96 protein-coding genes and 2 tRNA genes (1 of these 98 only partly in view) are annotated in these 115343 nt (G+C 63.0%); 65 read left to right on the forward strand and 33 right to left on the reverse strand.

Annotated features, from left to right (window positions below):
* The 4 genes from AC0IYS_RS01130 to AC0IYS_RS01145 form a co-directional block, all read right to left on the reverse strand.
* Positions 1–905, reverse strand: partial view of an acetyl-CoA C-acyltransferase gene (locus AC0IYS_RS01130; protein WP_471703458.1) — the 5' portion only. Its footprint begins 301 nt before the window's first position; only the first 905 of its 1206 coding nucleotides appear in the window; it begins with the start codon at positions 903–905; the stop codon falls past the left edge of the window.
* Complete coding sequence (gene aceK, locus AC0IYS_RS01135; RefSeq protein WP_471703459.1) at positions 898–2733, reverse strand: bifunctional isocitrate dehydrogenase kinase/phosphatase; 1836 nt, start codon at positions 2731–2733, stop codon at positions 898–900. Before aceK ends, AC0IYS_RS01130 begins: the two co-directional genes overlap by 8 nt.
* A 21-nt stretch (positions 2734–2754) precedes the next feature.
* Positions 2755–3939 carry an isovaleryl-CoA dehydrogenase gene (locus tag AC0IYS_RS01140; protein WP_471703460.1) on the reverse strand — a complete coding sequence of 395 codons (1185 nt, stop codon included), beginning with the start codon at positions 3937–3939 and terminating at the stop codon, positions 2755–2757.
* Between the two features lie 86 nt (positions 3940–4025).
* Entirely contained in the window at positions 4026–4424 is a 399-nt protein-coding gene (locus tag AC0IYS_RS01145; RefSeq protein ID WP_315215972.1) for a MerR family transcriptional regulator, read from the reverse strand.
* Between the two features lie 400 nt (positions 4425–4824).
* Here AC0IYS_RS01145 and AC0IYS_RS01150 point away from each other — a divergent pair, with 400 nt between their 5' ends.
* Positions 4825–5232, forward strand: a complete 408-nt coding sequence (locus AC0IYS_RS01150; RefSeq protein WP_471703461.1) for a hypothetical protein — start codon at positions 4825–4827, stop codon at positions 5230–5232.
* A gap of 245 nt (positions 5233–5477) precedes the next feature.
* Positions 5478–5648 carry a hypothetical protein gene (locus tag AC0IYS_RS01155; RefSeq protein ID WP_218147399.1) on the forward strand — a complete coding sequence of 57 codons (171 nt, stop codon included), beginning with the start codon at positions 5478–5480 and terminating at the stop codon, positions 5646–5648.
* On the opposite strand, the gene AC0IYS_RS01160 is transcribed toward AC0IYS_RS01155, so the two are convergent.
* From AC0IYS_RS01160 to AC0IYS_RS01170, 3 genes are all read right to left on the reverse strand, one after another.
* Positions 5645–6277, reverse strand: coding sequence for a UbiX family flavin prenyltransferase (locus AC0IYS_RS01160; protein ID WP_471703462.1), 633 nt, complete (start codon positions 6275–6277; stop codon positions 5645–5647). The genes AC0IYS_RS01155 and AC0IYS_RS01160 overlap by 4 nt on opposite strands.
* Positions 6270–6581: a Grx4 family monothiol glutaredoxin gene (gene grxD, locus AC0IYS_RS01165; RefSeq protein ID WP_020703833.1), complete on the reverse strand. Its 312-nt coding sequence runs from the start codon at positions 6579–6581 to the stop codon at positions 6270–6272. Before grxD ends, AC0IYS_RS01160 begins: the two co-directional genes overlap by 8 nt.
* A 173-nt stretch (positions 6582–6754) precedes the next feature.
* Positions 6755–9103: a Tex family protein gene (locus tag AC0IYS_RS01170; protein ID WP_471703463.1), complete on the reverse strand. Its 2349-nt coding sequence runs from the start codon at positions 9101–9103 to the stop codon at positions 6755–6757.
* Between the two features lie 248 nt (positions 9104–9351).
* Between AC0IYS_RS01170 and AC0IYS_RS01175 the strand changes: the two genes are divergently transcribed.
* The 30 genes from AC0IYS_RS01175 (at position 9352) to tatC (ending at position 39445) form a co-directional block, all read left to right on the forward strand.
* A complete protein-coding gene (locus AC0IYS_RS01175) occupies positions 9352–12522 on the forward strand; it encodes a DEAD/DEAH box helicase (protein WP_471703464.1) in 3171 nt (1056 codons plus the stop codon).
* Between the two features lies 1 nt (position 12523).
* Positions 12524–13660, forward strand: a complete 1137-nt coding sequence (locus AC0IYS_RS01180; RefSeq protein ID WP_471708774.1) for a PAS domain-containing sensor histidine kinase — start codon at positions 12524–12526, stop codon at positions 13658–13660.
* A gap of 44 nt (positions 13661–13704) precedes the next feature.
* Positions 13705–14385, forward strand: a complete 681-nt coding sequence (locus AC0IYS_RS01185) for a response regulator transcription factor (RefSeq protein WP_471703465.1) — start codon at positions 13705–13707, stop codon at positions 14383–14385.
* A 264-nt stretch (positions 14386–14649) separates the two neighbouring features.
* Entirely contained in the window at positions 14650–15351 is a 702-nt protein-coding gene (locus tag AC0IYS_RS01190; RefSeq protein ID WP_471703466.1) for an REP-associated tyrosine transposase, read from the forward strand.
* Between the two features lie 195 nt (positions 15352–15546).
* The gene (locus AC0IYS_RS01195; protein WP_471703467.1) at positions 15547–20271 is read left to right on the forward strand and encodes a glutamate synthase-related protein; all 4725 of its coding nucleotides are present in this window, start codon (positions 15547–15549) and stop codon (positions 20269–20271) included.
* Positions 20272–20308: 37 nt separating this feature from the next.
* The gene (locus tag AC0IYS_RS01200; RefSeq protein ID WP_090324471.1) at positions 20309–21772 is read left to right on the forward strand and encodes a glutamate synthase subunit beta; all 1464 of its coding nucleotides are present in this window, start codon (positions 20309–20311) and stop codon (positions 21770–21772) included.
* Between the two features lie 449 nt (positions 21773–22221).
* Positions 22222–23076, forward strand: a complete 855-nt coding sequence (locus tag AC0IYS_RS01205; RefSeq protein WP_471703468.1) for an ABC transporter ATP-binding protein — start codon at positions 22222–22224, stop codon at positions 23074–23076.
* Entirely contained in the window at positions 23021–23806 is a 786-nt protein-coding gene (gene mlaE, locus AC0IYS_RS01210) for a lipid asymmetry maintenance ABC transporter permease subunit MlaE (RefSeq protein ID WP_471703469.1), read from the forward strand. The genes AC0IYS_RS01205 and mlaE overlap by 56 nt, the downstream gene beginning before the upstream one ends.
* Before the next feature lie 44 nt (positions 23807–23850).
* A complete protein-coding gene (gene mlaD, locus AC0IYS_RS01215; RefSeq protein ID WP_090324479.1) occupies positions 23851–24321 on the forward strand; it encodes an outer membrane lipid asymmetry maintenance protein MlaD in 471 nt (156 codons plus the stop codon).
* Entirely contained in the window at positions 24322–25209 is an 888-nt protein-coding gene (locus AC0IYS_RS01220; RefSeq protein ID WP_471703470.1) for an MlaA family lipoprotein, read from the forward strand.
* 30 nt (positions 25210–25239) lie between these two features.
* Positions 25240–25881: an MlaC/ttg2D family ABC transporter substrate-binding protein gene (locus tag AC0IYS_RS01225; RefSeq protein WP_471703471.1), complete on the forward strand. Its 642-nt coding sequence runs from the start codon at positions 25240–25242 to the stop codon at positions 25879–25881.
* Between the two features lie 33 nt (positions 25882–25914).
* A complete protein-coding gene (locus tag AC0IYS_RS01230) occupies positions 25915–26259 on the forward strand; it encodes an STAS domain-containing protein (protein WP_315216043.1) in 345 nt (114 codons plus the stop codon).
* A gap of 220 nt (positions 26260–26479) precedes the next feature.
* Complete coding sequence (locus AC0IYS_RS01235) at positions 26480–27394, forward strand: ABC transporter ATP-binding protein (protein WP_471703472.1); 915 nt, start codon at positions 26480–26482, stop codon at positions 27392–27394.
* On the forward strand, positions 27391–28158 hold the full coding sequence (locus AC0IYS_RS01240; protein ID WP_471703473.1) for an ABC transporter permease: 768 nt from the start codon (positions 27391–27393) through the stop codon (positions 28156–28158). Before AC0IYS_RS01235 ends, AC0IYS_RS01240 begins: the two co-directional genes overlap by 4 nt.
* A 45-nt stretch (positions 28159–28203) precedes the next feature.
* Positions 28204–28440, forward strand: a complete 237-nt coding sequence (locus AC0IYS_RS01245; RefSeq protein WP_090324494.1) for a BolA family protein — start codon at positions 28204–28206, stop codon at positions 28438–28440.
* 2 nt (positions 28441–28442) lie between these two features.
* Positions 28443–29693, forward strand: a complete 1251-nt coding sequence (murA, locus tag AC0IYS_RS01250; RefSeq protein WP_471703474.1) for a UDP-N-acetylglucosamine 1-carboxyvinyltransferase — start codon at positions 28443–28445, stop codon at positions 29691–29693.
* Positions 29694–29710: 17 nt separating this feature from the next.
* Entirely contained in the window at positions 29711–30385 is a 675-nt protein-coding gene (gene hisG / locus AC0IYS_RS01255) for an ATP phosphoribosyltransferase (protein ID WP_471703475.1), read from the forward strand.
* Positions 30386–30399: 14 nt separating this feature from the next.
* Positions 30400–31725, forward strand: a complete 1326-nt coding sequence (hisD, locus tag AC0IYS_RS01260) for a histidinol dehydrogenase (protein ID WP_471703476.1) — start codon at positions 30400–30402, stop codon at positions 31723–31725.
* Positions 31722–32585 carry a DNA-methyltransferase gene (locus AC0IYS_RS01265; protein ID WP_471703477.1) on the forward strand — a complete coding sequence of 288 codons (864 nt, stop codon included), beginning with the start codon at positions 31722–31724 and terminating at the stop codon, positions 32583–32585. The genes hisD and AC0IYS_RS01265 overlap by 4 nt, the downstream gene beginning before the upstream one ends.
* Positions 32586–32598: 13 nt before the next feature.
* The gene (hisC, locus tag AC0IYS_RS01270) at positions 32599–33693 is read left to right on the forward strand and encodes a histidinol-phosphate transaminase (protein ID WP_471703478.1); all 1095 of its coding nucleotides are present in this window, start codon (positions 32599–32601) and stop codon (positions 33691–33693) included.
* Positions 33694–33714: 21 nt separating this feature from the next.
* Entirely contained in the window at positions 33715–34305 is a 591-nt protein-coding gene (gene hisB, locus AC0IYS_RS01275) for an imidazoleglycerol-phosphate dehydratase HisB (protein WP_471703479.1), read from the forward strand.
* Positions 34306–34329: 24 nt separating this feature from the next.
* Positions 34330–34968 (forward strand): imidazole glycerol phosphate synthase subunit HisH, encoded by a 639-nt coding sequence (hisH, locus tag AC0IYS_RS01280; RefSeq protein ID WP_471703480.1) that lies wholly within the window; start codon positions 34330–34332, stop codon positions 34966–34968.
* 52 nt (positions 34969–35020) lie between these two features.
* Positions 35021–35809, forward strand: a complete 789-nt coding sequence (hisA, locus tag AC0IYS_RS01285) for a 1-(5-phosphoribosyl)-5-[(5-phosphoribosylamino)methylideneamino]imidazole-4-carboxamide isomerase (protein WP_315216072.1) — start codon at positions 35021–35023, stop codon at positions 35807–35809.
* Between the two features lie 7 nt (positions 35810–35816).
* Entirely contained in the window at positions 35817–36581 is a 765-nt protein-coding gene (gene hisF / locus AC0IYS_RS01290; RefSeq protein WP_471703481.1) for an imidazole glycerol phosphate synthase subunit HisF, read from the forward strand.
* Positions 36582–36601: 20 nt separating this feature from the next.
* Entirely contained in the window at positions 36602–37045 is a 444-nt protein-coding gene (gene hisI / locus AC0IYS_RS01295; protein WP_471703482.1) for a phosphoribosyl-AMP cyclohydrolase, read from the forward strand.
* Positions 37042–37383 carry a phosphoribosyl-ATP diphosphatase gene (locus AC0IYS_RS01300; protein WP_471703483.1) on the forward strand — a complete coding sequence of 114 codons (342 nt, stop codon included), beginning with the start codon at positions 37042–37044 and terminating at the stop codon, positions 37381–37383. Before hisI ends, AC0IYS_RS01300 begins: the two co-directional genes overlap by 4 nt.
* A gap of 22 nt (positions 37384–37405) precedes the next feature.
* Positions 37406–37777: a histidine triad nucleotide-binding protein gene (locus tag AC0IYS_RS01305; protein WP_471703484.1), complete on the forward strand. Its 372-nt coding sequence runs from the start codon at positions 37406–37408 to the stop codon at positions 37775–37777.
* Between the two features lie 144 nt (positions 37778–37921).
* The gene (gene tatA / locus AC0IYS_RS01310) at positions 37922–38131 is read left to right on the forward strand and encodes a Sec-independent protein translocase subunit TatA (protein WP_471703485.1); all 210 of its coding nucleotides are present in this window, start codon (positions 37922–37924) and stop codon (positions 38129–38131) included.
* Between the two features lie 55 nt (positions 38132–38186).
* On the forward strand, positions 38187–38687 hold the full coding sequence (gene tatB / locus AC0IYS_RS01315; RefSeq protein WP_090324524.1) for a Sec-independent protein translocase protein TatB: 501 nt from the start codon (positions 38187–38189) through the stop codon (positions 38685–38687).
* Positions 38687–39445, forward strand: coding sequence for a twin-arginine translocase subunit TatC (tatC, locus tag AC0IYS_RS01320; RefSeq protein ID WP_471703486.1), 759 nt, complete (start codon positions 38687–38689; stop codon positions 39443–39445). Before tatB ends, tatC begins: the two co-directional genes overlap by 1 nt.
* On the opposite strand, the gene AC0IYS_RS01325 is transcribed toward tatC, so the two are convergent.
* The 5 genes from AC0IYS_RS01325 to AC0IYS_RS01345 all read right to left on the reverse strand — a co-directional run bounded on the left by AC0IYS_RS01325 (position 39446) and on the right by AC0IYS_RS01345 (position 48890).
* Complete coding sequence (locus tag AC0IYS_RS01325; protein WP_471703487.1) at positions 39446–39910, reverse strand: hypothetical protein; 465 nt, start codon at positions 39908–39910, stop codon at positions 39446–39448.
* Positions 39911–40083: 173 nt separating this feature from the next.
* The gene (locus tag AC0IYS_RS01330; RefSeq protein WP_471703488.1) at positions 40084–42036 is read right to left on the reverse strand and encodes a DUF885 domain-containing protein; all 1953 of its coding nucleotides are present in this window, start codon (positions 42034–42036) and stop codon (positions 40084–40086) included.
* A gap of 160 nt (positions 42037–42196) precedes the next feature.
* Positions 42197–42634, reverse strand: a complete 438-nt coding sequence (locus tag AC0IYS_RS01335; RefSeq protein ID WP_471703489.1) for a CBS domain-containing protein — start codon at positions 42632–42634, stop codon at positions 42197–42199.
* A gap of 111 nt (positions 42635–42745) precedes the next feature.
* Positions 42746–46909: a DEAD/DEAH box helicase gene (locus AC0IYS_RS01340; RefSeq protein ID WP_471703490.1), complete on the reverse strand. Its 4164-nt coding sequence runs from the start codon at positions 46907–46909 to the stop codon at positions 42746–42748.
* Between the two features lie 7 nt (positions 46910–46916).
* A complete protein-coding gene (locus tag AC0IYS_RS01345) occupies positions 46917–48890 on the reverse strand; it encodes a dipeptidyl-peptidase 5 (RefSeq protein ID WP_471703491.1) in 1974 nt (657 codons plus the stop codon).
* Between the two features lie 142 nt (positions 48891–49032).
* On the opposite strand from AC0IYS_RS01345, the gene hemE reads away from it, so the two are divergent.
* Both hemE and AC0IYS_RS01355 read left to right on the forward strand, forming a co-directional pair.
* The gene (hemE, locus tag AC0IYS_RS01350) at positions 49033–50127 is read left to right on the forward strand and encodes a uroporphyrinogen decarboxylase (protein WP_471703492.1); all 1095 of its coding nucleotides are present in this window, start codon (positions 49033–49035) and stop codon (positions 50125–50127) included.
* A 744-nt stretch (positions 50128–50871) separates the two neighbouring features.
* On the forward strand, positions 50872–52905 hold the full coding sequence (locus AC0IYS_RS01355; protein ID WP_471703493.1) for a primosomal protein N': 2034 nt from the start codon (positions 50872–50874) through the stop codon (positions 52903–52905).
* Positions 52906–52914: 9 nt separating this feature from the next.
* Here the strand turns inward: AC0IYS_RS01355 and AC0IYS_RS01360 are convergent, their stop codons facing one another.
* Entirely contained in the window at positions 52915–53808 is an 894-nt protein-coding gene (locus AC0IYS_RS01360) for an ArgP/LysG family DNA-binding transcriptional regulator (protein WP_471703494.1), read from the reverse strand.
* Positions 53809–53896: 88 nt separating this feature from the next.
* Here AC0IYS_RS01360 and AC0IYS_RS01365 point away from each other — a divergent pair, with 88 nt between their 5' ends.
* Together AC0IYS_RS01365 and AC0IYS_RS01370 are read left to right on the forward strand one after the other, a co-directional pair.
* Positions 53897–55339 (forward strand): dihydrolipoyl dehydrogenase, encoded by a 1443-nt coding sequence (locus AC0IYS_RS01365; RefSeq protein WP_471703495.1) that lies wholly within the window; start codon positions 53897–53899, stop codon positions 55337–55339.
* A gap of 91 nt (positions 55340–55430) precedes the next feature.
* Positions 55431–56567 (forward strand): HD-GYP domain-containing protein, encoded by a 1137-nt coding sequence (locus AC0IYS_RS01370; RefSeq protein ID WP_471703496.1) that lies wholly within the window; start codon positions 55431–55433, stop codon positions 56565–56567.
* Between the two features lie 5 nt (positions 56568–56572).
* Here the strand turns inward: AC0IYS_RS01370 and AC0IYS_RS01375 are convergent, their stop codons facing one another.
* Positions 56573–57055 carry an AtaL-like protein gene (locus AC0IYS_RS01375; RefSeq protein WP_471703497.1) on the reverse strand — a complete coding sequence of 161 codons (483 nt, stop codon included), beginning with the start codon at positions 57053–57055 and terminating at the stop codon, positions 56573–56575.
* Positions 57056–57196: 141 nt separating this feature from the next.
* Between AC0IYS_RS01375 and AC0IYS_RS01380 the strand changes: the two genes are divergently transcribed.
* From AC0IYS_RS01380 to AC0IYS_RS01390, 3 genes are all read left to right on the forward strand, one after another.
* Positions 57197–59269 (forward strand): UvrD-helicase domain-containing protein, encoded by a 2073-nt coding sequence (locus AC0IYS_RS01380; RefSeq protein WP_471703498.1) that lies wholly within the window; start codon positions 57197–57199, stop codon positions 59267–59269.
* A gap of 88 nt (positions 59270–59357) precedes the next feature.
* Complete coding sequence (locus tag AC0IYS_RS01385) at positions 59358–59813, forward strand: cache domain-containing protein (RefSeq protein WP_471703499.1); 456 nt, start codon at positions 59358–59360, stop codon at positions 59811–59813.
* A 45-nt stretch (positions 59814–59858) separates the two neighbouring features.
* On the forward strand, positions 59859–60071 hold the full coding sequence (locus AC0IYS_RS01390) for a SlyX family protein (protein ID WP_471703500.1): 213 nt from the start codon (positions 59859–59861) through the stop codon (positions 60069–60071).
* 1 nt (position 60072) lies between these two features.
* On the opposite strand, the gene AC0IYS_RS01395 is transcribed toward AC0IYS_RS01390, so the two are convergent.
* Positions 60073–60540, reverse strand: a complete 468-nt coding sequence (locus AC0IYS_RS01395; RefSeq protein WP_471703501.1) for a heme-degrading domain-containing protein — start codon at positions 60538–60540, stop codon at positions 60073–60075.
* A gap of 188 nt (positions 60541–60728) precedes the next feature.
* Between AC0IYS_RS01395 and AC0IYS_RS01400 the strand changes: the two genes are divergently transcribed.
* Complete coding sequence (locus AC0IYS_RS01400; RefSeq protein WP_471703502.1) at positions 60729–61877, forward strand: GGDEF domain-containing protein; 1149 nt, start codon at positions 60729–60731, stop codon at positions 61875–61877.
* A gap of 127 nt (positions 61878–62004) precedes the next feature.
* Positions 62005–62451, forward strand: coding sequence for an SRPBCC family protein (locus AC0IYS_RS01405; protein WP_471703503.1), 447 nt, complete (start codon positions 62005–62007; stop codon positions 62449–62451).
* A gap of 38 nt (positions 62452–62489) precedes the next feature.
* Here the strand turns inward: AC0IYS_RS01405 and AC0IYS_RS01410 are convergent, their stop codons facing one another.
* Positions 62490–62771, reverse strand: coding sequence for a hypothetical protein (locus AC0IYS_RS01410; RefSeq protein ID WP_471703504.1), 282 nt, complete (start codon positions 62769–62771; stop codon positions 62490–62492).
* Between the two features lie 100 nt (positions 62772–62871).
* Positions 62872–64128 (reverse strand): TonB family protein, encoded by a 1257-nt coding sequence (locus AC0IYS_RS01415; protein WP_471703505.1) that lies wholly within the window; start codon positions 64126–64128, stop codon positions 62872–62874.
* A gap of 308 nt (positions 64129–64436) precedes the next feature.
* Here AC0IYS_RS01415 and AC0IYS_RS01420 point away from each other — a divergent pair, with 308 nt between their 5' ends.
* Entirely contained in the window at positions 64437–64673 is a 237-nt protein-coding gene (locus tag AC0IYS_RS01420) for a type II toxin-antitoxin system Phd/YefM family antitoxin (protein WP_471703506.1), read from the forward strand.
* Positions 64674–65063: 390 nt separating this feature from the next.
* Positions 65064–65639, forward strand: a complete 576-nt coding sequence (locus AC0IYS_RS01425; RefSeq protein WP_471703507.1) for a TMEM175 family protein — start codon at positions 65064–65066, stop codon at positions 65637–65639.
* Positions 65640–65647: 8 nt separating this feature from the next.
* Here the strand turns inward: AC0IYS_RS01425 and AC0IYS_RS01430 are convergent, their stop codons facing one another.
* A complete protein-coding gene (locus AC0IYS_RS01430) occupies positions 65648–66430 on the reverse strand; it encodes a hypothetical protein (RefSeq protein ID WP_471703508.1) in 783 nt (260 codons plus the stop codon).
* A gap of 324 nt (positions 66431–66754) precedes the next feature.
* Here AC0IYS_RS01430 and AC0IYS_RS01435 point away from each other — a divergent pair, with 324 nt between their 5' ends.
* Together AC0IYS_RS01435 and AC0IYS_RS01440 are read left to right on the forward strand one after the other, a co-directional pair.
* Positions 66755–68869 carry a M3 family metallopeptidase gene (locus AC0IYS_RS01435; protein WP_471708775.1) on the forward strand — a complete coding sequence of 705 codons (2115 nt, stop codon included), beginning with the start codon at positions 66755–66757 and terminating at the stop codon, positions 68867–68869.
* A gap of 113 nt (positions 68870–68982) precedes the next feature.
* Entirely contained in the window at positions 68983–71112 is a 2130-nt protein-coding gene (locus tag AC0IYS_RS01440; RefSeq protein WP_471703509.1) for a M3 family metallopeptidase, read from the forward strand.
* Positions 71113–71133: 21 nt separating this feature from the next.
* Here AC0IYS_RS01440 and AC0IYS_RS01445 read toward each other — a convergent pair whose 3' ends face one another.
* The 3 genes from AC0IYS_RS01445 to AC0IYS_RS01455 all read right to left on the reverse strand — a co-directional run bounded on the left by AC0IYS_RS01445 (position 71134) and on the right by AC0IYS_RS01455 (position 73873).
* The gene (locus AC0IYS_RS01445; protein WP_471703510.1) at positions 71134–71856 is read right to left on the reverse strand and encodes a hypothetical protein; all 723 of its coding nucleotides are present in this window, start codon (positions 71854–71856) and stop codon (positions 71134–71136) included.
* A gap of 155 nt (positions 71857–72011) precedes the next feature.
* Positions 72012–73280, reverse strand: coding sequence for a hypothetical protein (locus AC0IYS_RS01450; protein WP_471703511.1), 1269 nt, complete (start codon positions 73278–73280; stop codon positions 72012–72014).
* Complete coding sequence (locus tag AC0IYS_RS01455) at positions 73277–73873, reverse strand: PAAR domain-containing protein (RefSeq protein ID WP_471703512.1); 597 nt, start codon at positions 73871–73873, stop codon at positions 73277–73279. Before AC0IYS_RS01455 ends, AC0IYS_RS01450 begins: the two co-directional genes overlap by 4 nt.
* A 58-nt stretch (positions 73874–73931) precedes the next feature.
* On the opposite strand from AC0IYS_RS01455, the gene AC0IYS_RS01460 reads away from it, so the two are divergent.
* The 7 genes from AC0IYS_RS01460 (at position 73932) to ahpF (ending at position 84345) form a co-directional block, all read left to right on the forward strand.
* Positions 73932–74237 (forward strand): VF530 family protein, encoded by a 306-nt coding sequence (locus tag AC0IYS_RS01460; protein WP_471703513.1) that lies wholly within the window; start codon positions 73932–73934, stop codon positions 74235–74237.
* Between the two features lie 19 nt (positions 74238–74256).
* Positions 74257–74535: a DUF4404 family protein gene (locus AC0IYS_RS01465; protein ID WP_471703514.1), complete on the forward strand. Its 279-nt coding sequence runs from the start codon at positions 74257–74259 to the stop codon at positions 74533–74535.
* Between the two features lie 225 nt (positions 74536–74760).
* Positions 74761–77145 (forward strand): YgiQ family radical SAM protein, encoded by a 2385-nt coding sequence (locus AC0IYS_RS01470; protein WP_471708776.1) that lies wholly within the window; start codon positions 74761–74763, stop codon positions 77143–77145.
* A 237-nt stretch (positions 77146–77382) separates the two neighbouring features.
* Positions 77383–78828: an RCC1 domain-containing protein gene (locus AC0IYS_RS01475; protein WP_471703515.1), complete on the forward strand. Its 1446-nt coding sequence runs from the start codon at positions 77383–77385 to the stop codon at positions 78826–78828.
* Between the two features lie 176 nt (positions 78829–79004).
* Positions 79005–81779, forward strand: a complete 2775-nt coding sequence (locus tag AC0IYS_RS01480) for an EAL domain-containing protein (RefSeq protein WP_471703516.1) — start codon at positions 79005–79007, stop codon at positions 81777–81779.
* 295 nt (positions 81780–82074) lie between these two features.
* Positions 82075–82638: an alkyl hydroperoxide reductase subunit C gene (gene ahpC / locus AC0IYS_RS01485; protein ID WP_471703517.1), complete on the forward strand. Its 564-nt coding sequence runs from the start codon at positions 82075–82077 to the stop codon at positions 82636–82638.
* Positions 82639–82749: 111 nt separating this feature from the next.
* Positions 82750–84345: an alkyl hydroperoxide reductase subunit F gene (gene ahpF / locus AC0IYS_RS01490; protein ID WP_471703518.1), complete on the forward strand. Its 1596-nt coding sequence runs from the start codon at positions 82750–82752 to the stop codon at positions 84343–84345.
* Between the two features lie 155 nt (positions 84346–84500).
* Here the strand turns inward: ahpF and AC0IYS_RS01495 are convergent, their stop codons facing one another.
* From AC0IYS_RS01495 to AC0IYS_RS01510, 4 genes are all read right to left on the reverse strand, one after another.
* Positions 84501–85805 (reverse strand): PepSY-associated TM helix domain-containing protein, encoded by a 1305-nt coding sequence (locus AC0IYS_RS01495; RefSeq protein WP_471703519.1) that lies wholly within the window; start codon positions 85803–85805, stop codon positions 84501–84503.
* A 63-nt stretch (positions 85806–85868) separates the two neighbouring features.
* Positions 85869–88070 carry a TonB-dependent siderophore receptor gene (locus AC0IYS_RS01500; protein WP_471703520.1) on the reverse strand — a complete coding sequence of 734 codons (2202 nt, stop codon included), beginning with the start codon at positions 88068–88070 and terminating at the stop codon, positions 85869–85871.
* A gap of 240 nt (positions 88071–88310) precedes the next feature.
* Positions 88311–89438 carry an AI-2E family transporter gene (locus tag AC0IYS_RS01505; protein WP_471703521.1) on the reverse strand — a complete coding sequence of 376 codons (1128 nt, stop codon included), beginning with the start codon at positions 89436–89438 and terminating at the stop codon, positions 88311–88313.
* A complete protein-coding gene (locus AC0IYS_RS01510; protein ID WP_471703522.1) occupies positions 89435–89914 on the reverse strand; it encodes a cyclic nucleotide-binding domain-containing protein in 480 nt (159 codons plus the stop codon). Before AC0IYS_RS01510 ends, AC0IYS_RS01505 begins: the two co-directional genes overlap by 4 nt.
* 280 nt (positions 89915–90194) lie before the next feature.
* Here AC0IYS_RS01510 and AC0IYS_RS01515 point away from each other — a divergent pair, with 280 nt between their 5' ends.
* Together AC0IYS_RS01515 and AC0IYS_RS01520 are read left to right on the forward strand one after the other, a co-directional pair.
* Entirely contained in the window at positions 90195–92588 is a 2394-nt protein-coding gene (locus AC0IYS_RS01515) for a TonB-dependent receptor plug domain-containing protein (RefSeq protein WP_471703523.1), read from the forward strand.
* Positions 92585–93892 (forward strand): aminotransferase class V-fold PLP-dependent enzyme, encoded by a 1308-nt coding sequence (locus AC0IYS_RS01520; RefSeq protein ID WP_471703524.1) that lies wholly within the window; start codon positions 92585–92587, stop codon positions 93890–93892. The genes AC0IYS_RS01515 and AC0IYS_RS01520 overlap by 4 nt, the downstream gene beginning before the upstream one ends.
* Positions 93893–93950: 58 nt before the next feature.
* Here the strand turns inward: AC0IYS_RS01520 and AC0IYS_RS01525 are convergent.
* Positions 93951–94027 (reverse strand) — tRNA-Asp (locus tag AC0IYS_RS01525).
* Between the two features lie 22 nt (positions 94028–94049).
* Positions 94050–94125 (reverse strand) — tRNA-Val (locus tag AC0IYS_RS01530).
* A gap of 176 nt (positions 94126–94301) precedes the next feature.
* Here AC0IYS_RS01530 and AC0IYS_RS01535 point away from each other — a divergent pair.
* The 3 genes from AC0IYS_RS01535 to AC0IYS_RS01545 all read left to right on the forward strand — a co-directional run bounded on the left by AC0IYS_RS01535 (position 94302) and on the right by AC0IYS_RS01545 (position 97804).
* Positions 94302–95585 (forward strand): MFS transporter, encoded by a 1284-nt coding sequence (locus AC0IYS_RS01535; protein WP_471703525.1) that lies wholly within the window; start codon positions 94302–94304, stop codon positions 95583–95585.
* Positions 95586–95664: 79 nt separating this feature from the next.
* Positions 95665–96822 carry a DNA polymerase IV gene (dinB, locus tag AC0IYS_RS01540; protein WP_471703526.1) on the forward strand — a complete coding sequence of 386 codons (1158 nt, stop codon included), beginning with the start codon at positions 95665–95667 and terminating at the stop codon, positions 96820–96822.
* A gap of 85 nt (positions 96823–96907) precedes the next feature.
* Positions 96908–97804 (forward strand): recombination-associated protein RdgC, encoded by an 897-nt coding sequence (locus AC0IYS_RS01545; protein ID WP_315216218.1) that lies wholly within the window; start codon positions 96908–96910, stop codon positions 97802–97804.
* Positions 97805–97950: 146 nt separating this feature from the next.
* Here the strand turns inward: AC0IYS_RS01545 and AC0IYS_RS01550 are convergent, their stop codons facing one another.
* On the reverse strand, positions 97951–98436 hold the full coding sequence (locus tag AC0IYS_RS01550; RefSeq protein ID WP_471703527.1) for an asparaginase domain-containing protein: 486 nt from the start codon (positions 98434–98436) through the stop codon (positions 97951–97953).
* Between the two features lie 141 nt (positions 98437–98577).
* Between AC0IYS_RS01550 and AC0IYS_RS01555 the strand changes: the two genes are divergently transcribed.
* Positions 98578–99345, forward strand: a complete 768-nt coding sequence (locus AC0IYS_RS01555; protein WP_471703528.1) for an L-asparaginase — start codon at positions 98578–98580, stop codon at positions 99343–99345.
* 29 nt (positions 99346–99374) lie between these two features.
* Here AC0IYS_RS01555 and AC0IYS_RS01560 read toward each other — a convergent pair whose 3' ends face one another.
* Complete coding sequence (locus AC0IYS_RS01560) at positions 99375–100373, reverse strand: D-2-hydroxyacid dehydrogenase family protein (protein WP_471703529.1); 999 nt, start codon at positions 100371–100373, stop codon at positions 99375–99377.
* Positions 100374–100686: 313 nt separating this feature from the next.
* On the opposite strand from AC0IYS_RS01560, the gene AC0IYS_RS01565 reads away from it, so the two are divergent.
* The gene (locus tag AC0IYS_RS01565) at positions 100687–102549 is read left to right on the forward strand and encodes a phosphoenolpyruvate carboxykinase (GTP) (protein WP_471703530.1); all 1863 of its coding nucleotides are present in this window, start codon (positions 100687–100689) and stop codon (positions 102547–102549) included.
* 113 nt (positions 102550–102662) lie between these two features.
* Positions 102663–103313 carry an HAD hydrolase-like protein gene (locus AC0IYS_RS01570; RefSeq protein ID WP_471703531.1) on the forward strand — a complete coding sequence of 217 codons (651 nt, stop codon included), beginning with the start codon at positions 102663–102665 and terminating at the stop codon, positions 103311–103313.
* Here the strand turns inward: AC0IYS_RS01570 and AC0IYS_RS01575 are convergent.
* Entirely contained in the window at positions 103279–104715 is a 1437-nt protein-coding gene (locus tag AC0IYS_RS01575; protein ID WP_471703532.1) for an aldehyde dehydrogenase family protein, read from the reverse strand. The two genes, AC0IYS_RS01570 and AC0IYS_RS01575, sit on opposite strands and share 35 nt — an antisense overlap.
* A gap of 219 nt (positions 104716–104934) precedes the next feature.
* Between AC0IYS_RS01575 and AC0IYS_RS01580 the strand changes: the two genes are divergently transcribed.
* Positions 104935–106740: a DUF885 domain-containing protein gene (locus AC0IYS_RS01580; protein ID WP_471703533.1), complete on the forward strand. Its 1806-nt coding sequence runs from the start codon at positions 104935–104937 to the stop codon at positions 106738–106740.
* 9 nt (positions 106741–106749) lie between these two features.
* Here the strand turns inward: AC0IYS_RS01580 and AC0IYS_RS01585 are convergent, their stop codons facing one another.
* Positions 106750–107649, reverse strand: a complete 900-nt coding sequence (locus AC0IYS_RS01585; protein ID WP_471703534.1) for an AraC family transcriptional regulator — start codon at positions 107647–107649, stop codon at positions 106750–106752.
* A 17-nt stretch (positions 107650–107666) separates the two neighbouring features.
* On the reverse strand, positions 107667–110513 hold the full coding sequence (uvrA, locus tag AC0IYS_RS01590; protein ID WP_471703535.1) for an excinuclease ABC subunit UvrA: 2847 nt from the start codon (positions 110511–110513) through the stop codon (positions 107667–107669).
* 266 nt (positions 110514–110779) lie between these two features.
* On the opposite strand from uvrA, the gene ssb reads away from it, so the two are divergent.
* From ssb to tnpB, 3 genes are all read left to right on the forward strand, one after another.
* A complete protein-coding gene (gene ssb / locus AC0IYS_RS01595) occupies positions 110780–111280 on the forward strand; it encodes a single-stranded DNA-binding protein (protein WP_315216250.1) in 501 nt (166 codons plus the stop codon).
* A 163-nt stretch (positions 111281–111443) separates the two neighbouring features.
* Positions 111444–112394: a hypothetical protein gene (locus tag AC0IYS_RS01600; protein WP_471703536.1), complete on the forward strand. Its 951-nt coding sequence runs from the start codon at positions 111444–111446 to the stop codon at positions 112392–112394.
* Positions 112395–112461: 67 nt separating this feature from the next.
* Entirely contained in the window at positions 112462–112713 is a 252-nt protein-coding gene (gene tnpB, locus AC0IYS_RS01605) for an IS66 family insertion sequence element accessory protein TnpB (RefSeq protein WP_471703537.1), read from the forward strand.
* A 295-nt stretch (positions 112714–113008) separates the two neighbouring features.
* Here tnpB and AC0IYS_RS01610 read toward each other — a convergent pair.
* A protein-coding gene (locus tag AC0IYS_RS01610) for an IS5 family transposase (protein ID WP_471708777.1) occupies positions 113009–113991 on the reverse strand; the annotation gives its coding sequence in 2 pieces (ribosomal slippage) (positions 113009–113646 and positions 113646–113991; 984 coding nt in all).
* A 322-nt stretch (positions 113992–114313) separates the two neighbouring features.
* Here AC0IYS_RS01610 and AC0IYS_RS01615 point away from each other — a divergent pair.
* Positions 114314–114955: a hypothetical protein gene (locus tag AC0IYS_RS01615; protein WP_471703538.1), complete on the forward strand. Its 642-nt coding sequence runs from the start codon at positions 114314–114316 to the stop codon at positions 114953–114955.
* Positions 114956–115343 lie beyond the last annotated feature (388 nt).

Here is a 115343-nt window from a genome sequence, read left to right on the forward strand (position 1 = left end):
GCGCCGATCGGGGCCGTGGTGAACAGGTTCGGTTCCTGCGCGAACGTGGCGTGGCCATGGATCTTGGCGATGACGGTCGCGCCCAGTTGCTTGGCGGTCGATTCGCGCATCATCACCAGCGCGGCGGCACCGTCGTTGATCGACGACGACGAGGCCGCCGTGATGGTGCCGTCCTTCTTGAACGCGGCGCGCAGGGTCGGGATCTTCTCGATCCTGGCCTTCAGCGGGCCCTCGTCCTTGTCGATGACGGTGTCGCCGGCGCGGCTGCTCACGGTCACGGGCGCGATTTCCCATTTGAACCAGCCTTCGTTGGTGGCGGCTTGCGCGCGCTTGACCGATTCGATGGCGAAGTTGTCCTGCGCCTCGCGGGTGAATTCGTACTTGGCCGAGCACTCCTCGGCGAACGTGCCCATCGAGCGGCCTTCGCCGGTTTTCTCGTTGCGCGAATAAGCGTCCTCGAGGCCGTCGTACATCATGTGGTCGAACATCATGCCGTGGCCGATGCGGTAGCCGCCGCGCGCCTTGGGAATCAGATACGGCGCGTTGGTCATCGATTCCATGCCGCCGGCGATCACCACATCGGCACTGCCGGCGACCAGCTGGTCGTGGGCGAAGATGGCGGCCTGCATTGCCGAGCCGCACATTTTGGACAGCGTGACGGCGCCGGTCGACGCCGGCAGGCCTGCTTTCAACAAGGCCTGGCGCGCGGGCGCCTGGCCCTGGCCGGCCATCAGGCAGTTGCCGAAGTAGACGTGTTCGACCAGCTTGCCGTCGATGCCGGAACGTTCGACGGCTGCGGCGATCGCCACCGCGCCCAGGTCGTGCGCGGCCTTGCCGGAAAAGTCGCCCTGGAAGGCGCCCATCGGGGTGCGGGCTGCGCCAACAATAACAATAGGATCATTCATTTTCTAGCGTCTCCATAAAGGGTGGCGGCACCGGGATCGATACCGCCGGAATGTTGGACTGGTTCGCGTGGAAGAACCGTATGTGCTGCGGATACGGATAAACGTCCTCGACGACGCCGTCGAGGATGCGTTGCTTGCGCGCCTGCCAGTATTCGCGCGTCAGCAGGTCGGCGTGATGCTTCATGAAATACTTGCGGATCTTCGCGTTGCCCAGCAGGAAGCGGCCGAACTGCTCGGGGAAGACGTCGTGCTTGCCGATCGGATACCACGGCTCCGACGCCATCTCGTCCTCCTCGTTGCGCGCTTCCGGGATATCGCGGAAATTGCAGTCGGTGATGTATTCGATTTCGTCGTAATCGTAGAACACGATGCGCTGGTGCCGGGTGACGCCGAAGTTCTTGTACAGCATATCGCCGGGGAAAATATTGGCGGCGACCAGCTCCTTGATGGCATTGCCGTACTCGAGGATGCCGTGTTCGAGCTGGGCGTCGTTGCCGTCCTTGTCCGCGTTGCCGAGCCACATGTTCAGCGGCACCATGCGGCGCTCGATGTACAGGTGCTTGATGATGATCTTTTCGCCCTCCTCCTCATATTGGGACGGCGCGAAATGTTTCAACTCGGCGATCAGTTCCTCGGTGAAGCGGTTGCGCGGGAAGGCGACGTTCGAATACTCCAAGGTGTCGGCCATGCGGCCCACGCGGTCGTGGTGTTTGACCAGCAGGTATTTTTCCTTGATCAGCGCGCGTGTGGTGTCCTTGGGCGGCGGATAGAAATCCTTGATGACCTTGAACACGTAGGGGAATGACGGCAGCGCGAACACCAGCATCACCAGTCCCTTGATGCCGGGTGCGATGGCGAACTGGTCCGACGAATGTTTCAGGTGTTGCAGATAGTCGCGGTAGAACAGCGTCTTGCCCTGCTTTTGCAGGCCGAGGATGGTATAGATCTCGCTGCGCGGCTTGCGCGGCAGCAAGGTGCGCAGGAATTGCACATAGGCCGACGGCACCTCCATGTCCACCAGGAAGTAGGCGCGCGTGAACGAGAACAATATCGTGATCAGTTCCTGGTCGAACAGCACGGTGTCGAGTATCAGTTCGCCGTGACGGTTGTGCAGGATGGGCAAGACGAATGGATATTCCTTGTTGCCGTTGATGCCCTTGCCGACGATGTAGGCGCCCTTGTTGCGGAAGAACAGGCTCGACAGCACCTGGATCTGGTTGTTCGGCTCGGTCCGCCCGGCGCCGAACAGTTCCTGCAGGCGCGCCTGCACTTGTTCGATGTCGCGCGGGAGGTTTTCAAATGTGGCGTCGAGCTGGAAGTTGGTGACGAGACGCTCCAGCGTGACGCCCAGTCCGTCCGTGCCCGGATAGTAGACGCGGTAGGTGGGCGCCGGCTCCTCGGTCTCGATGTACTCGGTCGACACCACCGGCCGCACGAAGATGAATTCGTTATGGAAATAGCTGCGGTGCAGGATGTTGCAGCACACCGAGTTGAAGAAGGTTTCCGCCAGCTCCGGCTGCTTGTGGTCGGACAGCATGCCGATGTAGTGCAGCTTCAGTTCGCGCCAGACCTCGTCGGTCAGGTCGGACTGGCTGTATTCGTCCTCCAGCGTCTGCACGCATTCCTGCACGCGGCGGTCGTAGAAATCGATCCGCTCGCGGGCGGCCTGCTGCGCCGCGCCCCAGGCGCCGCGCTCGAAATGCTCTTTGGCCTGGCGGCTGGTCTGGCGGAACAGGCGGTAGTGCTTGTCGAAGCCGTCGCGGATCGTGCGCGCGATGTCGAACGCGATCTGCGAGCGCAGCAGTTTTGGGAATGCAGCCTGGGTCATGGACGCACTCCCGATGCGCAATTAGCGGGTTTCCGCGAACAGTTCGCGGCCGATCAGCATGCGGCGGATTTCGCTGGTGCCGGCGCCGATTTCATACAGCTTGGCGTCGCGCCACAGGCGGCCGACCGGATACTCGTTGATGTAGCCGTTGCCGCCCAGGGTCTGAATCGCCTCGCCGGCCATCCAGGTCGCCTTCTCTGCGCTGTACAGGATGGCGCCGGCGGCGTCCTTGCGCAGCTGGCGCACGGCCTCCGGCGTGGTGGCGCGGTCGCAGGCCTGGCCAACCGCGTAGACATAAGCCTTGCACGCCATCATGGTCGAGTACATATCCGCGATCTTACCCTGCATCAGCTGGAACTCGCCGATCGCCTGGCCGAACTGTTTGCGGTCGTGGATGTAGGGCACGACCGCGTCCATGCAGGCCTGCATGATGCCCAGCGGACCGCCGGACAGCACGGTGCGTTCGAAGTCCAGGCCCGACATCAAGACGTTGACGCCTTTGCCCAGGCCGCCGAGCACATTCTCGACCGGCACTTCGCAATCCTCGAACACCAGCTCGCCCGTGTGCGAGCCGCGCATGCCCAGCTTGTCGAGCTTTTGCGCCACCGAGAAGCCTTTGTAGCCCTTTTCGATCAGGAAGGCGGTCATGCCCTTCGGTCCCGCCTCGAGGTCGCTCTTGGCGTAGACCACCAGCACGTCGGCGTCGGGGCCGTTGGTGATCCACATCTTGGTGCCGTTGAGCACCCAGCGGTCGCCCTTGAAATCGGCGCGCAGCTTCATGCTGACGACGTCGGAGCCGGCGTTGGGCTCGGACATCGCCAGCGCGCCGATGTATTCGCCCGAGATCAGTTTCGGCAGGTATTTTTGTTTTTGTTCCTCGGTGCCGTTGCGCTTGATCTGGTTGACGCACAGGTTCGAGTGCGCGCCGTAGGACAGGCCGACCGAGGCCGACGCGCGCGAGATTTCCTCCATCGCCACGATGTGGGCCAGGTAGCCCATGTTGGCGCCGCCGTATTCCTCGCCGACGGTGATGCCGAGCACGCCCAGCTCGCCCATCTTGCGCCACAGGTCCATCGGGAACTGGTCGCTGCGGTCGATCTCGGCCGCGCGCGGGGCGATCTCGGCGGCGGCGAACTGTTGCACGGCTTCGCGCAGGGCGGCGATGTCTTCGCCGTGGTCAAAGGTCAGGCCTGGGAGATGGAGCATGTCATCCTCATTCTTCTGGTTGGATTTGAACGGCAATCATACCTTGGAGTGACGTTTACGTAAACGTAAAGTAGGCGTCAAATACGTCAGGCGGTCTTGGCCTCTTCCTGCGCGGCCAGCAGGCGTTTGCATTCGTCCTCGTGCGCGGTGATCTCGGCCAGCGACATCTCGATGTCCTCGCGCTGCTGTTCCAGCGTCTGGCGGTGCTGGGCCAGTACGCCGAGGAAGCGGTTCATCTGGGCACTGGTGTCCTTGGGCGTCTCGTACATGTCGACCAGGCTCTTGATTTCGGACAGCGACAGGCCGAGGCGCTTGCCGCGCAGCGTCAGCTTGAGGCGGGTGCGGTCGCGCGGCGTGTAGACGCGGCTGCGGCCGCCGGCTCCCTCGCGGGACGGGCTCAGCAGGCCCTGGTCTTCGTAGAAGCGGATGGCGCGCGCCGTGATGTCGAATTCACGGGCCAGTTCGGTAATGGTATAGGTAGGCATCGGGATCAGTGCGGTAAGTCGTTCGATTTCCGTTTACGTCAACGTAACGGATATTGTAGCGCGCCCGGCGCGGCGCCGGCGTGGTCGATTGTCCCGATCCGTGGCGCCCAGGTATCGTGCGACGCCGATCGGGGGGCGGCGGCATCATACGCTTCCGCGTAAAAGTGGTCTGGTCTTCAGTCGACGAATAATGGTAAGATTTGCAACTTCGGCATCCCTCAAAAGAGAGGGATGATCTTGCCTCTTTTGCAGTGCACGACCAAACATAATTTGGTCGGCTTGCTCGCCGGCATACGCACTTTCAGAGGATAGAATGCCAATTTCGACATCCCACCACGTCACCGTCAGCGCTGCTGTTCAAGAGACTGACTTTCATGACGCAACGTGAAATAGTGCACCCATGAACTCTTCCAATGAACGCGAAAGCTTTAGCCAGCGCTTGCAGCAGGCTCTTAAGAACGCCCACTACTCGCCCGACAGCCCCACAAGGCTGGCCAGGGAATTTAATATTCGGTTCGATGGCAGACCGATCACCGTCCACGCGGCCCGGAAATGGCTGGTGGGCGAGGCCATCCCGACCCAGGAAAAGCTGCGCATGATCGCGCAGTGGTTGGGTGTGCCCGCCGAATGGTTGCGCTTCGGCGGCGCCGAGGCGGGCGCCCCGGCCGGCGAAAACGGCAACGGCGCCTCCCGCTTCGAGTCGGCCGACGTCAAACTCATCGCCGACTTACAGCGCCTGGACGAGCATCACCGGCAAATCGCCCGCGAATTTATTCGCATGCTGGTGCGCGTAAATTACCAAAAGTAGTCATTTTAAGTACTGGTACGGCGATATGTCGACCGTTGGTGACGGCTTTTCGGGCAAGTGGTCTGTGAAACTAGTTTCATGATTTCACCGGTTTTTGTTCGGAAAAGGTGCATTTGAAGTGGTGACTTTTTATTTTGGGCCCGTTTGCGAATTGTCATCGTTCCGACATGGATTTCAGGCACAATGGGGAGTCAGCGCCGCTGAACCGCAGCATTTACTTCGGAGCCAAGCTTTTGAGCCGTCCTATGAAAAGTAACTACAGCAACGTCGCGCAGCTAAAAGATTTGATGACCGTCCCGCCCATGACCGCCGCCCAGCATGCCGAGGTGATGCGCAAGCGCATCGCCCACCGCCGCATGGTGGAGGAAGCCAGGGATTTGAAACGCGCCAGCGGGTCGCAGTTCGATAAGCGCTAGGCGGGACCGGCGCCATCGTCGTTGGACGGGCTGGCTGGTTTCATACCATGCCAGCGCGGGGTCAGCGTGTGCTCGATGCCGAACAGGTCGATGACCCGGCCCACGGTGTGGTCCACCATCTCCGCAATGCTTTGCGGATTGTGATAAAAGCCCGGCAGCGGCGGGTAGATAATGCCGCCCATCTCCGTTACCGCCGTCATGTTGCGCAAGTGCGCGAGATTGAACGGCGTCTCCCTCACCATCAGCACCAGCCGGCGGCGCTCCTTGAGCACCACGTCGGCCGCGCGCGCGATCAGGTTGTCCGACAGGCCATGCGCCACCGACGCCAAGGTCTTCATCGAGCAGGGCGCGACGATCATGCCATCCGATTGGAACGAGCCGCTGGCGATCGACGCGCCGACGTCGCGCACCTTGTGCACCACGTGAGCGTACGATTCGACTTCCTTGCGCTGCAGGCCGGTTTCCTGGTGTAGGGTGAGGACGGCCGCTTCGGAGACGATCAGATGCGTCTCAACGTTTTCAGTATGTTGCAAATGTTGCAGCAGACGCACGCCATACACGGCGCCGGTGGCGCCGGTGATGGCGATGATTATCCGCCGGGCCACGAATGGCCGTGGTCGATCAGGCATCCAGCAGCGCTTTCAGCTCGCCGGACTCGAACATCTCGTTCATGATGTCCGAGCCGCCGATGAACTCGCCTTTAACGTAGAGCTGCGGAATGGTCGGCCAGTTCGAGTAGTCCTTGATGCCTTGGCGCACTTCCGGATCTTCCAGCACGTTGACGGTGGCGATGTTCTCGACGCCGCAGGCTTTCAGGATCTGGATGGCGCGGCCGGAGAAGCCGCATTGCGGGAACTGGGCGGTGCCCTTCATGAACAGCACCACCGGGGTGGCGGTCACGGTTTCTTTGATCCAGGTTTGTACGTCGCTCATAGCTGCCTCAGTGTAAATAAGTATTAGGTGCGCACATTTTATAAGAAATGCGGCCCCCGCGTACCAACAACCCGCGGGGTCAGGTCCGACATTCGGACAAACCCAGATTTTGCGGAACTTTTTTGGTTGGCAAAAGTTCAAAAATGTCCGAATGTCGGACCTGACCCCAGGGTTTAGCCGCGCAGTTTGGCGAACGCCGCCGCCATGCTGCCGCCGATCGGCTCGGCGCGGGCGGTTTGCTTTTGGTGCTGGCCCATGCTCTTGCGGTCGGTGCGGTCGCTGCGCTGCTGCGGCTGGGCGCCGGCTTGCGGGGCGCTGTCGGTCAGGCGCATCGTCAACGCGATGCGCTTGCGCTTTTCATCCACTTCCAGCACCTTCACCTTGACCACCTGGCCGGCTTTGACCACCGTGTGCGGGTCCTTCACGAACGTATTCGATAAGGCCGAAATGTGCACCAGGCCGTCCTGGTGCACGCCGATGTCGACGAACGCGCCGAAGGCCGCCACGTTGGTGACCACGCCTTCGAGGATCATGTCGGGACGCAAGTCGCGGATTTCTTCGACGCCGTCCTTGAAGGTGGCGGTGGTGAACTCGGGACGCGGATCGCGGCCCGGCTTTTCCAGTTCCTTCAAAATATCGGTGATGGTCGGGACGCCGAACTTGTCGTCGGCGTACTTAACCGGGTTGAGCGACTTGATCAAGGCGGTCTCGCCGATGACGGCCTTGATGTCCTTTTTGATGTCGCCGAGGATTTTCTCGACCAGCGGATACGATTCCGGGTGCACCGCCGAGGCGTCCAGCGGATTCTCGCCGCCCATCACGCGCAGGAAGCCGGCCGCCTGCTCGAACGTCTTGTCGCCCAGGCGCGGCACCGATTTGAGCGCGGCGCGCGAGGCGAACGCGCCCTTGACGTCGCGGTACGAGACGATGGCCTGCGCCACCGACGTCGACAGCCCCGACACGCGCGCCAGCAGCGGCGCCGACGCGGTGTTGACGTCCACGCCCACGGCATTGACGCAATCCTCGACGACGGCGTCGAGCGAGCGCGCCAGCTGGGTTTGCGAGACGTCGTGCTGGTACTGGCCGACGCCGATCGATTTCGGGTCGATCTTGACCAGCTCGGCCAGCGGGTCCTGCAGCCGGCGCGCGATCGAGACGGCGCCGCGCAGCGAGACGTCCATGTCCGGCAGTTCGCGCGAGGCGAATTCGGATGCCGAGTACACCGACGCGCCCGCTTCGGAGACGACGATCTTGGTCATCTTCTGATCCGGATGCTGCTTGATCAGGTCCTGCGCCAGCTTGTCGGTTTCGCGCGAGGCGGTGCCGTTGCCGATCGAAATCAAGGAGACGTTGTGCTTGGCGGCCAGGCGGCCCAGCGTGTGCAGCGAGCCGTCCCAGTCGTTCTTCGGCTGGTGCGGATAGATGACGGCGGTGTCGACCACCTTGCCGGTGGCGTCGACCACGGCCACCTTGACGCCCGTGCGCAGGCCCGGGTCCAAGCCCATGGTGGCGCGCTGGCCAGCGGGCGCGGCCAGCAGCAAGGCTTTCAAATTGGTGGCGAAGACGTTGATCGCGTCCAGCTCGGAACGCTCGCGCAGCGCGCCCATCAATTCGGTCTCCAGGTGCATGAAGCTTTTCACGCGCCAGGTCCAGCGCGCCGTGTCGGCCAGCCATTTGTCGGCCGCGCGGCCCTGGTTCTTGATGCCGAAGCGCGCGGCGATGCGGCCTTCGCACGGATTGTGCGGCGCGTCCCACTTCGGTTTCTCGGCTTCGGTGTCGAGCCGCAGCGTGACGTCGAGGATGCCTTCGCGGCGCCCGCGCATCAGCGCCAGCGCGCGGTGCGACGGCACGGTGCCGATGGTCTCCGAATAATCGAAGTAATCGGCGAATTTTTCGCCTTCGTCTTGCTTTCCTTCAATAACTTTCGATTCAACGATGCCATGCTCTTGTACGTACTCGCGCAACGACTGCAGCAAGGTGGCGTCCTCGGCGAAGCGCTCCATCAGGATTTGGCGGGCGCCGTCGAGCGCGGCCTTGGTGTCGGCGACGCCGGGATTGTTGCCGTCGGCGGTGGTGAAGGCTTCGCGCAGGAAGCGGGTGGCTTCCGTTTCGGGAGTCAGTTCAGGGTTGGCCAGCAGGCTGTCGGCCAGCGGCGCGAGGCCCGCTTCGATGGCGATTTGCGCTTTGGTGCGGCGTTTTTGCTTGTACGGAAGATATAAGTCTTCCAACCGGGTCTTGTCTTCCGCATGCATGACAGCATCTAATAAGGCCGGCGTCATCTTGTTCTGCTCGGTAATGGAGGCGACGATGGCGGCGCGGCGGTCTTCCAGCTCGCGCAGGTAGCGCAGGCGTTCTTCGAGCAGTCGTAGCTGAATGTCGTCGAGGCCGCCGGTGGCCTCCTTGCGGTAACGGGCGATGAAGGGCACGGTGGCGCCTTCGTCCAGCAGGGCGATGGCAGCGGCGACCTGGACCGGTTTAGCGGCAAGTTCGAGGGCGAGGCGTTGTTCGATGGAAGGCAGCATGTGGGTCGTTCCTTAGCGGTCAAGCCCGGAATGATACGCAATCGGCGCGATTGTGCCAGTCTTGACAGTCCAAATGGACGAAGATATGGCCGATCCGCAAAGTTTGAACCGTGTTTGAGGCGTCTAAAGACACCAAAGGCACATAAGCACGCGGGTTTTTCTAAAGAATCCGCAAACACGAACGCGTGTATGGCGGATAATATCGCCTGTTGCCGTTTTTGAACCATCTTTGAACAACAATGCGACCTATGGATTTTACCCGCGACGACGCCACCGACGAGGTTCCCGCCAAGCCAGCCGCCCCGGCGGCAGTGCCGGCCGCAGTTCCTGCGATTCCCACGCGCCTGCCGCCGCCGCCCGCGAACCAATTGTCGTACGCGGTGGCCACCTGGCTGCAACGGGTAGACGCCGCCGCGCATCCCAAGGCCAAGCTGACCGCGCCGCCGGTCGATAGCGATCCGAAACAAACCCAGTACCGCCTGATCTACGTGATGGCGCCGACCAGCGGCGGCCGCCACGTGGCGCTGTGCCTGTACAAGGCGCGGTTGCGCTCGAACGGCGACGTCGCCGCCGCCACCCCGGTCAGCGAAGTGTTCTCGCTGCTGTCGGCGCCGCCGACCTTCCTGGCGCCCGGCGACGAGGATTTGATCCGTTTCTTTGTCGCCATGCGCAGCGGCCAGAATTCGCAGACCGGCTCGGCCACCGAGCCGCGCGGCAAAATCGGCGCGGCGCTGCTGCAAATGCTGGCCGAGCAGGATAAATTGCTGTGGGCAAACTCGTGGGCCGACGTCGGCAACGGCCTGGTGTATCCGCTCAAGGGCGGCGTGCTGCGCGAAGCCAACCTGGCCTGGCGCGAAGAGGGCAAGGGCCTGCGTCTGGGCTGGCAGGTGCAGCCGCCGCCGGGCGCGCGCGCAACCAGCAACGGCGCCGACCAGGTCGATTACATGCTGCCGACCGACCCGCCTTGGTACATCGACAACCTGTCCTGCGGCGTGCTGCAACTGAACCAGGGCGGCGCCGCGATTCCGCTGGCCGACCTGCAGGCGCTGGTGGCGCAGGCGCCGCTGCTGACGGCCAACGACAAGATGCGCGTGTCGCAACTGTTGCTGGCGCACGGCCTGCAACAGCTGATGCCGCTGCCGCAGCCGCTGCCGCAGCGGGTGCGCGACGACGTCAAGCCGCGCCCGGTGCTCACATTGGACGCGGCGATGCTGGCCGACGGCTCCCTGCAGCGCTGGCACGATTTCGCCGTGCTGTCGTTCGACTACGACGGCGAGCGCGTCTCCTTCGATCCGTCGCAGCGCGTGGTGCGCCAGAAGGGCGAGGTCACCGAGATCATCCAGCGCGACGCCGGCGCCGAAGAGCAGGCGCTGGCTCTGCTGAACGAGCGCCATTTCCAGACGCCGGCCGCGTTGCCGCTGAGCAGTGTCAAAGGCGGGCTGCTGTTGCCCAGCCAGGCCGAATGGATACGCTTCGCCCGCGACGGCATCGCCGCGCTGAAGGACGCCGGCTGGAAAGTCGAAAAAACCACCAAATACCGCTACGACGTCATGGACGTGGGCGACTGGTATGCCGACGTCACGGCGGACCCTGCCGACGGCGGCCGCGCCTGGTTCGAACTGGAACTGGGCATCATGGTCGACCAGGAGCGCGTGCCGCTGCTGCCCGTGCTGGTGCAATTGATACGCAACGCGCCCAACGATTTCAATCCGAAGGCCATCGCCAGCCACGGCGACGACGACCAGATGCTGGCCACCCTGGCCGACGGTGCGCGCGTGGCGCTGCCGTGGGCGCGCATCAAGCCGATCCTGTCGACCTTGGGCGAGCTGTATTTCAGCGACAAGATCAAGACCTCGCTGCGCATGGCGACCCTGGACGCCGCGCGCCTGGACGAGCTGGCCCGCAACGTGGAGTTGAAGTGGAACGGCGGCGACGAACTGCGCGAAATGGGCGCGCGCCTGAACCAGTTCGGCGAAGTCAAGAAGGTCGAGACGCCGGCCGGCCTGCAGGCGACCCTGCGCGATTACCAGACCGACGGCCTGTCGTGGATGCAGTTCCTGCGCGAATACGGCTTCGCCGGCATCCTGGCCGATGACATGGGCCTGGGCAAGACGGTGCAAACCCTGGCGCACATCCTGATCGAAAAAGAGGCGGGCCGCCTGACGGCGCCGGCGCTGGTGATCGCGCCGACCAGCCTGATGGGCAACTGGCAGGAGGAGGCGGCACGTTTCGCGCCGAGCCTGCGCGTGCTGCTGTTGCAAGGCAAGGACCGCATGGGCCAGTTCGACCAGATCGACGAGGCCGACCTGGTGCTGACCACCTACGCGCTGCTGCCACGCGACGAGGAAAAACTGCGCGAGCACGATTTCCACCTGGTCATCCTCGACGAGTCGCACTACATCAAGAACACCCGCTCCAAGGCCGCGCAAAGCGCCGGCCTGCTGCGCGCACGCCATCGCCTGTGCCTGTCCGGCACGCCGCTGGAAAACCACCTTGGCGAGCTGTGGTCGCAATTCCACTTCCTGCTGCCGGGCCTGCTGGGCGACGAGAAGGGCTTCAACAGCGTGTTCCGCCATCCGATCGAGCGCCAGGACGATCCGATGCGCCGGGCGCTGCTGAACCGCCGCATCAAGCCTTTCCTGTTGCGCCGGACCAAGGATAACGTGGCCAAGGAGTTGCCGCCGAAGACCGAGATGGTGCGCAAGGTCGAGCTGACCGGCGCCCAGCGCGACCTGTACGAAACCGTGCGGCTGGCGATGGACCAAAAGGTACGCGAGGAAATCGACCGCAAAGGCGTGGCGCGCAGCCAGATCGTCATCCTCGAGGCGCTGCTCAAGCTGCGCCAGGTGTGTTGCGATCCGCGCCTGGTCAAGTCGCTGCCGTCGAAGAAGCAGACGGCCGGCTCGGCCAAGCTGATCGACCTGATGCAGATGGTCGAGGATTTGCTGGAGGAAAACCGCAAGATCCTGGTGTTCTCGCAGTTCACCAGCATGCTCGAGCTGATCGAGCAAGAGCTCGAGGCGCGCGACATCCCGTACGCGCTGTTGACCGGCGACACCAAGGACCGCAGCGCGCAGGTGGCGGCCTTCCAGCAGGGCGCGGTGCCGATCTTCTTGATCAGCCTGAAGGCAGGCGGCGTCGGCCTGAACCTGACGGCGGCCGACACGGTGATCCATTACGATCCGTGGTGGAATCCGGCGGCCGAGAACCAGGCCACCGACCGCGCCTGGCGCATCGGCCAGGACAAGCCCGTGTTCGTCTACAAGCTGATCGCCAAAGGCACCCTCGAAGAGAAGATCCAGGTGCTGCAGCAGAAAAAATCCGACCTGGCGCAATCGATCCTGGCCGAGGGCGAGTCGCAGAAAATGGCGCTCACGCAAGAGGATCTGCAGCAGATCTTCGCGCCGCTGGTTGAGTAAGGTGGCGGCCACCGTCGACGAGTTGCAGGCGGCGCTGGCGCTATCGCGGGCGAACGAGGCCCGTTATCGCCTGCTGCTCGACAACAGCGTCGATGTCAGCTGGGTGGCCGATTGCGCCAGCTTGCGGCTGACCTGGCTCAGCGCGGCGGCGGAACGCCAGTTCGGCTATACGCTTGAAAGCGCCGACACCATGGCGGCCGGCCTGCTGGGCGATCTGGCGCCGCGCCTGGCGCGTTTTGCCGGCGGCGACGCCAGCCGGCGTCGCGTACTGCGCGAGGCCGAACTTGTGCACGCCGACGGCCGCTTGTTGCCAGTGGAAATAGACTCCTTCCTGATCCTCGACGACGCCGGCGTGCCGGTGCAGGTGGCCGGCGTGGTGCGCGACCTGACGGCGCGCCGCGAGCTGGCCGAGCAGCAGAAGAAATTCGCCTCGATGCTGTCGCACGAATTCCGCACGCCGCTGTCGACCATCGACGGCGCCGTGCAGCGCCTGGAGATGACCGGCGCCCACCACGACGAAGGCACCCGCAAGCGCTACCGCAAGATACAGACGGCGGTCGACCGTATGTTGGCGATGCTCGACGAATACCTGTCGCCGGAGCGCATGGCCAGCATCGGCCGCGCGCGCCAGCCCGACGAAATCTCGCCGGCGGCGCTGCTGCAATCGGTCGCCGAGCAAGCCCGCAGCCGTCGCAGCCGCGTCGATCTGCGCGTGGAGGCGCTGCCGCAATGGATGCGCTGCGACCCCGCCGGCATCCGCCTGTGCCTGGAAATATTGATCGACAATGCCATCAAATACACGGATGCGAATACTCCGTTAGAATTGATGGGCAAAATTGCAACCGAGGGCGGGGTCGAGTTCCTGGTGCGCGATGGCGGCGCCGGCGTGCCGGCGGCCGAGCTGGAGCAAATCTTCGCCAAGGCTTACCGTGGCAGTAACGCTGCCGGCGTGGCGGGATCCGGCCTGGGGCTCTACATGGCGCGCGCCATCGTCGACGTCCACGGCGGCACTGTCACGGTCAGGAATGTTTCTGAAAGCGGCGCGGAATTTCGGATTTGGCTGCCGGTAACTACCGTTCCCGGGAAAAGCCTTGCGCGAGCGAGTGGCAGCAGTGATAATTCCCCGCATACAAGCTGAAGAGTACGGGCGCAACGCTCAACAATCGATCAAATGGCGCATCAATGACGCAAATACTTATCGTGGAAGACAATCTGGACTATGCCGAAGAAATGGCGGAGTTCCTGATTGAGCTACAACACGAAGTGCACATCACCAATAACGCCAGCGATATGTGGACGGCCCTCAGCCAGGGAAACGTGGGCGTGGTGGTGCTGGACCTCGGCTTGCCCGATGAAGACGGCTTCAACGTCATCCCGCGCATGCGCCAGCTTTATCCGCAGATCGGCCTGCTGGTGCTGACCGGCCGCGTCGCCTTCGACAACCGCATCCTCGGGCTGCGCCTCGGCGCCGACCACTACCTGACCAAGCCGATCAAATTCCCCGAGCTGGCCGCGCACATCGAGGCGCTCGACCGCCGCGTCGGCCCGCAGGAAACCATTCCGTTGCCGAGCAAGTGGACGCTGAAGGTGAGCGCCCGCCAGCTCGAGCTGCAAGGCCTGGCGATCACGCTGACGGAAAAGGAATGCAATTTTCTGCACCTGCTGACGATTAACACCCGTCCGGTGCCGCGCCAGGTCATCGTGGCCGGCATCGGCGGCGACGATCCCGACGCCGGCCGCCGCGTCGACATGCTCGTATATCGCCTGCGCAAAAAGGCGCGCACCGGCCTGGGCCAGGACCTGCCGCTGCGCAGCGCCTATGGCGAAGGCTACAGCCTCTCGGCCAGCTTCAATCTGTCCTGACGTAATTAGGGACAGAGTGGTGTAGAATCTCGTATTCGACCACCAACGCCCGAACCATCTGAAACACGTAGGGCGGATTAGCGGGTGAGGCCCGCCAATCCGCCCCGGGGGCCCACCGAAGGAGGCGGCCTACCTGCCGGTAGGCCTTAAGAGCGCAGCGTAATCCGCCAATGCGTGCGTTTCGATGGCACACACATTGGCGGATTACGGCGTGCCGCCTAATCCCCCCAACGTATCACCAAGGCGGCTCTCCACTTAGCTTATATGGCACGTCTCCCACGCCTGATCGTCCCCGCCCAGCCGCACCACGTCATCCAGACCGGCAACAACGACCAGCTGATCTTCCACGATGCCGAGGATTACCAGGCTTTCCACGGCTGGCTGCGCACCGCCGCCAAAAACCACAAGGTGGCGGTGCATGCCTACGTCCTGATGCCCAACCACCTGCATTTGCTGGTCACGCCGTCCGATGAAAATGGCTTGGGCCAGATGATGCAGTGGATCGGCCGCTACTACGTCCCCTACTTCAACCAGAAATATAGCCGCAGTGGAACTTTGTGGAACGGGCGCTACAAAACTTCCTTGATCGACGCGGATGAATATTTCATGCTGTGCAGTCGTTACATCGAGTTCAACCCGGTCCGCAACGGCATGGTCAGCCGCGCCGAGGACTATCCATGGTCCAGCTATTGCCATCACGCCGGTATCCGCTCGGACGGCTTGGTGGTTGATCACGCGCAATTCTGGGCGCTCGGCAATACGCCGTTTCAACGCGAGGCGGCTTACACGGCCCTGAGCGAACCGCCGCTGACGGAAGAGCAGATTTCCTCCATCAGCAAGGCGCTGCTGAAGGGCTGGCCGCTGGGATCGGACCAGTTCAAGACAGCCTTACAGAACAAGGTCAAGCGTCAGGTATTGCCGGCGAAACGGGGCCGCCCCTTCAAAATCAAGACTGAATCCACCTGAGCTAATTCGGCCAAACCGCAGGAAACTAACGTTCCTGCGGTTTTTCTTTAGTCGGGTTCACTCTGTCCCTAATTAAAATTTTCAGCAACTTCAAAAAATTTAATTCGACTCCGACCCTATTTTTTGTAGTTGTTTTTTACGCTGCATTGCACTACTCTAGTTTCTCATTAGCCTAATTGCCAGCGGAGAAGCCCCATGAAAGCCCAAGGTCTGTACGATCCTTCCAATGAACACGATGCCTGCGGCGTCGGATTCGTCGCCCACATCAAGGGAAATAAAAGCCACTCCATCGTCGAACAGGGTCTGCTGATCCTGAAGAACCTCGATCACCGGGGCGCCGTGGGCGCCGACGCGCTGATGGGCGACGGCGCCGGCATCCTGATCCAGATTCCGGACCAGTACTACCGCGACGAGATGGCCAAGCAGGGCGTGGAACTGCCTCCGCCGGGCGAATACGGCGTCGGCATGGTATTCCTGCCGAAGGAAAACGCGTCCCGCATCGCCTGCGAACAGGAAATCGAGCGCGCCGTGCGCGCCGAAGGTCAGGTCGTGCTGGGCTGGCGCAATGTGCCGGTCGACTGCGAAATGCCAATGTCGCCGACCGTGCGCGCCAAAGAGCCTGTCATCCGCCAGATCTTCATCGGCCGCGGCGCCGACATCATGGTGACCGACGCGCTGGAACGCAAACTGTATGTGATCCGCAAATCGTCCGGCCACGCCATCCAGGCGCTTAAGCTGCTGCACGGCAAAGAATTCTTCGTCGCCTCGATGTCGGCCCGCACCATCGTCTACAAGGGCCTGCTGCTGGCCGACCAGGTCGGCGTGTATTACAAGGATCTGCAGGACGCGCGCTGCGTCTCGGCGCTGGCGCTGGTGCACCAGCGTTTCTCGACCAATACCTTCCCGGAATGGCCGCTGGCCCACCCGTACCGCCTGATCGCCCACAACGGCGAGATTAACACCGTCAAAGGCAACTTCAACTGGATGCGCGCGCGCGAAGGCGTGATGAAATCCGCCGTGCTGGGCGAAGACCTGCAGAAGCTGTTCCCGCTGATCTATGAAGGCCAGTCGGACACCGCCTGCTTCGACAACGCGCTCGAACTGCTGCTGATGGCGGGCTATCCGATCGCCCAGGCGATGATGATGATGATCCCGGAAGCCTGGGAAAATCACGGCACGATGGACGACAATCGCCGTGCGTTCTACGAATATCACGCCGCGATGATGGAACCATGGGACGGCCCGGCCGCCATGGCCTTCACCGATGGCCGCTATATCGGCGGCACGCTGGACCGCAATGGCTTGCGTCCGGCGCGTTATATCGTCACCGACGACGATCTGGTGGTGATGGCGTCGGAATCGGGCGTGTTGCCGATTCCGGAATCGAAAATCATCCAGAAATGGCGCCTGCAGCCGGGCAAGATGTTCCTGATCGACCTGGAAGCGGGCCGCATCATCGACGATAAAGAGCTCAAGGACACCTACGCCAACGCCAAGCCGTACAAGGCGTGGATCAACGCCGTGCGCATCAAGCTCAACGAAATCAAGCTGAGCGAAAGCCAGCTGGCGCACAACCGCGTCAAGTACAGCGCGGCGCCGGGCGAAAAAGCCGTCGCGTCCGTGCTGGACCGCCAGCAGGCGTTCGGCTACACCCAGGAAGACCTGAAGTTCCTGATGGCGCCGATGGCCGCCGCCGGTGAAGAAGCGACCGGCTCGATGGGCAACGATTCGCCGCTGGCCGTCATGTCGAACAAGCTCAAGCCGCTGTACAACTACTTCAAGCAGCTGTTCGCCCAGGTGACCAACCCGCCGATCGACCCGATCCGCGAAGCGATGGTGATGTCGCTGGTGTCGTTCATCGGCCCCAAGCCTAACCTGCTGGACACCAACAACGTCAACCCGCCGATGCGCCTTGAAGTGTCGCAGCCGATTCTCGGCTTCGACGACATGGCGCGCCTGCGCGGCATCAGCCTGCACACCGGCGGCAAGTTCAAGTCGTACGAGCTGAGCATCTGCTACCCGCTGGCCTGGGGCAAGGAAGGCATCGAAGCCTGCCTGGCGTCGCTGTGCGCCGAGGCGGTCGACGCCGTCAAGTCCGGCCACAACATCCTGATCGTCTCCGACCGCTCGATCGGCGCCGATCGTGTCGCCATCCCCGCACTTCTGGCCACATCGACCGTCCATCAGCATCTGGTCAGCAAAGGCCTGCGCGCCTCGACCGGTCTGGTTGTCGAAACCGGCTCGGCCCGCGAAACCCACCATTTCGCGCTGCTGGCAGGCTACGGCGCCGAAGCGATCCACCCGTACCTGGCGATGGAAACCCTGGTCGAGCTGGCGCACGGCATGCCGGGCGACATGTCCGGCGACAAAGCCGTCTACAACTACACCAAGGCCATCGGCAAGGGCCTGATGAAGGTGATGTCGAAGATGGGCATCTCCACGTATATGTCGTACTGCGGCGCGCAGATCTTTGAAGCCGTCGGCCTGAACAAGTCGTTGGTCGACAAATACTTCAAGGGCACCGCCTCGAACGTCGAAGGTATCGGCGTGTTCGAAGTGGCCGAGGAAGCGCTGCGTCTGCACAACCTGGCCTTCGGCGACGATCCTGTGCTGGCCAACAACCTGGACGCCGGCGGCGAGTACGCCTTCCGCGTGCGCGGCGAAGATCACCTGTGGACGCCGGACGCGATCGCCAAGTTGCAGCACTCGACACGCAGCAACAACTTCTCCAGCTATAAAGAGTACGCGCAGATCATCAACGACCAGAGCAAGCGTCACCTGACCTTGCGCGGCCTGTTCGAGTTCAAGCTGGACCCGACCAAGGCGATCCCGCTGGAGGAAGTCGAGCCGGCCAAGGAAATCGTCAAGCGTTTCGCCACCGGCGCGATGTCGATGGGTTCGATCTCGACCGAGGCGCACGCGACCCTGGCCGTGGCGATGAACCGTATCGGCGGCAAGTCGAACACCGGCGAAGGCGGCGAGGATCCATCGCGCTACACGATGGAACTCAAAGGCATCAAGATCAAGCAGGGCGAGACCATGGCTTCGGTCATGGGCAAAGAGCAGATGGTGGTCGACATTCCGTTGCAGGAAGGCGATTCGCTGCGCTCGCGCATCAAGCAGGTGGCTTCGGGTCGTTTCGGCGTCACCGCCGCCTACCTGAACTCGGCCGACCAGATCCAGATCAAGATGGCCCAGGGCGCGAAACCTGGCGAAGGCGGCCAGCTGCCCGGCCATAAAGTGTCGGAATACATCGCCACCCTGCGCTTCTCTGTGCCTGGTGTCGGGTTGATTTCGCCGCCACCGCACCATGACATCTACTCGATCGAAGATCTGGCGCAGCTGATTCACGATCTGAAGAACGCCAATCCGCGCGCTTCGATCTCGGTCAAGCTGGTGTCGGAAGTCGGCATCGGCACCGTTGCCGCCGGCGTCACCAAGGCCAAGGCCGACCACGTCGTCGTTGCCGGCCATGACGGCGGCACGGGCGCTTCGCCATTGTCGTCGGTCAAGCACGCCGGCACCCCTTGGGAGCTGGGCCTGGCTGAAACGCAGCAGACCTTGGTGCTGAACGGCCTGCGCAGCCGCATCCGCGTGCAAGCGGATGGCCAGATGCGCACCGGCCGCGACGTTGTCATCGCCGCCATGCTGGGCGCCGACGAAATCGGCTTTGCCACCGCGCCGCTGGTGGTCGAGGGTTGCATCATGATGCGCAAATGCCATCTGAACACTTGCCCGGTCGGTGTCGCCACGCAGGACCCTGTGCTGCGCGCCAAGTTCTCCGGCAAGCCGGAATACGTGGTCAACTACTTCTTCTTCGTCGCCGAGGAAGCTCGTCAGCTGATGGCGCAACTGGGCATCCGCACGTATGACGAGCTGATCGGCCGCGTCGACCTGCTGGACAAGTCGAAGGCGATCACGCACTGGAAGGCCAAGGGGCTGGACTTCAGCGCCATCTTCTACCAGCCGGAAGTGCAGGACGGCCACTCGATCTATCACACGATGGACCAGGACCACGGCCTCGACAAGGCGCTCGACCACAAGCTGATCGCGCAAGCCAAGGCCGCGCTGGAGAAGGGCGAGCGCGTCTCGTTCATCTCGCCGGTACGCAACGTCAACCGCACCGTCGGCACCATGCTGTCAGGCGAAGTGGCCAAGCGCTATGGTCACGCCGGCCTGCCGGACGACACCATCCACATCCAGCTGCAGGGCACGGCAGGCCAGTCGGCCTGCGCCTTCCTGGCGCACGGCATCACCATCGACCTGGTCGGCGAAGGCAACGATTACGTCGGCAAGGGCTTGTCGGGCGGCCGCATCATCGTGCGTCCGAACACCGAGTTCCGCGGCTGGGCAGTCAACAACATCATCATCGGTAACACGGTGCTGTACGGCGCGATCAGCGGCGAAGCGTTCTTCAACGGCGTGGCCGGCGAACGTTTCGCTGTGCGCAACTCCGGCGCCACGGCCATCGTCGAAGGCACCGGCGACCACGGTTGCGAGTACATGACCGGCGGCACCGTCGTTGTGCTGGGCTGCACCGGCCGCAACTTCGCGGCCGGCATGTCGGGCGGCATCGCCTACGTGTACGACCCGGACGGCGATTTCGCCTCGCGCTGCAACACCGCCATGGTGTCGCTCGAGCCGGTCGTGACCGCCAAGCAGCAGGAAGCGGACAAGGCCACGTGGCACATCCAGCAAAAGGACAAGGGCGCGGAAGCGGACGAGGTGATCCTGAAACGCTTGATCGAGCGCCACTTCAAGCACACCGGTAGTACGCGCGCCCGTCTGTTGCTGGACAACTGGGCCGATGGCCGCAGCAAGTTCGTCAAGGTATTCCCAAGCGAATACAAACGCGCCCTGGCCGAAATGGCCCAGGACGTGGCGAACGAAGCCGCCGCCGTCCAGCCGATCGCCGCTTAAGCGCCGTCTTGTTGACTGAATAATTTAAGGATTTATCGTGGGTAAAATCACCGGTTTCATGGAATTCCAGCGCCAGGACGAGGGCTATCTGCCGCCAGCGGCGCGTTTGAAGAACTATTCCGAGTTCGTCATCACCCTGACCAACGAGCAGGCCAAGGTGCAGGGCGCGCGCTGCATGGATTGCGGCATACCGTTCTGCAACACGGGCTGCCCGGTCAACAACATCATCCCGGACTGGAACGATCTGGTTTATCGCGGCAACTACCGCGAAGCGCTCGACACCTTGCACTCGACCAACAATTTCCCGGAATTCACCGGCCGCATCTGTCCGGCGCCGTGCGAGTCGGCCTGTACCCTGGGCATCAACAATGATCCGGTCGGCATCAAGTCGATCGAGCACAAGATCATCGACGAAGGCTGGGAACACGGCTGGGTCGTGCCGCAGCCTGCGGCCCACCAGACCGGCAAAAAAGTGGCCGTTGTCGGTTCCGGCCCGGCCGGCCTGGCGGCGGCGCAGCAACTGGCGCGCGCCGGCCACGCCGTGACCGTGTTCGAAAAGAGCGACCGCGTCGGCGGCCTGCTGCGTTACGGCATTCCAGACTTCAAGATGGAGAAGTCGCACATCGACCGCCGTATCAAGCAGATGGAAGAAGAAGGCGTCGTATTCCGCACCAGCGTGCTGGTGGGCAAGGACTTCCCGGCCAACGTCAACAACTGGGCCAAGGAAACCATTTTCCCGGAAGACCTGGAAAAAGAATTCGACGCGGTCATCCTGGCCGGCGGCGCCGAACAGCCGCGCGACCTGCCGGTGCCGGGCCGTGAGCTGAAGGGCGTGCATTTCGCGATGGACTTCCTGCCGCTGCAAAACAAGGTCAACGCCGGCGACAAGGTCAAGGACCAGCTGAAGGCCACCGGCAAGCATGTGGTCGTCATTGGCGGCGGCGACACCGGTTCCGACTGCGTCGGCACCTCGAACCGCCACGGCGCCGCCTCGGTCACCCAGTTCGAACTGATGCCGATGCCGCCGGAGCAAGAGAACAAGCCGCTGGTGTGGCCGTACTGGCCGACCAAGCTGCGCACCTCGTCGTCGCACGAAGAAGGTTGCGAGCGCGATTGGGCGGTCGCCACCAAGCGTCTGGAAGGCAAGGGCGGCAAGGTCGACAAGCTGATCGCCTGCCGCGTCGAATGGAAAGACGGCAAGATGGCCGAAGTGCCGAACTCGGAATTCGAAATGAAGGCCGATCTGGTGCTGCTGGCGATGGGCTTCGTGTCGCCGGTCGCCAACGTGCTCGACGCCTTCGGCATCGACAAGGATGCCCGCGGCAACGCCAAGGCCACCACCGATGGCGAGGGTTGCTACAAGACTTCCGCACCGAAAGTGTTTGCCGCCGGCGACGTGCGCCGTGGCCAGTCGCTGGTGGTGTGGGCGATCCGCGAAGGGCGCCAGTGCGCGCGCGCGGTCGACGAGTTCCTGATGGGCTATTCCGACCTGCCGCGTTAATTAGCAAGCAGCGCAGCAGCGGAACGGTTTGCTTCCCAGCCGGGAGCGAGTGGGTGATCCCCGCCCGCTGCCCGGTTTTTTATTCGGGGTCAAGTCTGTCATTCGGACACAGGCTAAGCCGTAGAACGGAAACTGCGCGGCCAACGCATCAGTTCGTGTCCGAATGTCAGACTTGACCCCCGTAGGTTTTTAAATCACGGGCAATGTGCCTGTGCGCACGGTTGTTTATTGGCAGTCAGTCAGAATCCGGTAAGCATTTCGCCCGCACACTGGCTACTGCGCCGCAGCAATGTAACATTTCATGCCTCGTGTAAATTGCTGACTTGAGATTCAGTAGTGTTGTATTATCTGCCACGCACCATAGCGCCAACGGCCCGAAATCGGGGCCTCTCCAGCAGAGATTAACCTTTCTGCACTACAATACGGCATTAAAAATAATGAGTTCAGTCGTGCCTAATCTTGTCGAAATCCGTGATTTACACTTTTCCTATGGAAAGCGCTCGATCCTGTCGGGCCTCCAGATGGATTTCCCACGCGGGAAAGTGATCGCAGTGATGGGCGGTTCGGGCAGCGGCAAGACGACGGTATTGCGACTGATTGGCGGCCAGATCCGCCCGCAAAGAGGCCAGGTGAAGGTCCAGGGCCAGGTTGTGCACAAGTTGAATACCGCCGGCTTGTATCTGCTGCGGCGCAAAATGGGCATGCTGTTCCAGCATGGCGCGCTCTTCACCGACCTTACCGTCTTTGAAAATGTCGCCTTCCCGCTGCGCGAGCACACCGATCTGCCGGAAGAGCTGATCCGCAATCTCGTGCTGATGAAGCTGCACGCGGTCGGCCTGCGCAACGCCGCCAAATTGAAACCGGCCGAGATTTCCGGCGGCATGGCGCGCCGCGTCGCGTTGGCGCGCTCGATCGCGCTCGACCCGGAACTGATCATGTATGACGAGCCGTTCGCCGGCCTCGACCCGATCTCGATGGGCGTCACCGCCAACCTGATCCGCAACCTCAACACCGCGCTCGGCTCGACCACGGTGCTGGTGTCGCACGACGTCAAGGAGTGCTTCGCCATCGCCGACTACGTCTACTTCCTGTCGCAGGGCAAGATCGTCGCGCACGGCACGCCGGCCGACATGATGGTGTCGACCGATCCTTACGTGCACCAGTTCGTCAACGCCGAAGCGGACGGTCCGGTGCCGTTCCACTATCCAGGCAAGTCCCTGGCCGATGATTTGGGCCTGGGGGGAAAGCATGACTGTAAGAAATTGGTTGTCCCAGCTGGGCGCGCCGTTGCGCGATTACATTGAAAGCATCGGTTACGGCGCGCGCCTGTTCCTCAACATGCTGCGCCTGTCGCCCGGCCTGCTGCGCCGCCCGCGCCTGATCATCGAGCAGCTGCATTTCATCGGCAACTATTCGATGCTGATCATCACCCTGTCCGGCCTGTTCGTCGGCATGGTGCTGGGCCTGCAAGGGTATTACACACTGAATAAATACGGCGCCGAGCAGTCGCTCGGCCTGCTGGTGGCGCTGGGCCTGACGCGCGAACTGGGCCCGGTCATCACCGCGCTGCTGTTCGCCGGCCGCGCCGGCACCTCGCTGACGGCGGAAATCGGCCTGATGAAGGCCGGCGAGCAACTGTCGGCGATGGAGATGATGGCCGTCAACCCGATCCAGCGCGTGCTGGCGCCCCGTTTCTGGGCCGGCGTGATCTCGGTGCCGCTGCTGGCGTCGGTGTTCAGCGCGGTCGGCGTCATGGGCGGCTGGCTGGTCGGCGTCAAGCTGATCGGGGTCGACGAGGGCGCGTTCTGGTCGCAGATGCAGGGCGGCGTCGATATCTGGAAGGATATCTTCAACGGCTTCGTCAAGAGCGTGGTGTTCGGCATCGCCATCACCTTTATCGCGCTGTACCAGGGTTATCAGACCCAACCGACGCCGGAAGACGTGGCGCGCGCCACCACCCGCACGGTCGTGATCTCATCGCTGATGATCTGGTGGCTCGATTTCATGCTGACCGCTTTGATGTTCAGCAAATAAAACATAATTAAAGAATACTTAGTAGTATTACGCGAGGAAGAGCTATGCAACGTAAATCACTGGATGTCTGGGTCGGTCTGTTCATCGTCATCGGCGTGGCCGCGCTGATGTTCCTGGCGCTGAAAGCCGGCAACATGGGTTCCATGTCCTTTGGCAAAACGTATCCGATCACGGCCAAGTTCGACAACATCGGCAGCCTGCGTCCGCAGGCGGCGGTCAAGGCGTCGGGCGTGGTGATCGGGCGCGTCGGCGAGATCAAGTTTGATGACAAGAGTTACCAGGCGCTGGTAACCTTGAATATGGAAGAAGGTTATAAATTCCCTAAGGACAGTTCCGCCAAAATTCTGACGGCCGGTCTGCTGGGCGAGCAATACGTAGGCATCGAGGCCGGCGGCGACACCAATAATTTGGCCGCCGGTGACAAAATCGCACGAACCCAATCGGCCGCCGTGCTGGAAGACCTGATCAATCAGTTCATCTACAGCAAGGCCGCTGAAGGAAAAAAGGAAGAATAAATGTCTAGCACCCCGAAACACTTCCGTCAGGCCGCGCTGGCGCTGGGCGTCACCTTGATGCTGGCCGGCTGCGCCGGTCCCAACCCGCGCGATCCGTACGAGAGCTACAACCGCGCCGTGTTCAACTTCAACGACAAGGTCGACACCTACGCGTTGAAGCCCGTTGCGACCGTGTACCGCGACGTTACGCCATCGTTCGTGCAGACCGGCGTGGGCAACTTCTTCGGCAACCTGGGCGACGCCTGGACCGCCGTCAACAATCTGCTGCAAGGCAAGGGCGAGGCCGGCATGACCGACATCACCCGCTTCGCGCTGAACTCGACCCTGGGCATCCTGGGCCTGTTCGACATCGCCTCCGAGGCCGGGTTGCAAAAGCACAAGGAAGACTTCGGCCAGACCCTGGGCACCTGGGGCGTGGCCTCCGGTCCCTACCTGATGCTGCCGCTGCTGGGCCCGTCGACGGTGCGCGACACGGTGGCGCTGCCTGCCGACTTCGCCGGCAACATCTGGCGCTACAAGGACCCGGTGCACGTGCGTAACATCGGCACCGGCGTCAATCTGGTCGACACCCGCGCCAGCCTGCTCGACGCCACCAGCATGCTGGAAGACGCCGCGCTGGACCGCTACGAGTTCATCCGCGACGGCTACATGCAGCGCCGCGAGAGCCAGATCCATCCGGACGGCAATCCGGATAGTTCCAAGAAGCAAGAGCCAGCGGCCGACGAGGGCGCGCCTGCGGCAAAACCCGACGCCGCCCCGGCCGCGCCGGTCACGCCGCAAGGCCCTGCCGACGCGAAACCTGCGGAAAAATCCGCAAGCGTGTCATCCGAATCGGCACCCGAGGAGTTAAACTCCGGTACGCCGGCTGCGAGCAACGCCAGCCTGTGACCCCGAAGAACCCACATAGGTAGATAAAAGATGAAATTATTTAAACAGCTGTTAGCCATTGCCACCGTTTCGCTGGCGTTCAACGCCCACGCCGCCGGTCCCGCCAATGAAGCGCCGGACGCGCTGGTCAAGCGCATCAGCCAGGACGTCATCGAGACCGCTAAGTCCGACAAGGCGATCCAGGCCGGCGACACCAAGAAAGTCATGCAGCTGGTCGAGACCAAGATCCTGCCGTATGTCGATTCGGACCGCATGACCTCGCTGGCGGCCGGCCGCTTCTGGCGCGACGCCACCCCCGAGCAGAAAAAGCAGCTGTCGGAGCAGTTCCGCACCCTGCTGATCTACACCTACTCGGGCGCGCTGTCGCAGATCAAGAACGAAACCGTGGACTTCCAGCCGCTGCGCGCCGACCCGTCGGACACCGAGGTGGAAGTGCGCTCGAAGGTCAACATGACCCGTGGCGAGCCGATCACCCTGAACTACCGCGTGGCCAAGGGCGCCGCCGGCTGGAAGATCTATGACATCAACGTCATGGGCGCCTGGCTGGTCGAGACCTACAAAGGTACGTTCGCGTCCGAGATCAGCAAGGGCGGCGTCGACGGCCTGATCAAGACCCTGACCGCGAAAAACCAGTCGCTGGCCAGCAAACCTTTGAAAACTACGGCAAAATAACGCCACCGCGACGTTTATTAGAAAATAACGACCATGTCCGAACCGACCGACAACCTGCAATCGCTCACGTCCCTGACCGTGCTCAACGCCACCGCGGCGCTTGAGCGCGGCCTAGCCGCCATCAAGGCCGGCCAGACGGTGTTCGATCTGCGCCACGTGTTGACGGTCGATTCGGTGGCCGTTTCGGTCTTGCTGGCGTGGCAACGCGCCGCCAGCGAGGCCGGTCTCAAGCTGGAACTGAAGAACCTGCCGCCGGCGCTGCAAAGCTTGACCAAGCTGTACGGCGTCTGCGCGCTGGTCTTCCCCGAACAAAGCGATCCCGCGCAAGCTTGCGCCGGCCAGGCCGACGTGCCTGCCGACCTGCACCACCATCATTGACCCCCGCCCCACCCCGCCGCGCATTACCCAGTTTGTATCTTTAGTTGTAGCCAGAGTCACCCCCAGTTATTGCCGGTCCGGCTCTGCCTGACCAGATTTCCAATATAATTGAACGTTGCCACCGCCTAAGAGCCGTGGCGCCTGGTTACACCTTCCGCCGTTAGGCATCAATACGCATCCTGCGCCGGCCATGCCGCCGCAACCAACTGATAAGTCAAGCATGACAGCGATCCAAATAACGAACGTCGAGAAGCGCTACAAGTCGCTCCAGGCACTGGGCGGCGTCTCCCTCTCGATCGAGGAGGGCGAATTCTTCGGCCTGCTGGGCCCCAACGGCGCCGGCAAAACCACGCTCATTTCCATCATCGCCGGCTTGATCCGGCCCGACGCCGGCAAGGTCTCGATCCACGGCCACGACGTCACCGGCGACTTCCGCGAGGCGCGCCGCAAGCTCGGCGTGGTGCCGCAGGAGCTGGTGTTCGACCCGTTCTTCACCGTGCGAGAAACCCTGCGCCTGCAGTCGGGCTACTTCGGCCTGCCCAATAATGACGCCTGGATCGACGAGGTGATGCACAACCTCGATCTGACCAACAAGGCCGACACCAATATGCGCGCGCTGTCGGGCGGCATGAAGCGTCGCGTGCTGGTGGCGCAGGCGCTGGTGCACAAGCCGCCCGTCATCGTGCTCGACGAGCCGACCGCCGGCGTCGACGTCGAACTGCGTCAGACCTTGTGGAAGTTCATCTCGCGCCTGAACCGCGAAGGCCACACCGTGGTGCTGACCACCCACTACCTGGAAGAGGCGCAAGCCATGTGCAAGCGCGTGGCCATGCTCAAAAGCGGCAAGGTCGTCGCGCTCGATACGATGGCGGCGCTGATCCGCCGCATCTCCGGCTCGCAGCTGATCGTCAACATGGTGCAGGGCGAGCTGCCGGCCGATTTGCAGCACCTGGTCACGCATCCTGAAACTTCGGACCACGGTCGTAAATACAGCCTGCGCATCAACGAGTATTCGGAGGTCGAGGCCATCCTGGCGCGCCTGCGCGAATCCGGCGCCGTCATCGACGACATGCAGCTGCAACAGGCCGACCTGGAAGACATCTTCCTGCAGATCATGGACAAGGGGACCGTATGAATTTTATCTCGAGCGGCTTCCGCACCCTGGTCTACAAGGAGACCCTGCGCTTCTGGAAGGTGGCCACGCAAACCGTCGCCGCGCCGATCCTGACGGCGATGCTGTACCTGCTGATCTTCGGCCACGTGCTCGAAGGCCGGGTGCAGGTGTATGAAGGCGTCAGCTACACCTCGTTCCTGATCCCCGGCCTGGTGATGATGAGCGTTCTACAGAACGCCTTCGCCAACTCGTCGTCGTCGCTGATCCAGTCCAAGATCACCGGCAACCTGGTGTTCGTGCTGCTCACGCCCCTGTCGCACTGGGAGATCTTTTCCGCCTACGTGCTGGCGGCGATGGTGCGCGGCCTGGCGGTCGGCCTGGGCGTGTTCGCCGCCACCGCCTACTTCGCGCATATGTCGTTCACCGCGCCGCTGTGGATCATCGTGTTCGCGCTGCTGGGCGCCGCCATCCTCGGCACCATGGGCCTGATCGCCGGCATCTGGGCCGAAAAATTCGATCAGCTGGCCGCGTTCCAGAACTTCCTGATCATGCCGCTGACCTTCCTGTCCGGCGTGTTCTACTCGATCCATTCGCTGCCGCCGTTCTGGCTGACGGTGTCGCATCTGAACCCGTTCTTCTACATGATCGACGGCTTCCGCTACGGTTTCTTCGGCCAGTCCGACACCAATCCATGGACCAGCCTTGCGATCGTCTCCGGCTTCCTGGTGGTGCTGTCGCTGGCCGCCATTCGTCTTCTGCGCAGCGGCTATCGTTTACGCCACTGAGGGTTACGTCACTAAAGCGGCGCCATTAATATTTAAGGATTCATCATGACCACCACTCCAGAACTGATCCACGGCTACATCTCCGCCGGCCTCGAATGCACCCACCTCGAAGTCGAAGGCGATGGCCAGCACTTCCAGGCGGTTATCGTCTCGCCGGCGTTCGCGGGCAAGCGCCCGATCCAGCGCCACCAGATCGTCTACGCCGCGCTGGGCGACCGCATGCGCGAAGAGATCCACGCGCTGTCGATGAAAACCCTCACCCCTGAAGAATACAAAGGATAAGCATGGACAAGCTCCTCATCCAAGGCGGCAACCGCCTGCACGGCGACATCAACATCTCCGGCGCCAAGAACGCGGCGTTGCCCATCCTGTGCGCGGGCCTGCTGACCGCCGGCGATCTGGAACTGAGCAACGTGCCGCACCTGCACGACGTCGCCACGATGCTCAAACTGCTGAAGGAAACCGGCCTGCAGGTCAAGCAGGACGGCGACGCCGTCACGCTGAACGGCTCCGCGATCGACAAGCTGGAAGCGCCGTATGAGCTGGTGAAAACCATGCGCGCCTCGATCCTGGTGCTCGGCCCATTGCTGGCGCGCTTCGGCGAAGCCAAGGTGTCGCTGCCGGGCGGCTGCGCGATCGGTTCGCGCCCGGTCGACCAGCACATCAAGGGTCTGCAGGCGCTGGGCGCCGAGATCACCATCGACGCCGGCTACATCTACGCCAAGTGCGCAAAGCTCAAGGGCGCGCGCATCGTCACCGACATGATCACCGTGACCGGCACCGAGAACCTGCTGATGGCCGCGACCCTGGCCGAAGGCGAGACGATCCTGGAAAACGCCGCGCGCGAGCCGGAAGTGACCGACCTGGCCAACCTGCTGGTGGCCATGGGCGCCAAAATCGAAGGCATCGGCACCGACCGCCTGGTGATCCAGGGCGTGGCCGAGCTGCACGGCGCCAAGCACGCCGTCATCTCCGACCGCATCGAGGCGGCGACCTTCCTGTGCGCCGTCGCTGCCACCGGCGGCGACATCACGATCCGCAACACCCGCGTCGACATCCTGGACGCGGCGCTCGACAAGCTGCGCGAAGTGGGCCTGAAGATGACCATCGGCGACAACTGGATCCGCGCGCAGATGGACCAGCGTCCGGAGCCGGTCACCTTCCGCACCACCGAATATCCCGGCTTCCCGACCGACATGCAGGCGCAGTTCATGGCGGTCAACACCATCGCCTCCGGCCCTAGCCGCGTGACCGAGACGATTTTCGAAAACCGCTTCATGCACGTGCAGGAGATGAACCGCCTGGGCGCGTCCATCGAGACCGACGGCAACACGGCCCACATCAAGGGTGTCGCGCAGCTGGTCGGCGCGCCGGTGATGGCGACCGACTTGCGCGCGTCTGCCTCGTTGGTGATCGCGGCGCTGGCCGCGCGCGGCGAGACCCTGATCGACCGCATCTACCACCTCGATCGCGGCTACGACCAGATGGAAGTGAAGCTGTCCGCCGTTGGCGCCAACATCAAACGCATCAAGTAACCCGGATTAAGTAAAACATGAGCGCATTCCAAGCCCAAGCCCCGGCCAACCAGCAGCTGATCCTGGCGCTGTCGAAGGGACGTATTTTCGAGGACACCCTGCCGCTGCTGGAAGCGGCCGGCATCACCGTCACCGAGAACCCCGAGACGTCGCGCAAGCTGATCCTGTCGACCAACGATCCCGATGTGCGCGTCATCATCGTGCGCGCCACCGACGTGCCGACCTATGTGCAGCATGGCGCGGCGGACTTCGGCGTGGCCGGCAAGGACGTGCTGCTGGAGCACGGCGGCGAGGGCTTGTACCAGCCGATCGACTTGAACATCGCGGCCTGCCGCATGTCGGTCGCGGTCAAGAACGGCTTCGATTACGAGACCGCCGTCCGCCAGGGCGCGCGCCTGCGGGTGGCCACCAAGTTCGTGCAGACCGCGCGCGAACACTTCGCCAAGAAGGGCGTGCACGTCGACCTGATCAAACTTTATGGCTCGATGGAGCTGGCGCCGCTGGTCGGCCTGTCCGACGCGATCGTCGACGTGGTCAGCACCGGCAACACGCTGCGCGCCAACGACCTGGTCGAAGTCGAAGCCATCATGGACATCTCCTCGCGCCTGATCGTCAACCAGGCCGCGTTAAAGCTCAAGCGCGAGCGTCTGCAACCGATCATCGAGGCGTTCGAACGCGCTTCCAAGAAGTAATCACGGATTCCATCATGCCGATTCAAATCACCAAGCTCGATTCCACCCAAGCCGATTTCAAAAAGTCACTGGACACCCTGCTGGCGTTTGAAGCGGGCACCGACGATGCCATCGAGCGCGCCGTCGCCGGCATCCTGGCCGACGTCAAGGCACGCGGCGACGCCGCCGTGCTGGAATACACCAACCGCTTCGACCGCATCCCCAACGGCGGCGCCGCCAGCATGGCCGCTTTCGATATTCCAGAAAGCGAATTGCAGGCCGCGCTGGCCGCGATTCCCGCCGCGCAGCGCGAGGCGCTGCAAGTGGCCGCGCAACGCATCCGCGTGTTCCACGAGCGCCAGAAGCAGGAGCTGCAAGGCTTCACCTACACCGAGCCCGATGGCACGGTGCTGGGCCAGAAAATCACCCCGCTCGACCGCGTCGGCATCTATGTCCCCGGCGGCAAGGCCGCCTATCCGTCGTCGGTGCTGATGAACGCGATCCCGGCGCACGTCGCCGGCGTCGGGGAAATCATCATGGTGGTGCCGACCCCGGACGGTGTGAAGAACCAGATGGTGCTGGCCGCCGCCGCCATCGCCGGCGTCACCCGCGTGATCACCATCGGCGGCGCACAAGCCGTCGGCGCGCTGGCGCACGGCACCGAAACGATACAACCGGTCGACAAGATCGTCGGTCCCGGCAACGCCTACGTCGCCGCCGCCAAGCGCCGCGTGTTCGGCATCGTCGGCATCGACATGATCGCCGGTCCGTCCGAGATCCTGATCGTCTGCGACGGCACCACCGATCCGGACTGGGTGGCGATGGACCTGTTCTCCCAGGCGGAGCACGACGAACTGGCGCAGGCCATCATGCTGTGTCCCGACGCCGACTACATCGCCAAAGTGGAAGAAAGCATCAACAAGCTGCTGCCGACGATGCCGCGCCACGAAACCATCCGCACTTCGCTGACCGATCGCGGCGCGCTGGTCAAGGTGCGCGACATGGACGAGGCCTGCGCCATTGCCAACAGCATCGCCGCCGAGCACCTGGAAATCTCCGCCGAGAATCCACAGCAGTGGGCCGACAAGATCCGCCACGCCGGCGCCATGTTCCTGGGCCGCTTCTCGTCCGAGTCGCTGGGCGACTACTGCTGCGGTCCGAACCACGTGCTGCCGACCTCGCGCACCGCGCGCTTCTCGTCGCCGCTGGGCGTGTACGATTTCCAGAAGCGCTCGTCGGTGATCATGGTCAGCGAAGCGGGTGCGCAAACCCTGGGCAAGGTCGCCGCGGAACTGGCCTATGGCGAGGGCTTGCAAGCCCACGCGCGCAGCGCCGAACTGCGTTTGAAGACGCCGCAATGACCGTGCCCATGGCCATGGACAGTCAGGAGACCTGGATCAACCAGGTCTTCTGCGAGGATGCGCTGGCCGGCCTGGCGCGCATCCCGGATGGCTCCATCGATTTGATCCTGACCGATCCGCCTTATAACCTGGGCAAGGACTACGGCAACGATTCCGACTCGCAGACGGTCGAGGAGTACCTGCGCTGGACCGAGCAATGGATCGACGCCGCGCTGCCCAAGCTCAAACCCAACGGCAGCCTGTATATCTTCCTGACCTGGCGCTTTTCGCCGGAGATCTTCGTGCTGCTGAAAAAGCGCATGACAATGATGAACGAGATTATCTGGGACCGCCGGGTGCCGTCGATGGGCGGCAGCGTGCGCAGTTATTCGTCGGTGCACGACACCATCGGCTTCTTCGTGCGCCGCAAGGATTACTACTTCGATCTGGATGCTGTGCGCATTCCGTATGACGCCGAGACCAAGAAGGCCCGTTCGCGCTCGATATTCGTCGGCGCCAAATGGCTGGAGGTGGGCTACAACCCCAAGGATTTGTGGAGCGTGTCGCGTCTGCACCGGGAGCATCCCGAGCGCGCCGACCATCCGACGCAAAAGCCGCTGGAGATCATCGAGCGCATGGTCAAGGCCTCGTGTCCGGCCGACGGCGTGGTGCTGGACCTGTTCATGGGCAGCGGCACGACGGCGATCGCCGCCAAGCGCTGCGGACGCAATTTCGTCGGCTTCGAACTGAATCCGGACTACTGCGCCATCATTGCCGAACGCATCGCGGCGGCGGATCTGCCGCCACCGCCCGAAAAGAAAAAGCCGGTCCCCCGTAGCAGTAAAAAACCCGCGGTCAAACGCACCGCCACCACCACCTAGGAGCCCACGTAAGATGTCTTCCATCGACACCCTGATCGACACCACCATCCGTTCCGATGTGCGCGCCGTCAATGGCTACCACGTCGCCGACGCGAGCGGTTTTATCAAGCTGGATGCGATGGAGAACCCTTACCACCTGCCGGAGCATCTGACGCGCGAACTGGCCCAGCGCCTGGCCGACGTCACCCTGAACCGCTATCCGGTGGCCTCCTACGAAAGCACCAAGGAACGCATCCGCGCCAAGCTGGGCATCCCGGCCGGCTACGACGTCATGCTGGGCAACGGCTCCGACGAGTTGATTTCGATCCTGTGCATGGCCTGCGCCCACCAGGACCGCCGCGCCGTCGCCATCTCGCCGACGCCGTCGTTCGTCATGTATTCGCGCTCGACCAAGTTCGCCGGCATGGATTATGTCGGCGTCTCGGTCAAGGCCGACCTGACGCTCGACATGCCGGCCATGCTGGCGGCGATCGAACAACACAAACCGGCGCTGGTGTTCCTGTCGTACCCGAACAACCCCACCGGCAACCTGTTCTCGGACGAGGACATTGTCACCATCATCAAGGCGCTGGATGGTTTCGGCCTGGCCGTGGTAGACGAGGCCTACGAGCCGTTCGCGCAGCAAACCTTCATGCACCGCCTGCCGGAGTTCGACAATCTGATCGTCATGCGCACGGTGTCCAAGCTCGGTTTGGCCGGCATCCGCCTCGGCTATATGTCCGCCGCGCCCAAATTGCTGGAGCAATTCGACAAAGTGCGGCCTCCTTACAACATCAACGTGCTGACGCAGACGGCGGCCGAATTCGCGCTCGACCATCTGGAGGTGCTGAACCAGCAGGCGGCCGCGTTGCGCGCCGCACGGGCCGATCTGATGGCAGCATTGGCCGCCATGCCCGGTGTCGAGGTCTTTCCGTCGGCGGCGAATTTTATCTTGATTCGGGTGCCAAATGCCGATGATGCCTATGCGAAACTACTGTCCCACAAGGTATTAATTAAAAATATGAGTAAAATGGATACCGTGATGGCCAATTGTCTACGTGTCACGGTCAGCACACCGGAAGAGAACATCGCCTTCCTGGATGCATTATCCGCATCGCTTGCAGCTTAAATCACCGCCATCGAGCCCTTCATGAACCGCATCGCAGAAATCATCCGCAACACCAACGAGACGCAAGTCCGCGTTTCCATCAATCTCGACGGCACCGGCAAGCAAAAGCTGAACACCGGCGTGCCCTTCCTCGACCATATGCTGGACCAGATCGCCCGCCACGGCCTGTTCGACCTCGACGTCGAAGCCACCGGCGACATCCACATCGACAACCACCACACGGTCGAGGACGTCGGCATCACCCTGGGCATGGCCGTGGCCAAGGCCATCGGCGACCGCAAGGGCATCGTCCGCTACGGCCACTCGTATGTGCCGCTGGACGAGGCGCTGTCGCGCGTGGTGCTCGATTTCTCGGGCCGTCCAGGCATCGAATACCATATCCCGTTCACGCGCGCGATGATCGGCACCTTCGACGTCGACCTGACCCTGGAATTTTTCCGCGGCTTCGTCAACCACGCGCTGGTGACCTTGCACATCGACAACCTGCGCGGCACCAACGCGCACCATCAATGCGAAACCGTGTTCAAGGCCTTCGGTCGCGCGCTGCGCATGGCGTCCGAGCTGGACCCGCGCGCCGCCGGCACCATTCCTTCGACCAAGGGCAGCCTGTAAGGCTTAGCGAACCACCTACTCATTATGAAAAAAATTGTCGTAGTTGATTACGGTATGGGTAATCTGCGTTCGGTCGCGCAAGCGCTGCGCGCGGTCGCCCCCGAGGCCAACGTCCTGATCTCGGGCGAAGTGGCCGATATCGAAAGTGCCGACCGCATCGTGCTGCCCGGCCAGGGCGCGATGCCGGACTGCATGCGCAGCCTGCGCGAATCCGGCGTGCAGGACGCGCTGATGGTGGCGGCGCGCAACAAGCCGCTGCTGGGCGTGTGCATCGGCGAGCAGATGCTGTTCGACGGCAGCGAAGAGGGCGACGCCGCCGGCCTGGGCCTGCTGCCGGGCAAGGTGGTGCGCTTCCAGCTCGACGGTCAGTTGCAGGAGGACGGCTCGCGTTTCAAGGTGCCGCAGATGGGCTGGAACCAAGTCCAGCAAAACGCGTCCCACCCTATGTGGCAGGATATCGCCGACAACAGTTATTTCTACTTTGTGCACAGTTATTTCGCCCAGCCGGAACAGGGCGCGCATACCGTCGGCCTGACCGTCTACGGTGCGCCATTCAGTTGCGCCGTCGCTCGTGATAATATTTTTGCTACACAGTTCCATCCGGAGAAAAGCGCCGCGACCGGACTGCAGTTGTACAAGAACTTTGTTCACTGGAATCCCTGATCTCCCTGGCTTGACACCTCGAACCCTCTCACCTTCTCACACTTAAACCATCATGCTGCTCATTCCTGCCATCGACCTCAAAGACGGTCACTGCGTTCGCTTGAAACAAGGCGATATGGAACTCGCCACCGTATTTTCCGAAGATCCGGCCGATATGGCTTTGCATTGGCTGAAGCAGGGCGCGCGCCGCCTGCATCTGGTCGATCTGAACGGCGCCTTCGCGGGCAAGCCGAAGAACGAGGGCGCCGTCAAGGCGATCCTGAAGGTGGTGCAGGAGTACGCCGAGGAAAACGGCCTGGACGAGATCCCGGTCCAGCTGGGCGGCGGCATCCGCGACCTCGACACCATCGAGCGCTATCTGGACGCCGGCATCAGCTACGTCATCATCGGCACCGCCGCCGTCAAGGAGCCGGGCTTCCTGCACGACGCCTGCGGCGCCTTCCCGGGCCACATCATCGTCGGCCTGGACGCCAAGGATGGCAAGGTCGCCACCGACGGCTGGAGCAAGATGTCCGGCCACGAGGTGATCGACCTGGCCAAGAAGTTCGAAGCCTACGGCGTCGAATCGATCATCTACACCGACATCGGCCGCGACGGCATGATGGGCGGCGTCAACATCGAGGCCACTGTCAAGCTGGCGCAAGCGGTCAAGATCCCGGTCATCGCCTCCGGCGGCCTGCACAACCTGGCCGACGTCGAAGCGCTGTGCGCGGTGCAGGACGAAGGCATCGAGGGCGTCATCTGCGGCCGCTCGATCTACGAGGGCACGATCGACCTGGCCTCGGCGCAGTTGCGCGCCGACGAGCTCAGCGGCGACCTGATCGACGACGAAGAAGAATAAGGTTCCCATGCTCGCTAAACGCATCATTCCCTGCCTGGACGTGACCGACGGCCGCGTCGTCAAAGGCGTCAACTTCACCGAGTTGCGCGACGCCGGCGATCCGGTCGAGATCGCCCGCCGCTACGACGAGCAGGGCGCCGACGAACTGACCTTCCTCGACATTACCGCCACCAGCGACAACCGCGGCCTGATCCTCGACATCATCGAGGCCGTGGCCTCGCAGGTGTTCATTCCGCTGACGGTCGGCGGCGGCGTGCGCGAGGTGGCCGACGTGCGCCGCCTGCTCAACGCCGGCGCGGACAAGGTCAGCATGAACTCGTCGGCCGTCAGCAATCCGCAACTGGTGTTCGACGCCTCGCAAAAGCACGGTTCGCAGTGCATCGTGGTGGCGATCGACGCCAAGCAGGTCTCGCCTGGCAAGTGGGAAGTGTTCACGCACGGCGGCCGCAAGGCCACCGGCATCGACGCCATCGAGTGGGCCGTCAAAATGGAAAAACTGGGCGCGGGCGAAATCCTGCTCACCAGCATGGACCGCGACGGCACCAAGTCCGGCTTCGACCTGGGCCTGACGCGCGGCGTGTCCGACGCCGTCGGCATCCCGGTGATCGCCTCGGGCGGCGTCGGCGGCCTGCAGGACCTGGCCGACGGCGTCAAGCTGGGCAAGGCGGACGCGGTGCTGGCGGCCAGCATTTTCCACTACGGTCAGCACACGGTGCAGGAAGCCAAACGTTTCATGGCACAACAGGGCATTCCGATGCGCCTGACCAATTGATCACAGCACTGGATAGCATGATGTCGACTCCCCCGAGCAGCCTTGCCAAGGCCAAATGGCTGAAAAAGATTCAATGGGACGAAAACGGCCTGGTGCCGGTCATCGCCCAGGAAGCCGGCAGCAATGACGTGCTGATGTTCGCGTGGATGAACCGCGACGCCCTGGCCAAGACGGTCGAGCTGGGCGAGGCGGTGTACTGGAGTCGTTCGCGCAAGAAACTGTGGCACAAGGGCGAGGAGTCCGGCCACACGCAAAAGGTGCTGGAGATCCGCCTCGACTGCGACGAGGACGTGGTGCTGCTCAAGATCGAGCAGGCCGGCGGCATCGCCTGCCATACGGGCCGGCATTCGTGCTTCTTCCAGAAGTTCGAGGGCGACGCGCTCGAGGGCGACTGGCAGAACAGCGAGCCGGTGCTGAAAGATCCGTCCGATATCTACGCGGCAAAGCCGAAGAAGGCACCATGAGCACACAACTGGACCGCCTGGCCGAGCTGATCGAGTCACGCAAGCCGGCCAACGGCGGCGACCCCGCCGCCTCCTACGTCGCCAAGCTGTTCGCCAAGGGCGACGACGCCATCCTGAAAAAAATCGGCGAGGAAGCCACCGAGACGGTGATGGCCGCCAAGGACGCGCGCCACGCCGGCGGCAACGGCGACAAGGTCTTGTACGAAGTGGCCGACTTGTGGTTCCATACGCTGGTGCTGCTGGCCCAGTTCGACCTCAAGCCGCAGCAGGTGCTCGACGAGCTGGCGCGCCGCGAGGGCGTCTCCGGCATCGCCGAAAAAGCCGCGCGCGCCGAATAACACCCCCATTGATGGAGTCGCTGTGGAAAACTGCCTGTTTTGCAAGATAGCCGAAAAGAAAATTCCTTCGACGGCCGTGTATGAGGACGACGAGTTGCTGGCGTTCAAGGATATCAATCCGGCCGCGCCCGTACATCTGCTGGTAATTCCGAAGAAACACATCTCGACCTTGTCCGATTGCAGCGCCAACGAGGCGCCTTTGCTGGGCAAGATGCTGGCGCTCGCCCCCCGTCTGGCAGAGGAATTCGGCTGCGCAGTCAGCTATGATGCGGACGGCACGCCCGGCGGCGGTTACAAGAGTGTGATCAACAGTGGGCCGGACGGCGGGCAGGAGGTGTACCATCTGCATTTGCACGTGATCGGCGGCGCGCACCCCTGGCGCGGCGAGCGGTAAAAACCGTTCTCCGGGCGCCATGGCGGTGGTTATATCGCTTGCCACATGACATCTACATGACACGCCGCTGTTCGCTTATACTGTCGCACGCGGTTCTTGAATCAACGGATAATCTGGGCGCATGCGCCTTGCAAGGGGAATATGATGGGTTCATTTAGTATTTGGCACTGGCTGATCGTTCTGGTGATTGTGATGCTGGTCTTCGGCACCAAGAAACTGAGCAATATGGGTTCCGACATCGGCAAGGCCGTCAAGGGCTTCAAGGATGGCGTCAAGGGCGACGACGAGAAGCCGGTCACGCCGGTCACGCCGAGCACCATCGACGTCGACGCCAAAGAGAAAAACAAGCTGTAAGCTGGTCCGGGTCCTGGAGCACTCCCTGGGCCCGGTTCGCTGACGCGCATATCCTATGATCGATCTCGGTCTCACCAAACTTGCAGTGATCGGCGTGGTTGCGCTGATCGTCATCGGTCCCGAAAAGCTGCCGCGCGTCGCGCGCATGGCCGGGACTCTGTACGGGCGCGCCCAGCGCTACCTGAACGAGGTCAAATCCGAGGTCTCGCGCGAAATCGAGCTGGAGGAATTGAAAAACCTCCACAAGACGGTGCAGGACGCCGCCCAGAACATCAAGAGCGATGTGGAAAACTCGATTTCGCAGAACATCTCCGAAGTCGAAAACGCCTGGCACGACACGCCGGCCTCGATACCAGACACCGCCTCGTACGGCAGCGTGAGCACCGACGACCTGGCGCGCAAGGCGCGCGAATTCCGCCGCAAGAAGGTGGTGCGCAGCGCCGCCATTCCGGCCTGGTACAAGCAGCGCCACGGCGGCAAGCTGCATGTGACCTCCGGCGCGGCGCGCGTCGCCCGCTTCCGTCCACGCGGCAACACCAACGCTAGCTTCTACTAATGACTACACCGAACTCCGGCGAAGAAACCTTCATCTCCCACCTGATCGAACTGCGCGACCGCTTGGTCAAGGCGTCGATCGGGGTGGCGCTGGTGTGCCTGGCGCTGATGATCTGGCCAGGGCCGTCGCAAATCTACGATTTCATCGCGCGGCCGATGATCGCCTCGCTCCCGGTCGGCTCGAAGATGATCGCCACCGGCGTCATTTCGCCGTTCCTGGTGCCGATGAAGGTGACCCTGGTGATTTCGATTATCCTGTCGCTGCCGTGGGTGCTGTACCAGCTGTGGGCGTTCGTCGCGCCCGGCCTTTACGCGCATGAAAAGCGCCTGATCGCGCCGCTGGTCATTTCGTCGTCGTTCCTGTTCATGTCGGGCGTGGCGTTCTGCTACTTCCTGGTGTTCGGCCGGGTGTTCCAGTTCATCGCCGAGTTCTCGCCGCAGTCCATCGCGGTGACGCCGGACATCGAAAATTATCTCGATTTCGTCATGTCGATGTGTCTGGCTTTTGGCGCGACCTTCGAGGTGCCGGTGGTGGTGGTGATCCTGGTGCGCATGGGATTTGTGACCGTGGCCAAGCTCAAGGAAATCCGTCCCTACGCCATCGTCGGCGCGTTCGTCATCGCCGCGATCGTCACGCCGCCGGATGCGGTCAGCATGTTCTCGCTGGCTATTCCGATGTGCCTGCTGTTCGAGTTGGGCTTGCTGGTGGCGCCGATGTTCGTACGCATGTCCACTGCGCCGGAAGAGAAGCAGTCCTGATCAGCCCGGTAGCCGTGTCAAGATCACGGCGACCAGCCCGAGCGTGATCACTTGTCCCGCCAGTGCGATGCCGAGCAGCCAGCGCAGCGGGCGCAGTTTGGACTCGAATCGCGCTTCAAACCGCTCGAATCGCGCATCGATTTCAACGTTCAGCCGGTCGAATCGCGCATCGATTTCAACGTTCAGCCGGTCGAAGCGCGCATCGATTTCAATCTTCAGCTGGTCGATTCGCGCGTCGATTTCGACCTTCAGCCTATCCATGCGCGCATACACCTCGGTCTTTAGCATATCCATTCTCGCCAAGAGCTCGCTTCTCACTAGCACTAACTCGGCCGGCGTGACGCTGGCCGTCGCCAGCGCCTCGCTCAGCGCCTGCGCATGGGCGTCGGCCTGATCGGCCGGGATTCCGGCTTCCGCCAACTTTCTGGCGTACTCAAGGGTGTCGAATTTGATCGGCATGGTCATGATCACTCCCGGCTTTTATCGTAGCAGAACCGGCCCGGCATGGGCCAAGCGACCATCGTATCGAATCGGTGGATGAGGCCTTTGCGCGCTCGCAAGCGGCCCAGTGAGCGCCTAACAAAAAACGGGGCGCCAACGTCTCCGTCAGCGCCCCGCTTCGCAACATCATTGCCCTACTACTTCGTCATCAAGCCCTTGATCACCCGCACCGGCGCGCTGCCGTAGCTGAGGAATTGTTCGTGGAAATCCTTCAGGTTGAACTTCTCGCCCAAGGCCTGCTTGCGTTCCTCGCGCAATTCCATGATCTCGCTGTAGCCGCTGAAATAGCTGGTCAGCTGCACCGACGACACCTGCACCCGGTGCCACTTCTCGACCGCCTCGGTGCGCGTCTGGAAGGCCTGGCGCGTCAGCAGGTCGATCGCCTGCTCCTCCGTCATCCCCAGCACGTGCACGCTGTAGTCGAGGATGGTGTTGGTCACGCTGCGCAGGTTCCACTTCGAATACATCAGCCACATCTCCGGCGCGTTGTCGCCGTAGCCGGACTCCAGCATCATGCGTTCGCCGTAGACCGCCCAGCCCTCGACCATCGCGCCGTTGCCGAAGATCGATTTGACGATCGACGGCGACTTGTTGGCATACACCAGCTGCGCGTAGTGGCCCGGGATCGCCTCGTGGATATTGAGGATCTGCAGGATCCAGTGGTTGTACTCGCGCAGGCTGCTCTCGGCCGCCTCCGCCGTCGCGCCGTCGAGCGGCGTGACGTTGTAGTAGGTGCGGTCCTGCGGCCGGTACGGTCCCGGCGCGTCGATGCTGGCGCCGGCCACACCCGCCTGATAGGCCGGCGTCGCGCGCACTTCGAGCTGCTTGTTGCGGTCCAGGGTCAGCAGGTTCTTGCTGATCACCCAGTCCTGCAGCACCGGAATCTGGCGCTTGATCTCGCTGACGAAATCCTCGCGCCGCACGTGGTTGGCCGACAGTTTGTCGATCATCATGCCGATCTTGGCGAACCGGTCGGCCGGCTTGGCCACACCGGGGAAATACTTGTCCCACATCCCATCGGACAGCTTGTCCATATTGGCCAGCAGGTCCTCGCGCGCGGCGAGCGCCTTCTGATAGGTCTGTTCGGCGGTGCTGCCGGACTGGATATCGTAGGCGAACTTTTGCTCATACATCGCCTTGCCGATGCGGAAGGTGCGGCGGCCCCGGGTGTCCATCAGCTTGTCCATCTCGGTCAGGAAGGCCACATAGCCGTCGACCGCCGTCAGCGCCGCGTTGACGCGCTGCGTGAACTGCTGCTTCTCGATCGGCGTCAGGATCGACGCCTGTGCGGCCTTGTTGACTTCGATCAGCACGGTCTGCACGCCGGGCGCCTGCTTGATCGCCAGGCGCGTGTGTTCGCGGGTCGGGTTGACGATGTTGTTGCGCGCCGCCTCGTAGTACGCCGGAATGCTGGCGATGCGCTTGAGCAAGGTGCGCAGGCGCTGCGGCTGGGCCGCGTATTCGGTGCCCAGGATCAGGTCCAGCGGACCGGCGACGTTGTAGCTGGCCGGGTTCCACTCGAACTCGCGCAAGGTGGTCAGGCGGAAGCGGTCGCTATCGAGCTTGTTGATCAGCAGCGCCAGGTCGGTGCGCTGCTTGGGCGACAGCTGGCTGGCGTTGACTTTGCCGAAGCGCAGTTTCCAGTCGTCGATGAAGGCCAGTTCCCTGGTCTGCGTGGCCGCGTCCGGAATGCTCAAGGTGGCGGCGGTGTCGTACTTGCCGGCGTAGATCGCGCTTTCCGAATCGATGCGCCACAGCGCGTTGAGGAACTGGTTGCTGAGGGTGTCGAACGAGCGGTCCTGGCGCCGTTCCGACACGGCGGCCACGGCCGGCCTGGTGGCGACCACCGCCGTTGTCGCCGCAGCGGCCGCGACAGCTTTGCCGTTGCCGCTTTTCTTCGTTGTCTTGCTGCTTTTGCCAGCCTTGCTGGCGGTGGCGCTTTTGGTGCCGGTCTTGCCGGTGTTTTTGCTACTCTTGGCGTTCTTGTTTTTACTACTGGTGCTGGCGTCCTTGTTGGTGGTCGCCGCGCCGGCAGGTGCGAAGGCAAGTGCCGCCATCACCACCGCCAGTGCAATTTTTGTCTTGATCATCGTCTGCAGCCTTGTGTTTATTTTGACAAGGCACGCGTGTCCACATCACGCGGTGGCAAGCGTGCCGAGTCGAAGCGATGGAGATTATCACTAATCGGCCCGCTTGAGAGCGCTCGATACAAGACAAAGCAGCCGGACAGGAAGATTCGCCCCATCATTCCTATGCTTGGGCGGACTGCTGCCCGCCGCCGATCGGCGCCGAAATATCGCGCAGCGTTTCCGCGGTTTCCTCGGCGTCGGTGTCGGCTTCCGGATCGGTCAGGTCGGCCAGAGCGACGATACCGATCAGCGTGTGGGTGTCGCGGCTGACCACCGGCACCCGGCGCACCTGCAGATCGCGCATATCCTGCATCACCTCATCGATCGTCTGGTCCTCGTAGCAATGGCAGACATCCTCGGTCATCACCTCGTTCACCTGCGTCTCGTCGGGACCGAGGCCGGCTGCGGTGGCGCGGATGGTGATGTCGCGATCGGTGATCATGCCGAGCAGGCGATTGCCTTCTGTCACCGGCAGCGCCCCGACATCCAGATCGTCCATCATCTCCGCCGCCTGGCGGATCGAATCCTCCGGTGAGACGCTGCTGACTTCCCTGCTCATAACTTCCGCAATGGTTTTCATCGTGTTTCTCCTTTACATGAACGTAGGCGTCGGGCGACGCCATGGCAGTAAGATAGGATAGGCACAATGAAGTTCAAGACGGTCTTCGTGTTATTTTTTTAAGCCTTCCTGCAGCATGTTGAGCATTTCGCCGGCCGACATGCGGCCCGAGACGTCGCTGCCCTCGAGCAAGCTGTCGGCCAGGTCGCGCTTATGCTGGTGCAGGTCGACGATGCCTTCCTCGATCGTGTGGCGGGCCACCAGGCGGTAGATGGTCACCGGGCGCAGCTGGCCCATGCGGTGGGCGCGGTCCGAGGCCTGGTCCTCCACCGCCGGATTCCACCACGGGTCCATGTGGATCACGTAGTCGGCGGCGGTCAGGTTGATGCCGACCCCGCCCGCCTTCAGGCTGATCAGGAAGACGTCGCCGATGCCGGCCTGGAAGGCGTCCACCCGCTTCTTGCGGTCGGCCATCGAGGTCGAACCGTCGAGGTATTGGTAGCTGATGCCGTTGGCGTCCAGGTGCGCGCGGATCAAGGACAGGTGGTCGACGAACTGGCTGAACACCAGCACCTTGTGGCGGTTCTCCAGCAGCCCTTCGAGCAGGTGCGCGAACGCCGCCAGCTTGCTGCTGGCCAGTCCCAGCTCCGGCGCGATCAGGTTCGGGTTGCAGCAGGCGCGCCGCAAGCGCATGATCTCGGCCAGGATCTGGATCGATTTCTTCTCGGCCGGGCCTTCGACGGCGGCCAGGTTCTCCAGCGCCGTGCGGCGCAGCGATTCATACAGCGCCGTCTCTTCTTTCGACAGATCGACCTCCAGGGTGATCTCGGTGCGCGACGGCAGCTCGGTGAGCACCTGCGCCTTGGTCCGGCGCAGCATGAACGGCTGGATCAGGCGGCGCAGGCGGTTGCGCGCACCCAGTTCGGCGCGGTGGTCCTGCGGCTTTTCGATCGGCGCCGCGAAGCGCAGATTGAACTGCTCAATGCTGCCCAGCAGGCCCGGATTGATGAAGCGGAACAGGTTCCACAACTCGCCCAGGTGGTTTTCCAGCGGCGTGCCGGTGGCGATCATGCGGAAGTCGCCCTTGAGCGCCATCACGGCCTGCGAGCGCTTGGTGGCGCCGTTCTTGATCGCCTGCGCTTCATCGAGCACGATGGTGTTCCACTGCACGCCGGCGAACAGCGCCGACTCCAGCTGCAGCAGGCCATAACTGGCCACCACCACATCGTACGGCTGCAAGGTGGACATGGTCCCGGCGCGGTCGCCGGCGCCGAACAGCTTGACGTTGAGGGTCGGCGCGAAGCGTGCCGCTTCGCTGATCCAGTTCATGCACACCGACGTCGGCGCGATCACCAGCGTCGGGCCCTGCGGCGCGCGCGACAGGATCAGCGCGATCGCCTGCAGGGTTTTTCCGAGGCCCATATCGTCGGCCAGGCAGGCGCCCACGCCCCAATGCGCGAGGCGCGCCAGCCAGTTGAAGCCCTCCAGCTGATAGTCGCGCAACTCGGCCTGCAAGGTGCTCGGCAGATGCGGTTCGAACGCCGCCTGCGACGCCATGCGCTGCAGATGCTCCTTCCACAGCTTGTCCGCCTTCAGGCCGCCGACATCGTCGGCCAGCTCCTCCAGCGCGAACGCGGCCAGCGGATGCAGGCGCACGCCGTCGGCGGTCAGCTCGCCGTAGGCCGACACCTCGCGCAGGCGGCGGTGCAGCTCCTCGGTCAGCGCCAGGTAGCGGTTCTCGCCCAGTTCCACGAAGCGGCTCTGGTTCTTCTGCATCAGTTCCAGCAGGGTGCGCAGGTCCATCACCTTGTCTTCGTCGATCTGCACTTCGCCGCTGGCCGCGAACCAGTCCTTGTTGCTCTTGATGGACAGGCGCACCTGCTTGGTCTCGACCTTGGCGGCGACGCGGAATTTCTCGCCTTCCGGCCAGGCCAGCACGATGCTGCCGGCCTTCATCTCCTGCAACTCGACCAGCAATTGCAGGCACAGCGCCGGCTGCCCGAGCAGCCATTCGCCGTGATCCTGCTCGGCCGATTCGAGCACCGGGCACTTGGCGATCAGTTCACGTTCGGCGTCGCGTTCGTCGATCAGGTGGCGGCGCGCCTGCACCGGCTTGCCGCCGACATCGGCGATCACGCTGTCGGCGCCGGCGCCGGGCGCGTAATAGGCGCCGTTGGCCAGCGGCCGCACCAGGATCTGCATCTTCAGGCCGTGCTGGTAGGGCAGCAGGTGCACGTGCAGGCGCGTGTCGGCTTCCACCTGCTGCATGTCCGGCGCCGCGCCGCCGATTTCCGACTGCACCGTCACCAGCGACGAGATGGAGCTGATCGCGTGCAGCACCTGCTGCTCGGCGTGCGCCGGCACTGTCAGGCTGTCGCCGACGATGGCGGCGATGCGGCGGTGCTCGTCGAGGATGCTGACCACGCGCAGGCGGGTCGGCGTCTCCTTGCTGACGATGACGGACGAATTGTCGTCGGGGATGCGCGGGTGCAGGCGAATCTCCAGGTTGCCCGGGCTTTTCTTGATCAGTAGTTCCGGCTCGCCGGCCAGCATCTCCACGCGCGTATCGGGCGCGTCGGCCCAGAACAGCAGCGGGTGGCCGATCAGCGCCGAGGCGGCGCGCTGCGGATCGATCTCGTAGGCCAGGCCGCTGGACTGGTAGCTGCGGTGCGCCACCGAGATCGCCTCCGACACGCGCACGTCCTGCGGCGTCAGGAAGTCGAATTGTTCCGGCTCGAAGCGCAGGCGTTTGAGGCCCACGGCGCGGCCCTTGCTCCACAGGCCGCGCGCATCGCGTTTTTGTTCGACCGGCGCGACGTCGGTCAGGCCGTGGCGGTTGTCGTAGGTCAGCTGCCAGACCAGGCGCGTGGCGCCGGCCGCGTCGGCCGTCGCCGGCTGCTGAAGATTGATCAGCGCCGACAACTGCCGCTGCCAGGCCTCCTGCCGCTCGAACCATACGGTCATGTCCGGGATGCCGAGGCGCGTACGCAGCGCGCTCGCGTGGCGCTGCTGGTCGACATCGCCCAGGTGGCCGAGCAGGGCGGCCGCTTGCGCGGCGATGAACAGGTAGCCGGCGCGCTCGGCGTTCTCGAACAGCTCCTGCAACTGCAAGCGGCGCTCGCCCAGATGCGGCAACGACAGCCAGAAATACAGCAGGCACTGGAACAACTGCGTTTGCGGGCCAAGATCCCACGGCAGTGCCGAGACGACGTCCGTTTGCATGGTGCCCGCGCGGATCTGGCGCAGCATGTCGATCTGCTGGTGGATGGCGGCGTCGTAGTTTGGCGGCATGCGTACCGCGATCTCGAGGTAGGCGTCCGCCGCTTTTTGATGTTTGGGGTCTTCGCTGCGCAACAGCGACAGCAGATACAGATAGGCGCCGATGCCTGCGAACAGGTGTTTGCGCTTGCCCGTTTCGCGGCGCAGCAGCTTGAGCGCTGCCTCGTAGCCGGCGAAGGCCGCGCCGGTGGCGCCGCGCAGCAGCACGATGGTACTGGCGAGGAACTGGCTTTGCGGGCCGGCGGTGCGTTCCAGATAGCGCTTGGCGTCGTCCAGGCGTCCGCACAGGATCGCGTCCTCCGCCAGCGCCAGCCGCAGTTCGGGACTGATGTCGTCCTTGGCCGCCAGCCGCCGTTGCAGGTGCTGCTCGCAGAATTCGCGGATCACCGGCACGGTGGGCAGTTCACGCTTGGCGTTTTCCAGCAGCACCGCCAGCACGTCGTCCTGCAGCAGTGGATGGACGCGCGCGATCATGCCCGGCTCGAACGGGCGGCCGAAGATGTCGACGATCGGGTGTAGCTGCGCCGCCTCGTAGCTGCCCAGGCAAAAAGCCAGGAGCGGCTGGATTTGTTGCGGCGCCTGGCCGCGCAAAAGGCCCATGCGCAGGCGCGCCATGCCGGCGCGGTAGCTGCGCGGCTCGACGTTGTTCCAGGTCTGGCGCATCGGCACCAGCTCGTCGTAAGCTTCGCACAGGTCGTCGAGCGCGTGGGTGCCGATCGAGGCGCGCATGGCCGGCCAGCGCAGCTTGGGGTTGCAAACGAAGCCACGCCCGGTGACGACGCTGATGAAGGCCAGCCGTTCCAGCTTGCGCATCGATTCGTCCAGGGTGCCGACGTTGTAGTGGCGGCCGTCCTTGTCCTCGATGCGCGCTTTGTTCAAATGATCGAGGATGGCGGTGCGTCCGACCGGCTCGCCGATCAGGGCGAGCAGCGCCAGTATCATTTTTTCGTTGAATTCAAGCGCGTCAAATTCGGCAAGCAGCTTCGGGTCGGCCATGCGTGGATCAGTCTTTCAGGTTGTCGATGTGGACCGGCGCGGCTGCCGAGGAATCATGCAGGCCGAAGATCCGCTGGTAGAAGTACAGTTCCGCCTCCAGGGTGCGAACGATGTTCTCGCCCTTGCGGAAGCCGTGGCCCTCGCCTTCGAGCGGCACATAGGCCACCGGCACGCCGCGCGCCTTGAGCGCGTCGACCATCATCTCCGATTGCTGTGGCGGCACGACCTTGTCGTCCAGTCCCTGGAAGAAGATCATCGGGCGCGCCAGCTTGTCGGTGTGGTTGATCGGCGAGCGCTCCTTGTACAGCGCTTGCGCCTGCGGCTGCGGCGCGATCAGGTAGGCGGTGTAGCGCGATTCGAATTTGTGCGAGTCGTCGTCCAGCCCCTGCAGGTCGGAGACGCCGTAGTAGCTGGCGCCGACCTTGAAGACATCGTGGAAGGTCAGCGCGCACAGCGTCGTCAGGCCGCCGGCGCTGCCGCCACGGATGATCAGGCGGTCGTTGTCGGCCAGGCCGCGCTCCACCAGCGCGCGGGCACCCGCCACGCAGTCCTCGACATCGACGATGCCCCACTGGCCTTTGAGCAGGTCGCGGTAGGCGCGGCCGAAGCCGGTGCTGCCGCCGTAGTTCACATCCAGCACGCCGAAGCCCCGGCTGGTCCAGTACTGGGTAGCCAGTTTCAGCGTGTTGACGGTCATGCCGGTCGGTCCGCCGTGGCTGATGACGATCACCGGTGGCTTGGTGCCGTCCGGCGCGCGCACGTCGCGGTTGCGCGGCGCGTAGAAGAACGCGTGCGAGGTGCGGCCGTTGGCGCTCGGATAGCTGATATTGGCGGGAATGGACAGGTTGTCCTCGTTGGGCAGGTCGGCGATCGACTGCGCCAGGATCTCCACGCCTTCCTCTGTGAAGTCGATACGCGCCAGCTCCAGCGGGATCGACGGGCCGCCCGCCAGCATGGCGATGTAGCCCGGCGCCACGCGCAGCTCGCGGATTTCCTCGTACGGGTTGGCGATCGCTTCGAGCTTGCCGCTGGCCGGCAGCAGGCGCGCCAGCCGGCTCACGCCCTTGTCGATATAGGTGCAGATGATTTCGGAGGCCGAGCGGAAGCCGTACATCGAATTGCCGAAGGTCCAGTGCGGGGCGCCGAATTCGGCCTCCATCGGACACAGTGCCTCCACGCCCTGGCGGTCCGCGCCCAGCCGGTACAGGTTCCACCAGCCGCTGCGGTCGGAGACGAAGTGCAGCAGCCCGTTCGGCGACCATTCCGGCTGGCAGATCGATTCGTCGGCGCCGCCGGCCACGCGCACCGGCGCCGCCAGCATGCCGTCGTCCTTGAATTCGGCCAGCCACAGCGTCGTGCCTTCCCACGGCATGCGCGGGTGGTCCCAGGTCAGCCAGGCCAGCGCGCGGCCGTCCGGCGACAGCCGTGGCGACGAATAGAAGTCGGCGCCTTGCGCCAAGACCGTTTCGCCGCCGTCGGCGATGTTGATCGCGCAAATGGTGTTGGACGGCTCGCCATGGCCATCCTCGCCGTGCAGTTCGCGCACGCCGATCAGGCGTCCACGCGCGCGGTCGACCACGAAGTCGGCGAAGCGCTGCTTGCCGCCGGCCGTCAGCGGAACCGGCGCGGCCTGCGTGTCGTCATCGGCGGCGAAATCCAGCCGGTGAACGCGGTTGTCGGCGAAATGCGAGAAGTAGACCGTTTCGCCGTCGACCGCGTAGGCGCCGCCGCCGTATTCATGCACCCGGCTGCGCACATTGAACGGCGCCGGCGTCAGCTCGTCGGTGACGGCGCCGTGGTGGCGCAGCAGCGTGTTGCGGCCCGCCTCGGCGGCGCGTCCGGCCAGCCAGAAGATATCGCCGCCGTCGGCGCCGCCCTGCATCAGCGACGACATCGGCGTGGCGCCGGCCGCCACGCGCTCGGCGCTGATGGTCGATGGCCAGGTGCCGTATTCGGCGATGGTCGATGCTTCTGATTTCATGGCGGCTCCGGGGGGCGTGGGTTGGGTGATGGGGCGGGGTGCTAGGATGATAGAGAAAGGGCGCGCAATGTTCCAGCGTCCTCGCAAAAAAATTGGCGCGGAGTGCGATAATAGCCCTTTCCCCGCTTTTTGATTGCCTTTCATGCCACAATTTGCTCCGCTTCAGAATGACACCTTCTTGCGTGCGTTGTTGCGCCAGCCGACCGGGCACACCCCGGTATGGCTGATGCGTCAGGCGGGGCGCTACCTGCCGGAATACCGCGCCACGCGACAAAAAGCGGGGTCCTTCATGGGCCTGGCCACCAATCCCGATTACGCCACCGAAGTGACATTGCAGCCGCTGGAGCGCTTCCCGCTGGACGCGGCCATCCTGTTCTCCGACATCCTGACGGTGCCCGACGCCATGGGCCTGGGCCTGTATTTCGTCGAGGGCGAGGGCCCCAAGTTCGAGCGTCCGCTCAAAACCGAAGCCGACGTGCTGGCGCTGCGCGCGCCGGAACTGGGGTCGCTGGACTATGTATTCAAGGCCGTCACGCAGATCCGCACGGAGTTGAACGGCCGCGTGCCGCTGATCGGCTTTTCCGGCAGCCCGTGGACGCTGGCGTGCTACATGGTCGAGGGCCAGGGCTCGCGCGAGTTCCACACCATTAAAAAGATGCTGTACAACCGTCCGGACCTGATGCACCACATCCTGGCCATCAACGCCAAGGCGGTGGCTGAGTACCTGAATGCCCAGATCGACGCCGGCGCCCAGGCGGTGATGATCTTCGACTCGTGGGGCGGCGCGCTGGCCGACGGCGCCTACCAGGCGTTCTCGCTCGATTACATGCGCCAGGTGGTGTCGCTGCTCAAACGCCGCAGGGATGGAGACCCGGACGGCGTCAAAATTCCGGCCATCGTCTTCACCAAGGGCGGCGGCCAGTGGATCGAGCAGATCGCCGACATCGGCGCCGACGCGGTGGGGCTGGACTGGACCGTGAACCTGACGCGGGCGCGCAAACTGGTCGGCCACAAGGTCGGTCTGCAAGGCAATCTGGACCCGGCGATCCTGTTCGCCAGCCCGGAGCAGATCCGCGCCGAAGTGCACAAGGTGCTCGACGCCTTTGGCAAGCCGGAAAACGGGCATGGACACGTATTTAATTTGGGCCACGGCATCTCCCAGTTCACGCCGCCGGAGAATGTGGCGGCCATGGTGGATGCTGTCCACACCTACAGCAAGGTCCAGCGCGCGTCTTGATCCACCGCAAACCCGTGGGGCACGTTCCGATGGGGCGTGCCCCATTTTCATTGGTGCGCAGAGGAAAGCAAACCGACTTATGCACAATTTTTTTTGGTGCAAGAATAACAGGCAGCACAATTTCCATCGCCCGAGGATGTATTGTAAGTGATTGATTTGTAAGGGTAATTATAAGGTCGTCGGATGAGGGTAGGTACTGGTTGTAAACCCATAAGTCGGGCTTCGCCAGGTTTATTTCTTCATTGTCCACAAAGTTATCCACAAAAACTGTGGATAAAAAATAAAAGTACTTAGTAAACCGTGACTTAGCCATAATGTTGTTGTTTTGCATGAGCTTTATGTTGCGCTGCACGATTTTTAGGCAATATGGCTGGGTTGATAACGAAGTTAGGGCCGCGCAAACCATTTGAGCGCTTCCTGTATAAAATTTGTCGTTATCGACTTAATGTTGTACTTTCCGGTAGCCATTAAAACGGCCCGTAAAGTGTTGAAAATCGTTAAAAAATAATCCCAAATACTTCACTTATGCACAGCTGCGGAGAAAAAACCGGTTTTCTCCGCCTCCTAGGGGGCTTTTTCCAAGTGTTTGATTTTAAACGGAAATAAATTCGAATATTTGAACAGTTAGCGCGGCTACCAACTGTTAAGTGATTGGTTTCCGGAGATTAAGATTCTCTTGTCCACAAAGTTATCCACAAAAAACCGTGGAGTCTTCCACAGCACCGATTTCATGTGACTGGATCTATGCAGGGCCTCTTTCACCATTGCATTCTTCAGGTGGCGCTCGATACGCCGCTGAATGCCATCTTCGATTACCGCTGGTATTGCGACGCGACGGAGCAGCCGCAGGTCGGCCAGCTGGCGTTCGTGCCGTTCGGCGCGCGCGAGGTGATGGGCCTGATCGTTGGCGTGGCGGCGGAGACCGATGTGCCGGACGGGAAATTGAAGGATGCGCTGGCGGTCCGCAGCCAGCTGGCGCCGCTGTCGGCGCAATGGCTGGCGCTGGCCGGCTTTGCCGCCGACTACTATCAGCGTCCGCTGGGCGAGGTGGCCCTGCCGGGATTGCCAAAGAACCTGCGCGCGCCGACCCCGCTGACCCTGGACAAGGCGATAAAAAAGCTGGCCAAGCTCGATGCCCCGCACGACGGCACGCCGCTCAACATGCCAGTGCTCAATCCCTCGCAGCAGGAAGCGGCCGACGCCATCGGCGGCGCTGCCGGCTTCACGCCCATTTTGCTGTACGGCGTCACCGGCAGCGGCAAGACCGAGGTGTATCTGCAGGCCTGCGCCCAGGTGCTGGCGCGCGAGGCGGAGGCGCAGATCCTGATCCTGGTGCCGGAGATTAACCTGACGCCCCAGTTGGAAGGCAATATCCGCGCGCGCTTCCCCGGCGTGATGCTGGCGACCCTGCACAGCAGCCTGTCGGAGGGGGAGCGCATGCTGCACTGGCTGGCCGCGCACCAGGGCCGGGCGCGCATCGTGCTCGGCACGCGGCTGGCGATCCTGGCGTCGCTGCCGAACCTGAAGCTGATCGTCATCGACGAAGAGCACGACCCGTCGTACAAGCAGCAGGAAGGCTTGCGCTATTCGGCGCGCGACCTGGCGGTGTGGCGCGCCTGGCAGCTGGCGATTCCGATCGTGCTCGGATCGGCCACGCCGTCGCTGGAAAGCTGGCACCACGCGCAGTCGGGCCGCTACCGCAAGCTGGAACTGCGCGAACGCGCCGTCAAGAACGCCGTGCTGCCGCAGGTGAAGCTGATCGACATGGAGCGCGACAAGCCGAAGGACGGCCTGACCTCCGGGCTGATCGCCGCCATCAGGCAGCGCATGGAGCGCGGCGAGCAATCGCTGTTGTTCCTCAACCGCCGCGGCTACGCGCCGGTGATCTGCTGCGAATCGTGCGGCTGGATCAGCGAGTGCACGCGCTGCACCTCGTTCATGGTGCTGCACCGTCCCGAGCACCGGTTGCGCTGCCATCACTGCAGCCTGGAGCTGCGCATCCCGCGCCACTGCCCGACCTGCGGCAACGTCGACCTGCAACCGCTGGGACGCGGCACCCAGCGCGTCGAGGAGGGCTTGCAGGCCATGTTCCCTGAGGCGCGCGTGCTGCGCATCGACGCCGACTCGACCCGCAAGAAGGGCAGCGCGCAGGCGGCCTTCGATACCGTCCATCGCGGCGAGGTCGATATCCTGATCGGCACGCAGATGGTGGCCAAGGGCCACGACTTCAAAAAGCTTACGCTGGTCGGCATTCTCAATCCGGACACCGCGCTGTTTTCGCAGGATTACCGCGCCAGCGAGCGGCTGTTCGCGCAGCTGATGCAGGTGTCGGGACGCGCCGGCCGCGCCGGGCGGACCGAGGGCGGCAGCGTCAGCGAGGTGCTGATCCAGACCCGCTATCCGCAGCATCCGCTGTACGGCGCGGTGGTACACCACGATTACGACCACTTCGCGTCGGCGCTGCTGGAGGAGCGCGAGCAGGCCGCGCTGCCGCCGTATCTGTTCCAGGCGCTGTTGCGGGCCGAGGCGCCGGAGCTGGCGACTGCCATCGAATTCCTGACCATCGCCCGCGACTGCGTCGAGCATCCGGGCATCACCATCAACGACCCCATCCCGATGAGCATGACCCGCGTACACAACGTCGACCGCGCGCAGTTGCTGGTCGAATCGGCGTCGCGGCCGATGCTGCAGCAGTTCCTGAAGGAGTGGTTGTGGACCCTGCGCGAAATGAAAAGCCGCGTGAAATGGTCGCTGGAAGTCGATCCGCTCGATATTTAACGATAGCGGCTATTGCAACAGGCAACGCCGCGCGGTGGCGATGATTTGCTCGCTGAGCGCGCGCGTGAACGGCGTGTCGAGGTTCCACGCGTGCCAGTTCAGCGCCACATCGACGTGCCTGCCCGGCGCCAGATCGACCAGGCGGCCGTCGGCCAGCGACCGGGTGGCCTGCGACAGCGGCATCAGCCCGTAGGCCAGGCCGCCGTGGACGCATTCGGCGCTGGCCGGCGACAGCGGCACCGTGTGGTGCGGATACGGACCGTCCAGGTCGAGCGCCTCGCGCAGGAAGCCGGCCATCATGTCGCGGTCGCACACCACCGCCGGCGCCAGCCGCGCCGCCTCGGCCGAAAAGCCGTCGCCGAACCAGTGGCCGGCGAACACGGGCGTGGCCACGCACACATAGCGCAGCTTGCCCAGCGGCGTTACCTCCGGGCCGTTGGCCGGATGCTCGGGGTGCGGCTGGGCGGCGGCGATGCTGCCGAATACGCTACCCTCCCGCACCAGATGCAGGGCCATGTCGCGGCTGGCCTGCTGAATGTTGAGTTGGCAACGCGGCGGCGACAGCAGCGGTTGCAAGCTCAGCGGGAACCACGTGGCCAGGCTGGCGGCGTCTATCGCCAGGGAAATCTCCGGCATGCTAACCTTGTTGCCGAGATCGATGTCGAGCGCGGCTTCCATCAATTTGACGCTGCGGTGGTGCGAGACCAGCCGCTGGCCGAGCCCGGTCGGCACGGCCGGCTGGCCGCGCACGATCAGCAGGCGGCCGGCGGCGTCCTCCAGCGCCTTGATGCGCTGGGAGACGGCCGATTGGCTGATGCCGAGCGCGGTCGCGGCCTTTTCAAAGCTGCCATGGCTGGCGACAGCGTCCAGCACGGCTAGCGCGCGATAGTCTAGTGGAGCCATAAGTGCTACTTATAAAATTGAAATACAATAAGTAATACTAATGCTCTTTTGCTCCAAAGTAAAATTAGAAAACCAATCGGAACACATCATGAAGACTATCAAGACAGAAGTTGCGGTGATCGGCGCCGGCACCGCCGGCATGACGGCCTACCGCGCGGCGACCGCCGGCGGCAAGAAAGCCGTGCTGATCGAGAGCGGCCCGTACGGCACCACTTGCGCCCGGGTCGGCTGCATGCCCAGCAAGCTGCTGATCGCAGCGGCCGAGGCCGCACACGCGGCGAAGGCGGCGCCTGCCTTCGGCGTCCATCCGGGGCCGGTCCGCATCGACGGCAAGGCCGTGATGGCGCGCGTGCGCGCCGAGCGCGACCGCTTTGTCGGCTTCGTCGTCGAAGCGGTCGACGGTTATCCGGCCGCCGACAAGCTCCACGGCCACGCGCGCTTTATCAGTGAAAACAAACTCCAGGTGGACGACCACACGCTGGTCCAGGCCGAGCGCTTCGTCATCGCCACCGGCTCGACTCCCATCGTGCCGGAGGAGTGGGCAGCCGCCGGTCCGCGCGTCATCAACAGCGACGCCGTGTTCTATTGGGACGATTTGCCGGAATCGATCGCCATCGCCGGCACCGGCATCATCGGGCTGGAGCTCGGGCAGGCATTGCACCGGCTGGGCGTGCGCGTGACCATTTTCGCGCGCGGCGAGAGCATTGCCCAGTTGAGCGACCCGGACGTGCTGGCGGTGGCCCGCCGCGCCATGAGCGTTGAACTCGACATCCGCTATGAAACCAAGGTGACCAAGGTGGAGCTTGACGGCGAGCAACTGGTTGTCACCAGCACGCGGCTGGACGGCGAGCAGCGCACCGAGCGCTTCAGCCACCTGCTGTCGGCGGTGGGACGGCGTCCGAACGTGCACGAGCTGGGACTTGAAAATACCGGTCTCAAGCGCGACCACCACGGCATCCCGCTGTACGACAAATACACCATGCAGTGCCAGCAAAGCCCGATCTTCGTCGCCGGCGACGCCGACAACGATCGCCCGCAATTGCCGGAGGCGGCCGACCAGGGCCGCATCGCCGGCGACAACGCCGCCCGCTATCCGGACGTCAAGCCGGGCCTGCGCCGCACGCCGCTGACGATCGCCTTCACCGAGCCGCAGATCGCCACGGCCGGCGCCAGCCACGAGGAATTGTGCGCCTCGCACACGGGCCGCTTCGCGGTCGGCAAGGTGTCGTTCGAGAACCAGGGCCGCAGCCGCGTGATGCTGCAAAACCAGGGCATGCTGCGCGTCTACGGCGAGTTCCGCAGCGGCCGCTTTCTCGGCGCCGAGATGATCGGCCCGCGCGCCGAGCACATCGGCCATCTGCTGTCATGGGCCGCCCAGGCCGGGCTGAGCGTGGCCGCCATGCTGGACATGCCGTTTTACCATCCGGTGGTGGAGGAGGGCGTGCGCACCGCGTTGCGCGACCTGGCGCACCAACTGGCGAACGAACCCAAGCACGACGACCCGTGCGTCGACTGCACACCCGCGCCATGATTCTGGAATGTCACACAACGATACAAAAAAAGTCACACATTTCTATTGAGAACCTTTATGCTGCGATTTCGATAATTCCGGTAGTGGTTTGATGAAGATACGTAAGGTCACGGCGGCGGATTTGAAGTTGGGAATGCTGATTCCGTGGAATGTTTATAGCGACACCGGTGCTTTGCTTGTACGTAAGGGACACATGATCGCCAGCGCCAATCAGATCGACTATCTGATCGAGCGCGGCAATTTTGAAGACTATAGCGACCAGGGCCCGGAATCGGCCGGGCCGGAGTCCGTGCTGCGCAAGCTCAACGGCGCCTGCCTGGAACTGCAGGGCTTGCAGCAAGCCATCGCCCGGCGCGCGGCCCCGCCCGGCCTGCGCCGAAAGCTCGAAGAGATCGCGACCCTGGTGGGCGACGCGATCTCGCTGAATGTCGATATCGCCACCGCCAGCATCCTGCACAACCAGCGGCAGGCGCCTTATCCGGTGCGCCACTGCATCGACACCGCGATCGTCGCGCAGGTGCTCGCCCGCGCCCGCGAGCGCTCGCCGGACGACGTCATGGCCGTCACCCTGGCCGCGCTGACGATGAATCTGGGCTTGCTGGAGGACCAGCAGCGCTGGCATGACGGCGCCGCCGCCTTCGACGCGGCCGAGCGCGAGCGCATGATGGCCCATCCCGAGCTGAGCGCGCGCTTGCTGGCCGATGTGGGGATCATCGACCCGACCTGGGTCGATTGCGTATTGCACCACCATGAAAACGAGGACGGCACCGGTTACCCGTTCGGCAAGGCCGGGGCGCAGATTCCGCCGCTGGCCAAGCTGGTGATCCTGGCCGATCGGTATTGCGCGCGCGTATCGGAGCGCGGCTACCGCCCGGCGATGTCGGCCAACGCGGCGCTGCGCGACATCCTGCTGGAAGCCAGGACCACCTTGCACACCAACCTGGCGTCGCTGCTGATCCGCGAGCTGGGCATCTATCCCATCGGCAGTTACGTACGGTTGATCAACGGCGAGGTGGCGGTGGTGTCGCGGCGCGGGCTGCAATCGACGACGCCGCATGTGGAGTCGGTGCTCGGCCCGCGCGGGGCGCCGCTGGAGGTGTTTCTCGAGCGCGACACGCGCATGCCGCTGCACGCGATCCGCGAAGTGCTGACCAATGCCCAGGTGGCGGCGCTGAACGCGCCGCCGCTGCGGATGGAACAAGTGTGGGGCCGCGCGGCGGCGCTTTAGCGCTTTTAGTTCAGCGTGGCGCCGAGCCGTCCCTGCGAGGCCAGGTCGCGCAGCACGCGGATCATGTCGATATCGGACTCCTGGTAGGCCGATTTGCGGAACTCGTCGTACATGGCGTTGGCGGCGTCGGTGGCGGCGTCGTGGTCGTCCTGGTACTGGAAGCGCACGTACAGGGTGTCGGCGGTCGGGGTTTCGATGGTCACCGTCAGGCTCTGGCGGCTGATGTCTTGCTGCGGCGCCACTTCATAGCGCAACTGGCGCATCGGTTCAAGCACCACATGGTCCTCGACCACCAGCTCGCCAAATCGGCGGCGGCGGCGGAAGCCGTTGTCGGTGCGCTCGTCGACGATGCAATCGTCCAGGTGCGGCACGAACAACTTCGGCGACTCGGCGCTCAGCACCAGGCCGGCCCACACTTGCTCGGGAGTCAGGGCGTCGATCAAAGGATTCAGCGGGTCGTTAATCTCTATTAAATGTTCGAATTTCATAGTTCTACCGTGTAAAAGCGGCGCATGTGCGCTCCAGGCCAACATGGTAACGCAAATGTCATAAAGCCTCAGCGCCAGCCTGCAAGCCACGGCCCTGCGCTGCTACAATGGTTGGCTATTCCCTCGTCAGATCGTCCCCCGATGTCCAAAGCACCACAATTCGGCCTCAACGTCCCGCAAAGCGAAGCCGTGACCTATCTGGACGGCCCGTGCCTGGTGCTGGCCGGCGCCGGCTCGGGCAAGACGCGCGTGATCACGCAAAAGATCGCCCACCTGATCGAGGACCGGGGCTACGACCCGCGCACCATCGCCGCGCTGACCTTCACCAACAAGGCGGCGCTGGAAATGCAGGAGCGTATCGCCAAGCTGCTCAAGCAGCCCAAGCAGGCCAAGCAGCTGACGGTGTCGACCTTCCACTCGCTGGGCGTCAAGATCCTGCGCCAGGAGGCCAACGGCGTCGGCCTCAAGGACCGCTTTTCCATCATGGACAGCGACGATTGCGGCTCCCTGATCCAGGATCTGGCCATCACCACCGACAAGCAGGTGGTGCGCCGCATCCAGACCGACATTTCGCTGTGGAAAAACGGCTTGGTCGACCCGATGATCGCGCTGCAGCAGGCCAAGGACGAGGACGAGGCGCAGTCCGCGCGCATCTACGCCAGCTATGTGGCGACCTTGTCTGCCTACCAGGCGGTCGACTTCGACGATTTGATCCGTTTGCCGGTGGAACTGTTCCGCAGCAACGAGCCGGTGCGCGACAAGTGGCAGCGCCGCCTGCGCTACCTGCTGATGGACGAGTACCAGGACACCAACACCTGCCAGTACGAGCTGGTCAAGCTGATGGTGACGGGCATCGGCAAGAAGCCGATGTTCACCGCCGTGGGCGACGACGACCAGGCCATCTACGCCTGGCGCGGCGCCTCGGTGGAAAACCTGAAGACCCTGCAGACCGACTTTCCCGACCTGCAGGTGATCAAGCTGGAGCAGAACTACCGCTCGACCACCCGCATCTTGCAAGCGGCCAACGCGGTGATCGGCAACAATCCCAAGCTGTTCGAGAAGTCGCTGTGGTCGGAACACGGCTTGGGCGAGCCGATCAACGTGCTCGGCATGGCCAACGACGACCAGGAGGCCGAGCAGGTGGCCATCATGATCTCGGCCGACCATTTCCAGCGCAAGAACAAGTGGTCCGACTACGCCATCCTGTACCGGGGCAACCACCAGGCCCGCATCATCGAGCAAAGCCTGCGCAAGGAACGCATTCCGTACACGATTTCCGGCGGCCAAAGCTTCTTCGACAAGGCCGAGATCAAGGACATCATCAGCTACCTGCGCCTGCTGGCCAACACCGACGACGATCCGGCCTTCATCCGCGCCGTCACCACGCCCCGGCGCGGCGTCGGCCAGTCGACCATGGAAACGCTGGGCACCTTCTCGGGCCAGTGGCAGTGCTCGCTGTTCGAGGCCGTGTTCAAGGGCGGCATCGAAGCCCTGCTCAACGATCGCCAGCTGGGACCGCTGCGCGAGTTCTGCAACTTCATCAACAACCTCGAGTCGCGCGCCAGCCGTCCGGGTCCGAGCGGGAGCGGCGACAATGCCGCCCAGGTGCTGGACGACCTGCTGGAGGCGATCAATTACGAGTCCTACCTGTACGACATGTTCGACGAGCGCGCGGCCCAGGGCAAGTGGCAGAACGTGCTGGAGTTCACCAACTGGCTCAAGGAGCGCGGCCGTGGCGGCAAGGACCGCGACGGCGACGAAAAGAACGTGCTGGAGCTGACGCAGATGGTGGCGCTGATGTCGATGCTGGAGGGCCAGGACGAGGATCCGGACGCGGTGCGCATGTCGACCCTGCACGCGTCCAAGGGACTGGAGTATCCGCACGTGTTCCTGGTCGGCGTCGAGGAGGGCATCCTGCCGCACAAGGGCGACCCGGACGCGCCGGCCGAGACCATCGCCGCCCGCGTGCAGGAGGAGCGGCGTTTGATGTACGTCGGCATCACGCGCGCCCAGCGCACCTTGCAGATCACGTGGTGCAAGAAGCGCAAGCGCGGCGGCGAGCAGGTCCATTGCGACCCGTCCCGCTTCATCAAGGAAATGGAACTCGATGTCGGCACCGCCGCGCCGGTCGAATCCGAGATCATCACGCCAAAAGAGCGGCTGGCAAGGATGAAGGAACTTTTAACCACACCCAAGCCGGAAGTGAAGCCGTAAACCATCGATAGGCGCGCGTTGTCCACGAGCAATGTGCTAGCATCGATTTGCCGACCGCTTTGGTCCGACTGCTTCCGGAGGTGACATCTTGCGTATCCGACTTATCGCTGCTTTGCTGCTCTCCTGCGCGCTCTTGCCCGCAGCCCAGGCCGAGGAATTCGCCACCAAGGCGGAAGCCGAGGCCATGGTGGCCAAGGGCTTGAAATACTGGAAGGCCAACGGCAACGAGAAAACCTACGCCGAGATCGGCAAGAAGGACGGCCAGTTCGTCGACCGCGACCTGTATCTGGTGATTTACGGTCTCGACGGTACGGTGCGCACGCACGGCGCCAATCCCAAGATGATCGGCAAGAACTTGATGGAAATCCGCGACGTCGACGGCAAATTCTTCATCAAGGAGCGCATCGAGCTGGCCAAGAAGAAAAAGCCGTTCTGGCAGGATTACAAGTTCACCAACCCGACCAACGGCAAGATCGAACCGAAGAGCATGTACTGCGTGCCGGAAGACGATATGGTGCTGTGCGGGGGCGTCTATCTGAAATAAGCGGCGGGGCGGTTAGAATGCATGCTTTCCAGCAGGGAGTATGCCGTGGGTAACACCGAAGACCGCTTCATCGATATCGAAACCAAACTGGCGCACCAGGAATACATCGTGGAGTCGCTCAACCAGCGTGTCTACGAGCAGCAGCAGCAAATCGACAAGCTCGAGCAGATGTGCGCCGCGCTGGTCCAGCATGTGCGCGACCAGGCGCAAGGCAACAGCGGCGGTGCGCTCGCGCACGAGCCGCCGCCACACTACTGATTTATACCAGCACCGCGCGCAGCGCCTCGACGGCGATCGCGTGGTCTTCCGCCTGGCGCAGGCCGGACACCGTCACCGTGCCGATCATGCCGACGTTCCTGATCGTGATCGGGAACGCGCCGCCGTGGGCCGCGTAGTCGGCCGGATCGAGATACTTGATCTCGTCGAACGCCACGCCGCGGTGTTTATGGTCGATGCCGATGAAGAACGAGCAGCGGCCGAAGCGCTCCACCACATTGTTCTTGCGGCGTATCCAGTCGGCCTGGTCGGCCGAGGCGCCCTGCATCGCGTGGTGAAACAGCACCTTGCCGTTGACGGTGATGTTGACCGTCACGATTTTCTGCCTGTCCTTGGCCAGCTCGACCACCTTCAAGCCCAGCGCCAGCGCGGTATCGCTGCCGAACGCGGTGAACTGCAATTCCTTTTCCTGCTGCGTCAGCGTGTCGAGCAACTCCGGGAAATTTTCCATCGATAATTCCTTTAGTGGTAAGCGCAGACCGCAGTGTAGCCGAGCTCGGCCTTCTGTTCCCACGCGCAAGACGCAACGCCGATATTTAGTTGTGTCAATGCCCATAAAGTTGTCTGATGGAACAGATGGTTGTGCGTTATACTATCGGCCCGCGTGCCGCCCCCAGCCACGCTCTCCCGTGGTTTTTCATGCACATCGACGTTTCCACCTTGCTCATCGCCATGACGCTCAACATGTTGACGATGGCGGTCGCGTTGCCGTATTTCATGGGGCACGTCAACCGGCCGGCACGGCGCGCACAGGTCGGCATTGTCTTGCAGACGGCCGGCTGGGTGCTGTTGCTGCTGTCGAGCACGTGCGAGCCCGGCGGCTGGCTGGACCGCTTGCTGTCGACCTTGTCGATGGGCTGCATCGCCGGCGGCATGGCGTTCAACGCGGTCGCTTTCGACTTGTGGTGCGGCCGCCAAGCCACCGCGCGCGCGCCGGCCATCATCGCCGTGCTGCTGACGCTCGGCTACGGCGCCGGCTTTTCGAGCTACGCCTTCCGCGTCGGCTGGGCCAACGGCCTGCTGACCCTGCAGATGGCGATGGTGGTCATGGCGCTGTGCCGCCGGCCGCAGGCGCCGGTCGGCCGCTGGCGCTGGTTGCTGGTGATCTCGCTGCTGGCGCAAATGGTGGTGACGGCCTGGCGCGGCGCGCTGGGCGCCTTCTACACGGCCGATTTCCCGCATTTCTTCGCGCCGCACGTGGTCAACCTGGTGTTCGCGCTGGTGGCCAACATCACGGTGGTGCTGTCGCTGGCGGCCATCCTGCTGGCCCACCGCGACGAGGCCGCGCGCGAACTCGAGCGCCTGGCCACGGTCGACGGCCTCACCGGCGCCCTTAACCGCCGCGCCTGGCTGGCGCAGGCCGGCATCGACCTGGCGATCAGCGTGCGCTACCGGCAGCCGATGGGGGTGCTGATGCTCGACCTCGACCACTTCAAGCAACTCAACGACACGCGCGGCCATGCCGCCGGCGACCGCGCGCTGCAGCGCTTCGCGGCGGCGCTGCGGGCGGTCAGCCGCACCGGCGACGTCTTCTGCCGCTATGGCGGCGAGGAATTTTGCGTGCTCCTCAACCGCGCCGACATCGCCGCCGTCCAGGCCTACGACCGCCGCCTGCGCGACTGGCTGGCCGACTATGTGCTGCCGACCCTGGACTTCGAGCTGTCGTACAGCGCCGGCATCGCCATGCGCCTGTCGGAATCGGACACCATCGAGGCCATGCTGCGCCGCGCCGACGCCGGCCTGTACCTCGCCAAGGCGCAGGGCCGGGCCATCACGTTGGGCGGGTAGCAGGCGCCACGCCGTTGTTGACGGGTTACGACGCCTGAAAAAATATGCGGGACGATGTCGAATCGACCGTTTGTCGTTCGTCGTATGATCTGAGGGCTGTCCTCTACTTCTTTCAGGAGAATCGATTATGACCACCAATACCGTGCAACTGCATCGCGTCCTCAAGTCCACGCCGGACCGCGTTTATCGCGCCTTCCTGAACCCGGACGCCACGGCCAAATGGCTGCCGCCGTTTGGCTTCACCGGCAAGGTCCACCAGATGGACGCGAAGGTCGGCGGCACGTACAGCATGTCATTCACCAATTTCACCACCGGCGACAGCCACTCGTTCGGCGGCGAATACCTGGAACTGGTGCCTAACGAGTTGCTGCGGTACACGGCCAAGTTCGACGATCCCAACCTGCCGGGCCAGATGCAGACGACGGTGACACTGCGCGAGGTGTTCTGCGGCGTGGAGATTAAGGTGGTGCAGGAGGGTATCCCGGCGGTGATCCCGGCCGAGGCGTGTTATCTGGGCTGGCAGGAGTCGCTGGTGCTGCTGGCGCAACTGGTCGAGCCGGAGATTCGCCAGTAGTTCCCAAAGTAATGAGGCGTTGGTGCGATGGTCCACGCTCAAGGAGACGGGAGCAGACCATACACCTTGACGATCAAGCCTGCCGTGCCGAGGGCGGTGGTCAGGCAGATGCTCAACAGAATGCGGAAGTCCGTGGTGCGAATCTTCATCAATTGCTCGTGGACGCGAACGAATTCGGCGTCGGTACGGACGAAGCCGGCCCGCATTTCGTCGCGCAGTCCCGATACGGCCTGGCCTTGGTAGTCGATCGCCGTCTCCAGATGGGCGACTCGCTCGGCGATGTAAGGTTGGCCCTGCTGGGACTCGCGATTGCTGTTCATGATGGACTCCTCCTCATTGATCGCTACTTTACGCCGTCGTGTAGGCGCGGCATAGAGCGCACGATTGACGCAGCGCCGAACGCGAAAGCTCCGGAGCCGATCACTCGCCAAAAATGTAGTTCGCGACCTCGCTGTTATCGAGCCAGCGACCGGCTATCGGACTTCCCAGGGCGGAGGCCTTGCGCAGCCAGACCTTGCCTTGTTCCGGATCCGGCGCCGTGTGCATTCCCCTGGTGAGCATATATCCCATCACTGCCATCGCCTGGACATTTCCCCCTGCCGCGGCCCGCTGCAGGAAGTTCCAGCCATCGACCGGGCTTTGCATCACGCCCTTGCCTGCAAGGTACAACTCGCCCATTACCGCCTCCGCCCGGGGATCGCGCCGTTGCGCAGCCTTTCCAAGCCAAAGCCTGGCCAGAGCCAAATCTTTTTCGACCCCTTTGCCGCGTAAGTACATGAGGCCAAGATGTGTCTGAGCCGCCGGCAGGTCGGCTTCGGCCGCCTTGCGGTACCACGCCACGGCATTGGCATCGCTCTGTTCAACGCCAGTCCCGTTCTCGTAATAGCTGCCCAATTTATCCTCGGATGCATGATCGCCCTGGTCGGCGGCCTTGCGATACCACTCCGCCGCGAGCGTGGGGGTGCGCGCGACGCCGGTACCCGTTTCATAGAATCCGGCCAACTTGCGCTGAGCCTGGACATTGCCCTGCTGTGCAGCTTTTTGATAGTAGGCCAGTGCCTGCTCGGGGTTTTTTTCCGCGCCCACCCCGTAGTTTAAGATGTTTGCGAGCTCATATTGCGCATCCGGCTGTCCGCGTTCCGCCGCCAGGCGAAACATCCTGGTCGCATATGCCGGATCCGCAGGCAAGCCGTGCGATCCCCGATACAGCATCCCCAGCTCATACAAGGCCTGTAAATCGCCTTTCAGCGCGGCTGCGCGATAGGTCTCCGCGCGGTCCACCGCCTGCTGCCTTCGCTCGCGCGTATCGATGCTCCACACATATTGCATCTGCGTCCAGCCACCGACCGCCGTGCCGTTGATTTTTGCCGGGCGAAATCGGCAGCGCCCGATGCCGCGCTGCGCTGCTTCGTCCAGCGAGGGGAAGCCGCTCGACTTGACGATCACCGAGTCCGTCACTTTTCCCTCGTCGCTTACCAGGAACGACAGCGTTACGGCGCCAGTCTGTTCGTTACGCAGCGCTTCCTTGGGCCATTCCGGCTTCTGACAGCTGTTGAAGTCGGCAACAGCTTGCATGTTTTGCGCTTCGGCGCCAGATGGGATGCTCACGCCTGCCAGCAAGGCCAGGCCGAATGCGGGAGCAAGGATCTTTTTGTTGAAAATGTTTGATTTCATCATGGCGCCACCAAGGAATAGTGGATGCCAGTTTATGTGGTTAAATTGATATTGTCGAGTTGCGTGTGTTTCGCCGCTTACTGCGATGGGAGCAGGCCATAAACCTTGGCGATCAAACCTGCCGTGCCGAGGGCGGTGGTCAGGCTGATGCTTAAATGGATGCGAAAGTCCGTGGTGCGAATCTTCATCAATTGTTCGTGCCGCGCCAAAGAGCGCACGATCGACGCAGCTCAGAACGCTACCGTCGAACGTGCGGTCGGTTTCGCATGGTGCTATGATCAAATGACTATCCAGATGGTCGCGAGGTTCCCATGTACACGTTTTCTTTGGCTGAAGCGAAAGCACAGCTTAGCAAGCTGGTCGAGTTAGTGGAAAGTGGTGAGCAGGTGACGATCACCAAGCATGGAAAAGCCGTTGTGAAGATCGTTAAAAGCGACCAGCCCCGCCAGCAGGTTCCGAGCTTGGCCGGACATCGGGCCGGCATTCGCTATCGAGGTGAGCCTGCCGCTGAATTCATTCGTAAAATGCGGGATTCGGATCGTTTCTGATGCGGTATGTCGATACCAGCGTTCTGATCGCTTTCCTGCTTCCAGAATCCGGCAGCCAACTTGCAGAGCGCTTAATGACCAGTCCTGGCGAGGCTCTTGCCTGTAGCAGCTGGACCGAGGTGGAGTTACTGTCTGCATTGGGCATACAGGTTCGGCGCATATGTTGGATGGATGGCAGACAAGCGTTCGCGCAGGAGACGCACTGCATTTGGCCTTGGTCCAGCAATACCAAGCGGAACTGTGGACCTTTGATCGCATTATGGCAAAGGCAGCCTCGCATTTCGGCCTTCGATGCCAGCTCATGCGCATCTAACCGATGGGGGAGGACCGGACGCCGCCAAGCCGTCTGCCATCCTGTAAAATCAGCCCACAAAAACACTGGGGAATCAGATGGGCAAAGGCAGGCTTGAAGCGTTCAGCGATGGCGTCATCGCGATCATCATCACCATCATGGTGCTGGAACTGAAGGTGCCGCACGGGGCCGATCTGGCGGCGTTGGAGCCGTTGGTGCCGGTGTTTTTCAGCTATGTGCTCAGTTTCGTCTACGTCGGCATCTACTGGAACAACCACCATCACATGCTGCACGCCTCGACCGTGGTCAACGGCAATGTGTTGTGGGCCAATCTGCACCTGATGTTCTGGCTGTCGCTGATCCCGTTCGCCACCGGTTGGATGGGCGAGAACCATTTCGCGCCGTTGCCGGTCGCGCTGTACGCCGCCACGCTGTTTTTGGCGTCGGTGGCTTATTTCATCCTCGAGCGCATGCTCATCTCCTGCAACCCGAAGGATCGCGTCCTGGCCAAGGCCGTCGGCAAGGACCGCAAGGGCATGGCGTCCATGGTGCTGTATCTGCTCGCCGTGCCGCTGGCGTTCGCGTCGGTGTGGGCGTCGTTCGCGCTGCTGGTGCTGGTGGCGATCTTGTGGTTCCTGCCCGACCGCCGCATCGAGGCGGCAATGCGCCCCTGAGCGACAGGCTAAGGCACCGCGCCGCAGCTGCCGCCGATACGCGTCCACAGCGAACGGCTGATGGCATGCATGCTCGGGCCGCCTTGATCCATCGCTTGCAACTGTTTGGCGATTTCTGCTTTCTCCGCCGCCGAGCTGGCGCTGGCCTGCTCCTTGAGCAAATCGGCCCTGGTCTCGGCCAGCGCCGCCTGCATCTCGGCCTGCTGGCGCGGCAGGTCGGCCAGCATTTGCTTCGCCTGCGCGCGCTGTTCCGCCGTCGGGGCGTTTTTGGCCGCGTTCTCCAGCATCGGCCGCATGGCGTTCATGTTCGACGCCGCCGGCGACGTCTTCGTGTCGGACTCTTGGGTCATCTCCCATTTGTCGTTGCCGAGCTTGCGGATGGTGATCTTGATCTTGCCGATGGCGCACTGCGATTCGGTGACCAGGGTGGTGTCGGTGATGCTTTCCGAGATGTTCTTGCAGGCCGAAGCGGCCATTTCCGGCGGCAGGATCTGCGCTTTGCCGCTGCGCGGCGGCAAACAGTACGGCTTCTGCCCACTGGCGCCGTTGTAGATCCGTTGGGGACTTTTTCCCGGCTGCGTGGCGGTCACGTCGACCTTGCCGCTGGCGCTATCGAGCTGGTGTCGGACGGTGGCGCTGTCGGGCGACATCCGCATCGAGGCATCGCTGTCGATGCGGTACAGGCCTGGCGGCGGCGCCACCTTGTTGAAGGCCTCCGGCGTGATGGCGGCATGGGAGGTGCCGGCGACCCCGGCGGCGAGTAAAGCGGCAATGAGCAAGGTGCGCGGCAAGGTGGTTCTCCTGGTTGGGTGCCGCGATCTTAATACAAAGTGTAATGATTCAGATAATTGACGCGTACTGTGCGCGGCCGGATCGGCGGTGCCGTTTCTACGGTCGGCGCCGACACCGAGCGCCTCTCAGCGCCGTAATGGGCGGTGCAGCAAATCATTCTTCGGAAAATATGCACCATTTCCAATCAAGTGCAGTGCACCATTTTTTGCGGGTGACTGCTTGTCTATCACCCTGATATGATCTTGCGCTTCCGTGCCGCGCTTTGCCGCGCCGGCATTTTTCCTGGCGCTTATTGAAAGATGCAGATCATGTCCCGTCCCCAGATGCTTGTTGTCGCCGTCGCCCTAGGCCTGGCCTTCTCCCAGACAGTTCTGGCCGCCCCGGCCGCCTCCTTGGCCGGCAACCCGCTGGCCACCGCCAGCACCTTGCCGTTCCACTATCCGGCCTTCGACAAGATCAAGGATGAGCATTTCCTGCCGGCCTACGCCGAAGGCATGCGCCAGCAACTGAAGGAAATCGATGCGATCGCCAGCAACAGGAAGCCGGCGACGTTCGACAATACCATCGTGGCGATGGAGAAATCCGGCGCGTTGCTGACGCGCGTGCAAACCACCTTCGGCAACCTGCAAGGCGCCAACACCAACGACAAGCTCGACGCCATCGACAGCGAAATGTCGCCCAAGCTGGCCGCCCACGGCGACGCGATCTATCTCAACGCCAAGCTGTACGCGCGCGTCAAGGCGCTGTACGACAAGCGCGACAGCCTGAAGCTGGACGCCGAATCGAAGCATCTGCTGGAACGCTACCACACCGATTTCGTCCGCGCCGGCGCCAACCTGTCTGCCGCCGACAAGGACAAACTGCGGGCGCTCAACGGCGTCATCGCCACCCTGCAGACCACCTTCACGCAGAACGTGCTGAAGGAAACCAACGCCTCGGCGCTGCTGGTCGATACCCGCGAGGAACTGGCCGGCATGAGCGACGCCGAGATCGACGCGGCCGCCGCCGCCGCCAAGGCCAAGGGCAAGGATGGCAAGTTCCTGATCGCGCTGGTCAACACCAGCGGCCAGCCGCCGCTGGCCGTGCTGAAAAGCCGCGCCGTGCGCGACAAGCTGATGGCCGTATCGCTGTCGCGCGGCGCCAATGGCGGCGAGTTCGACAACCGCCAGGTGGTGCTGAAGATCGCCAAGGCGCGCGCCGAAAAGGCCACCCTGCTGGGCTATGCCAACTACGCCGCCTACTCGCTGGAAGACCAGACCGCGCACGACACCGCCGCCGTCAACAAGCTGCTGGGTGAACTGGCCCCGCCGGCCGTCACCAACGCTAAAAAAGAAGCGGCCGACCTGCAAGCGGTGGTCGACACGGAAAAGGGCGCCTTCAAGATCGGCGCGGCCGACTGGGCTTACTACACCGACAAGGTGCGCGCGCAGCGCTTCGCCTTCGACGAGAACCAGCTCAAGCCTTACTTCGAACTGGACAACGTGCTGGTCAACGGCGTCTTCTTCGCCGCCACCAAGCTGTACGGCATCACCTTCAAGGAACGCAAGGATCTGCCGGTGTACAACCCGGACGTGCGCGTGTTCGACGTGTTCGACGCCGACGGCAAGCAGCTGGCCATCTTCCTGGCCGACATGTACGCCCGTGGCAACAAGCAGGGCGGCGCCTGGATGAACGAATACATCTCGCAGTCGACCTTGCTGGGCACGAAGTCGGTGGTGGCCAACCACCTCAACATTCCCAAGCCGCCGGCCGGCGAGCCGACCCTGCTGACCTACGACGAGGTCAAAACCGCGTTCCACGAGTTCGGCCACGCGCTGCACGGCATGTTCTCGAACGTGAAGTATCCGCGCTTCTCCGGCACCAGCGTGCCGCGCGACTTCGTAGAGTATCCGTCGCAGGTCAACGAAATGTGGGCCGTGTGGCCGGAGGTGCTGTCCAACTACGCCAAGCACTACAAGACCGGCGCGCCGATGCCGAAGGAATTGCTCGACAAGGTGATCGCGTCGAAGAAGTTCAACCAGGGCTTCCTGACCACCGAGTACCTGGCCGCGTCGCTGCTGGACCAGCGCTGGCACCAGCTGACCCCGGCGCAAATCCCGACCGACGTGCTGGCCTTCGAGGCGCAGTCGCTGAAGGACATGGGCGTCGACTTCGCACCGGTGCCGCCGCGCTATCGGACCACGTATTTCTCGCATAGCTTCTCGGGCGGCTACTCGGCCGGTTACTACGCTTATCTCTGGTCGGAGAAGCTGGACGCCGACACCGTCGAATGGTTCAAGGAGAAGGGCGGCCTGAAGCGCGAGAACGGCGACTGGTTCCGCGCCAAGCTGCTGTCTCGCGGCGGCACGGACGATGCGATGAATTTGTTCCACAACTTCCGTGGCCGCGATCCGGTCATCGAGCCGTTGCTGGAGCGCCGTGGCCTGACCGGCAAGTAAGACAAAACGAACGTCAGACCCGCACCCCATACGAGGGGTCGTACCCCGTACGGGGTACGACCCCGCAGCGGACCGCTGTGCGGGGTTAAAGAAATGTTAAACCGAGGGGAAATATGAATCGCACCAACCTGATCATCGCCGCCGCCATCACCGCGATCTGCGGCGTGGCCCACGCCGCCCAACCTGCTTCGCTGCTGGCCGCGAACAACCCGTTCGCCAAAGTCAGCCCGTTGCAATACGGCTACCCGCAGTTCGACAAGATCAAGGACGACGACTACGCGCCGGCCTTCACCGAAGGCATGCGCCAGCAGGCGGCCGAGATCGAAGCCATCGCCAACAACAAGAAGCCGGCCACTTTCGACAACACCATCGTCGCGATGGAGAAATCGGGCCAGCTGCTGTCGCGCGTGTCCAGCGTGTTCGGCAACCTGTCCGGCGCCAACACCAACGACACCTTCAAGGCGCTCGAGCGCGAGCTGTCGCCGAAACTGGCGGCCCACAGCGACGCCATCCGCCTCAACGGCAAGCTGTACGCGCGCATCCAGTCGCTGTACGCCAAGCGCGACAAGCTGAACCTGGACGCCGAGTCGAAATACCTGTTGGAACGCTACAACACCGACTTCGTGCGCGCCGGCGCCAAGCTGTCGGCCGCCGACAAGGACAAGCTGAAGGCGATGAACGCGGAGCTGGCCAAGCTGCAAACGACCTTTGCGCAGAACGTGCTGGAAGAAGCCAACGCCTCGGCGCTGATCGTCGACACCCGCGAGGAACTGGCCGGCATGAGCGACAAGGCGATCGACGCCGCCGGCATCGTCGCCACCAAACGCGGCCTGGAAGGCAAGTTCGCCATCCCGGTCGTCAACACTTCCGGCCAGGCCAACCTGGCCGTGCTGACCAACCGCGCCACGCGCGAGCGCCTGATGGCCGCGTCGCTCACGCGCGGCAGCCACGGCGGCAAGTTCGACAACACGCAAGTAGTGCTGCAACTGGCCAAATTGCGCGCCGACAAGGCCGCGCTGCTGGGCTATCCAAGCTTCGCCGCCTACGCGCTGGAAGACCAGACCGCCCACGATCCGGAAGCGGTCAACAAGATGCTGTCCGAATTCGCCCGTCCGGCCGTCGCCAACGCGAAGAAGGAAGGCGCCGAGATCCAGCAGGTGATCGACAAGGAAAAAGGCGGCTTCCAGCTGGCCGCCCACGACTGGTCGTTCTACAGCGACAAGGTGCGCGCCGAGCGCTTTAACTTCGACCAGAACCAGCTCAAGCCATACTTCGAGCTGAACAGCGTGCTGACCAACGGCGTGTTCTTCGCCGCCAACAAGGTCTACGGCCTGTCGTTCAAGGAACGCAAGGACCTGCCGGTGTACAACCCGGACGTGCGCGTGTTCGACGTCATCGACGCCAACGGCAAGCAACTGGCCATCTTCATCGCCGACTTCTACGCCCGCAGCAACAAGCGCGGCGGCGCCTGGATGAACGCCTACGTGTCGCAATCGTCGCTGATGGGCACGCAGCCGGTGGTCGCCAACCACCTCAACATCCCTAAGCCGAACGACGGCGAGCCGACCCTGCTGACCTACGACGAACTGCGCACCTTGTTCCACGAGTTCGGCCACGCGCTGCATGGCATGTTCTCGAACGTCAAGTACCCGCGCTTTGCCGGCACCCGCGTGCCGCGCGACTTCGTCGAGTTCCCGTCGCAGGTCAACGAAATGTGGTCGACCCAGCCGGAAGTGCTGGCCAACTACGCCAAGCACTACCAGACGGGCGCCGCCATGCCGCAGGAACTGCTGGATAAGGTGATCGCCTCGAAGAAATTCAACGAAGGCTTCCGCACCACCGAGTACCTGGCCGCGTCGATCCTGGACCAGAAATGGCACCAGCTGGGCGCGACGCAGATCCCGACCGACGTGCTGGGCTTTGAAGCGGCCTCGTTGAAGGCGGCCGGCGTCGATTACGCGCCGGTGCCGCCGCGCTACCGCACCACGTACTTCTCGCACGTGTTCTCGGGCGGCTATTCGGCCGGTTACTACGGCTACCTGTGGTCGGAGAAGCTGGACGCCGACACCGTCGAATGGTTCAACGAAAACGGCGGCATGCTGCGCAAAAACGGCGATTACTTCCGCAAGATGCTGCTGTCGAAAGGCGGCACGATGGACGCGATGGACATGTTCCGCGCATTCCGCGGCCGGGACGCAAAAATCGAACCGCTGCTGGAACGCCGTGGTTTGACCGAGAAGTAATTTTCAGAGGTCTCGACGGGTTCAGTCGTAGTCCCTGAACTCGTTGAGGTCGTCCTTATAATTGGCATCGGGATAAACGGGCTGGCGCTTCGGGCGTACTGGTATGGGGAAGTTGTGCTTGCGCGTCCATGCACGGATGTTAGAAATGACCCCCGGGCTTTCCCCCGCCGGACATTCGTGCAAACACAGCCACTGCTTGCCTTGCATGCCGATGACTGGTCTAGGGCGGTCTTCAAAGCGCGCCCATCCCACCAGTTCACCGATGAAATTGCCGCGCTTGGAGTACGTGGTGACATCGATATAGGGCTCCTCCGGGCGGTACAGTTGCGCGGTCCATTCACGGCACCCGACGTTGCCGCGATAGTCGTTTTGGCGCCAGTACTTTTCGTATCGGTGCGAATCGATCGTTATGCACAAGGCCGGCGAAAAACTAACGTCGCCGGGGATGCCTTGGTCCCATTCGCCGAAACCGTATGGTTTTGTCTGAGCCTCGTCAGGCCGAATGAGCACAAAGCTTTCTATCGCCGACAGTTTGCCGGTGAACCCGGAGAAGGCTGAATCCTCGTTCGTTACACGGCCGGTCCGATCAAACGTAATCAAGGCGACTGCGATCTTTCCTTTTTTTGCCGGAACGACTTGTTTCATGTTGATAAATAGCTCTTCAATATCATGATATACGTGGTCCTTCCCCTGCTTTCCGTCGAGAGCGTTGAAGCGCCTTGAAGCCGCGATGCCTTCCCTCATGTATTTCTCGGAATTGATGAAGAGGACGTAGCGTAAGTTCCATGGAATATCTATCCACTCACGCGATGGGTCTCTTTCGTTCACGGCTGGACTAGCCGCGAACGCCGTGGCCGCAAATGTTAGCATTGGTAATGTGGAGGCTAATCGCTGTAGATTCATAGTATTTTCGGTTCTTTTACGGTTAGGTGAAGGTGGTTCGCATGCAGTTTCTCGTTCGCGCTGCCCTGTTCGTTTGTCTCGGGTGGACGCTGATCTTCTGTACTCGTCTCCATGTACCAAGGGTCGAACACCTGTTTTATTGACGGGTGTTTGTAAAGTCCATTGCGCAGTTCACTCATCAGCTTCGGTTCGTTTTTCTTGATCTCTTTACGCCATTCTTTTTTCGCTTGACCTTCGTCTTTTGCATTCGTCTCTTTGTCCCGAGATAGTTCGCCATTGGCAGCAGTGCTTCCTCGCGTTTTCTGTTTCGCCGCGAGGTACTCGACGTATAGTTTTTTCTCGGTGTCGCTGACGTTTTCGTTCTTGCCGTCACTGGTCAATCCCACCCGGTTGATCCGGACTTTTTGGCTGGCGTTGGCAATGTGGATGACGTCAATTCCCAGCCCCGCCCTGTGCGCAATCGAGCCGAGCATCGGCCGCCAGCACGACGTCACCAGCATGTCGGTGACGCCGGCGTTGCAGGCTTCCGTGAACAGCGAAGCAAATGCGCAGGGATGGGTGCGCGGCAGCACGTCATCGAGCAGTGAACAAGCGGTGACATTGGCCCTGGCGTTTTCCGCATCGGCAAAGCGGACCCGCAGTCGCAGCCCCGGCGCGGAGTCACTCGCGGGAATTTTGACCAGAACGCTGTTCTCCCGCAGCCCCGCGTAAATGGCGCGCACGGCCTGCCGCACAGCCGGTATCGTTTCCGGCGGCAGGAAGGCGTTCGCTTCCGCCTCGCTATATTTGTGCGAGATCAGCTTCCAGATATCGCCTGTCAGACCCGCTGAATAGAAGTCCACCGGAGGACCGCCCGGCCGGTTCGGTGGGCGGTAGGCTGCCCTGCCCACCTCGGCGCGCACCTGGTGCTTTTGGCCGGTCTGCTCGGTGATCTTGACCAGCACGTCGTTGTCGCCCACTTGCACGGCGTAGACGGGTTGGCGGCGGAAATCGGGATGGACGTCGCTGTTGAGAAACAGGGCGATCTTGTCACCGGGGGCGGCCAGCAAGGCGATTTTGCGGTTAGTGGCGGTCAGCCCGCCGGATGCGCCCGCAGCCTCTTGCACCTTTCCATTGAGCGATACGCGGTAGGGCAGCGCCAGGTCGGCCTTGGTGGCGCTGGTATCGAATTCGTAGCAGACCTTGCGGCAGGCACCGAGCGCGACTGTGGTGACAGTGCCCTTGACATCGAGAGCGCAGGTAGCTGCGGAAGCCGCTTCGGTCATTGCTTGTCTCCCCCTTCGTCAACGTCGCCGACGTCTTCCACTTCCCAGAAGAGTTGAACGGTTGCCGGATCGTGGCCCTTGATGGTCTTGGTATGGCCATCGCCGTCGGTGACGCCGCGCACGGTGCGCCCGTCGGACGTCACCATGCGGTAGGGTCTGTCCGCGACAGGTTGGCCGGTTCGCTCGTCGACAGCGCGGAAGGTCGCGCTGTAGACAGCCGGCGGCGGTTCGGGCGCCGACACCGGCGCGGCGGACTTCGAACCGTCCGGCGACGCCACGTCGGTTTGGCCATCCGCGCCACCATCACCGCCGCCACTGCCACTGCCGCCGTCATCGATCAGCATCTGGTGCTGCGTGGCGATCAGCTTGGCGCCGCAGGCGGTCTCCATGCCGTCCACCGCCGTGCCGATGCCGACGTACGTGTGGAAATCGAGCCCCTCGGCGATGGGGAAGCTGCCCTTGCACTGAGGGCAGAACGTCATGTGGCCTTTTTGGGCAATCGGACGCCCGTTGGTTGTCACCAGCTCGTTGCCCTCCAGCACCTTGCCGCCATGGCTGGTGGGATCGCCTTTGCAGATCACGGCGCGCATCATGATGGTTCCTCGAAAAATGAAGGATTCACTGTAGACATGGCGCGGCGGGAGGAACTTGATGCGGCGCAACTTAGCCGCAGACCGGATGTACGGGGGAAGCGCGAAATTTATGTCAAAATCGAGTCTGCATAGTTTTTACGAGTTAAACCGAACCATGAGTAATGATTTGAACGGCGTCACGCTGGAAGCCATCGTCACCCGTTTGCACAAGCATTACGGCTGGGAACAGCTGGCCCAGCGGATCGATATCAATTGCTTCATCAGCGATCCAAGCGTTAAATCCAGCCTGAAGTTTTTGCGCAAGACACCGTGGGCAAGGACCAAGGTCGAAGAGTTATACGTGACCACCAAATTTGCCGATTGAACAACGAGGGATAAGCATCATGGACAGTAATCTGAAAACATCGCTCAAAACCCTGCAGGCCAACCTGGCCACTGCCGGCCCGGTCGACGCCGAATTGCAGGAATTGCTGGTGCAGCTCGACGGCGACATCCAGGCGCTGCTCGAGCGCGGCAAGGAAGAACAGCCCGACGGCGGCACCACCACCTACGGCCTGGCCGAGCGTTCGCAGGAAATCTCGGCCAAATTCGCCGCCGAACACCCGAAACTGGAGCCGGCGCTGCGCGAACTGGGCCGCATGTTGTCCAATATCGGCGTTTAAAGCTTGCCATCGCCCGCCCGGGCGGTGTCGAAGCGCCAGCGTTTATCGACCGATAACACTGGCGCTTTCGTCACAAGTTGTTGAATACTAAAAGAATTTTCCGCGCCCCGTGAGCGGAGGGATGGCATTTCCGGTACAATGCTGTCCGATATGATCTCCCCTACCAATTTATTTGCGACCGTCCCGAAGCGGTCTGCCCGCGCTGCCGCCGCGCCTTTCCTGCCGATGTCCCGCGCCGAGATGGACGCGCTCGGCTGGGACGAATGCGACGTGATCCTGGTCACCGGCGACGCCTACATCGACCATCCGAGCTTCGGCATGGCGCTGGTCGGCCGCCTGCTGGAGGCGCAAGGCTTCCGCGTCGGCATCATCAGCCAGCCCGACTGGACCTCGGCCGAGGCCTTCCGCGCGCTGGGCAAGCCGCGCCTGTACTACGGCATCACCGCCGGCAACATGGATTCGATGGTCAACCGCTACACGGCCGACCGCAAGATCCGCTCCGACGACGCCTACACCGCCAACGGCGAGCCGAACAAGCGGCCCGACCGCGCCGTCACCGTCTACGCCCAGCGCGTGCGCGAAGCCTTCCCCGGCACGCCGGTCGTGATCGGCTCGATCGAGGCGTCGCTGCGCCGCATCGCCCATTACGACTACTGGTCCGACAAGGTGCGCCGTTCGGTGCTGACCGATTCCAAGGCCGATCTTCTTATCTTCGGCAACGCCGAGCGCGCGCTGGTCGACCTGACCCACCGCATGGCCGCCGGCGAGGACATCAAGACCATCCGCGACCTGCGCGGCACCGCCTTCATGGTGCCGGCCGGCTGGCTGCCGAGCGAGGAATGGGGCGTCAACAACAGCACCCGCATGGACACGCCCGGCAAGGTCGATCCGCATGTCGATCCGTACATGATGGTGCAGCAGAACACGTCGTCGTGCGCCACCGAGAACGGCGGCGCCAAAGCCGGTGCCGAGACTGAAGTCAACGAGGCCATGGTCGAACCCAAGCCTCAGCCGGCCGCACCTATTCCGGTCGCTCCGGTCGAGGTGGTCAAGACCATCCGCATCATGAGCCGCGAAGAGCGCCTGACGATGGAAAAGGAAAAGCACCACAAAACCGTGGTGCGGCTGCCATCGTACGAGACCGTCAGCGCCGATCCGGTGATGTACGCGCACGCCTCGCGCGTGTTCCACCTGGAATCGAATCCCGGCAACGCCCGCGCGATGGTGCAGGCGCACGGCGAGCGCGACGTGTGGATCAACCCGCCGCCGCTGCCGCTGCGCATGGACGAGATGGACGGCGTCTACGACATGAACTACGCGCGCGCGCCGCATCCGTCGTACGGCAAGGCCCGGATCCCGGCGTGGGAAATGATCCGTTTCTCGGTCAACATCATGCGCGGCTGCTTCGGCGGCTGCACCTTCTGCTCGATCACCGAGCACGAGGGCCGCATCATCCAGAGCCGCTCGGAGCCGTCGATCCTGCGCGAGATCGAGCACATCCGCGACAAGACCAAGGGCTTCACCGGCACCATTTCCGACCTGGGCGGGCCGACCGCCAATATGTACCGCCTGGCCTGCAAGGACCCGAAGATCGAGGAAACCTGCCGCCGCCTGTCGTGCGTGTACCCGTCGATCTGCGTCAACCTGGGCACCGACCACAGCAAGCTGATCTCGCTGTACCGCAAGGCGCGCGCCATTCCCGGCGTGAAAAAGATCCTGATCTCGTCGGGCCTGCGCTACGACATCGCCGTGCGTTCGCCGGAGTACGTCAAGGAACTGGTCACGCACCACGTCGGCGGCCTGCTCAAGATCGCGCCCGAGCACACGGAAGAGAACACCTTGTCGAAGATGATGAAGCCGGGCATCGGCGCCTACGACGAGTTCAAGGAAATGTTCGACCGTTTCTCGCTCGAAGCCGGCAAGAAGCAGTACCTGATTCCGTACTTCATCGCCGCCCATCCGGGCACGACCGACCTGGACATGCTGAACCTGGCGCTGTGGCTGAAGAAGAACAACTTCAAGCTCGACCAGGTGCAGACCTTCATGCCGACGCCGATGGCGATGGCCACCACCATGTACCACACGCGCAAGAATCCGCTGCGCAAGGTGACGGCCGATTCGGAAACCGTCGAGACGGCGCGCAGCGGCAAGATCCGCCGCACGCACAAAGCCTTCCTGCGCTACCAGGACCCGGAGAACTGGCCGATCCTGCGCGAGGCGCTGGTGGCCATGGGCCGTGGCGACTTGATCGGCAACGGCGACAAGCACCTGATTCCGAGCTGGTCGGCCGGCGAGGCGACCAGCAATCCGAGCACCGACGGCCGCCGTGGCCCGGCCTCGGCGCTGCCGCTGCCGGGCGCCGCCGCCAAGGGTGGCAAAGGCGCCAAGTCCGGCATCGTGGCGTCGGCCTCGGCCCAGGCGCAACAGCGCGGCCAGGGTCAGCGCGCCAACGCGCTGACCGGTTCGCTGACGGCGCGCCAGTCGCTCGAGACCAAGGTGCGCGCCTCCATCCTGGACACCATCAAGGTCAAGAAGCCGGCGGCGTCGGCGCCGGCCAAGGGCGGCAAACCGGCGCGCGCGCCGGCTTCCGCCCCTCGCGGACGCAAGTAGACCGCGCGCGCGCCGCGCCAGACAGTCGGTACAAAAAAGCAGGGACATCGCTGTCCCTGCTTTTTTTTCGCACATGCGCCATGGAAATGTTGTTAATTAGTTGCATCGGTCAAATTGCACGGCTAATGCGGTCCTGCTCCAGCGATGCGGGCGGGGTCCTTCCGACTACACTGGTTGAGGATGGCTGTCATCTCCGGCGGCCGGCAACGCAGACTTTCACTGTGAAACTGGAACATCATGAAAAACTTTAAATTCTCGTCCCTGCTGCACGTGCCGATGGTCGCCCTGCTGGCCGTATTGGCCGCCTGCGGCGGCGGTGGCGGCGGCGGTTCTTCCTCGACCCCGCCGGCCAGCACCGCGCCAACCTTGCGCAGCATCGCCATCACCGTGCCCGGGAACGCCACCACGATCGCGGTCGGCACCGCGCCGAAGGTCCTGGTCGCTACCGGCAGCTATTCGGACGGCACCACCAAGGCGCTGACGGCCGCCGGCGGCCTGCTATGGGCGCCGACCAACGGCAAGGCGCTGTCGGTCGCCACCAACGGCGCGCTCACGGCCAAGGCGGTCGGCACCGAGAACGTCACCGCCACGGTCGACAGCGTGGTCGGCACTTTGGCGATCACGGTCACGGCGCCGTGGATGAATGTGGCCGCCGGCGGTTACCAGACCGTCGCGCGCAAGGCCGACGGCAATCTGTACAGCTGGGGCTCGAACATCAAGTCGCAATTGGGCGACAGCACCACCACCGACCGCAACGCGCCGGTGCTGGTGGCCGGCACCAGCCCGACCTGGAAACAGGTTGCCGTCGGCGACCAGTTCGTCGTGGCGATCCGCAATGATGGCACGCTGTGGGCGTGGGGCTACAACCTCGACAGCCAGCTGGGCGACGGTACCCAAGTCAACCGTGCGGTGCCGACCCAGGTTGGCACCGCCAAGGATTGGGCCTCGGTGGCGGCCGGGAAGGCCCACGCGCTGGCGCTGAAAGTCAACGGCAACCTGTACGCGTGGGGCCGCAACGACAGGGGCCAACTCGGCGACCCGACCCTGACCGGCAACCGCGCGGTGCCGACCAAGATCGGCGTGCTGCTGTGGTCCTCGATCGCCGCCGGCGACTCCCACTCGCTGGCGATCCAGCGCGACACCAACGATTTGTACGGCTGGGGCGGCAATGCGAGCGGCCAGGTGGGCAACGCCAGCCGCACCGACGTGACGGCGCCCGCGAAGGTCGGCACGCTCAAGTACACCTCGGTGTCGGCCGGCGCGCTGCACTCGACGGCGATCACCACCTCCGGCACCTTGTACGCGTGGGGTTCCAACGCCTTCGGACAACTGGGCAACGGCACCGTGGTCGATGTCACGGCGCCGGTGCAGATCGGTACCGACAGCAATTGGTCGCAAATGGCGGCGGGCGCGCAGCACACGGTCGGCCTGCGCACCGACGGCACCTTGTGGAGCTGGGGCACCAACACCGAAGGCCAACTGGGTACCGGCGGCACCGACTCCCCGGTGCCACTGCAGATCGGCACCGGCGCCAACTGGAAAGCCGTCACCTCCGGCATGGCGCACAGCTTCGGCCTGCAATCGGACGACACGCTGTGGGGCTGGGGCCGCAATGTGGAAGGCCAACTGGGCAACGGCAAGAACGCGCCGTATGCGCCGGTGCCGGTCAACGTGCCGAACTAAGCGGCGAACCGGGCCACAACGCGCGCGCCGCCATCGATGGCAGCGCGGGCGGACGGCGGACGGCGGGCGGGAGCCCGGCCGTCCGTTGCTTTTTGTACCAACGAGATGTCATAAAGCACCGGAAAAGGGTGCGGAGCGGATACAATTTGCCTAGCTCTTTCGCTCCAGGACCCCTAGTGCCATCCCGCTCACGCGCCATTCTTCGCGCCATCCTCTCCCTGCTTGTGCTGTTGCTGGCCGCCGCGCCGACCGTCGCGCAGGATAAAGTCACGCTGCGGCTCAAGCATCTGCACCAATTCCAGTTCGCCGGCTACTACGCCGCGCTTGAACAGGGCTATTACCGCGACGCCGGACTCGACGTGCGCATCCTCGAGGGCGGGGACGGCAACGAGGCCGAGCGCGATGTGTTGTCCGGCAAGGCCGAATACGGCGTCGCCGGCAGCAGCCTGCTGCTGGCGCGGCTGGCCGGCAAGCCGGTGGTGGTGCTGGGCGTGATCTTCCAGCATTCGCCGTACGGCCTGGCGATGCGCCAGTCCGGCGGCGAGCCCGACATCCGCCGCGTGATCGGCAAGCGGGCGATGATCGGCTCGCTCACCGACGAAGCCGGCAACGCCGACGAATTGCTGGCCTACCTGGCCAAGGAGGGCGTGCCGGTCGGCAGCATCCAGCGCCTGGCGCCCAGCTTCGATCCGCACGACCTGATCGAGGGCCGGGTCGACGCCATGGCCGTCTACACCACCAACGAGCCCGACCTGTTCGACCGGGTCGGCTTTCCATACGATATCTACAGCCCGCGCGCGGTCGGCATCGACTTCTACGGCGACAACCTGTTCACCAGCGAGCGCGAGATCGCCAGCCATCCGGAGCGCGTGCGCGCCTTCCGCGCCGCCACCATGCGCGGCTGGCAATGGGCGATGAGCCACCAGGAGGAGACAGTCGACCTGATCCTCAACAAGTACTCGCGCCGCAACGACCGCCAGCACCTGCTGTACGAGGCGCGCCAGATGGTGGGGCTGGTGCAGCCGGTGCTCGTCGAGATCGGCTACATGAACCCGGAGCGCTGGCGCCACATCGCCGACGTGTACGCCGGGCTGGGCATGCTGCCCAAGGCGGTCAGCTTCGACGGCTTCCTGTACGACGGCGACGACAAGCGCGCCAGCCTGGCGTGGCTGTACCGGGTGCTGGGCGCGGTCGCGCTGGCGCTGGTGCTGGCGGCGGCCGTCCACTTCAGCCTGCTGGCGCGCGAACGCAAGCGCGCGCTCGACGCCATCCGCAAGGGCGAGCAGCGCTTCCGCACCATGTTCGAGGCCTCGCCGCTGGGCATCGCGCTGGTCGACTCGGTCAGCTACGAATACCGCGACCTGAACCTGCGCTACCTCGACATCGTCGGCCGCTCGCAGCAGGAGCTGCGCGCCGGCAAGTGGCTCGACATCGCCCATCCGGACGACGCCGCCCAGATCAAGGCGCAGATGGCCATGCTGACGGCGCAGCAATCGACCGGCTTCAAGGCCACCAGCCGCATATACCTTCCCAACGGCGACATGGCCTGGGTCGACATGTCGATCACCGTGCTCGACACCGAGGCCGCCAGCCAGCCGCACCACTTGTGCATGATCGAGGACGTCACGGCCAAGAAGCAGAGCGAGACCCTGATCTGGCAGCAGGCCAACTTCGACACCCTGACGCAGTTGCCGAACCGCCGCATGTTCCACGACCGGCTGGCGCACGACATCGTGGTCTGCCAGCGCGAGCGCTCCAGCCTGGCCGTGCTGTTCATCGACCTCGACCACTTCAAGGAAGTCAACGACACGCTCGGCCACCACCAGGGCGACATCCTGCTGGTGGACGCGGCGCGCCGCATCGGCGCCTGCGTGCGCAAGTCCGACACCGTGGCCCGGCTCGGCGGCGACGAGTTCACCGTCATCCTGTCCACCCTGGGCCAGACCGACCGCGTCGAGCGCATCGCCCAGCAGATCATCGACAGCCTGCGCGCGCCGTTCGCGCTGGGGCAGGAGCAGGCGTTCGTCTCGGCCAGCATCGGCATCACCCTGTACCCGGACGACGCGCTCGACATCGGCGACCTGCTCAAGAACGCCGACCAGGCGATGTACGCGGCCAAGGGCGCCGGTCGCAACCGCTACAGCTTCTTCACGCCGACCTTGCAGGTGGCCGCGCTCAACCGCATGCGCCTGACCAACGACCTGCGCGGCGCGCTCGCCGGCGAACAGTTCGCGCTCTACTTCCAGCCCATCGTGCACCTCGAGAGCGGTCGCATCCACAAGGCCGAGGCGTTGATCCGCTGGAACCACCCGCAGCGCGGCCTCGTCAGTCCGCTGGAATTCATCCCGCTGGCCGAGGCGAGCGGCTTGATTTGCGACATCGGCGAATGGGTGTTCCGCGAATCGGCGCAGTGGGTGCGGCGCTGGCGCAGTGAGCACCATCCGGATTTCCAGGTCAGCATCAACCAGTCGCCGTTGGAGTTCCAGCGCGAGGATGGTTGCTACGAGGGCTGGATTGACCATCTGCGGGCGCTGGACTTGCCGGGGCAATCGCTGGTGGTGGAAATCACCGAAGGCTTGCTGCTCGACGCCAACACGGCCGTCAGCAACAAGCTGCTGCAACTGCGCGACGGCGGCATCCAGGTCGCGCTGGACGACTTCGGCACCGGCTACTCGTCGCTGTCGTACCTTAAGAAATTCGACATCGACTATCTGAAGATCGACCGCTCGTTCACGCGCAACCTGGCGGCCGACTCGAGCGACATGGCCTTGTCGGGCGCGATCATCGTCATGGCGCACAAGCTGGGCTTGAAGGTGATCGCCGAGGGGGTGGAGACGCCCGAGCAGCGCGACCTGCTGGCCGCCGCCGGCTGCGACTACGGGCAGGGCTACCTGTTCGCCAAGCCGATGCCGGCCGAGCAATTCGACGCCTTCCTCAAATCGTCCCAATAAACCCCGGGGTCAGGTCCGACATTCGGACATTTGGGAACTTTTGTTCGTCCAAAAAGTTCCTCAGTTCGTTGTCAATGTCCGAATGTCGGCACTGACCCCCGGGGTGGTGGGGGAGCAATCGTGTCTGAAAAATAAGGCGCGCGCGGCGCCCCGGCGAAACGGCGATAATAGCTATCCCCTATGCATGCGTCATAGTTAAAACAAATTGAAACTATTGGAACAATCAATTTTGCATATGGGCGAAAAACCCGTACACTGGCGTCTCAATGATTCACAACCCCACGAGGAAACCACAATGTCTCTGATCAATACCCATGTAAAACCATTCAAGGCAACCGCATACGCTAACGGTAAGTTCATCGACGTGAGCGACGAATCCCTGAAGGGCAAGTGGTCGGTTCTGATGTTCTACCCAGCCGACTTCACCTTCGTTTGCCCAACCGAACTGGAAGACCTGGCCGATCACCAGCCTGAATTCGCCAAGCTGGGCGTGGAAGTGTACGGCGTGTCGACCGACACCCACTTCGCGCACAAAGCATGGCACGACACCTCGGACGCGATCAAGAAAGTGAACTACCCGCTGATCGGCGACCCGACCGGCACCCTGTCGCGCAACTTCGAAGTCATGATCGAAGAAGAAGGCCTGGCACTGCGCGGTACCTTCGTCATCAATCCGGAAGGCCAGATCAAAGTGATGGAAGTGCACGACAACGGCATCGGCCGCGACGCGTCGGAACTGCTGCGCAAAGTCAAAGCCGCGCTGTACGTCGCTTCCCACCCAGGCGAAGTGTGCCCAGCTAAATGGACCGAAGGCGCAGCGACCCTGACCCCATCGCTGGACCTGGTCGGCAAGATCTAAGTTGTAAAGCTGAGCGCTTGAAGCACGCAGCACACAAGTAGTTACCGCGATGCCGGACCGGGCGTCCGGCCCGGCATACGCCTAAATATTTGTAAAAAGGAAGAAAAAATCATGTTGGATGCAAATCTCAAAGCCCAGTTGAAAACCTACCTGGAAAAAGTGGTGCAACCGATTGAGATCGTCGCATCGCTCGACGACAGCGCCAAGGCCCGCGAGATGGAAGAACTGCTCCAGGAAATCGTCCTGTTGAGCGACAAGATCACCCTCGTCAAGCGCACCGACGACGCCGAGCGCAAGCCGTCGTTCAGCATCAACCGCCCCGGCACCGATATCGGCGTGCGTTTCGCCGGCATCCCGATGGGCCACGAATTCACCTCGCTGGTGCTGGCACTGCTGCAAGTGGGCGGCCACACCATCAAGTTCGACGACGCCGTCATCGAACAGATCCGCAACCTCGACGGCGATTACGCCTTCGAAACCTTCATCTCGCTGACCTGCCACAATTGCCCGGAAGTGGTGCAGGCGCTCAACGCGATGTCGGTGATTAACCCACGCATCAAGGTCACCACCATCGACGGCGGCGTGTTCCCGAAAGAAGTGGAAGAACGCCAGATCATGGCGGTGCCGATGATGTTCCTGAACGGCGAGCATTTCGGCCAGGGCCGCACGAATGTCGAAGAGATTTTGGCCAAGCTGGACACCAACGCCGGCGCCCGCCAGGCGGCCGAGCTGAGCAAGAAGGACGTGTTCGACGTGCTGATCGTCGGCGGCGGTCCCGCCGGCGCCGCAGCGGCAGTGTACGCCGCCCGCAAAGGCATCAAGACCGGCGTGCTGGCCGAGCGTTTCGGCGGCCAGGTGCTCGACACCCTGGCGATCGAGAACTTCATTTCGATCAAGGAAACCGACGGTCCGAAATTCGCCGTGGCGCTCGAGCAGCACGTCAAGGAATACGAAGTCGACATCATGAACACGCAGCGCGCCGCCAGCCTGGTGCCGGGCAAGCTGATCGAGATCACCACCGCCACCGGCGCGACCTTGAAGGCCAAGTCGGTGATCCTGGCGACGGGCGCCCGCTGGCGCGAAATCAACGTGCCGGGCGAAAAGGAATACCGCAACCACGGTGTCGCCTACTGCCCGCACTGCGACGGTCCGCTGTTCAAGGGCAAGCGCGTGGCGGTCATCGGCGGCGGCAACTCCGGCGTCGAAGCGGCGATCGACCTGGCCGGCCTGGTCAAGCATGTGACGTTGATCGAATTCGGCGCCGAGCTGCGCGCCGACGCGGTCCTGCAACGCAAGCTGCGCAGCCTGGCCAATGTCACTGTGATCACCTCGGCGCAGACCACCGAGATCCATGGCGACGGCAAGATCGTCAACGGCCTGAGCTACAACGACCGCGTGTCGGGCGAAGCGAAAAAGGTCGAGCTCGAAGGCGTGTTTGTGCAGATCGGCCTGGTGCCGAACACCGAGTGGCTCAAGGGCACCTTGGCGTTGTCGCGCCACGGCGAGATCGAAGTCGACGCCCGTGGCCAGACCTCGATTCCGGGTGTGTTCGCCGCCGGCGACGTCACCACGGTGCCGTACAAGCAGATCATCATCGCCACCGGCGAAGGCGCGAAGGCGGCGTTGTCGGCCTTCGATCACCTGATCCGCTCGGACGACGAGGAAGTGGTCGAGGAATCCGCCGAGAAGCACGCGATGACCGCGTAAGCAACCGCGGCATCAAATGAAAACCGGGAGCAAGCTCCCGGTTTTTTTACGTCCCAGCAACTCCGGGGTCAGGTCCACTTTTTCTACACGGCCTGGTCTGTATAGCCTGGCAAGGCTGAGCTCCTGTAGAAATGGTGGACCTGACCCTGGAGTATCTACTCGGCAACCAGCACGCTGCGCTGGCGCTTTTGCGCTACCGTTACGCGCGAGGCGCGCTTGCGCCACCAGATGATCACGCCCGTGACGCTGAGCATGGCGACGACCACGCCCATGAACGAGATCAGGATCCGGCCCGGCAGGCCGAGGATGCGGCCAGAATGGAGCGGGAACTGGGCCTGCAGGAAAATGTCCGCCGCCGTGCCCTTCCATGGCTGGCGGTCGCCCAGCAGGCGGCCGTCGGCGCCGTCGTAATACAGCGCGGCCGTGCCGACGCCGCCGGTGCCGTGGTCGTTGCCGGGCGTGAAGAAGCTGACGCCGTAGATGCCGAATTCCTGCGAATAAAACACGCCGCCGGCCGGCTCGGCCCACTTGCGGTTGATCGCTTCGTTGCTGGCGCGCTCGATCACTTCGGCGCAGCCCAGGCGCGGCTCGATCGGGTGGTGCTTGTCGGCCATCGGGCGCGTGTCGAACGGCGTCGGCGTGACCTGCGAGAACGTCTTCATCACCGGCGCGAACACTTCGTTGTACAAGTTGAGCGAGAACGCGGTGAAGGCGAGGATGAACAGCAGCGCCCAGGTCCACAGGCTGAACGCGCGGTGCAGGTCGAAGTTGAGCTTGTTGCTGCCGCCGTTCCAGCGCACCTTCCACGCCGGCTGCCAGCGCTGCCACCACGATTTGCCGGCCGGTAGCGGCTTGTCGCCGGCGATGTCGTCGCGGGCGATGGCGCGCGCGGCGTTATTGGCGCCACGCCGGCGCACCGGCAACGTCAGGTAGAAGCCGACGAAGCAATCCAGGGTCCAAATGATGGCGATGCCGCCCAGCAGCCAGATGCCCCAGCGGTCGATGCCCCACATTTCGGGAATGTGCAGGGTGTAATGCAGGCGGTACAGGAACGAGACGAAGGTTTCCTTGGTGATCGGCCACACCGCGCCCCATTCGCGCTTGCCCAGCTCGGCGCCGCTGACGGGGTCGACAAAGACCTGGTTGAAGCCCGGCTCGGCCAGTTTCCCTGTGGCCGGATCGACGCGCGGACTGATACCCAGCGCGAGCGATTCGCCCTTTTGCGCGTGCAGCGGAATGTACGACACGCGCACGTCCGGGTAGCGCGCCTCGACCTGCCGCGCCAGCGCCAGCGACGCTAACGCCGGACCTTCGGTGTGGGCTTCCATCAGGTGCGGATTGAGCACGTCGTCGAGCTCATGGTCCCACGAAATGATGGCGCCGGTGACGCCGCTGATAAACAAAAAGCCGGCCATGAGCAGGCCGGCGTAGCGATGAACCAAAGTCCAGAAGGCGCGCAAGGTAACCTCCAACAATGAGAAAGCAAAAAAGACCGCGCCGGCGTGGGCGCGGTCCCAGGCGGGTCAGAAGCGGTACTTCAGCGACACCGACGCGGTGCGTGGCGCGGCGTAAGTGATGGCGCCGTACGCGGCGAACATGCCGAAGTGTTTCTTGTCGAGCGCGTTGTTGATGTTGACTTGCGCCGACAGCTGCTTGGTGATGTCATAGCGCGCCATCAGGTTGACCAGGCTGAACGAATCTTGCTCGATCAAACCCTTGGTGCTGGTCGGCGCCGATGGGTCGACCGTGTAGGTGCGGCCTTCCCAGTTGACGCCGCCGCCGACCGTCAGGCCGCTCAGTTGGCCCGGCAGCTGGTAGGTGGTGTACACGCGGAACAGCTTGCGTGGATAGATGCTGTTGAAGTCGGCGCCTGTGGCCTCTTCCGCCTTGAATTGCGTGTAGCCGGCGGTGGCGTTCCAGCCGCGCGCCAGTTCGCCCGACACCTCCAGCTCGAAGCCGGTGCTGGTGGCGCCCTCGGCGCCGCGGTAGTAGACCTCCGGAACGCTTTGTCCCGGGCGGGTTACGTTGCCGGCTTCCTGCGCCAGGTTGTCCTGTTTGATGCGGAACACGGCCAGCGAGGTGTTCAGGCGGCCACCGAAGTGCTCGCCCTTGATGCCGCCCTCGTAGCTCTTGCCGACCACCGGATCGAGCGAGTCGCCGGCGAAATTCTTCTGGCTTTGCGGCTGGAAGATGTCGGTGTAGCTGACATAGGTCGAGTAGGTGTCGTTGAGGTCGTAGACCAGGCCAGCGTACGGCGTCACTTCCTTGTCGTACTTCATCGTGTACGGCGCGGCGTAGCTGAGCGTGACGTCCTTTTCGTAGTTGGTCACGCGCGCGCCGAGGATCAGCTTGAGCGGATCGGCCAGCGAGAAGCGCGCCACGCCGTACAAGCCTTCCTGCTTGGTGACGCCGCCTTCGTAGAATGTCTGCGGACCCCAGGTCGGGTTCGGGTAGGCTGCCGCGTTCCAGTTGTTGAAGTCGCCCACGCCCGACGGCTGCGAGCCGAAATCGGCGGCGCGGCTGTTGGCGTTGAACTTCTGCTTCGAGTGCATATAGCCGAAGGCCGCCTCGTGCTTGCGTCCGCCCAGCTCGAACGGTCCGCTGGCGTGCAGGCCGGCGTCGTCCTGCTTGGTGTGGGTGACGTAGGAGCCGGAGAAGGCGAACATGCCGGTGCCGGTCACGCGGTCGGGCACGCCCGACAGGTACAGCAGGTGGGAATCGCTCTTGCGGTCGCCGTGGCTGTAGGTGGCGCGCACCTTCCAGCCGTTGTCGAAGGTATGTTCGAGGTTGGCGAAGCCGTTGTTGTAGGACGTCGGCCACTCGCTCCAGTCCGCGGCGGCCGTCTTCGAGATCGGCCAGTTGGTGCGCGTGCCGTCGGTGTACCAGAACGGCAGGCCGCCCCAGTTCGCGCCTTTCGGATCGGTCTCCTGGCGGCTGAAGCCGGCGGAGAGCAAGGTCTTCGGCGTCAGGTCCGCCTCGACGGTTGCATAGATGGTCTTTTTCTTGTCGCTGGCGTAGTCCATCCAGCTGTCCGCCTCCTGGTACCCGCCGACCACGCGCGCGCGCACGTTGCCGGCCTGGGTCAGCGGGGTCGACACGTCGACCAGCGCGCGGCGCTCGCTGAAGCGGCCGACGCCGATTTCGGCTGAGCCGGTCAGCTCCTTGCTGGTGGCGCGCTTGCGCACCAGGTTGATGGCGGCCGACGGATTGCCGGCGCCGGTCATCAGGCCGGTGGCGCCGCGCACCACTTCCACGCGGTCGTAGATGGCCAGGCTGCCGGCCACTTCGCCCGAGCTCCACGGCTGCTCCCAGGTGGTCGGGATGCCGTCGATTTGCAGATTGGTGATGTCGAAGCCGCGCGCGGTAAAGCCGGCGCGGTTGGTTTCGTACTGGTTGACCGAAACGCCGGTGACGTTGTTGATGACATCGGTGATCGACACCAGGCCTTGGTCCTCGATGCGCTGCTGGGTGACCACGGAGACCGACTGCGGTGTGTCGCGCAGCGACAGGCCCAGCGGCAAAGCGGTGCGGGTGCGGCCGGTGGTGTATGAGCCGGTGCCTTCGGTGGTGTCGCTCATCTTGTCGGCGGTGACTTCGACCTGCGGCAGCACGGCGCTGTTCTGGTCGGCGATCTGTGCTTGGGCGATGAAGGGCATCGCCAGTCCCACGCAGAGGGCGAGTTGGTTCAGTTTGAGACGCTGGTGGGCGCGGGCGTGCGTATTCATTGATTCCTGTTATGAGTTTTGGCGAAAACGGGGGGAGGCGGGAAAGATTGTAATTACTGGTATTCCAGCCGAAACAGGAATGATAACGATTCTCATTCAAAAGTCAATGGAAATCGCCGGCACGCGGCGGTCCGACCATGCCTCGGGGTCAAGTCTGTCTTTCGGACACGTCCTGATCAGTAGGCGTCCCGTACAGCTGTGGTCGTGTCTGAATGACAGACTTGACCCCCGCAGGGTGTTTTACGTGACGAGGTCGATGCTGGCCTGCTTGTCGCGCAGGTGGATGGCGTTGCGGTGCCGCGCGCGCAGGCGTGCATCGGTGACCAGGCGGCCCAGCGTTTCGCCGACGACCATGACCACGCCGAGCAGCGGCAATACCAGCATCAGCCCGGCCACGCCGGCCACGTAGCCGCCAATAAAGATCATCAGCACCGTGATGAGCGGGTGGATGTGCAGGCTGCGGCCCAGGGTCAGCGGCATGAAGACGAAGTCGTCCAGCAGGCGCACCAGGATGAACACGCCAATGGCCAGGTAGGCCACCGACGGATCGCCGGGGACGTCGGTCGAGGCGACCATCACCACCAACACGCAGCCGAGGATGGAGCCGACATACGGCACCCACGCCAGCACCGCCGCGATCAGCCCCAGCACCAGCGGCGAGGACACGCCGATCGCCCACAGGCCCAGCGCCAGCACCGCCGTGTCGAGCAGGGTCAGCTTGACCAGGCCCTGGAAGTAGCGGTGCGCGGTCTGGTCGACTTCGTGCAGCAGGCACAAGGTCTTTTCAAAGAACGCGTTCGGCACCGCGCGCGCGAGGAATTTCTTGAAGCGCAGGCCGTCGCGCAGGAAGAAGAAGGTCAAAAACGGCGCCAGCAGCAGCGATGGCAGCCACGCCGCCACCGACACCAGGATTTCCGTCAGGTGCTTTTGCACGAAGGTGCCGGTGAACGAGTTGACCCGGCTGTTGACGGTGCGCGCCAGCTTGACCTGCTTCAGGATGGGGAACTCGCGCTCCAGCGACAGCATCGTCTGGCGCACGAATTCCAGCCCGCCGGTGATGTAGCGGCCCAGCATGTCCTGCCACGGCTCGGAGGGGCCGGAATCCCATTGCATGGCGATCACGATGACGATCAACAACACCAGCAGGAACGCCGAACCGACCGTCAGGATGGCCGCGTTCACGCGCACGCCGGCGCGGATCAGGCGCTGCATCGGCGGTTGCATGATGTAGTACAGCACGATGCCGAACAGGAAGGGGATCGCCAGGAACAGCATCTGCTGCAACAGGAACAGCAGCGCGCAGGTGGCGGCGATGATGCCGCTCCAGACCACCGGACCGGCCCGCTGTTGGGTGGGCATGAACGTCATAGCGCCTCGAAATGCGGCGCCGCGCCCATCCATTCGCGCAGGCGGGTGCCGATGTGGCGCGCCAGGGCCAGCGCGATCTTGTAGCCGATCACCGCGTCGGTTTCCATCAGTCCCATGAAGTCTGCGCGGAAGAACACGGCCAGCTCGCAGTTTTCCAGCGCGCGCGTCTGGGCGTTGCGCGGCGAATCGTCCAGCAGCGCCATGTCGCCGAAGAAGGAGCCGGCCGACAGCTCGGCCACCACTTCGCGTCCGGCAGCCACCTGGCGGCTGACCAGCACCCGGCCCGACATCACCACATACAGCGCCTGGCCTTCCTCGCCTTCGTCGAAGATGATCTCGTCGGCGAGATAGCGGCGCTCATGCATCAAGCCATCGACGGTCTTCAGTTCGAGGGGCGTCAGCGAGGCGAACAGCGCCGAATCCTTCAGCCGCAGCAAGCGCGGCGACAAAGTGGGGGACCTGAAAAAGCCGAACATCGAGAAAAAACTCCAAGTGGGGGAAGTAACGCAATTGCGCGGTATCGCTGCCGATTGGCGGCCTATGGCAGACATTGTCGCCGGTTTTACGCCATTAAAGCCTTTAGTCGCGGAAATTTTTGCAAATTACACACATGCCGTACATTTCAGGCATGAATCGCGTCATGCCCCTGACACACTGGTTTTGTAAGCTCATGCCCGCCCGCTTCGCCGACGTTCATCCCACTTGAATGAAATTAATAGAAGTTGAGGTTATTTTTTTCTTAACCAGATTGAGCCAATGACTATCAAACGCAGCCAAATCGCCATCGCCGCCGCCCTGTGCGCCTACAACGCATTGCCCGGCGCCCACGCCCAGAACGCCGGGTCCGTCTCATCCGCCGACGTGGCGCAGGCGCAGCAATCGGTGATCGTGACCGGCACCCGCAGCAGCAACCGTACTCAGTTCGACACCCTGGCGCCGGTCGATGTGTTCACCCGCGAGGAAATCGGCGCCGTCGAATCGTCCGACCTGAACGATGTGCTGGCGCAACTGGTGCCGTCGTATGTAGTGCAGCGTCTGCCGATGGCGGACGGCCAGGTGTTCGTGCGTCCGGCCACGCTGCGCGGCCTGTCGCCGGACCAGACCTTGGTGCTGGTCAATGGCCGCCGCTTCCACCGCAGCGCCTTGCTTGGCGCGCGCGGCGCCCAGGCGCCGGATCTGGCGCAGATTCCGACCAGCGCCATCAAGCGCATCGAGGTGCTGCGCGACGGCGCCTCCGCCCAGTACGGCTCGGATGCGATCGCCGGCGTCATCAACATCATTCTCGACGACTCGGTCGGCGGCGAGCTGACCGCGCGCCATGCGCAGTACAGCGAGGGCGACGGCAAGTCCAACGAACTCAACGCCAAATACGGTTTCGCGTTCGGCGACGACGGCCGCGTGCTGCTGTTTGCCGAGGCGGCGAAGTCGGACCCGACCTCGCGCACCCGTCAGCGTCCGGACGCGATCGCCTTCCAGGCCGCGCATCCGACCCTGGCCGTGCCCAATCCGGTGCAGCGCTGGGGCCAGCCGGAGCTGGAGAGCCAGCGCGCCGGCTTAAACGCCAGCCTGGGCCTGGCGGGCGACACCGTGCTGTATGGCCACGGCCTGGTCGGCCACAGCGATGGCACGTCCGATTTCAACTGGCGCAATCCCGACACCAGCACCAGCGTCTACAAGACCGGCGCCGTGTTCCCGGGTTGGGACGTGCGCAGCATTTATCCGCTGGGCTTTAGCCCGCAGTACACCAACAAGCAGGATGACCTGCAAGTGCTGGCCGGCGTGCGCGGCCGCTTCAGCGAGGCGCTGGCGTGGGATGTCAGCGCGTCGTACGGCGCCAACGCCATCGATTACGGCCTGCACAACTCGATCAACGCCTCGCTCGGACCGAACAGCCCGACCTCGTTCTACCTGGGCCGCCTGACGCAGCAGGAAAAGCTGGTCAACGCCAACTTCAACTACGAGTGGCGTACGCCGGCGCTGGCGCAGCCGGTGAACGTCGCCTTCGGCGCCGAGTACCGCAACGAGACCTACAAGGTCCGGGCCGGCGATCCGGCGTCGTACGCGGTGGGGCCGGGCGCGGCCGCCGGGCTGGACGCCAACTCCAACGGCGCGCCGGGCTTCAGCGACCGCCAGGCCGGCAGCTGGGGGCAGGACAGCTACGCCGCCTACCTCGACGTCGAGGCGCCGCTCAGCACGATGATCACCGTGGGCGCGGCGTTGCGCTACGAGGACTTCTCCGAATTCGGCGACACGCTCAACGGCAAGCTGTCGGCGCGCCTGGCGTTGTCGCCGGACTTCGCGTTGCGCGGCTCGTACTCGACCGGCTTTCGCGCGCCGACGCCGGGCCAGCTCAACACCAACAGCACCAGCCAGGGCCTCGACACCAAGACCTTGCTGGTGTTCACCACCGGCCGCCTGTCGAACGGCGATCCGCTGGCCGTCGCGCTGGGCGCCAAGCCGCTGCAGCCGGAAAAATCGAAGAACCTGTCGCTGGGCTTCACGTGGAAGACGGCGCTGGGCCTGTCCGGTTCGGTCGACCTGTACGACATCAAGCTGCGCGACCGTTTCAGCACGTCGGCCTCGTTTGCCGTGCCGGCCGGCGTCGCCAATCCGCTGCGCTACACCTCGGTCAGCTATTTCACCAACGACTTCGACACCACCACGCGCGGCGTCGATGTGGTCGGCAGCTACCTGAGCCGCGTCGGCGACGGCAAACTCAACTTCACCGCCGCGTTCAACTACAACAGCACCAAGGTCGATAGCGGCAGTTCGAGCGTCGCCACCAACGCCAGCCAGCGCACCGTGTTCGAGGAGCGCCTGCCGCGCCAGAAGGCGACCGTCAGCGCCACCTACGACCTCGGCGCCTGGAGCGCCCTGGCGCGCCTGCGCCACTACGGCGCCTGGACCGACAGCACCGGCAACGCCACCGGCGACATCTTCCAGCGTTTCGGCGCGATGCGCTTCCTCGACCTCGCGGCCAGCGTCAAGATCGCCAAGAACCACGCGCTGCGCTTCGGCGTCGACAACGTCCTCAATAAGTACCCGGACGAAGCGGTGTTCCAGGCCAGCCGTGGCCTGATCTACTCGCGCAACGCGCCTTACGATACCGATGGCCGCAATCTCTACATCGACTACACGGTGAAGTTTTGAGCCAGCCTGATTTGAGCCGGCGCGCCTTGCTGCGCGCCGGAGCGATGTTGTCCTTACCTTTGTCCTTGGTGCCGGCCGGTGCGATGGCGTCGAACACCTCGCCGGCATTTCCGGTGCGCCCGCTACTGGGGCCGGAATCGCTGGCCGCCGATACCGACTACTGGCAATCGGTGGCGGACCTGTACGACATCACCGACGAGGTGACGATGCTCGATAACGGCTATTGGGGCTCGATGGCGCGGCCGGTGGCCGAGGCCTACGAGCGCCACACGCTGGAAGCCAATCGCGGCAACGCCTACTACGGCCGCGTGCAGTTTCCGGCCGAGTACGAGGCGGCGCGCGCGCGTGCCGCCCAGGCGCTGGGCGTCGAGCGCGACGAGATCGTCTTCACGCGTGGCGCCACCGAGGCGTTGCTGGCGCTGATCGGCGGCTACAACAAGCTGCGTCCCGGCGACGTGGTGCTGTGCGCCGACATCGACTACGACAACATGATCAAGGCCGTGCACTGGCTCAAGGAGCGGCGCGGCGTCGAGGTGGTGTCCATCGCCATGCCGGAGCCGGCCACATACCAATCGCTGATCGATTGCTACGCGCAGGCGATGGACCGGCATCCCGGGCTGCGCATGATGCTGCTCACCCACGTCAACCACCGCAACGGCATGGTGCTGCCGGTGGCCGAGATCAGCCGCATGGCGCGCGAGCGCGGCATCGACACAATCGTCGACACGGCGCACGGCTTCGGCCAGCTCGACATGCGCATCCCGGATTTGCAGGCGGATTTCGTCGGCATTAATCTGCACAAGTGGATCGGCGCGCCGGTCGGCGTCGGCGCTGTCTATATCCGGCGCGGGCGCGTGGCCGATATCGATCCGTACATGGGCGAGGCCGCCGGCGACGATATCCGCACGCGGGTGCACACCGGCACCATCAACTTCGCCGCGTATTTGTCGTTGCCGGTGGCGCTGGATCTGCATCAGCGCATTGGTGTCGCCAACAAGCAGGCCAGGCTGCATCGGCTGCGCAACCGATGGGTCGAGCAGGTGCGCGGGATGGCGGGTGTTGAGGTGCTGGCTTCCGCCGATCCGCGTCTGACCAGCGCGATTTCGTCGTTCCGTTTGAAGGGCCGCGCGTCGGTGGCCGATAATCTCGCCCTGTCCCGGCGCCTGTTGCGGGAGCATCGCGTATTCACCGTCATGCGCGACGGCCTCGCCTCCGGCGCGTGCGTGCGCGTGACGCCGTCGATCTTCACCTCCGAGGCGCAGGTCGACCAGTTCGTCGCGGCGCTGGAGCGGGTGGCGGTGTAGCGTTTTCTGAAGCGGAAATGAATAAGGGCCCGATCGAAATCGGGCCCTTAAGGAATGTTGGCGGAGTGGACGGGACTCGAACCCGCGACCCCCGGCGTGACAGGCCGGTATTCTAACCAACTGAACTACCACTCCTAATTCGTTTTATCGTTTTCTCTGGTGGGTGCTGAGAGGGTCGAACTCCCGACCTACGCCTTGTAAGGGCGCCGCTCTACCAACTGAGCTAAGCACCCAGAAAACTTATCAGCGTTGTTTCATTTAACTGCTACAACTGCTGAACGAGGCCGTATTCTACAAGCTGGTTTATCGGTTCCGCAAGGGGTTTTGTAAATAATTTAGAAAAATTGCCCGCGCGCCTGTTTGGGGGTGTCAAGATAGGGCCGCGACGAACCACGAAGAAAGAGACCCCATGCGGCGCAACGACACCAGTAGCGATCCCCTCGACAGCCTGTACCGCCGCGTCAGCTGGCGGCTGATGCCGTTCCTGTTCCTGTGCTACGTGGCCGCCTATCTCGACCGCGTCAACGTCGGCTTCGCCAAATTGCAGATGCTGTCGGACCTGCGCTTCAGCGATACCGTGTACGGCATCGGCGCCGGCATCTTCTTCGTTGGCTACTTCCTGTTCGAGGTGCCGTCCAACTTGCTGATGACGCGCACCGGCGCGCGCATCTGGATCGCCCGCATCATGATCAGCTGGGGCGTGATCTCGTCGGCGATGATGTTCGTTGACAGCGTCGTCAGTTTCTACGTGCTGCGATTCCTGCTCGGCGCGGCCGAGGCGGGCTTCTTCCCCGGCATCATCCTCTACCTGACCTACTGGTATCCGGCGCACCGCCGCGCGCGCATGGTGGCGTTGTTCATGAGCGGCGTGGCCGTGGCCGGCGTGGTGGGCGGTCCGCTGTCGGGCTGGATCATGAAAACCTTCGCCGGGCTGCACGGCTTGAGCGGATGGCAGTGGCTGTTCCTGCTCGAAGGCGTGCCGTCGATGTTGCTCGGTATCTGGACGCTGTTCTATCTGGACGACGGCATCCGCGCGGCCAAGTGGCTCAGTGAAGGCGACAAGCAACAGCTGGAGCAAGCGATCGCCGAAGACCGCAAGCAACAACAGCACATGCCGCTCGCGCAGTTGTTCAGCAACGGCAAGGTATGGCTGCTGGCGCTGGTGTACTTCCTGTTCGTGATGGGATTGTATGGCGTCAGTTTCTGGCTGCCGCAGCTGGTCAAGAACAGCGGCATCGACGATGTCTTCACCATCGGCCTGCTGACAGCCATTCCGTATTTCGTCGCGGCGGTGGTCATGGTGCTGGCCGCGCGCCACTCGGACCGCAGCGGCGAGCGGCGCTGGCACGCGGCGGTGGCCGCGCTGGCCGGTGCGCTGGGACTGATCGTCGCCACCGTCTACAGCGACAACACCGTTATCGCGATGGCGGCGCTGAGCGTGGCGACAGCCGGCATCCTGACGACGTTCCCGATTTTCTGGAGCCTGCCGACGGCGATGCTGGGCGGCGCGGCGGCGGCGGCCGGCATCGCGCTGATCAACTCGGTCGGCAACCTCGCCGGCTTCGTCAGCCCGTACCTGGTCGGCGCGATCAAGGACGCCACGCACAGCACGGCCAACGGCATTTATTTGCTGGCGGCCAGCCTTGTGGCGGGTGCGGTGCTGGTGGTGGCTGGGGTTCGGCGGCCGGGTTGATTGCTGGCCTGGACTTGCAGCCTGGGCAATTTCCGTGGATACTGTATGAATTCACAGTAATTAGTTCCAAATCTGGCACATGACTGACGATACCCGGCGCATCGCCCACCTCGACATGGATGCGTTCTACGCCTCCGTGGAGCTGCTGCGCTACCCGGACCTGCGCGGCCAGCCGGTGGTGATCGGCGGCGGGCGCGACGCCCAGCCGGTGTTGCAGGAGGACGGCACGCACCGCTACGCCCGCCTGCGCGACTATGTCGGCCGCGGCGTCATCACCACCGCCACCTACGAGGCGCGCGCGCTGGGCGTAGGCTCGGCCATGGGCATGATGAAGGCCGCCAAGCTGGCGCCCGACGCGATTCTGCTGCCGGTCAACTTCGACGCCTACCGCCATTTCTCACGCCTGTTCAAGGCCGCCGTGGCGTCGATCGCGCCGGACTTCGAGGACCGGGGCATCGACGAGATTTATATCGACCTCACCCGCGTCGAGGGCGAAACGCGCGAACTGGCGCAGCGCATCAAGCAGGCCGTGCGCGACGCCACCGGCCTGTCTTGCTCGATCGGCATCACGCCCAACAAACTGCTGTCGAAAATCTGTTCCGACCTGGAAAAGCCCAACGGCCTGACCATCCTCGGCTACGACGACATCCCGGCGCGCATCTGGCCTCTCGGCGTGCGCAAGATCAACGGCATCGGCCCCAAGGCCACGGAGAAACTGGCCGCGCTCGGCATCGAAACCATCGGCCAGTTGGCCGCCGCCGACGCCGGCCTGTTGCAGGACCACTTCGGCGCGCACTACGCCGGCTGGCTGGCCACGGCCGCGCGCGGCATCGACCACCGTGAAATCTCCACCAGCTCCGAGAGCAAGTCGATCAGCCGCGAAACCACCTTCGAGCGCGACCTGCACGCGCGCCAGGACCGGGGCGCGCTGTCCGGCATCCTGACGTCGCTGTGCGACCGGCTGGCGGACGACCTCAAACGCAAGGGCTACGTCAGCCGCACCATCAGCATCAAGCTGCGCTTCGACGATTTCCAGATCGTCAGCCGCAACGTCACCCTGCCGCAGCCAGTGGCGGACCCGACCGCCATCCTGCACGCGGCGCGCGAATGCCTCAAGCGCGTGCCGCTGGAACGGCGCCTGCGGCTGCTGGGCGTACGGGCCAGCACGCTCGAACCGCCGCCGCCGGAAGGCGCAACGCACGCCCGGCGCGGCGTGCAGGGCGACCTGTTCGCATAGTTTCAATCCCACCACAATCGGTCGGGGGCGGCCGCCACCGTGTAAAATGGCGCTCCCCTGGCATTACTGAACAAGGCACTCACTCATGTGGTTTAAGAATCTTCAGATTTACCGTCTGCCGGCCCCTTGGGCCTATACCCCTGAACAATTGGAAGCCGCCCTCGCTCCCCACTCCTTCGTACCAGCCAGCAGCAACGAGTTGCTGCGCCAGGGTTGGGACACGCCGCGCCCGAACGGCGGCCTGGTGCACGTGGTGAACAAGCAAATGCTGATTCTGCTGGGCACGGAGAAAAAACTGCTGCCGTCGACCGTGATCAACCAGGTCGCCAAGGCCCGCGCGGCCGAAATGGAAGAAGCGCAAGGTTTCGCTCCTGGCAAGAAAGCCATGAAAGAATTGAAAGAACGCGTCGCCGACGAGTTGTTGCCGCGCGCGTTCTCGATCCGCAGCAACGTCTGGACCTGGATCGACCCGGTCAACGGTTGGTTGGTGGTCGACGCGGCCAGCCCTGCCAAGGCCGACGAAGTGATCAAGCTGTTGCTGAAGGCTGTCGATAAACTGCCGCTGGAAAGCCTGCGCGTACAGCGCTCGCCGGTGGGCGTGATGACCGAGTGGCTGCAGGCGGACGACGCCCCGGCCGGCTTCACGGTCGACATGGACACCGAGCTGCGCGCCACCGGCGAGAGCAAGGCCGCCGTGCGCTATGTGCGCCACACGCTGGAAGCGGACGAGGTGCGCCGCCACATTGCCGCCGGCAAGCAGTGCACGCGTCTGGCCATGACGTGGGACAGCAAGATTTCCTTCGTGCTGACCGAATCGTTGGCGATCAAGGGCATCAAGCCGCTGGACGTGATCGCCGAAAAGGAATCGAGCACCAAGAACGACGAAGAGCGTTTCGACGGCGACTTCATGCTGATGACGGGCGAGCTGAACAAGCTGATGGCCGACGTCGTCGAGGCATTGGGCGGCGAAGCGAAAGCCTAAGGTTTGGGATAAAAAAAGCCGCGACATCGCAGGATGTCGCGGCTTTTTTACGTCTGAATAACCCGCTACGCCTTTGCCTATACGCGTGCACCGCCACCTAAGGGTCGGACCCCGTACGGGGTCCGACCCTGGTTTGCCGTGCGGGTTTACAGCGGCTGGAACACGCCGGCCGCTTTGTTCTTTTGCACGTTATCCCATGCGAAGATCTTGCCGTTCATCGCCACATACACGCCGGGCGGCAAGGTTTGCGCTACGCCGCAGGCGAAGCCGAGGTTGAACAGCGCGTCCGAATTGGCGATCTCGTAGGGGATCATCGCGCCGGTCAGCACGATCGTCTGGCCGAGTTCCGCTGGCCCGAGCACCATGGCCGTTTGCGGCATGGTGTCGGTGCCGTGGATGATCACGATCGCCTTCTCCGGCGCGGCGCGGCACGAGGCCAGGATGCGTTCGCGGTCGGCGTCGACCATGTCGAGCGAATCCATCAGCGGCAATGTTTCAAGCGCCACATCGACGGTCAGGCGGCAGCGTTCCAGCAGCGCCGGCACGTGGCTCTCGGCGAAGCCCAGGGAGCCGTTCAATTCGTTGTAATGTTTGTCGAAGGTGCCGCCGGTGGCGAGGATGCGCAGGGTCATAATAAAAGCTCAAGCTAAGGAAAATGACCTGCATCATAACCCAAACCCCCGGCTACACCGCAGCGTAAAAAAGAGGGAGCGGCGGGCTGGAAAGTTGGGCATACTAGGTCTACACTGGTTTCTTTTGTCCGCCTCCGCACCATGAAAGCCCTTGCTCCCGGAACTGTTATTTTTCATCGCCATCGCGGCTACGGCGTCATCACGACGGTCAATCTGCTGACCGGCTGGATCTCCGCCCGCTTCGGCAGCGAGTCGCGCACGCTCGACCTGAACCTGTCCACCGACGAGGTGCAGTTCGCCGACGGCGAGGCGATCCTGTTCCGCCGCGCGCCGCCCGACCGCATGCCCCACGCGCGGCTGATGGCGGTGGTGCGCGCGCTGCACAAGGCGGGGTATCAACGGCTCTATTTGTATTCCTGGCCCAAGCCGTCCGGCTTGCACTGGCGCTGGCATTTGTTCACCGGTCGGCGCGACTGGATGCAGCGCTCGTGGCGCGAGGGTTGGTACGGCTCCGGGGCGGACTACAACGTCAACCCGGTAATGGGCTGGGGCGATTCGCCCGGCGCCACCACGGAGGAGCTGATCCACGCGCTGGCCAAGTTCGACCCGCAGGGGCTGGCGCAGGCGCTGGGGCGCGACGAGGACCACACCGCGTGGTTCGACAGCGTGTGCGAGGCGCTGCTGCCAGGGTATATGTACAGTCTGGACATGCAGCGTCCCGACGGCGGGCCGCTGACGGACGTGCCGGCGGTGCCGGTGATCCCGGTGCGCGCGACCTTGCCGCCGTACGCGGGGCCGGAGATCGGCTGGCCGCCCGGCTGGGCCGGCCTGTGGAACAAGGTGCACGTGATGCCGGCGCCGCGCATCAACCTGACCGGCCTGCCGGAAGTGCCGGAGCAGACCGATTAGTCCTTGCCGCCCAGCGATGAGAGGGCGTTTTACATCCGCGCGTTGGCCTTGTATTCCGGGTTGTTGATCTTGTCGCAAGTGCCGTTCGCGAAATCGACGATGTTCTGGAACGCGTGGCGGAAGTACAGCTCGTAGCTGTCCTGCTCCACGTAACCCAGGTGCGGCGTCGCCAGCACGGTGGGGATGCGCAGCAGCGGGGACGTCGCCTCCAGCGGCTCGGTCTCGAACACGTCGATCGCCGCGCAGCCGGGCCGGCCTTTGTTGAGCGCCTGCTCCAGCGCGTCGGGCGCCACCAGCTCGGCGCGGCTGGTGTTGACGAACAGCGCCGTCGGCTTCATGCGCGCCAGATCGTCCGCCGTGACGATGCCGCGCGTGTCCGGATGCAGCCGCAGGTGCAGGCTCAGCACATCGGCCTCGCCAAAGAACGCCTCGCGCGACGCAGCAGCCGCGTAGCCGTCTGCCACCGCCTTGTCGCGGCTGCCCTGGCTGCCCCAGACCACCACCTTCATGCCGAATGCCCGGCCGTAGCCGGCGATCAACTGGCCGATCTTGCCGTAGCCCCAAATTCCAAGCGTACGTCCCTTGAGCACGACGCCCAGTCCATTCAGCTGCGGGTTGACCGAGGCGGTCTGCCACAGCCCATCCTTCAGATTGGTTGCGTAGGGCACGATCTTGCGCGCGGCGGCCATGATTAGCGCCCACGTCAGCTCGGCGGGCGCGGTGGGCGAACCGACGCCCTCGGCGATGGCGATGCCCAGCTCGGTCGCGGCGGCCACATCGACGTGTCCCGCCAGCTTGCCCGTCTGCGAAATCAGCTTGAGGTTCGGCAGCTTGTTCAACAGCGCCCGATTCAATGTAGTGCGCTCACGGATGAGCACCAAAGCGTCGAATGGCGCCAACCGGATTGCCAGTTGTCCCAGCCCTTTTGTTGTGTTATTGAACACTTTGACATCATGCCCGCGCAATAAATCATAGCAGGCGAGCGTGGCGGTTGCGTTCTGGTAATCATCGAGAATAGCGATTTTCATGGGAGTTAGCCGATCTTATAATGAAATTCGTAGCGAAATAACAGTGTCAGAAAGAACCGGAATAGCTTACTACTTTAGTCAACCAATTCTCCTACATTTTTGATTGAATCGCCTATTGACGGGTGTACAATCGCTCAAAAAATGAACAACTCCCCATCAAAAAGAGTTGCGCGCCAGTGCAGACACTGGCGCTTTCGACAAGACCGCCGTGATCCGCCGACCCATTTCGAATGGGCTTCCGAGCGCAAGCCACAAGCTGACGACGATCCTGCCGCGTAGGGACCAAAGAATTCTTAATTGTATTGGAGGTACTATGAATCAGCCCGTCATGGGTGGCGTTGCCACATTGAACGTCCCAGCTTACATCAAACAACAAAAACTGATCAATTGGGTGGCGGAAATCGCCGCGTTGACCAAACCGGACCGCATTTACTGGTGCGACGGCTCGCAGGAAGAGTACGACCGCCTGTGTTCCGAAATGGTCGCCGCCGGCACCATGAAAAAGCTGAACCAGGAAAAGCGTCCGAATTCCTACCTCGCCTGCTCCGATCCGACCGACGTCGCCCGCGTCGAAGACCGCACCTACATCTGCTCGACCACCAAGGAAGAAGCCGGCCCGACCAACAACTGGATGGACCCCGCAGAAATGCGCGCGACCCTCAATCCACTGTTCGACGGCTGCATGGTCGGCCGCACGATGTACGTCGTGCCGTTCTCGATGGGCCCGCTAGGTTCGCCGATCGCGCACATCGGCGTCGAACTGTCCGACTCGCCTTACGTCGCCGTCAACATGCGCATCATGACGCGCATGGGCAAGGCCGTCTATGACGTGCTGGGCACCGACGGCGAGTTCGTGCCGTGCGTGCACACCGTCGGCGCGCCGCTCACCGCCGGCCAAAAAGACGTCGCATGGCCATGCAACCCGACCAAATACATCGTCCACTACCCTGAGACCCGCGAAATCTGGTCCTACGGTTCGGGCTACGGCGGCAACGCGCTGCTGGGCAAGAAATGCTTCGCGCTGCGCATCGCCTCCAACATGGGCCACCAGGACGCGGCCAAGGACGGCATGGGCTGGCTGGCCGAACACATGCTGATCCTCGGCGTCGAATCGCCTGAAGGCAAGAAGCACTACGTCGCGGCGGCCTTCCCGTCGGCTTGCGGCAAGACCAACTTCGCCATGCTGATCCCGCCGGCGAGCTTCGACGGCTGGAAAGTCACCACCATCGGCGACGACATCGCCTGGATCAAGCCGGGCGCCGACGGCCGCCTGTACGCGATCAATCCGGAAGCCGGTTACTTCGGCGTTGCCCCCGGCACCAACGAAAAGACCAACTTCAACTGCATGGCCTCGATGCGTGAAAACACCATCTTCACCAACGTCGCGCTGACCGACGACGGCGACGTCTGGTGGGAAGGCCTGACCAAGGAAGCACCGTCGCACCTGATCGACTGGCAGGGCAAGGACTGGACGCCGGACGCCGGCACCAAAGCCGCGCACCCGAACGCCCGCTTCACCGTCGCCGCCAAGCAGAACCCGGTGATCGACGCGGCCTGGGACGATCCGGCCGGCGTGCCGATCTCGGCCTTCATCTTCGGCGGCCGCCGCTCGACCACCGTGCCGCTCGTCACCGAAGCGCGCAACTGGGTCGAAGGCGTCTACATGGCCGCGACGATGGGATCGGAAACGACCGCCGCCGCCGCCGGCCAGATGGGCATCGTGCGCCGCGATCCGTTCGCGATGCTGCCGTTCATGGGCTACAACATGAGCGACTACTTCCAGCACTGGCTGAACCTGGGCGAAAAGCTGGGCAAGGTCAACGCCGCCACGTTGCCGAAGATCTACTGCGTCAACTGGTTCCGCACCGACGACCAGGGCCACTTCGTCTGGCCCGGCTTCGGCGACAACATGCGCGTACTGAAGTGGATGCTGGAACGCATCGAAGGCGCGGCCGGCGGTATCGAAAACATCTTCGGCACCACCCCGCGCTTTGGCGACCTGAAGTGGGACGGCATCCCGTTCTCGCCGGAAGAGTTCGAAACGATCACCTCGATCGACAAGGACGCCTGGCGTGAAGAGTTGAAACTGCACGAAGAACTGTTCACCAAGCTGGCCTACCACCTGCCGAAGGAACTGACCGCAGTGAAAGCCGAGCTCGAGCAGCGCTTAGCGTAATTGTTGTGACACGTAGGGCGGATTAGGCGGAACGCCGTAATCCGCCATGCATGAGCTGTTGACGACTCATGCATGGCGGATTACGCTACGCTAATCCGCCCTACGTGTTTCCTATGTCCAGCAAGCTCATCATCTTCGATTTCGACGGCACGCTGGCCGATACCTTTCCCAGCTTCGTGCGCGTGTTCGACCAGGCCGCCGACAAGTACCGCTTCAAACGCCTCGACCGCGAACGCCAGAGTGTTTTACGTGGACTGGATGCCCGACAGATCATGGCGCATCACGATATCCCGCTATGGAAAGTGCCGGCCATCGCGCGCTTCATGCGCGCCCGCATGGCCGACGATATTGCCAACATCAAACTCTTCGCCGGCATCGACCGTATGTTGCGCGCCTTGCACGCGCAGGGCGCGACGCTCACCATCGTCACCTCCAACTCCCCGGGTAATGTGCGCGCCATCCTCGGGCCGGAGCTCATGGCGCTGTTCAACCATGTGGAATGCGGCGCCGCGCTGTTCGGCAAGCCGTCCAAAATACGCAAGGTGCTCGCCGCCACAGGCATCGCGCCAGAGCACGCGATGCTGATCGGCGACGAGATCCGCGACGCCAAGGCGGCCGGCGACACCGGCATCGGCTTCGGCGGCGTGGCCTGGGGCTTCAACAATGTCGACGCGCTGGCCGCCCAGCATCCGCAGCGCATCTTCCGCCACGTCGATGACCTGCTCGATCTCAGTCCGGATACTGTGCTGCTTCGCCAAGGATGACCTTCGGCTCTAGATACGCATCCAGGCCGTAGGGACCGAATTCGCGGCCGATGCCCGACTGCTTGAAGCCGCCGAACGGCGCGATCAAGTCGTCGTGCATGCCGTTGATATGTACCCGGCCCGCGATCAATCGCCCGGCTATCCGATTCGCGTGCGCCAAGTCCGTCGAGCTGACATAGGCCTGCAATCCATACGGCGTATCGTTGGCGATGGCGACCGCTTCGTCCTCGGTCCCGTAGGTGAGTATCGACAGCACCGGCCCGAAGATCTCCTCCCTGGCGATGGTCATCGACGGCGTGACGTTGGCAAATACCGTCGGCTTGACGAAGTAGCCCGCCTCCAGCCCTTGCGGCTTGCCAGGACCGCCGGTCAGCAGCTCCGCGCCTTCCTCGATGCCGATGTGGATGTAGTGCTGCACGCGCTCATACTGCTTGCTGGTGACGATAGGACCCAGCGCCACGCCGGCATCGCGCGGATCGCCGACCGTCACCGCTTCCGCCGCCGCCCTGGCCAGCCGCTTGACCTGTTCCAGCCTGTGCGCCGGCACCAGCAAGCGCGTGCCCGCGATGCACGCCTGGCCGTTGTTCATGAAGCAGGCCTGGATCGCCATCGGTATCGCCTTATCGAAGTCGGCGTCGTCGAGCAGCACGTTGGCGCTTTTCCCGCCCAGCTCCAGCGTCACGCGCTTCATCGTATCGACCGCCGCCCGCGCGATGGTCTTGCCGACCAGGGTGGAGCCGGTGAACGAGATCTTGTCGATGCCGGGATGGGCGCTGATCTCGGCGCCGACCACGTCGCCGCGCCCATTGACGATGTTGATGACCCCCGGCGGCAGTCCGGCCGCGTGGAAGCATTCGGTGAGGATCTGGTTCTGCACCGCGCTCAATTCACTCGGCTTGACCACCACCGTGCAGCCGGCCGCGATGGCGGTGGCGACCTTGTTGGCGATGAACCAGGCGCTCGAGTTCCACGGTGTGATGATGCCGACCACGCCCACCGGCTCCAGCATCACCTTCGAGACGCCGACGGTTTTGACGAAGGCATGATCCTCCATCACCTTTTTCACATCCAAAAACATCTTGGCGGTGTAGCGCGATCGTCCGACGCTGGTCTTGAGTGGACCGCCGTACTCCTCGACGAGCGCCTGCGCCGCATCGTCCGCGCGCGCGGCCACGGCGTCGTGCAGCTTTTGCAGATACGCGCCGCGTTCCTCCTTCGTAGTACGAGAAAACGCCGGGAAGGCCGCCCTGGCGGCGGCGATGGCGCGGCGCGTGTCCTCGACATCGCCCAGACGCACTTGGCCGGTCAGCTGGCCGGTGGTGGGGTTGACGAGATCGGCCATCTCCGTCCCGTGGGGGATAACGAATTGTCCGTTGATGTAGATATGTTCGATGTTACGCATGGCTAGGCTCCTGTTTCGACTTGGTGGAATAGGTGCGTCCATTCTAGAAAGCGCAACGCCCGCGCGTCAGTGGGGTTCCTGCACGATCTTTGCCTGATTCTGCCTGTCGCGCAAAAATGCGCTTTGCTACCGCGTTTTCGCCATCCGTCACAAAAGCCCGCCGCCGCGCCGTCGCTTCATTTACAGTGCATGCTCGACCCTTTTTATGGATAGTCCTACATGAAGCTGACCACCACCCGCCTTGGCGTCGCCAGCGCGCTGCTGTTTTCCCTGCTGCTTGGCCCGGCCCACGCCCAATCCGCGAACGCCGCGCCGGACCTCGAGGGCCGCCGCGCCGCCCTCAATAGCCTGATCAAGGAACAGTGGGAGTACACGATGCGCAACAGCCCCGAATGGGCGTCGCTGCTGGGCGATAAGCGCTACAACGACAGGTGGTCCGACTTCTCGCAGGCGAACATCGAGGAGGACATCAAGGTAAGCGGCGACTTCCTCAAGCGCTTCGAGGCGGTCGACACCAGCGGCTTCCCGCTGCAGGAACAGCTGAACCGCGAACTGATGGTGCGCCAGCTGCGCCAGAACGTCGATGGCGCCCGCTTCAAGGATTGGGAGATGCCGCTGGCGCAGAACTCCGGCATCCACATCGACGCGCCGATGATCGTCTCGGCGCTGCCGTTCGACACCGTCAAGGACTACGAGGACTACATCAAGCGCCTGCAATCGCTGCCCAAGCTGTTCGACGAGACGCGCGTGCAAATGGAGAAGGGCGTCGGCGACAAGCTGATGCCGCCGCAATTCCTGATACCGAAGATCGTCAAGCAGTGCGAGGACGTCGCCGCGATGGCGCCGGCCAAGTCGCCGTTCGCCGAGCCGCTGAAGAAATTTCCGAAGGAGTTCTCGGCCGCCGACAAGGCCCGCCTGAGCAAGGAGGTGCTGGCCGCCGTGCGTACCCACGTCAATCCCGCATATAAAAAGCTGGCCGTCTACACCAAGACCAAATACCTGCCGCACGGCCGCAAGGAAGTGGGCATGTGGTCGCTGCCGGACGGCGCGGCGCGCTACGCCTTCAAGGCGAAGAATTCCACCACGACCGACATGTCGCCGGAGGAGATCCATCAACTGGGCCTGTCCGAGGTCGCCCGCATCGAAGGCCAGATGCTGGAGACGGCGCAAAAGCTGGGCTTCAAGGATCTGAAGACCTTCAACAAGGCGCTGGCCGCCAATCCTGCCACGCATCCGAAATCGCGCCAGGAGATCATCGACCTGTATCAGAAATACACGGACCAGATGTACACGCAGTTGCCGCAGCAGTTCGGCGTGCTGCCGAAGGCGAAGGTGGAGATTATCAAGGTCGAGGAATTCCGCGAGAAGGGCGCTTCAGCCGCAGCGTACATGCCAGGTTCGCCGGACGGCAAGCGTCCCGGCCGCGTGATGGTCAACACCGGCGAATTCAAGGACCGCTCCACCATCAGCATCGAGACGACGGCGCTGCACGAGGGCGTGCCGGGCCACCATATGCAGCTGTCGATCGCGCAAGAGATCGAGGGCCTGCCGATGTTCCGCCAGCAGGGCAACTACACCGCCTATGCCGAGGGCTGGGCGCTGTACTCGGAACGTCTGGGCGAGGAACTGGGCTTCTTCAAGGACCCCTACAGCTACTACGGCCACCTGCAGGATGAAATGCTGCGCGCGATCCGCCTGGTGGTGGACACGGGCCTGCACTACAAACAGTGGAACCGCCAGCAGGTTGTGGACTTCTTCCATGACCATTCCGGCATCGAGGAAGTCGACGTGCAGAGCGAGACGGACCGCTACATCGTCTGGCCGGGGCAGGCGCTGGGCTACAAGATCGGCCAGCTGAAGATCCTCGAACTGCGCGACTACGCCCGCAAAGAGCTGGGCGCCGGTTTCGACATCCGCAAGTTCCACGACCAGGTGCTGGGCGCGGGCGCGTTGCCGATGGACGTGCTGGAAAAGCACATCAAGGATTGGGTGGTGGACGAGAAGCGGACGGTGACGGCTAGCTAAAGGATAACGTTAAACCCGCAGCTTTTTCACATCCTGCATCGGCGGGGCGCCGAACAGGCGCCGGTACTCGCGGCTGAACTGGGACTGGCTTTCGTAGCCGACCTTGTAGGCGGCGGTGCCGGCGTCGATATCGCCATTGAGCAGCAAGGTGCGCGCCGCCTGGAGGCGCAGCTGCTTCTGATACTGCATCGGCCCCATCGTCGTCACCGCCTTGAAGCGGTGGTGCAGGCTGGAGACGCTCATATTGGTGGCCTGCGCCAGATCCTCCACCTTGAGCTGCTGGTCGAAGCGATCCTTGAGCCACGCGATCGCCTTGCTGATGCCGCGATCCTGCTGGTCGAGCACCACGTTCTGATACAGCTGCCGGCCGTATTCCCCGGTCAGCAGGCGGTAGATGATCTCCCGCTTCAATCCCACCGCCAGAAACGCCGCCTCCGCCGCCGGCGCATCCAGCAGGTGAACCAGCTTGTTCAACGCTTCCAGCAGACCGGCGTCGGATCTTCCGACGAACGCGCCACGCACCGGCTGCGCGTCATCGGCCATCGCGATACGCGCCTCGGCCACGATGGCGGCGATTTCCTGGGGATCGAATTCGATGTTCAGCAGCAGATACGGCTGCCCCGATGTCGCGTTGAGTACCTGCCCGGAAGCCGGAAGGTCGACAGAAACCACAAGATATTCACCGGGACCGTAATCGAGAACGTCGGCGCCAAGGTGCACGCGCTTGCCGCCTTGAAGAATCACGCAGCACGAGGGCCTGAGAACCCCGCGCGTGACGGCTGTCGGCCGCGAAGACCGCAGCAACGACAAAAACGGGATCACCGTCTCGTACCGCTCGTCGTCGCGGGCGAACCGGCCGACGATATCGATCATCTGATCGAGCGGTGAGAGAGGGAGCTCCCGTTTCATGTTTTACACCTGACCGATTAGTTCAGCAGCGGCACCAGGTACTTGCCGGTGACGCTGGCCGGGTTCTTGGCCACATCCTCCGGCGTGCCGGCGGCGATGATCTTGCCGCCGCCCGCGCCGCCCTCCGGTCCCAGATCGACCACCCAGTCGGCGGTCTTGATCACATCCAGATTGTGCTCGATGATGACCAGGGTGTTGCCCTGGTCGCGCAGGCGGTGGATCACCTTCATCAGCAGATCGATATCGTGGAAGTGCAGGCCGGTGGTCGGCTCGTCCAGGATGTACAAGGTGCGGCCGGTGTCGCGTTTGGACAGCTCCAGCGACAGCTTGACCCGCTGCGCCTCGCCGCCCGACAAGGTGGTCGCGCTTTGACCGAGCTTGATGTAGCCCAGGCCCACGTCCAGCAAGGTATGCAGCTTGCGCGCGATTAGCGGCACCGGCTTGAAGAACTCGTGCGCGTCCTCCACCGTCATGTCGAGGATCTCGGTGATGTTCTTGCCCTTGTACTGGACTTCCAGCGTCTCGCGGTTATAGCGCTTGCCGTGGCAAACGTCGCACGGCACGTAGACGTCGGGCAGAAAGTGCATCTCCACCTTGATCACGCCATCGCCCTGGCACGCTTCGCAGCGGCCGCCCTTGACGTTGAACGAGAATCGGCCGGCGCTGTAGCCGCGTTCTTTCGCCACCGGCACCGTCGAAAACAGATCGCGGATCGGCGTGAACAAACCGGTGTACGTCGCCGGATTGGAGCGCGGCGTGCGGCCGATCGGCGCCTGGTCGACGGCGATGACCTTGTCGAAGTGTTCCAGGCCGCTGATCGAATCGTGCGGCGAAGGTTCGGTCTGCGAACCATACAGGTGGCGCGACAGCGCCGGATACAGCGTATCGTTGATCAGCGACGATTTGCCCGAACCGGAAACGCCGGTCACGCACGTCATCAGGCCGACCGGCAGGTGCAGGTTGACCTTCTTCAGATTGTTCCCGGTCGCGCCGGTGATGACCAGCTGCTTGTCCGGATCGGCGACGTGGCGCTTCTTCGGCACCGCGATCTTCAGCGTGCCGTTCAAATACTGCGCCGTCAGCGACTGCTTGTTCTTCAGGATGTCCTTCAGCGTGCCCTGGGCGATGATGTCGCCGCCATGCACGCCGGCGCCCTTGCCCATGTCGACAATGAAGTCGGCGGTACGGATCGCATCCTCGTCGTGCTCCACCACCAGCACGCTGTTGCCGATGTCGCGCAGGTGTTTGAGCGTCTCGATCAGGCGGTCGTTGTCGCGCTGGTGCAGGCCGATCGACGGCTCATCGAGCACGTACATCACGCCCGTCAGGCCGGAGCCGATCTGCGACGCCAGGCGGATACGCTGCGCCTCGCCGCCCGACAGCGTGTCCGCGCTGCGGTCCAGCGACAGGTAATCGAGGCCGACGTTATTGAGGAACTTCAGGCGCGAGATGATCTCCTTGACCACGCGGTCGGCGATCTCCTTCTTCGAACCCTTGAGCTTCAGCTGCTCGAAGAAAGACAGCGTCTCGCGCAGCGGCTTCTCGGCGATCTCGTAGATGGCCTTTTCCTGCTTGCCGCTGCCGACCTTCACGTAGCGCGCCTCGATGCGCAGACGCGCGCCTTCGCACGCCGGGCACTTCTTCTCGTTGATGAACTTTGCCAGTTCCTCCTTGACGGCCATCGAATCGGTCTCGCGGTAGCGGCGCGCCAGATTGGTCACCACACCCTCGAACGCGTGCTCCTTGACGACGGTGCGGCCGCGCTCATTCACATACGTGAACGGGATATGCGTTTTGCCCGAGCCGTGCAGGATCACTTCCTGCGCGGTCTTCGGCAGCTGCTCGTACGGCAGGTCCAGATCGAACTCGTAGTAAGCCGCCAGATTGGACAGCATCTGGAAATAGAACTGGTTGCGTCGGTCCCACCCTTTGACCGCGCCGGAAGCCAGCGACAGGTTGGGGAAGGCGACGATGCGCTTCGGATCGAAGAACTCGATGTGACCGAGGCCGTCGCACTCCGGGCACGCGCCCATCGGGTTATTGAACGAGAACAGGCGCGGCTCCAGCTCCTGCAGCGAGTAGCCGCAGGTATTGCAGGCGAACTTGTTGGAGTAGACGTGCTCCGTGCCGCTATCCATCTCCAGCGCCACGGCGCGGCCATCGGCCAGGCGCAGCGCGGTCTCGAAGCTCTCGGCCAGGCGCTGTTTGATCTCGGCGGTCACCTTCACGCGGTCGATCACCACGTCGATGGTGTGCTTCTCGGTTTTCTTCAGCTTGGGCAGGTCGTCGACTTCATAGATCTTCGCGGCGGCGGTGCCGCTCTGCACGCGGAAGCGCACGAAGCCTTGCGCCTGCATCTGCTCGAACAGGTCGGAGTGCTCGCCCTTGCGGTTGGCCACCACCGGCGCCAGGATCATCAACTTGGTATCGTCGGGCATGGCCAGCACCGCATCGACCATCTGCGACACGGTCTGCGCGGCCAGCGCCTGGTCCGGATGGTTGATGCAATAAGGCGTGCCGACGCGCGCGTACAACAGGCGCAGATAATCGTGGATCTCGGTCACGGTGCCGACGGTCGAACGCGGATTGTGCGAGGTGGCTTTCTGCTCGATCGAAATGGCAGGCGACAGGCCCTCGATCAGATCGACGTCCGGCTTTTCCATCAGTTGCAGGAACTGGCGGGCGTAGGCCGACAGCGACTCCACATAGCGGCGCTGGCCCTCGGCGTACAGCGTATCGAAGGCGAGCGACGACTTGCCGGAGCCGGACAGGCCGGTGATCACGATCAGCTTGTTGCGCGGGAGGTCAAGATTGATGTTTTTGAGGTTGTGCGTGCGTGCGCCGCGGATGCGGATCTGTTCCATTGATTTGGCCTTTAGAGTCAACCCGTAACTATAGCCGGGTTTGGATATACTTGCGCCGGGCTTGATGTGCATCGAACGTGCCGGCCTTGACACTGTATATAATACCAGTATTTTCTTGCCGTGTTTTAATTGGGTCCCTGAAATAGCGGGACAGACGCGCGGCGGTTTTCCACGGAATCCACGCGATCGACGATGCTATAATCGCTGTCTAGATTTTCTATACACAGCCCGCCCTGCGCGGCCGTCGTTACTCAGGAGTTTTATAAATGGCATCAGTCAACAAAGTCATCATCGTCGGCAATCTGGGTCGCGATCCGGAAATTCGCTACATGCCTAGCGGTGACGCGATCGCCAACATTGCCGTGGCGACATCGTACAAATCGAAGGACCGCAACACCGGCGAGCAGAAAGAGCAGACCGAGTGGCACCGCATCTCGTTCTTCGGCCGCCTGGCGGAAATCGTCGGCCAGTACCTGAAAAAGGGTTCGTCGGTCTACGTCGAAGGCCGCCTGCAAACCCGCAAGTACACCGACAAAGACGGCGTAGAGAAATACGCGACCGACATCATCGCCGAGCAGATGCAAATGCTGGGTGGCCGTCAAGGCATGGGCGATGGCGGCGGCATGGATGATGGCGGCGGCTACGAATCGGCCCCGCCGCAGCGTCAGGCTCCGGCTCCGCGTCCGCAGATGGCCGCTCCGGCGCCACGTCCAGCACCGAAGCCGGCGCCGAACTTCTCGGATATGGATGACGACATTCCGTTCTAATTTCGAAGTATTTTTCGAATGCCCGCTCTCTCAACAAAGAGCGGGTTTTTTTTATCTCAATTCTTAGAGATTGCTCGTCAACAGCACTAACATTCTACTGCGGCACAATTCTCGTAAGCCTTCTTCACTTTTCATAATCGACAAAATTTTTCGGCCTCAACTTATGAAAGACTATCTCTACGGGAACGACGAAGCGAGCAATCTGCCGCCTGAGGCATTTATCGGGTCGCGTGATGAGTGGCTCGAAGTAGATGACTTCTGGTTGAGCGGTGCGGACGCGGACAAGCAAGTTACCGCTATGCGAGTTTGGTTCGACGAACGGTATATGAATGGTCACCGAGCAATGGAAGCTGGCCAGCATCCTGCGGCGGTCTACGGCCTGTACGGGGCATACGATCCAGCCGAGGTTTTGACAAAGCGCTTTAAGGGAAAAGTGTGGGAAGAAGTTCTCCAGCAGGGGATCGCTGAATTTCTTGAGGAAGGCGGTCGCACTTGGGCGCGTCGGCCCGAGCCAATTTACGACTACGACGCGTATAACGAGGACTTCGCCATTTCGATTAATGGAAGAGCCCAACCTCTCGCGAACGCCAAAGATAGGCTTGCCGATGCCAAGGAACTTGCGACGCTAACTGGCAGCACGAAAGCACAGGAACTCGCGCGCAGGTCTGCCTTCAGCGCCGCTATCGCAGCACTGGAATCCTTTCTTTGGGAAACGATGGTATTTTGGGTTGAGTGTACGCCGCACGTAGTAAAAAATATTATCACGAAGCATCCACATTTCCGTGATCAACCGATCAAATTAGGAACAATTTTCGAGCGGTGCGAGTCGCTAAAAGAGGACGTTCTAGGTCATATGCAACATATAGTCTGGCACAACTGGAAGACCGTCGGGCCGTTGTTCAAGTATGGGCTTGGCTTAGCCGTCGGGGTAGATGAATTTGCGGAAGCGATTAAGAAGCGGCACGACATAGTTCACCGGAGTGGTTATACCAAGGACGGTAGCGCGGTATCGATCACCGCTCAAGACATTGACCTGCTGTGCTCGCAAGTCCTCAACTTTGCAACACGCGTCACAGAGCAGATCAACGATCTTGAAGACGATTTGCCTTTCTAGCTTCCGCAAGAGCTTCATTTGTAAGCGTTCGCTCAGCGTGGCCTTGAGTGCCGGGGGTATTTGATCGATGTTGGTGTCACCACATGATTGCGCTTCCCGCCGGCACCAGGTTTTGGCTCGCCGTCGGCATCACCGATATGCGTGCGGGCATGAACGAGTAGCGGCAAGAGTGGAGACCGCTCTGGCCGAAGATCCATTCAACGGCCATCTCTTCGTGCTTCGTGGTCGGCGCGCCGACATGATCAAGGTGCGTGGTGGACCGGCGACGGCCTATGCTTGCTGGCTAAACGTCATGAGCAGGGACGCTTCGTGCCGGTGAAAGCAAGGTGGCCAAGGCGATACCTGAAACTGCCCGCGGGCAAAGTAATAAGCACGTACGTAAGCTGCTGCCTCAGCACCTGCCCCGCGATGAAGAGGTACACCTGCTCGCCCTCGACGCGTGCCCGTCTTGTGGTTGCAGACTACGCTTCTTGGGTGAGGACGTAGCCGAACAGCTAGGGAAGCGCTGATTAATTAGCTTTCTGAGCCTGATCGGCGCGCGAAATGCTCGAATGGCGAGTCGAATAAGCGCGTTTTTCGGCCGATTTGGCGTGATGCTTGGCGCCTTCCGCCAATCAGGACGGACTGCGCGATTCAGTGATCTTAAAGCCCCTGCCGGCGAGCACCAGATTGGCCAAGGCGAACAACGTAAAGAGCTGTGCAGTGTTCTTGCCTAGGCCGCGATAGCGCGTTTTACGATGACGGAACAGGTTCTTGATGACATGGAACGGATGCTCGACTTTTGCGCGAACACTGGCCTTCAGATGCTCCAGCTTCTCGGTCATTCGTCCCAATTTATTCTTGGGCAGCGCCTTGCGTTTGGAGCGCTTCATGACCACGTGCCACGCCACCGATTTGCCGATGTTCTCCGGCCGCTTTTCCACACCCTGGTAGCCGGCGTCACCGAGCGCAGCGCTCTCGTCGCCGTGCAGCAGCGCGTGCGCCTGCGTCACGTCGGCGACATCTCCCGCCGTGCCAATGACCGTGTGCACCAGGCCCGAAGCAGCATAGACGCCGACGTGGGCCTTCATACCAAAGTGCCAGTCATTGCCTTTCTTAGACTGGTGCATTTCGGGATCGCGCTTGCCGTCCTTGTTTTTTGTCGACGGCGGCGCGGCGATCAGGGTGGCGTCGACGATGGTGCCTTCGCGCATCATCAGGCCCTTCTCGGCGAGGTGACTGTTGATCGTCTCGAAGATATGACGTGTGAGCCTTTGGCTTCAAGCAAGTGGCGGAACTTCAGCAAGGTCGTCGCGGCCGGCGCCGACTCGCGGCCCAGATCAATGCCGACAAAAGCGCGAATGGATTGGCTGTCGTAGATCGCATCTTCAATGCCTTCGTCCGACAAACCAAAGCACTGCTGGGCCACGTACATGCGCAACATGCGAGCGAGTCCGATCGGTGGCCGACCGGCGCCTTCGACCTTCGGATAGAACGGCTCGACGGCTTCATGCAGCTTGCCCCACGGCGTCACGCTGTCGATCTCAGCAAGGAAGCGGTCGCGCCGCGTCAACTTTTTCTTGGCGGCGTATTCGAGGTCGGAAAAGCTCTTTTGCATGGTCGATGGCGGGCAGTGGGGATGCCGTTGTTGTCTCAGGTCGGCCTGCTGCACGGAACGGTGTCCGATGAATAAATCAGCGCTTCCGTAGGTCCTCGTGGATCTGTTTTAAGGTGCGTCGCTGCTTAGATTTCGCTGCAAATTAACATTGCAAAACTTCACTAGATCCGAGATGGGCTATGAAGGGTCATACGACCACGCGCAGCGTTCGCCCGCCAGCGCAGACGGGTCTTGTGGAAATGGGCAATTTTCCTTGCATGGGAACAGTTCTTTTCATTTCGTTGTATACATTTCGTTTGATACGGATTAGGATGGAGCCCTCTTGAATTTTCAGAAAGCATCTATGACTACGCACTTCACTGTTTTCGAACTCAAGCAGCGGCTGCTAGCTGGCGCCTTCCCCACTATGGTGCCATTGGGCGCTGCGGCTGAGATGTTGGGGCTTACCAAAAGCAGTTTGCTGCGGAAGGCCGGCACAGACTCTTCTCGTCTCAAGCTCATGTCGATAACTGCAGCGGCAGGCACTGTCTGGAATGGTGTGACTTCGGATTCCCTCGCGGAAGAATTAGACTACCAAGAAAATCATCGTCCGCGTACCGCGCGACTGGCCCTGCTGCGACTACATGCGCTGGCCAAGGCTGGCGAGACGTCCGAGTATGGTGAGTTCATGAATGACATTGGTCTAAGTTGGCGCCACCCCCATCACCGCGCACTCACGGGGCAATTGTTGGGGCAGATCTCGAGCGCCATCTATGATCGCTACAAGCTGCTACCTTCTGTGTTAGTTGTGAACAAGGCCTCGCAGCGACCCAGTGAACCGTTTTTTCAATTGGCTCGGGACGTCGAAGCTTACGCCCCCCAAAAACAAACAGAAGCGGTGTTCTTTGAGACGATGAAGGCGAAGGTACTGGCGAGTGCTACGCGAGTCTCGGTCTGGGCGTGGCGAGATGAGTTCGGTGAATAGAATCTGTTCATTTTTCTAGAAAAAATCTATACAATTCGACTAATAAAATCTATTCTTTTTATCCTATAATTCTCACAAAGAGTAGAGACGGCATTGCTGGGATTCAGCAAAATTACTCCTACTTTTTCAAGGAGGAATTATGTGGAATCGTCGACGTTTGGATGGCGGCATAGCGGTGCCTTTGCATGCATTACATATCGGTATGCCGATACATCTCAAAGGAACCGATTTTGGGTGTGTGTGGATTATTACTTCTATCGCTGCGCCCGACTCGAAGGGGGTGGTCTGGCTTACCGTTCGAACACCGCAGACTGGCGTCAGTTCTCGCGCTAATTCCACGCGGGCGCGCTACACGCGTGCCCAGCAGCCAGGTTATCGCCGCTTCTAA

Source organism: Duganella sp. AC237, from assembly GCF_979254035.1.

What these genes read in the sequence shown, in the direction of transcription:
- AC0IYS_RS01410 (WP_471703504.1), bottom strand. Translation starts at nt 62,771, where the DNA reads ATGAACAGCAATCGCGAGTCCCAGCAGGGCCAACCTTACATCGCCGAG.
- AC0IYS_RS01380 (WP_471703498.1), top strand. Translation starts at nt 57,197, where the DNA reads ATGTCCAAAGCACCACAATTCGGCCTCAACGTCCCGCAAAGCGAAGCC.
- AC0IYS_RS01395 (WP_471703501.1), bottom strand. Translation starts at nt 60,540, where the DNA reads ATGGAAAATTTCCCGGAGTTGCTCGACACGCTGACGCAGCAGGAAAAG.
- AC0IYS_RS01425 (WP_471703507.1), top strand. Translation starts at nt 65,064, where the DNA reads ATGGGCAAAGGCAGGCTTGAAGCGTTCAGCGATGGCGTCATCGCGATC.
- AC0IYS_RS01470 (WP_471708776.1), top strand. Translation starts at nt 74,761, where the DNA reads ATGTCCCGCGCCGAGATGGACGCGCTCGGCTGGGACGAATGCGACGTG.
- AC0IYS_RS01240 (WP_471703473.1), top strand. Translation starts at nt 27,391, where the DNA reads ATGAATTTTATCTCGAGCGGCTTCCGCACCCTGGTCTACAAGGAGACC.
- AC0IYS_RS01370 (WP_471703496.1), top strand. Translation starts at nt 55,431, where the DNA reads ATGAAGATACGTAAGGTCACGGCGGCGGATTTGAAGTTGGGAATGCTG.
- AC0IYS_RS01345 (WP_471703491.1), bottom strand. Translation starts at nt 48,890, where the DNA reads ATGAAATCAGAAGCATCGACCATCGCCGAATACGGCACCTGGCCATCG.
- AC0IYS_RS01325 (WP_471703487.1), bottom strand. Translation starts at nt 39,910, where the DNA reads ATGACCATGCCGATCAAATTCGACACCCTTGAGTACGCCAGAAAGTTG.
- AC0IYS_RS01330 (WP_471703488.1), bottom strand. Translation starts at nt 42,036, where the DNA reads ATGATCAAGACAAAAATTGCACTGGCGGTGGTGATGGCGGCACTTGCC.
- hisD (WP_471703476.1), top strand. Translation starts at nt 30,400, where the DNA reads ATGCCGATTCAAATCACCAAGCTCGATTCCACCCAAGCCGATTTCAAA.
- AC0IYS_RS01230 (WP_315216043.1), top strand. Translation starts at nt 25,915, where the DNA reads ATGTCCGAACCGACCGACAACCTGCAATCGCTCACGTCCCTGACCGTG.
- aceK (WP_471703459.1), bottom strand. Translation starts at nt 2,733, where the DNA reads ATGACCCAGGCTGCATTCCCAAAACTGCTGCGCTCGCAGATCGCGTTC.
- hisF (WP_471703481.1), top strand. Translation starts at nt 35,817, where the DNA reads ATGCTCGCTAAACGCATCATTCCCTGCCTGGACGTGACCGACGGCCGC.
- AC0IYS_RS01265 (WP_471703477.1), top strand. Translation starts at nt 31,722, where the DNA reads ATGACCGTGCCCATGGCCATGGACAGTCAGGAGACCTGGATCAACCAG.
- AC0IYS_RS01335 (WP_471703489.1), bottom strand. Translation starts at nt 42,634, where the DNA reads ATGAGCAGGGAAGTCAGCAGCGTCTCACCGGAGGATTCGATCCGCCAG.
- hisH (WP_471703480.1), top strand. Translation starts at nt 34,330, where the DNA reads ATGAAAAAAATTGTCGTAGTTGATTACGGTATGGGTAATCTGCGTTCG.
- AC0IYS_RS01415 (WP_471703505.1), bottom strand. Translation starts at nt 64,128, where the DNA reads ATGATGAAATCAAACATTTTCAACAAAAAGATCCTTGCTCCCGCATTC.
- AC0IYS_RS01500 (WP_471703520.1), bottom strand. Translation starts at nt 88,070, where the DNA reads ATGAATACGCACGCCCGCGCCCACCAGCGTCTCAAACTGAACCAACTC.
- AC0IYS_RS01300 (WP_471703483.1), top strand. Translation starts at nt 37,042, where the DNA reads ATGAGCACACAACTGGACCGCCTGGCCGAGCTGATCGAGTCACGCAAG.
- grxD (WP_020703833.1), bottom strand. Translation starts at nt 6,581, where the DNA reads ATGAGCGACGTACAAACCTGGATCAAAGAAACCGTGACCGCCACCCCG.
- uvrA (WP_471703535.1), bottom strand. Translation starts at nt 110,513, where the DNA reads ATGGAACAGATCCGCATCCGCGGCGCACGCACGCACAACCTCAAAAAC.
- hisB (WP_471703479.1), top strand. Translation starts at nt 33,715, where the DNA reads ATGAACCGCATCGCAGAAATCATCCGCAACACCAACGAGACGCAAGTC.
- AC0IYS_RS01375 (WP_471703497.1), bottom strand. Translation starts at nt 57,055, where the DNA reads ATGAAATTCGAACATTTAATAGAGATTAACGACCCGCTGAATCCTTTG.
- hisA (WP_315216072.1), top strand. Translation starts at nt 35,021, where the DNA reads ATGCTGCTCATTCCTGCCATCGACCTCAAAGACGGTCACTGCGTTCGC.
- AC0IYS_RS01235 (WP_471703472.1), top strand. Translation starts at nt 26,480, where the DNA reads ATGACAGCGATCCAAATAACGAACGTCGAGAAGCGCTACAAGTCGCTC.
- AC0IYS_RS01510 (WP_471703522.1), bottom strand. Translation starts at nt 89,914, where the DNA reads ATGTTCGGCTTTTTCAGGTCCCCCACTTTGTCGCCGCGCTTGCTGCGG.
- AC0IYS_RS01160 (WP_471703462.1), bottom strand. Translation starts at nt 6,277, where the DNA reads ATGCCTGATCGACCACGGCCATTCGTGGCCCGGCGGATAATCATCGCC.
- AC0IYS_RS01445 (WP_471703510.1), bottom strand. Translation starts at nt 71,856, where the DNA reads ATGAGGGAAGGCATCGCGGCTTCAAGGCGCTTCAACGCTCTCGACGGA.
- dinB (WP_471703526.1), top strand. Translation starts at nt 95,665, where the DNA reads ATGACTGACGATACCCGGCGCATCGCCCACCTCGACATGGATGCGTTC.
- AC0IYS_RS01550 (WP_471703527.1), bottom strand. Translation starts at nt 98,436, where the DNA reads ATGACCCTGCGCATCCTCGCCACCGGCGGCACCTTCGACAAACATTAC.
- AC0IYS_RS01565 (WP_471703530.1), top strand. Translation starts at nt 100,687, where the DNA reads ATGAATCAGCCCGTCATGGGTGGCGTTGCCACATTGAACGTCCCAGCT.
- AC0IYS_RS01195 (WP_471703467.1), top strand. Translation starts at nt 15,547, where the DNA reads ATGAAAGCCCAAGGTCTGTACGATCCTTCCAATGAACACGATGCCTGC.
- hisC (WP_471703478.1), top strand. Translation starts at nt 32,599, where the DNA reads ATGTCTTCCATCGACACCCTGATCGACACCACCATCCGTTCCGATGTG.
- AC0IYS_RS01535 (WP_471703525.1), top strand. Translation starts at nt 94,302, where the DNA reads ATGCGGCGCAACGACACCAGTAGCGATCCCCTCGACAGCCTGTACCGC.
- AC0IYS_RS01150 (WP_471703461.1), top strand. Translation starts at nt 4,825, where the DNA reads ATGAACTCTTCCAATGAACGCGAAAGCTTTAGCCAGCGCTTGCAGCAG.
- AC0IYS_RS01435 (WP_471708775.1), top strand. Translation starts at nt 66,755, where the DNA reads ATGCTTGTTGTCGCCGTCGCCCTAGGCCTGGCCTTCTCCCAGACAGTT.
- AC0IYS_RS01225 (WP_471703471.1), top strand. Translation starts at nt 25,240, where the DNA reads ATGAAATTATTTAAACAGCTGTTAGCCATTGCCACCGTTTCGCTGGCG.
- AC0IYS_RS01460 (WP_471703513.1), top strand. Translation starts at nt 73,932, where the DNA reads ATGCGGCGCAACTTAGCCGCAGACCGGATGTACGGGGGAAGCGCGAAA.
- AC0IYS_RS01580 (WP_471703533.1), top strand. Translation starts at nt 104,935, where the DNA reads ATGAAGCTGACCACCACCCGCCTTGGCGTCGCCAGCGCGCTGCTGTTT.
- AC0IYS_RS01140 (WP_471703460.1), bottom strand. Translation starts at nt 3,939, where the DNA reads ATGCTCCATCTCCCAGGCCTGACCTTTGACCACGGCGAAGACATCGCC.
- AC0IYS_RS01155 (WP_218147399.1), top strand. Translation starts at nt 5,478, where the DNA reads ATGAAAAGTAACTACAGCAACGTCGCGCAGCTAAAAGATTTGATGACC.
- AC0IYS_RS01570 (WP_471703531.1), top strand. Translation starts at nt 102,663, where the DNA reads ATGTCCAGCAAGCTCATCATCTTCGATTTCGACGGCACGCTGGCCGAT.
- AC0IYS_RS01420 (WP_471703506.1), top strand. Translation starts at nt 64,437, where the DNA reads ATGTACACGTTTTCTTTGGCTGAAGCGAAAGCACAGCTTAGCAAGCTG.
- AC0IYS_RS01455 (WP_471703512.1), bottom strand. Translation starts at nt 73,873, where the DNA reads ATGATGCGCGCCGTGATCTGCAAAGGCGATCCCACCAGCCATGGCGGC.
- AC0IYS_RS01465 (WP_471703514.1), top strand. Translation starts at nt 74,257, where the DNA reads ATGGACAGTAATCTGAAAACATCGCTCAAAACCCTGCAGGCCAACCTG.
- AC0IYS_RS01145 (WP_315215972.1), bottom strand. Translation starts at nt 4,424, where the DNA reads ATGCCTACCTATACCATTACCGAACTGGCCCGTGAATTCGACATCACG.
- AC0IYS_RS01400 (WP_471703502.1), top strand. Translation starts at nt 60,729, where the DNA reads ATGCACATCGACGTTTCCACCTTGCTCATCGCCATGACGCTCAACATG.
- AC0IYS_RS01440 (WP_471703509.1), top strand. Translation starts at nt 68,983, where the DNA reads ATGAATCGCACCAACCTGATCATCGCCGCCGCCATCACCGCGATCTGC.
- ssb (WP_315216250.1), top strand. Translation starts at nt 110,780, where the DNA reads ATGGCATCAGTCAACAAAGTCATCATCGTCGGCAATCTGGGTCGCGAT.
- murA (WP_471703474.1), top strand. Translation starts at nt 28,443, where the DNA reads ATGGACAAGCTCCTCATCCAAGGCGGCAACCGCCTGCACGGCGACATC.
- AC0IYS_RS01185 (WP_471703465.1), top strand. Translation starts at nt 13,705, where the DNA reads ATGACGCAAATACTTATCGTGGAAGACAATCTGGACTATGCCGAAGAA.
- tnpB (WP_471703537.1), top strand. Translation starts at nt 112,462, where the DNA reads ATGTTGGTGTCACCACATGATTGCGCTTCCCGCCGGCACCAGGTTTTG.
- AC0IYS_RS01175 (WP_471703464.1), top strand. Translation starts at nt 9,352, where the DNA reads ATGGATTTTACCCGCGACGACGCCACCGACGAGGTTCCCGCCAAGCCA.
- tatC (WP_471703486.1), top strand. Translation starts at nt 38,687, where the DNA reads ATGACTACACCGAACTCCGGCGAAGAAACCTTCATCTCCCACCTGATC.
- AC0IYS_RS01575 (WP_471703532.1), bottom strand. Translation starts at nt 104,715, where the DNA reads ATGCGTAACATCGAACATATCTACATCAACGGACAATTCGTTATCCCC.
- mlaD (WP_090324479.1), top strand. Translation starts at nt 23,851, where the DNA reads ATGCAACGTAAATCACTGGATGTCTGGGTCGGTCTGTTCATCGTCATC.
- AC0IYS_RS01555 (WP_471703528.1), top strand. Translation starts at nt 98,578, where the DNA reads ATGAAAGCCCTTGCTCCCGGAACTGTTATTTTTCATCGCCATCGCGGC.
- AC0IYS_RS01450 (WP_471703511.1), bottom strand. Translation starts at nt 73,280, where the DNA reads ATGACCGAAGCGGCTTCCGCAGCTACCTGCGCTCTCGATGTCAAGGGC.
- ahpC (WP_471703517.1), top strand. Translation starts at nt 82,075, where the DNA reads ATGTCTCTGATCAATACCCATGTAAAACCATTCAAGGCAACCGCATAC.
- AC0IYS_RS01545 (WP_315216218.1), top strand. Translation starts at nt 96,908, where the DNA reads ATGTGGTTTAAGAATCTTCAGATTTACCGTCTGCCGGCCCCTTGGGCC.
- hisG (WP_471703475.1), top strand. Translation starts at nt 29,711, where the DNA reads ATGAGCGCATTCCAAGCCCAAGCCCCGGCCAACCAGCAGCTGATCCTG.
- AC0IYS_RS01340 (WP_471703490.1), bottom strand. Translation starts at nt 46,909, where the DNA reads ATGGCCGACCCGAAGCTGCTTGCCGAATTTGACGCGCTTGAATTCAAC.
- AC0IYS_RS01585 (WP_471703534.1), bottom strand. Translation starts at nt 107,649, where the DNA reads ATGAAACGGGAGCTCCCTCTCTCACCGCTCGATCAGATGATCGATATC.
- AC0IYS_RS01170 (WP_471703463.1), bottom strand. Translation starts at nt 9,103, where the DNA reads ATGCTGCCTTCCATCGAACAACGCCTCGCCCTCGAACTTGCCGCTAAA.
- AC0IYS_RS01475 (WP_471703515.1), top strand. Translation starts at nt 77,383, where the DNA reads ATGAAAAACTTTAAATTCTCGTCCCTGCTGCACGTGCCGATGGTCGCC.
- AC0IYS_RS01190 (WP_471703466.1), top strand. Translation starts at nt 14,650, where the DNA reads ATGGCACGTCTCCCACGCCTGATCGTCCCCGCCCAGCCGCACCACGTC.
- hisI (WP_471703482.1), top strand. Translation starts at nt 36,602, where the DNA reads ATGTCGACTCCCCCGAGCAGCCTTGCCAAGGCCAAATGGCTGAAAAAG.
- AC0IYS_RS01600 (WP_471703536.1), top strand. Translation starts at nt 111,444, where the DNA reads ATGAAAGACTATCTCTACGGGAACGACGAAGCGAGCAATCTGCCGCCT.
- AC0IYS_RS01515 (WP_471703523.1), top strand. Translation starts at nt 90,195, where the DNA reads ATGACTATCAAACGCAGCCAAATCGCCATCGCCGCCGCCCTGTGCGCC.
- tatB (WP_090324524.1), top strand. Translation starts at nt 38,187, where the DNA reads ATGATCGATCTCGGTCTCACCAAACTTGCAGTGATCGGCGTGGTTGCG.
- AC0IYS_RS01245 (WP_090324494.1), top strand. Translation starts at nt 28,204, where the DNA reads ATGACCACCACTCCAGAACTGATCCACGGCTACATCTCCGCCGGCCTC.
- AC0IYS_RS01220 (WP_471703470.1), top strand. Translation starts at nt 24,322, where the DNA reads ATGTCTAGCACCCCGAAACACTTCCGTCAGGCCGCGCTGGCGCTGGGC.
- AC0IYS_RS01365 (WP_471703495.1), top strand. Translation starts at nt 53,897, where the DNA reads ATGAAGACTATCAAGACAGAAGTTGCGGTGATCGGCGCCGGCACCGCC.
- AC0IYS_RS01505 (WP_471703521.1), bottom strand. Translation starts at nt 89,438, where the DNA reads ATGACGTTCATGCCCACCCAACAGCGGGCCGGTCCGGTGGTCTGGAGC.
- AC0IYS_RS01360 (WP_471703494.1), bottom strand. Translation starts at nt 53,808, where the DNA reads ATGGCTCCACTAGACTATCGCGCGCTAGCCGTGCTGGACGCTGTCGCC.
- AC0IYS_RS01405 (WP_471703503.1), top strand. Translation starts at nt 62,005, where the DNA reads ATGACCACCAATACCGTGCAACTGCATCGCGTCCTCAAGTCCACGCCG.
- tatA (WP_471703485.1), top strand. Translation starts at nt 37,922, where the DNA reads ATGGGTTCATTTAGTATTTGGCACTGGCTGATCGTTCTGGTGATTGTG.
- ahpF (WP_471703518.1), top strand. Translation starts at nt 82,750, where the DNA reads ATGTTGGATGCAAATCTCAAAGCCCAGTTGAAAACCTACCTGGAAAAA.
- mlaE (WP_471703469.1), top strand. Translation starts at nt 23,021, where the DNA reads ATGACTGTAAGAAATTGGTTGTCCCAGCTGGGCGCGCCGTTGCGCGAT.
- AC0IYS_RS01355 (WP_471703493.1), top strand. Translation starts at nt 50,872, where the DNA reads ATGCAGGGCCTCTTTCACCATTGCATTCTTCAGGTGGCGCTCGATACG.
- hemE (WP_471703492.1), top strand. Translation starts at nt 49,033, where the DNA reads ATGCCACAATTTGCTCCGCTTCAGAATGACACCTTCTTGCGTGCGTTG.
- AC0IYS_RS01560 (WP_471703529.1), bottom strand. Translation starts at nt 100,373, where the DNA reads ATGAAAATCGCTATTCTCGATGATTACCAGAACGCAACCGCCACGCTC.